This window comes from Ignisphaera sp., assembly GCA_038831005.1.
Lineage (GTDB): Archaea > Thermoproteota > Thermoprotei_A > Sulfolobales > Ignisphaeraceae > Ignisphaera.
On the sequence record JAWBKZ010000006.1, the window covers coordinates 1 to 88874 of the forward strand.

Sequence of the window (88874 nt, forward strand, 5' to 3'; positions counted from 1 at the left end):
TGCTTAATCTCTCTACCGGTTAGTAGGAGATTAAGCAAGCTTAATTACAGTCTCTTGCTTAATCTCTCTACCGGTTAGTAGGAGATTAAGCAAGCTTAATTACAGTCTCTTGCTTAATCTCTCTACCGGTTAGTAGGAGATTAAGCAAGCTTAATTACAGTCTCTTGCTTAATCTCTCTACCAGTCTTATAAGTTAAGAAGTTAATTAATAAATTTTTATGACCATCAAAGCTTAGATAAATTGTTAAGCTTGAGAATATTAAATAAATTGACAAATGCTTAAGGGTATTTCTGCATATCAAGCAAATGAATTAGGTAAATATAAAGTTAAATAATTTAAGAATTCGGTTGTACATCCAAACGTTTTAATCAACTATTTAATCAACTATTAAGTGGAACTGCTTACCTAATCTTACTTTATCGCATGATGTTATATCATATTATTTTATGAATTAGGCCTATAACGTTCTCCTCTTTATTAATATCTAGAACACGAATAAGTGAACCAATATCATTACAATTATAGAATCATATCCCTAAGCTTCTAGTGAAATTCTGGACTGTTTTTATAGTGAAAGCTCACAGGCTCGTTTAGTCATCTTAAATATATGAAAAACAGTTTCTTAAAAAAGTTAATCTTCTGTCTAGGTCACAGTTCGGTGCCTACTAGAGACCGATGAAATACTACTCTAATTGCTGTCTATTCATTTTTCTAGCAAGCACGACTGCATGAATTATGTACTGGTAGAGGATAATGAATTAGTAAGAGATAATGAAACGCTCGGGTAGTTGAAAAGCGGTTCTCAAGGCTGGGGTTAGGACTGCTAGCTACTCCATTTATTTCTAATATGATTTCATACCTAAGAAGGTGTTTTGAATGTAAGGATGTACTGACCTTACTTTCTTTCCAGAAGGTTAGGAAGGTTAAAGGCAGGTACCTATCCCTACTACAAGGCAGATATATCGGTTTTGTAAAGAGAATTGTTAGAGTTCACGAAGAATATATGAAGTGGCGCCGGGGGCAGGATTCGAACCCGCGTGCGGATATCCCGCACCGGCTCTCAAGGCTTGTGTATAGTCGTGCTGATGTTTCATGTGTTTATGTGGTTTGTGAAACATGGCATATTTCATGATAATACTGTTGGTTTTTTGTTGTGTATGTTTATTGTTCCGTACTTGAAAATTTTAAAAATACTTTTCACCCCAACGAAGCGGTGATTCGATGTCCGCATCGGAGTACTTAATGATGTTGAAGAGGGTTTTGGTTAGGGGGAGGTCGGTAATAGAGGAGTGTCCAGAACACTACAAGGTTTACCTACCTACGGAGTACAACGACCTGTGGGAGGAGGTCAGGAGCCGCAGGATACCCGTAGACATCGTCGTGTTTCTTCCGAAACAGCACCAGGAGTATGGGATAAGCAAGATCCTCATGAAGGATAGGTATATTGTTAGGGAGAGCGGGAGGTACAAGGTATACCTAAGCAAGGCGTACCTCGACATATGGAGGGAGATATCACAGCAGAACCAGAGTATAGATCTCTTAATAGTGTTTAATGTTTAGTTTTTGCCTAGGGGGGTGGGGAGGAGGAAGCTAAAGGGCTGGGCTAAGAGCTCTGCCAACCGAATTACTAGTGTTAGTAGCGGAAATTTAAGTTTTAGTAAAAGTTTTGATAACAGTTGTGTTAGTACTAGTAATGTTATTGTTAGTAATTTAGGTGAAAGGTATAGTCGAGAATTGCGGAATCTTGTGTATTTTGAGGTGTATGGTTCTGGACGGGAGATAAGGACTAGGAGAGGTATCTACTATAGGTATCCGGGCGTTATTCTCAGTAGTTTTAGGCTTGTGGATGTTCTTGTTTCTAAGGATCTGATAAAGTATCTCCGTAAGGATGAGAGGAAGAGGAAATTCATAGTAGTTAGGAAGTGTGGAGGGAATACTAGGGTTGTTATAAAATCTAAAGATGTTGATAAGATATCGTATATTTACGATGCAGAGAATCTTAAAAGGTTGACGGGTAAAAGTGGAACAATACCTGAAAGGTTGTTGATGAGATTGAGGACATTGAAGAATGGATGGGTTACAGTTAGATCTCTTGAAAATATTCTTCAGTCCATGAACTTTAGTGTATGTGGGGTTCTCATACTCCAGGTTGTTGGTAATCAGGTCGGGATGAAGCTTTACGAAGTTACTAGACATGAGGTTCTTCATTTTCCTTGGAGTCAGTTATCTGATAGATTTATTGTGCGGTGTGATAGGGATGGGAGGATTACCGTGGTTACTGTTTCCAATATTCCCTTCATCACGATGAGGGATATGTTCAGTTCTCTCAATAGCTATGTTCCTCATCAGAGGTACGGTTTTCTCGGGGATGAAGTTATGGAGGGTGATGTAGTATCTCATCGCTAGGGTCTCACAACGGCATGTCAATGGTTCATCAGTAGGGTCTCATAAGTGGATGACAATAGGTCTCATAAGGGCATGTCAGTATTCGCTAAATATTGTTATTGTATATATATCTATGGGGTCTCATAACGGCATGGTACTGTCTACTTTTGATTATCTTCTGATCGATTCTCGTTGTGAGCCGAAGTGGAAAAACTGTGGGTGTCATAACGGTGTACCACACATATACTATTTGACAGTATTAATAATGTGTATATGGACCGCAAGGCGGCGGGTGATGTGGGTCTCATAACGGTATGACAGGGGGTCTCATAACGGTATGTCAGTAGTTGTCGGTGTTTATAGGGTCGGTGTAGGTGGTTGTAATGGTTGGGGAGGTTAGAGGGGTGTGGTTTCCGTATGTGTACCGTGGCTATGGTGGCTTTCTGTCTACCTATGTAATTCTTTACCGTCTTATTAGGGGGTGGGAGGTGGTGTATGTTCCGTCTAAGTTTTTCCTTTCTTTGGATGGGATTAGGATTCTTCGCCAGTTTCCAAGGTGTAGTTTCTGTTCTTATGTCTCTCCTAAGAGAATTGCTGTTGAGAAGATTCCTGAGGTTGTGGTCAGAGGGGTGAGAGAGGTTGGTAGGGTTGAGGACGTGTTGGAGTACGGATACCTTGCTGGTGTTGTAAAGAATGTTGTGTGGAAGTATACCGTGAATGACCTTATCTCGTTTGGTAGAAGGTTGGATACTAGGGTGGATACGGGGGTGCTTCGCTGGGCTATTCCATGGTTTCCGGGTAACCTCTGTGGGTTGGTGTATTTCATGGAGGAGGGTGTATTCACTTCTCTGGACATGTATATTCTCCAACCTCTATTGGATCTTCAGTTAAGGGATAAGACTCGTGTCAGTATTTTTCTTATCGAGAGAATGGGAGAGATTAAGAGTTTTCTTTTAGTGGTTGTGAGGGGGTCTATCCATGATCTGTATTAATGATAGTCCACCGTTTTTGCTCGAGATTATGGACTTGTAAGTTCGTCGATCATAGCTTGTGGGATTTATTTATGTTTTTATGAGTGAATCCAGTGATGACTGATACGGCTGAGCTCTGGGCTCTATCTGACACTCAGGGCTGAACTCCTAGCAACATACTAGTAAATAAAAACACGATAGGCAAAAGCATCACGAGCATAAACTTTTACAACATTTTATAGGGTGAAAGCAAAATTAGTTGGTTGAAGCTATATTTATGAGGTGGCGACTCTGATTATTAGATGCATTACAACCTTAATCCAAAGGTTAATGGACTTCTCATTCGTACCTAGTAACTATGATGTTAAAGCAGCAACGGGATTAGCTGAAAGGCTCAAAGATTCGGACAAATATAAGGCTCTCGTTAATGTAATGGAGTGGATAGACAAAAATATAACATACTGGTATGAAAGAGCATATCTTGACTCAATTACTAGACCGTTCCTAATGGTCGGCACATCTATCGTAGCAATCATAATTTTCTTAGTCTTATTTGTATTTCTTCTTGCAGTATTCTCTGCTCTATTAAATCTTCCTCCGATTCTCTCCTTTATCGGTTCACTGACAATAAATCTCATTCTATGCTTCTACTTCATATTTGGGATGTCTCCCGTTAAAAAGTTTCTACTCGTTATTTTAGGTTCAACTGTTTTTTACATGTTTACAATGGAGATGTTGAAGCTCCAGCCTTTAGAACTACTCACGGGCATACGGCACCTAAGTTTTATTTATTGGGTAACGGCGGGTGGTTCACTAATCGTCATGCTGTATCTCATAGCCATATATCTACCACTTACAAGACATTATGAGAGCAAGTTAGCTGCAATCATCCGGTTAATTAACTTAACATTTACTGCTGAGCTTTCAGTTGAGGACATGTTGAAACTTAGGAGAGGAGTCTGTAGAGATTATGCCAGGCTCATAGCGTCGGTATTAGTCAACTTGTTCCCAAAAAAAAAAACAGAATCTACTTTTTCATTATACCGGGACATGTAGCAACAGGTATAGAGATAAATGGAAAGATCTATGTGCTTGATCAAAAGCTTCCTATACTCACTATCAATGCTTGGCTCAACCTATGGAATACCGATTGCACAACAAGAATCCTAGTTCTAGAGAAGGAAAACCATAGCTTTTCAGTTAAAAATGTAGAGAGACGAATATGCAGGAATCAAAAAGTACGAATTAACTTAAACAAAGAGCTTGAAGAACTTGTAGAAAAAGTTCACAAAGCCCTCACAAATCAGGAACTCTTAGTACAACATATCCTCGAAAAGTACGCAGAAGTGCTCGACATAGAAGATAAAGCAGTCTACGAATCCATCATAAGAAAAATCAAAATCACACTCGAAAAAGAACTCGTAAACCAAGCATCACTAATAAGAAACATAAACCTGTCAAAAGAAGGAGATAACATCATGGTAGACATACAGCTAACACATCAGAAACCTAATTAATCATCATAATTTCCTTAGTCACGAAACACTTCATGGTAACTTAGATAGAACGCAGAAGGGTAAATATTTCTCTCTTGCTGAGTTTAGCTTGTTTGTGATGTTTAATTTTGATTATCATTGATCATCATGTAACCATGAAAATTGCTTTTAACGCTTAGGTCATATCTGTGTTTTGTGTTCACATGTACGTGTCTGAGTAAGCGGATGTCCGGAACATCGTTGGGCACGAAGAGACTGAGGGAGAGGGACTCACACATCATAAGGACGGTGATCTCCGCTGAGTCACTCAACCATTAAATAATCATATCTTTTTTAACGAAAAGACTGATACCCCTCCAACAAACGCTTGAATATCAAGTTCTTTCCTAATCATTATAACGAAGCACTATTAACAAACCATAGGTAGACTCTTTCCCAAGCTACGTGAGCCCCTAGGGAGTTCATAGAGCTAGTAGAGAAAAGCTTCAATACCTAGGAGTAAATAACCTAAGTAAATTTTATGTTTTTACCAATGGTGGCAATACTTTTAAATTCTAGACCAGCTGGAGACAACTACTGGACCAAGTTAAAACTCCTCCGATTAGGATACTTATCGCAAAACAGGAGATTACATTGGCGTAGCTAGTATATGCGAAAGCCTTTAAAGATATAAACGAGATACTTAAATCCTACAATCCAGAAAATGGTTACAAAAAAGCAATAGTGAGTTCACTTCTTCGCAACGAAGAGTTCGTGAGACATTCTACAAGCACTACCAAGGTTAGTTCCTTCCTTATAAAAAGCCGGGTGAATTCTCATGAAATGTATAATATTGACGCAGTACTCGCTCTTTTTGGGGTGTTTAGTGAAAGTGATTGGACATCGGGCCTTGAAGCTTCATACTGGGGCAACATTCCCTTTTCGAGATCGAAGTTGCTTAAATATCTGGGCAAGAGCTGTTTGTTCTCATTCTCGCAGTAAATAGCTAGTTTCCATCGTTGCGTGTTCTATGGAAACTATTGTATGAGCTCATGAGATCTCAATGCGAATAGGTAACTTGGGTAGTGTTTATCTGCTTCTGTTAGTAGGTCTTCGTACCTCGCCTCACTTATCCTTAGTTCTCCGAATCTTGACTGTATGAATCTTGCTACCTCCCTAGGCATAGTCTGAACCATTATCCTCCATGAGACTTTTTTAAACATCTTCGGTAGGGTTAGATTGCGTCTCTTAGCGTACTTAGTAACAGCTTCTCTACTTATCTTTCTAGGTGCTACTGCTTTCAGTAGCTCTGCTGTTTCCCTGGACATGTATATCCATTCGCAGGGCTTCTGGTGACCCCTCAGCCCTAGGTAGTATCTATAGAATCTATTGAAGTAGACCAGCCTCTTTGTCTCTAGGTCTATAGACTCTATAACAACTACTTCATCGGGTCACCATGTTCTGATCATATCTCCGGTACGCGTTCGAACCTTGTGCCAGATTCTAACATTATTCTGTATACTGTATAGTATGTTCTGTGGTTCTCCTTTAGAAAGCCTACGATCTTCCTAACATCTTCCAAGGGATCTGGTAGGGTCTAACATCCAATTTGTAGGCTCTGCTTGCTACAGCCTCCATTATCGAGCCAAACGTTTCCGGAGAGATCTTTCTTTTGTGATCAGATACCTCGCCAGAGCCTCAGGTTCATATTATCACCTTAACCCTTGGTTTCCTCTTCTTCGCCTCGGGGGCTCTGGAGCTCCAGAGCTCCCTTCTCAGTAGTTCCCTCAAGGCTATTTCATAACTCAACCTTAGATCGAGTACTATGGTGTAGCAAGGTTTATATATGAGTATTGCATCTATTTCATGAGGCGATAGTACATATGAAGGGTTTAATCGTTTGTGTTTGTCAAGGCACGTGTCCATCGTTTCATAAGATGAATGTGTTTGAAGTAGTTAACCATTTCAGAAGGAATAAGAAAGTTGACTTCGTAGTGATTCACCCGCAACTCTGCGCAACCGACGGCGATAACTTCTGGAGGGCGTTGTTGAGTGGTAAATGGGATGGAGGGATTGTGGTGGCTGGCTGCGATCCAACAATGCAGCGGAAGATGTTTGGATGGGTTTTCCGAGAGTTGGGTTTCGATGAGTCTAAGTTTAGAGGTGTTGAAATAAGGAATATGAGTACTGAGGAAGCCATCAAGGCTATTGAGGAGGCTCTGAGTGTGTGAGGTGTTTAGGTTTGACTAGGAACTGGTATCCAGTAATAAACTACGAGAAGTGCAGTGGGTGCCTAACATGCTATAACTTCTGCCCGCACGGGGTGTACGGCCTAGGCGCTGACGGGAAGCCGGTGGTGGTTAAACCGGATAACTGCGTTGAGCTGTGCAGGGGTTGCCAGAAAATCTGCCCCTCATCAGCGATCAAGTATTATGGAGATGAGCAGTAAGGAATTCCAACCCTTTAATTCTTTCGTAGCCTCTTTAAGCCTGGTTAGGTGTGGTAGGTGGATAGATATCCCTCAGATTGCCGAATACGTTCAGGGAGCTCCTTCCTGGATGTAGTGTAGAGCTCTCCCGAGCATGAACCCTGCCTTAAATCCACTGCCTTTCCTAAGATGATATAGGGATAGGTTGAAGTAGTACTCTATGAGGGTTTTAGAGGGCTGTGGTGCTTTGCATAACCAGTATAAACTCTGACACAGCCTCTCGCTGTTCAACTTAGATTTTCTGTTTAAGAGTCTCCACATAGTGGTTCTACTTACCTTAAGAACCTCCTACACCCTATCCTTACCATGTTTATCCACGGTGTACTGGAGGATCTTAGCTCTATCCTCTTGGCTTAAAGCTTTTAGGTTCAGAGTATTGTACTAGGTTTTCACAGCCATATCCGTTGTCTCCTAGATAGATAGTATTATCGTGTAGCAATATTAGTTAATCGTTTCACGGTGTATGTGCGGGTCTGAAACAATGTTTCTGTATCTGTGGAAAGAGTTGAGTTTGTTTATTTGTTTGGCGCCGGGGGCGGGATTTGAACCCGCGTGCGGATATCCCGCACCGGCTCTCAAGGCCGGCCCCTTAGACCGCTCGGGCACCCCGGCTTTCTGTAGTTCTTATTGGTTGATTAATTAAAAGCTTTAGTTCTGCTTTCTAGCTAAATATACTTTGTATCCTTTTTTCGAGACTAGCTTTTCTGCTGTTCCGAATGTTTCTATAAGTAGTTTATATACTTTTTCTGCTCCCTTTCTTGCTACTATTTGTAGTGTTCCTCTTTCTTGAAGATGATTCATAGACTCATTAATTATCTTATCGATGACATTCATACCTGCAGAAAAGGGAGGGTTTGTATATATAGCGTTAAATTTTAGGTGTTTTACAGGTTCGTACAGGTTTCCATGTAAAACCTTAATTCTGTTTAAATCTAGTTTGTTTCTTATGATGTTTCTCTTGGTAATTTCTACAGCATCCTTGTTTATATCAACCATATATATCTCTAGGTTGGGATTTATTTTAGCTAGAGTAATACCTATAACACCATATCCACATCCAAGATCTAAAACAACACCTTTTTCAGGTATTTCTGCATATTCTATTAGTAATCTTGTTCCTTCATCTATGTGTTTATATGAGAATAATCCTGGAACAACTTCTAGCTCTACACTAACACCTCTTACATAATCGGATATAAGTTGGTATACCCCTTTTCTTGTCCGTTCTTTATAGTAATGGCTTTCTACATATACTAACATTTCAATCACGATTTACATTTAATTAGATTTGATCAACTCTTTGTTTTGTCGCCATGTTTTCGGATATATATTTGGATCTATAATCACTCTCTCTATTTTCACAACTATACCTTTTTCTATTGATAGAATTTCTTTGCTGTTCATCAATGCTCTACCTATAGCTACGAGCTCACCCTTTAGAGTCATTACAGCAACACGATCCCCTTTACCTATTTTATTAGAAAGTATGGCTACGCCAGGAGCAGCAAGTTGTGCCCCATGTGCTATAGCATCTACAGCACTATCTTTAATTAATATCTTTGGTAGAAATGCTACTATATGTTCCATAGGCAATAGATATTTTCTAATTAGAGTCTCATCTTTATAGTTGTTCCATAAGTAAAGTGCTTCAGAAAGTTCATGCAGTGTCACAAGATCTCTATCCTCAGTAAGATGTGCTACAGCAGTTCTTCTTAACTCTCTCATATGTGCTTCAACACCCAGGACTAAACCTATATCATGACATAGCTTCCTAACATATGTACCAGATTCACATTTAACTCTAAACAATACATGCCTATTCTCTATTTCAATTACATCTATACTGTAAATTTCCTTCATCCTCAATGATCTCTTGACGGAGGACCGTAATGGTGGTCTTTGATATATTTTGCCTATGAACATATTTATCACAGATAGTATTTTCTCTTTCTCGACATAATCGTGAAGCTCCATAAGTGCTACATACTCTTTATATGAGTGCATGAGCACTCCTATGATCTTAGTAGCCTTCTCTAAAGATATTGGTAGTACTCCTGTTACCTTTGGATTTCCCCGCTCAGCCCAACATCATGGGCTGAGCTCTAGGGTTCCCCCATGACCAGCTTTTTCAAGATTAAACATCTTCTTAATCCATGCCACAACCTCATGACTTGTTGGTCCAGGAGGTTTATCTAAAACTATTAAGCTACTATGTATGTGATCCTGTATTGATCTTGCGTATGGTAGAGAGCCGTGTTTTTCATCAGTATCTTCATCATATTTGACTACATACTCGTGGTCAATATTTGCGGCTCTGTCTAATAATTTAATAAATTCTATTCCTTTTTCCCTCATATATGTCACCTTACCGAATTCACTACTTCTACTACAAATACATATACATAGAAGAACTGGTTAAAACTCAACATCTTCTCTCTAAGAAAAACGAGGTAAGAATTCACTGGATCATAAGTTATTTTATCTTCTTAGGAGTATCGGGGTTAGTTTGACTCTTATACGCTCCTTCATGAAATCTATTAGATTCATCTGTTCAAGAGCTTTCATGATTTCTTCATCTGATGCACCCTTCTTTATGTCGATTTTCTTGTCCAACACCTCTATATGGTTGATATTACATCTCCTTCTTTTAACACCAGTTAAGGTCTTGGGTCCAGTTATGTTTACGTAGTTTTCGTCTATTATTTCAACTATAACGCATTTGCGGCCACTCTCACGACCCGCTATTTTAACACATATTCTACCAATCTCAATAGCAGGCATAACTCTATACCTCCCGACTTTTCTAGTTCATACTTAATAGACTTAGTTTATAGGCTTTAATCGTGTCATAAATATCATATGCGATACACAGAGTGATAGTAGTATCTCTATATCTAGGTCTAAGCAATTAATGTTCGTGTAGATACCTAGTAACCTAAACTTATTTGGAAATTTCACAAAAAATATCTACCATAACTTTATCAACACGGCTTCTCCTCCTTTTCTCGAAATCAGTTAAAATTCTAAGTGGTATTAACTGGTACTCACCATTAGGTAGCTCTCTCTTAATGAGTATGGGAAGCACACCTATATTAAGTTCATGTTCAGCTATTATCACACTATCTTTGGGATTAAGCTTTGATACGTCAATAAGCGGAGGCGCTCCCATGGTCAACTGCATTGCTCTCGCTGCTACTACTCTAGCCTTTTCATACTTCGTGAGACGAGGGGGACCTATGACTATTTCACTGACATCTCTTACCAACCTTACTGGAACACCCTTCTCGCTACTCATAAACTCTCCTCACCAATAATATGTATGTTGTACAAACATTTATAGAAGCTAAGGAAAAAAGTGTTAATGAGTATCAAATCTTCACATCTATGTAGGTAACGTTTTACTATAATACCTAATCAAGTGGGAGTCTAGCTCCTTCTTCCTCTTCTTCTCTACCTTTCTTACCCGGCTTCTCCTCCTTCTTTGGTGAAGCTGCTATTACATCATCTATCTTCATAATTGTTGTAGCTGTTTCTGTAGCGCTTTTGATTATTTGCTTCTTTACTATAACAGGCTCTACTATATTCAGGTTAATCATATCGTCATTTACTTTCCCATTAATAACATCGATACCTGATGACTTTCTTCCTTCAGCATGTGTTTTCCTAAGTTCCATAACTGTTTCAAGTACATCCATACCGGCTGTTTGTGCGAGTACTGAGGGTATTTCATCTAATGCATCGGCAAAAGCTAATACCGCAAGCTGTTCTCTACCAGCTATTGACTCAGCCCATTTCCTTAACCTCATAGCTACTTCAATTTCTGTAGCTCCTCCTCCAGGCACAATCTTTGGGTCTCTCAGTATGTTTCTAACAGCATGAAGAGCATCATTAATGCTTCTCTCGACTTCATCTAGGAGCATATCATTAGCTCCCCTGAGCAATATTGTTGCTGCTTTAGGATTCTTACATTTTTCAACGAACATCATTTTATCGTTTCCAATCCTTCTTTCCTCAACTAGGCTACATTCACCTAGATCTCTTTCTGTTAGATCTCTGATGCTCGTCACTATTCTTCCGCCGGTAGCTTTTTCCAGTTTCTCCATATCGCTTCTCTTGACTCTTCTAACAGCCATAATACCTTTCTTAGCTAGATAATGCTGAGCAACATCATCAATACCCTTCTGGCAGATAACAACATTAGCACCAACAGAAGCAATCTTCTCGACATAATCTCTCAATATCTTTGCTTCTTCCTCTAGGAAAGCTCTTATCTGATCAGGTGATGTTATATTGATTTTCGCTGTTATATCTGGTTTTTCTATCTCTAGAGGTGTATCGAGTAAAGCTATTCTTGCTTTTTCTACTCTTCTAGGCATAGCTGGATGAACAACCTCCTTATCTAGAACAACACCATATATTAGCATGCTATCTCCTAAGCTACCACCACGTTTTTTCTCTATTTTAACCATATCCAGCTTAATATCATAATTACCTTCAGCTCTTTTTTCAGCGGCCGTAAAGGCTGCCTCCATAACCATATCCATAATCTTGTCCAATACATCTGATGTAGCTATATATTTGCTTGCCAATGTTGTGTATAGAGTTTTCTTTAACTCGGCTTTTGCCTTCTCTCTTTCTTCAACTACCTCGATATTGCTTATTGGTACCTTTATAGCTATTTCATCTAATATTTCTAGAGCCTTATTCATTGCCTTCTTATATCCTTCTATAATTATTGTTGGATGAATACCTTGATCAAGAAGCTTTTCTGCTCTCTCTAAGAGAGCTCCCGCAAGAACTACAACTGATGTCGTTCCATCACCCACTTCAGCATCAACAGCTTTAGCAGCTTCAACCAATAGTTTAGCAGCTGGATGTTGAACTTCCATCTCTTTAACGATAGCAGCTCCATCGTTTGTGACAGTTATATCACCAAAACTATCAACAAGCATTTTATCTAAACCACGAGGACCTAGGCTTGATCTCAGTATTTCAGCAAGTACTTTTGTAGCCATTATGTTAGCTTTAAGAGCTTCTTTACCATGAGCTCTCGAGGTTCCTTCCTTCAGTATTAGTACAGGTACTCCATATAGAGCCATATATCTACACCGAATAACGTTCATCTACAGAGGTTCTATATAAGCTTTAATGAAAATGACCTTGATGTTATTACATCATTCAATACTATCAATATACTTATGAAATCTCTCACAAGCATTACAGATATCGTTTAAGGTATAAGCTCCACAATATCTGCACCTTTTTGACGAGTTAAAAGCGTACCTCTGAAACAATTCAATAACTTTTGTGCTTGAGTACATAAGCTCTAAAGATGAGTATAGCATAGATTTTGCTTTACGTATATAATCTTCACATTCAAATTCTACACCTGGTTCTATATTCACATGGTCTAAGATTTTCATGAGAACCACATCAACAAACATTACGTAGTAGAACGGTCTCACAATCTTAATACCATCAACAATTTTTATAGGCAGACCTTCACTAAATACTGTTCCCAAAGTTGTCAATATTCCTGCGAGTAGAAATAATGCTAATTCATCTCTAAACAAAGGTGAGGCAACAAATTCTATATCGAATTTTCTAGCAATCCTTACGGCTACAGCCTCTATAAATTTGATCATTTCTACTTTGTTTGAAGGAACGTAACCTATATTAACTTTTAAATACCTATCGACCTTTACATTAAAAAATGTTTCAATATCTCGACATCTTGTTATACCATCTACACATAAAACATAGATTTTTGTCTTAAAATCTTTTATAGAATTACGGTATACAGTGAACCCTACAATAGATTCGCCAATAGCGTCTGGCCTAACAATATATAAAGATGATCCATTTCTACGAATCATCTGGTAGTAACTGACAGCTTTTCTGGTTTGCTTAACCAGACTACGAAAGAGGCACAATCTGCATAAAATTTCTCCAGAATTTCTACGTTTATACACTGCATACCTCCTTCTACAGGATGAGCATAGGGTATTCGTGCTACCCATAGATATTACCGTATTAAGGAGATGTGAACCTTATCTCTATTGAATAGGTTTTTAATGTTTCTTTTATTCCTCTTTTTAGCACGATTTCGTCATTTGTTCTCGAACCTAGCAATCCTTCTTGTTCGAATATACACGAACCATTAAGAAAAAGCTTTATTATAGCAGATTTTCGTGCTTGTTCTATCTCAAAAGATTCAAGTTCATCGCCTATTGACTGGTAATGAACTATGGCAAATGCTATTGAAGGTTTCGCCGATAGCTCAAGTTTATTGAGAATATCCTTAACATACTGCCATACACTTTCTCTATCCTTATTAGCTATAGCTATAACAGCTAGACGATTTTTAGAGATATGGTCTCTCAATTCGGAAGGAGTTGAGAGCTCATACACCATTTCTATGTTCTCCTTTGCCAGCTGTTAACATTAGCTTCAGAATTTCTTTTTCTTTTGTATTAAGTGCAACTTCTATATCCAGTTTATCTCTTTCATGTGTTGGAGGCTTTAATCCTAAGCTATTGATATATAGGTAACCATATACAATGGTTTTCTTCACATCTTCCTCGCTATACAGATTTATTAATTCCTTTAATATTTTCTCGAAATCTATACTTCTCTTCAGCTCTTCCTCACTAACTGTTGATCCACAGACGATGCAAGTCAAATCTGGCATTAATGAATTGAATTTGCATCTAGGGCATTCTACTGGAAGCATACTATATTTTTTCGAGATCCAATAAGCTCTCCATGAAGCCCTAACAATGTCTATTAGATCCTCTCTTCCATACTCCATAGCTTCTCTGTACAATCTAGGTGCGTAGCCTAGAACTAGTTCACCTATATTGTTAACTATAAATTCCAACTGTACTATTGATAAACTTTCACGAAGCTCAAGAACAGATTGAGCTATTATCTGGTACATGTTTTGAGCATATCTACTGAACCTTCTCTTTATGGTATCTTTATCAAGCGTCGATGATTCTCCTCTTAGAATGTCTACAAGCTTTATTGCTACGGCTTTAGCTTCTTCACGATCTAGTTCTAGCATGTTGAGATTAAAAATATCAATCAATTCATCTAGATGTTTCTCGACCCATGATTCAGTATCAACATACTTCTTGCTACTCGAAGACCTAGTTTTATGCACTATTATCTGTTGTTCCTTCTTCTGCTCAATATTGTGACTCTCTAGTTCCTTCTTAATGTTTTTCTCTGATTTCTTCTTACCATCTCTTGCCACTGAGAACCACCTAGCGCTTAATATGACGACCTTAAATTCTGGTTAACGCTTCTAACAGTTGTTTAATGATTTCGCAGCTTAAATGCGAATTATTTTTATCGAGTTTATTACAATTTCTTTTATGTTTTTGGTTATATCCGTTACGGTATTACCATAATGTTACTATTTTTCTAAATCAAAGTTTTGAGGTACTCTCTAGTCATACTTATTACCTTTACAACAAGAAGATCTATTACTACTAGAGCGTGGTGAAAGAACATGATCTCTGAAGATGCTAATTTTCTTCTAGGTCAAACGATACCAGAAATTATTGTTACAAAACGTAACGGGAGAACAGAGCCATTTAGTGTAGATAAGATTGTGACCAGCATACGTAAGGCATGTGCTGAAGAATGTTCTGAAAATGAGGTACAGGAACTAGTCAAGACATTGATTGAGGAGATAAGCAAACGAACTTCGATAACTTCTGCTGAAATAGCTGATAGAATTGTAAGGATAATGATTATGAGAGGTATACTGAACAATAAATGGTTTGAAATAGCTAAAAGATACGAGCTAGGTGATGTGTATAAAGATATATATAGAGCCAAAGAGTTTAGCTTTGATCCCAAAGACCTAAAGCTTAGTTTTGCTGCAGTCAAGATACTGAAAAGCAGGTACCTAATGAAAGACCCTGAATCGAGTAACTATATAGAAACCCCACAGATGATGTTTAGAAGAGTTGCAAAAGCTATAGCACGTATTGAATATAATTACTGCATAGACAAAGTTAAAGCTGAAGACAAGTGTATGGAGCTAGAAAAGCTATGGGAAGAAAAATTCTATACGCTTCTTAGTGAACTCAAGTTTCTGCCGAATTCTCCTACATTAATGAACACTGGAACACGTTTAGGAATACTTTCTGCTTGTTTCGTTTTACCTGTTAGAGATGCTATAACTACTTCAGATGGTGAAGGAATATATGACGCAGTAAGAGCTCAAGCAATAATATTTCAACAAGGTGGTGGAACAGGTTTCGATTTCTCTGAACTGAGACCAGAAGGAGATAGTGTAGCTACAACAGGTGGTGTAGCAAGTGGACCTCTATCCTTCATGAAAATGTTTGATGTGAATACTGATGTCATTAAGCAAGGTGGTAGAAGAAGGGGTGCTAATATGGGTGCACTCCATGTATGGCATCCAGATATAGAGAAGTTTGTAGACTTAAAGTCGGGAAAATCGAAAGACATTCTATTACAGAATTTCAACATAAGTGTAGGTGTCTATGATTATTTCATGTATGCTGTTGTTAATGGTGGCATGATCCCCCTTATCAATCCTAGAAAGACCAACCTAAGATGTGATCTAGGTGCTGACTCAAAGTTCTACGCTATTACAAGAGCTCGACACTATTTAACAGAGGAATGGGTACAAAACGAGATTATCAATGAACTTGAGGAAAAAGGTGGAAGTGTATGGCTCGATGAATCACTGATAATAACCATCGATGAGGCTATGGCAATAGCTGAAGATAGAAATACTATCGTTAGATATATAGATGCACAAAAACTTCTCGAGAAAATAGTTAGAAATGCGTGGGATTCTGGGGATCCCGGACTTATATTCATAGATACTGTGAATAGCCGACACCCAGTGTGGTACTTAGGTAAAATAAACGCTACTAACCCATGTGGAGAACAGCCTCTCTTGCCGTGGGAGAGCTGCAATCTCGGTAGCATTGATCTATCTAAATATGTGTATACAGATCCTGATGGAGAGCCAAGGATAGCTTGGGGAGCGCTTGCTGAAGATCTAAAGGTAATTGCTAGATTCATGGACGATGTTATAGATGCTGCTAAATGGCCTTTACCTCAACTTGAGTATGCTGCTAAAAGAACTAGAAAGATAGGTGTTGGTGTTATGGGTTGGCATCATATGCTAATAAAACTTGGAATACCGTATGATAGTGTTGATGCTCTGTATCTAGGATATAGATTAGCGGAATGGATTGAATATAACCTCGCTTTAGCAAGTATAGAGCTATCAAGAGAACGTGGAGCTTTTCCAGCTTATGACCCAAAACGGTATAGACCTACATGGACTACTGCTAGAGCATTTGAGGAATTATTGAAGATATCTAACATGAAGAGCATTCCTTCGGCTAAGGTCATGAGGTTAATCGAGGATAGACCTGCTGTGGATTGGAGTTATGTGGAAGAATCTAGAAAGAAGTATGGTATACGTAATGCTACTTTAACGAGTATCGCTCCTACAGGAACAATAAGCATTATAGCTAATACTTCATCAAGTATAGAGCCTATATTTGCTGTAGCTTTTGAGAAATATGTTAGTGTAGGAACATTTATAGAAATTGACAGGTTATTCCTTGAATACTTGAAACGTTATGAACTAGATGATCCAAAACTTATAGAGACAATAGCTGAAAGAGGTAGTATAGGCGACATGTACTTTCTACCAAAGAGTATAAAAGAATTATTTAAGACAGCTTACGATATAGATGTAAAGTACCATGTGTTACACCAAGCCGTATGGCAGCAATGGGTTTGCGCAGGTGTTTCAAAGACAGTAAATATGAGGTTTGAAGCATCTATCGATGATGTTAGAGAAGCCTATATACTTGCATGGATGCTCGGATGCAAGGGTATAACTGTTTATAGAGATAAATCTAAGACTCAACAAGTTATATACGTAGGTGTAAAGATGCAACAAAAGGAAGAGAAAGAAACATTAGAGCATAAAGCTAGTATTACAGCAAAATTTACTGATATAAGTGATGCTGTAGAGAGTTCCGTCAAAACGGGTTGTCAATTATGTGAATACTAATCTGAATAGAATCATATATTTTACATCAATTTTGATGCAACATAGATATGCTGTTCCCTTAGCAATAATTATTAAACTCTTAATCCACAAAAAGAAAATATATACCTATATCTACTCTAAAATCTAGAACTGATGGTGACGCTATACATCAAGTATTCATGGTGATTACTACTTGAAGAAAAGAGCTACTACATATATAGTTGATAAATTTATTGATATTCTGTTAAGTCCAAAAACAAGGATATTTCTAAACCCATTCATCGATATTACGTATAGGATCTACGAAAGATATCTTTTCAAGCAAATTACATCAAAACCTTTGCCAAAACATATAGCAATCATACCTGATGGAAATAGACGTTGGGCTAAAGAGAGAGGGCTAAATCCTGTTGAAGGTCATTATCACGGATATGAAAGAATGAAAGAAGTTATTAAATGGATTTATGACTTAGGTATAGATATAATAACGATATACGCAATGTCTCATGAAAACTGTCTCTACAGATCTGGAGAAGAGCTCAATAATCTATTCGACATAATAAAAAAGGGTTTAATAGAATTAAAAGATCAAGGAATCCTTGACAAATACAGAGTTAGATTAAAGGTATTCGGGAAACTAAGCATCGCTAGAAAAGATGTTATAGATCTTGCTAAAGAATTAGAAGCTCTTACAAATATGTATGACAATAAGTTTCTGAATATAGCTATATGTTATGGTGGTAGACAAGAGATACTCGATGCAGTTAAGGCCATTGCAAGAGATGTTATGGTTGGTAAAATAGATATAGATGGAATAACCGAAGACATTCTTAGAATTAATCTTTCAACATCCCACTTACCATCACCAGAACCCGATCTGGTAATCAGAACCTCAGGTGAATTAAGAGTTAGTAACTTCTTATTATGGCAAATAGCTTATAGCGAGTTGTATTTTTGTGATGTATATTGGCCGGATTTCAGGAAAATAGATCTATATAGAGCTATAAGATCTTACCAGTTTAGAGAAAGAAGGTACGGACGTTAGATAGTTACGTTGCTCATGTTAACATTGCTGGTTAAAGACTTTATTAACCTTGTAACTGCGTATGTATATAGTTCAGACCACTAACTGATAATGTAGCTAGTTGGGAAATAACATGACTGATGAATATACACTTTCCTATGACGAGAAAAGAGTCTATAGAGTTATAATGAACGAGACCATGGCATCAGGAGGTATTTCTCAGAAAGCACTAAAGTCTCACCCTGATCTAAAAGATTTCGAATCTAAAAGAATTACACAAATAGTTAAGAAACTAATGGAGCTGAACATGATTAAAAGGAGTGTTATCGAGAACAACGGTAAACGCACTTATGTCTTAAGAGTCAATAGCAATAAAACACTTGATGAAGCTACATCATTGCATAACGGTGTAGATACTTTATCTCTCCTTGAAATTCCCTGTATTAAATGTAGGTATCTGTTTTCATGCAGCATAGGGCATCCCTATGATCCTCTGAGATGTTCTGTTCTAACACAATTCATATTGGAAAAAACCGGTATTACAACGAACAAACTAGTAAACCTGGTTTAATATCAAGTTTTACAACACATTATTATGTCTGCTATAGGAGCATTAGTCACTACACCATCTGGATATATATAGCTTTTTACAGCTCTATAACCCAATCTCTCTATACATTCTATGACTCTATTTCTTGAGGATACATTAGTGCGTAAGTATCTAGCTATCTGTGGCAATCGCACAGTTATAGCGTCTATGGTTGCATGACTATGAAGTTCTTGTAATAGTTTTCTCGATGATTTCTGTATCCATACAACTTCATTGAGATCTCTCAAGACATCATCAATAATATTTTTATCTATGGTGCTACACATCCATATAGGATTCCACATAACTAGAGGAGTTCCGCATAATGGGCATTTAACATTAATCATGTGAATGTTGCTACCAGGTTCATCTACTTGGCTATATCCACAATAGGCACATATCCTTAAACTCTTTAGACACTCTTTAAGCTGATGATCTGCTTTTGAAGCGCCATTATATACTGCAATATACGTCCTTATATAGTGTTTATATGTATAGGAAAGAATGGGTTTGACATATCTATCGAGAGAATACGATATTCTAGCAATATATGATAGAAGTGCTCTAATGGCTATATCTCTAGAAATCGGTACTAATGCACCTGTAACTCCATATCTTCTATATAACTTGTTGGTATATTTGCCTGTTAGAACAGCTAAATCTGTTGCTGTAATTGCTACGATACCTCCATTACTTGCAGTCGATATAGATGAAAATAAAAATGGTATAGGGCTACCGAATGGATCTATATCAATATAATCCATCTTTGTTTTAGTTCTTTGTAGTTTGTATAGATATTCATTTGCATCAACTCTTTCTATATTAATGCATTCTTCAACACGATTGAGCCTCACATTAATTTTCATTATGTTAACAGCATATTCAGATATGTCTCCCATAAATACCTTTAGACTATTTACTTTATTAGTCTCGAGACAAAACCTTATACCTCTCACACCTGTAGCTGCTAATGGATCTACAATTACTACCTCTCTTCCTACTCCTAGTCTTCTAGTGACGTATCTCACAACACCTATAGCTATATCTCTATTCTCAACCATCTGAGGATTGTAGAATACAGGTGCCCAAGAAGGTTCGTATACATTATCATTTCTCATGTATAGTTCTAGCTTTGGTACACAAATACGTGTTAATCCCTCAAATAATAGGTCAAAACCCTCTGGACAAGGATTCATTTCTAAAAACCGTTATACTGGTGCCGACTAAGTTATGTTAACAGTTTCTGTGTTAATTCCATATGTATCTTATTTCTGTTGTCTTCTGTTACCACATAGGTCTTTGGATTCTTTTTATTAAGAACCTCAGCTATATCTCTATCATTTAGATTTCTATGTACGACAAGTAGAGCTTTTTCAGCCAATGATAGTGACTTGATTATTTCTGTCCTTAATTTGTCTACTGCTAGTTCCATTGGACCTATCTCATCTATACCTAGAATTGATTTATTGTTAGAGCTATAGAATCTCCTTAGAGCATTAACACCAATGCGTATTACATCATCCTCTAGAACAACATATCTCCCTATCCTTTTACTTAACAAGCTGTAGCCTAGTGCTACAGATTTCTCTATAGATAGAGCTAACCATCCAGATTCTCCCGTATGTATGTCTATAATTCGGAATCCTATTCTTGCACCTTTTTCACGAACCTCTGGACAATAGAAACCATAGATACTATATCCATGTTCCTTCAAACTTTTAATAATAGAGTTAAATACCGTGCTCTTACCTACTCCAGGTCTTCCAGTTATGACGATTATAACGTTTTCTCACCTTCTATCTCTTTTTTGAAAGTCTTTATATTGTTTATAATATCGTTATACTTATAGACAATACCACAACTCTCTACTCCTCTAATAATACTTCCTGGTACATCATCTTTAACAATGTTTACAGCTATACCATTTAAGACTTGGGATACATGTTTATTCTCATACGACTTAGATAGAGCTGTTGTGTTATCCATATCTCTATCTATTATCGAGATAAATACCTTTTTCTTATCGATACTCAATATTATGTCTGAAGGAATGTAATCAAAAAATTCTGCTTCAACGCCTTGTTTAACAAGTTTATCGACTAAAATAATCTTCTCTTGATTACCACGAAAATCATTCACAATTTCACGTCTTTTATCTATGTTCTCCACAATTCTATCCCTAAATATATCAACTTCTTTTATAACCTGTTCAAATTCATTATTGAATATCTCGATGAATCTATATGCCTTCTCAACACTCATATCGATCGCTTCATCCTCATATTTCTGAAGAGCTTTAACAGATATACCTACAGCATTGGCTAGTTCATGTAGTCCATAACCTTTCTTTATCCTTAACTCTCTAAGCTTCTTTCCATCTATCTTGACATAGTACATACCTTTGAACTCATAGATGTATACTTTATCACCTTTAACAAAGTCCTTAACAGTTTTAGGCTGAACAATACCTATTCTATCCCTTATATGTAATACACCTTCTTCAACTTCACGATCATTAATTCTATCTGCTATTAATACGGCATTGATCTTCAAGAATTCTGTTAATTTCTTAAGTTCTTTAAAAACAAAATGCTTTGTATAAGTTCTCTTTGATACTTTCATGAATACTATCTCATTGTCTTTCTTAATAATGCAATCTAGCGTTCTTTTCTCTGATAAGGGAAAGCCTAATTTATGAACTATTTGAGCATTAAACAACTGTAAGGATTTCTCGATATTCTCTACCGTAGTACGGCTTTCCTCCGGCATCATGTGTCACTAAGTATCTGGTTTAATATCATGTGCACATAATGAGTTCACGATCCCTATCTAACTAATAAGTAAAGAGTAAAATAAATCTTTAACTATATCAGGGTAAAATACAAGTGTTACCTTTTCCTATGGTATATCGCGTAGACCATCGCATGATCTTTATCGAAAGGTTCTAGATGTACTACATCCATTATCTCAAATCCTCTACTCCTTAGCGTTTCTATTTCTTTTCTGTAAATTTCACTTGGTTCAGCTGTGACATCAATACTTCGAGCTTTAATCGCTAACAACAACCAGCCCTCATCAACCAGAAACATATTGGCATTATCTGCAACTATTGAGGCTTGTTCTGGTTGTGCTACATCAGCGTAGAGTCCATCAACTCCTCCGATTAGATATCTATATCTTCTGGACATTCGAGCATCCTCCAAAATCGGTATAATGTTTTTCCTATCTTCGGCAACAACTATGAGTTCCCTCATAACTCTTGGAGCAAATTCTACTGCATAAACCGCTCCCTCATAACCAACAATATCCGAAATATGGCTGGGGGTTGTACCTGAACCTGCACCTAGATACAGTATCTTTTGACCTTTTCTTACAGGCATCTCCTTAAGTCCTTTGACTATTGCTGCAGCAAGTTTGCTTCTGTAGGTGTTCCACTCTCTATATTCCTCATCTTTCCATCTATAGAGATGTTCACTGTATACACGTTTACCTGGTACTAAATTCTTTGTTGCAAGTCTGCTAGTTCCATCATCAAGTTCAACTATATAAACATCCTTGAATCTTTCATGCTCATATAGATTCACAACTTCAGACATATATGAATACCCTACCGCTATATCTTATAACAATTAATAAGCTTATTTAATTATCTTCTTTTCCTTCTTTCTGTAGGGGGTTTACTTTCTTTCTTAGGTGGTTTTGGATATAGTTGTTTTATTTCATCAATTCTTTCATATAGTTTAGACCTGAGCTCATCTCCGATGTATCTACCGGTAAAGAAGTCTATCCTAGCAGCTATCGAAAGTTTTGTTGCAAGAGCTCTAGATATCTTACCTCTTTGCCATTTGGGTGCTTTTCTAATTTCGGGATATTGAAATATTACCCCATGTTTTGGTGGCTTACCTCCAGTTCTAAGAGCTCTAAACAGAGCTTTTTCAGCTCCAAGAACTTGTACAGTACTTGCTGGCACTCTCGCTAATTCTTCAAGACTACCGACAAGACTTAACAGTCTTGCACCTAGTAATGGTCCTACAAGAGCTGTTACATTTGGTGCTACTTCCTTCATTACCTGGCTTATGTATTCAGTTAATCTTTCACGTAGTTCGTATAACTCTAACCATATGTTTGCAAAGACCTTAATTATATTCATATCAATTTCTGAAAGTTCTGCGCCTATACTTTTTTGTGCAGCTTCTACAATTCTTTTAGCTTTTCCCTCAGATATGCCAAGCTTTATTAGTTTATTCACTTCCATTTGCTCTCTAAAACCTATTTCAGCTGCTATCTTTACATATTCTTCATGTTCTCTCGAGATGTCGTCGAGTTCTGGAAAATGAACGCTATACCATTCTCTTAATCTAACTGCAAAAAGGTTTAGTGTCTTATCTATATCGTCTATAGCCCTTATTGCTTGTACAGCAAGGAGGTCTCTTTTCTGTGCATATCGTCTAAGCTTTCTTCTAGTTAATTCAAGTGAAACCTCATGTAGATACTCTTTGAATACTTTATCGTCTGGAAACAGACCTAGCTCTACAGATAGCTTAGATACGTTTTTCCTTATGTTGATTATAGCCTCTGGTGCTATAGCTACATCACATTTTAATCCCTTTTGTATAATTTCTCTAGCTATATCTGGATCTTCAACAATTAATGTAATATCGCCCAAATCTTCTCTAGACCTAATACTCTCTATAATTTGTGAAAATGCGTTGTTCATTTTACCTTCTGAAACTGCTACAAGTTCTTCAACTACCTTGCCTATATCTTTTGGATACATTACTTTCTCTACAATATTGCCGTTCTCGTCTACGGCAAATACTCCTATACATGTGTCAGCTAGGTACAACTTTTTAGTCATCATGTATCACCAGACCTGCTAGTACAATGCAATAAGAAATATATAAACTATACTTTGCAATAGTCGATATATCTAACGATATAATTGAGGTTCATCACTAAAAACATTTACGATACTCGTATTGGTGTTTCTAGCAAACAGGAAACAGATATCGCTAATGAAGAATGTATTTGGGTAATAAGCTTAAAAAGGTACAAAGTTGTACGTAGTGAGGGGCGCGTAGATATGCCTTCCCATGGTTCACTAACTAAGGCAGGTAAAGTAAGAAGTCAAACACCAAAGATATCTGCGAAACCTAAGAGAAATCTTGTACCTAGAATTAGAAACAGACGTGAGTATTGGATTAGACAGCGGAAGCTCCAAGGTTTACCTGTACCAACAGTTGTTCCACCATCATCTGTTCCCAGAAAGACATCCGGTTGATGTATATCTCTTGATCCATATAGATACTATTTGTGGTCCGCATAAAGTATTGATGGACTGTAAATTGTAGTTCTCCATGGGTAACAGTCTTTAAGCCTTAAATTACGTTAATGTTATGTCATTAATCTAGAAGATTATTGACCAGAATACAGAGCTAAAGGTACTGGGTGGCGATCGGACTTTGAGATCAAGTATTAAGATACCTGATGATATAAATTATAGTAGTGTTGAACTTAAGGTAGGATTAGAAATACATCAACAGTTAGATACCAATTCAAAACTTTTTTGCAATTGTGGTACTCTGTTAGCTGATGAAAACGAATTAAATGTGGCTGACCAAGTAGTTAGATATCTCAGGGCCACAAGAAGTGAGCTAGGTGAAATAGATGCTGCAGCCTCTTTTGAAACTCAGCGGAAACGGAGATACATGTATTTGGCTCCCACATCTACAACATGTCTCGTGGAATTGGATGAAGAACCTCCCCATCCACTAAATAGAGAAGCATTGCTTATAGCAATAGCTGTAGCCAAGTCTTTGAACTCTATGGTTGTTGATGAAATACACGTCATGAGGAAAATAGTTGTAGATGGTTCAAATACCACAGGTTTTCAAAGAACAGCTATCATAGCTCTTGGTGGTTACATAGAGGATGAAGAAGGTCTAGTTCATATTCAGAGTATAGCTCTAGAAGAGGATGCTGCAAGAAAGGTATCTGAAGATTCTTCTTCTGTTAGTTATGCTCTTGATAGACTGGGTATACCCTTGATCGAAATATCAACAGCACCTGATATAAGGTCTCCTCAGCAAGCAAAGCATGTAGCTGAAAAGATAGGTCTTCTACTCAGACTTTCGGGTAAGGTTAAAAGAGGTATAGGCACAATAAGACAGGATCTGAATCTCTCAATAAAAGGGTCTTCAAAGATAGAGATCAAAGGTGTACAGAAGCTTGAACTCATACCTAAGGTCATACAAGAAGAAACAAGGCGGCTTGTAGGTTTACTTATGATAAAAGAAGAACTCGGCAAAAGAGGTGCTAAAGGTGAAGAGATTCTATCTCAAAAGCCTATTGATATAACGGAATATCTGAAGATGTGTAACAGTAGACTTATACAAGAGGGATTGAAGAAAGGCTACAAGGTGTATGCCATTAAGCTTCCATATTTTGGTGGACTTCTAGGCGTAGAGCTACAAACAGGTAGAAGATTTGGAACAGAACTTGCTGATTATGCTAGACAGTGGGCTGGAGTAAAAGGTATAATACATAGTGATGAGCTACCTGGATATGGAATAAATGAAGATGTTGTAAACAAGATATTCAAGCTACTAGAGGCTCACGAATATGATGCATTCGTTTTAGTAATTGATGAACCTGGTAGAGTTGTAAGAGCACTTGAAGTTGTTAGAGATAGAGCTTATCAGGCACTCCACGGTATTCCTAAAGAGACTCGTGGGGCAAATGAAGACGGTACCACTAGGTACCTTAGACCTCAGCCTGGTTCTGCCAGAATGTATCCTGAAACAGACGTTCCTCCTATACGTATCGATGAATCGATGCTTAAGGAAGCTGAAAAATTAATTCCACCACCAATTGATGTTAAATTAAAGCAAATGGTAGAAATGTATGGTCTTAGCATGGAGTTAGCTAACCAGCTACTTCATAGTGATTATTTGAACCTATTTGAAGACACTGTTAAACACTATCATATTGAACCAAAGCTTGTAGCCACAATATTTACAACACTAGTTGGTGAATTAAGGAAAGAGGGCGTAGACGTACAAAAAATAGGAACTACGGAGTTTCACATGCTTATGAGAGTCATAGAATCGTATAATATTAAAGATAAAGATACAATAAAACAGCTCATAGTTAAGATTGCTAAAGAACCTAGTATAGATTTAGAAACCCTTACTAATTTCGTACACTCTTTACGTATTACCGAAGATGACATTAGAAACATAGTTAGGGCTAAGATATACGAGAATCTTGAGGAAGTTAAAAACAAAGGAGTGAAGGCATTTCAGTACATCATGGGAAAGGTTATGAACGAACTTAGAGGACGCGTAGATGGTAAAACTGTTGCATCAATTGTTAAAGAAGAGCTGGATAAACTCTTAACTCATGGATGAAGCGACCTTGATGTCACAGCATGTTTCTTGCAGTATTTCTTTTAACGAATGGATTAAACAAAGGGATGAAGTTTACAGAAGGTTCTTAGAGGATATAGAAATAGGGTATGCTGATCGCGATGTAATAGACTTTATTAAACTTGTCTTTACAAAGAAGAAGATATATACAACTAGTTCGTGTAGCGGTAGAATAACTGTAATTGATGCTTCTTATCCTTGGCTTAGGGAAGAATCTTATGTGATATACAAAAAACATGAACCGATTACCGTTGATGATATAGAACAGATCATTTATAGTCATATCCCTAAGTACAGATTCTGGTTGGTGGCTAGTGGACCAATACTACATTTCGTAGTATTAGATCTACAGTCAGCTTCGCTACTTTTAAAGATTGTACATGGAGCAGGATTCAAGCATAGTGGTATAATTTCTCTAGGAGGATCAGGAATAGTGATAGAGGCTGTTAGCGGTACATGGACTTCGTTTTTGCTTAAAGAAGGAAGCGAATTGCTTGTTAGCGATCTTGCTAGAATCGTAAAAGTAGCTAACGAAGTACTTATTGAAGGTAAGAAAAGATTAGAAAAACTATTTAAGGTGATCAAAGAAACTGACATATAGCAAAGATGTAATATATAGCTAGGTGATTGTGATGGAAGATATATGGAGCATAATAAAACCATTGACCTCTGGTCAGGAAGAGATGTTCAATGCTTTAAATGATAAAAATTACGAAGTACTGGGATTCTTTGGACCTACAGGAACAGGTAAATCACTATTTAGTTTAGCCTACGGCGTTCACTGTTTATTAAACAATAAGTATATCAGATTCATAATCATAAGACCTGTTGTTGACATTATAACTGGCGAAGAAATAGTGATAGCCAAAATGCCTCAGGCTTTTGCAGAGGCTATGAAAAACTACATCAGAGATATATTAGGTTCATTTATCGAATGGAGTAAAATAGAGGCTTTAATCAATGATGGTAAGATCGTATTAGCGGATCCCAGATATTTGAGGGGACGTTCATTTGATAACTCTGTAGTATTTCTAGATGATATTCAGCTTATGAAACCCGAGAGCATTATCGAAGCTATAGTCAGGGTCGGTAAAAACAGTAGACTTATAGTAGCTGGAGATCCCGTTTTCCAAGCACTTAAAGAAGTAGGAGAAGACCCCTCAGCTCTCATCAGAGAGGTTCTACTAAGCGAAGAAAAATCGTATGTCGTAGATTTAGGTATAAAAGATATAGTTAGAGAAGGTGCAAAACGAGGACTTAGATTCCTTGTAGAATACAAACTTAGATCCAGAAAGTTAACAGATGAAGAGAAACGAATATATGATGTAGTTAAAGCTAAAGCACCAGATGCAGATATCATTACCGTTGTCGATTTGTCTGAACCTAAGAAAACATACGAAATTACTCAAGAACACGTTCCTGATGTACTCATAATAGTTAAACAAGGCCATATGGGAAGACTTGTAGGAAGAGGTGGTGAAAGAATAAACGTCGCTGAAAAAGAGCTAGACAAAAAATTAAGAGGCGCTGAATTAAATCTAGATTTCAAAGAGATGGTTCGATCTCTTCATCCTACATCATGGATATGGAAACATATAGAGGAAGTAGATTTTGCTGGACCCAATCTTCAGATAAATGTATATGAAGATGTTATCGGAGCTGCTGTTGGACAAAAAGGAGCTTATGTAAGGTTCTTAGACACAGTATTTAAGAAGTTATTAGGAGTTGGAGTAAAGGTTATAGCTATAGAAAGGAAAAGAGAGAAAAGAGAGAGAAGGAGTAAGTAAATCTAGGGAATCTTGTCGAAAATCAAGGATTAAGATATTCATAATCAGTACATAATGTGGGTATCATTGTGAAGCAGCAGATGAAATACAATTAAGTAAGCTTATGAATAAGTTAATTCTAATGTAGATCTTATGATGTGAAATACCTCTCATTTCATAATCTTGGGTGACATAATGAGAATACTGATAGAGAATGCTTCTATCTATTCTTTACCAAATAAGCAATTTATTGAAAAAGGATTTGTATACATAGATAAAGGAGTTATAACATCCGTAGGAACAGGGAATCCTCCACCTGAACTAGAATTTGCTGATTACGTTATAGATGGGCGGTATTCCGTCGCTATGCCTGGATTTGCAATAGGTATGGGCGATATACTTAGATATGTATTTAGATTCGAAAAGGGCTCTATAGACAACATTATAAGCACATTAAGCTCAAATGATATAGAGGCTCTGGTAGCAACGAATCTTGCTTCCTTTGCTTTAAATGGTGTCACATCCATTGTCACACGTGTAGATATTATTGATCAAAAAATACTTTCAGCAATTGTACGAGCGGCATCTGAATGTTGGATAAGAGTTCGAATACTTATCCCTATAAACAATATCGATGCAAATTCTGTTGAAGAAATCATTAAGTCGGCTCTAAAGAATGTACATGATCAAGAAGCTATAAACAAAAACATAATAACCTTTGGACTCTATATTGATGTTAAATCTGATAAGAATATAATATATGTTGCTAAAACATTTAATGCTAGACTCTATATAGATCAGGATGTTATAGAGACTATAGAGAGAAACAGTAATGTAATGAAAGATTGCACTCTAATTATTCGTAAATCCTTAAGCATAGAGTATATACCTATACAGAAAATTGTTTACCTAGACCCCAATCTATGGCATCCCGAAAAAGGGTTAATTTCATTAGATCCTCTACAGCTCAATCCCAAGTCCTTTATAATCACTATGGGTAGAGTTATTGAAAAACCACTAGAAATAATAAGTACTTTATGTCAATATAATCCATCAAACTTAGGCATAGGAACAGATATTATAGAGAATGGGAAACCAGCGGATATAATAGTACTGGATTTCTCTAAACCACCTACAGGACCTATACCTATAACTGAATACAATATCGCTAGAGAAATTACATCAACGAATTATACTGTCGACACAGTTGTGATAGGAGGTGAACTTGTTGTTGATCAAGGGCTTATACTTACAATTGGTGATAAACATATAAGGAAAGCTCGTTCAGTTATAGAAAGTATTGACAAAAGAGCACAAATACTGTGACGTATACTATGTTTTGACCTAGGGGCTTAGATAATATTAAAACTGGAATTATAGTGATGCATCATGTTTGTTACTTATGTAAGTAATTATTTGTCCACATATTATAGTGGTACAATGTATATGAAACCTTAATCATGGTGTTCTCCTCGAGGATTTATTCACGTATTATAATGTGGTAGTAGGGTCACAGAATATATTTGTTCAAAAACTATATCTAAGTATGGGATACTAATGAAAAAGAATGAAGAAATAGTGCTTTTCTGTGTAAGCACAGAATGTATTGATGATATGCTTAAGAAATTGATTGATTTATATAGAGTTGAACTATATAGCTATAACAATATAGCAAAACGCTACGGTATTTACTTGAAACCTGTACATATAGCTGTTAAGAAACACAAAAATGGTTCAAAAGTGTATCATTACTATGGTAGATATTGGTACAAGATAATGTATAGTGAAGGTAGGCTTGTTTGGACATACATCGGTAAAGAGAAACCACTTGATGAATTGCCTGATCCTCCACTAAATCCATTTATGGTTGTGAAAGTCTTGAGGTCTGAAGATAGGGAAAAAGCTTGTGTTTATGTAGATAACAGATATAGTCTACAGAATGTGTATAGATACTTTGTGTCAGCTCTTGAGAGTAGCACTCTATGTTCGAACCTCGATAAAAGAATCGTGCTAAGTAACCTAGTAGCTGAGTGATAATATGGATAAAGTACTAAACGTTATACTGAAGGTTAAATCATGTGAAAACTTGGTTAACATCATTACAGATCCTACTCATTACTCACAATTCGAATTTGATGCTTTAATGAAGAGATACGCAGATTATGACAAAATTCTTCATTCTGTCTTTCAAGGTGATGTAGAAGGTCATGATGCTGATAAGAACTTTATCACAGTAGCTTCTGATCCTGTGTACCTCTTGTTGGCCGCCATAGCCATAATCTTAGGAGATCCTTATATAGGTAGATTTTCTCTACAATTCTCAAAAACCTATAAACGAAAAGTTCTCGAAGCTCTAGACGATGAGAACATCATTCTTCGCTCAAGTGTATTAGGACTAAATATAGAATATCGTGAAACATGCTTTAAAGAGATACTTTATATTGTATCACATAGCAATACAATAACGAGTATATGTTACAAATATCGTATACCTGTACATATCTATCTAAATGTTGCACAGAAACTGTTAACAGAATCTTCATGGAAGTTATCTGCATTCCCTATACACAAAGGTTATATCTATATAGATGATAGAGAAAAAGTCTTGAGGCTGATTTCGGAAGGCATATATAATGTAGCAAGCTCTAGACTTAGAGAACTAAGATCCACATGCATTAATCTAGATGACTTCAGAGAAAATCTACTCAATTCGATAAAAACCATACACACAGATCTGGGCTCAGTTGTTAATGAGTTTCTAAACTCGATTACTACAAAAGTGGATAGAAATAGAAGAAGTGTCAACGAAGCAGATGTATTAACGTCCACAAGTATCACTTCTCTGGAGATCCATAATATTGATGAGCTCGTCTCTGTAGCTCAAACTCTCTTTCCTCCATGTATACGAAAACTTATTGAAGATATTACCAAAGGAGAAAATCTATCGCATCACCAACGTTTTGCATTAGCCACATTCTTAATAAACATGGGTATAAACATAGATACAATAGTGAGGTTGTTTAGCTATAGTCCAGATTTTAACGAGAGGATTACCCGGTATCAGATAGAGCATTTAGCTGGGCTTAAAGGATCTAAGAAGAAGTACCTTGTGTACAGTTGTGATACCATGAAGACCTTGGGAATGTGTAAAGCTGAATGCAATATTAAGAACCCTCTTATCTATGTAAGAAAATTGTCGAGTTTCAGTTCAAGAAAGAACGAGATAAGTAAAACGAAGCAGTAGATATGATTTATACTATATTGCATACCATCTCATCAACTAAGCTTTTGCAGCTAAATAATACATGATTTTTCCTCCGGCGAATTCTAGTGATATGTTTAGAGGTGCTTCTGAACCATACTTTAAATCCACAATGTTACTTAGACTGAGTATATCTATTACCTTAGCTAGGTATTCGCTATCATATGAAACTGTAGCACTCTTATTTACCTTTAGACTTATAATGTTCCCTGAATCTGTGGTCAATCTATATATACTTCTCCTTGTATCGTAGTCAAAGAACGTTAGAGATTCGCTATCAGATGATATACCTATTGTTGAAGCTATATCCGATAACTCAGTAATAGTTGTCTTAAGCGGTGATGTCAAAATCGATGCCTCTACATCGTATACCGGTTTAAGTTCCGGTACCTCTTCTGCTAACACACCTATATTTCTAAACTTGTATCTTCTCGGATTTGTTCCCTCAATAACTATCTCTACGTATTCTTCATTAGCTGTTACAATTATCTTATCGCTTTTTTTCAAGTTTTTGAGTATCTTTGCTAGATTCGATACAGCTAAACCTATAGATATACTATCATCTACCTTGAATTCATGGAATGTCTCAGGAGGTAAATCGATAATCAGCATAGCTATTCTGCTTGGATCTAGAGCCCTTATATGCACTCCTTCAGGATTCACCTGTATCGCCGTTTCATCGACAAGTTCTGCAACAGTCTTTAAAACCGCTATATAATCTCTCGCACTTGGATACAAGAATAATACCTTAGGCTCTATGGTTAACTGTATCGTGCTCAAGCTATCACCTATCTAATTAGATTTGCTGTAAAACAACTAATAAATAGTTTTACGCATGCTTAACGATCAACTACACTATAGACATAGTTATAGTAGTAGGATGGAAATGCATATAATCACAATAATCACAGCATAATGCGTTAGATGTTTTTAGATTCTGCTTAAATCTAATATGGGTTTGGAGTAAACATGTTGAAATTGCCCTCGAGCTACATACTCGTCATAGCCGAGAAACCAAGAGCAGCAGAAAAAATAGCACACGCGCTTGGCAAATCATCAAAAATTCCCGTAGATGGTGTACCTGTATGGATAACGTACAGAAATCATGAATACTATATTATAGCTCCTGTAGCTGGCCATATGTATACACTATCTACTAGTTCGAAAGGGTATCCTGTGTATACCTATAAATGGGTTCCACGATATTTCATTGATGAAAAAGCTAAACGTACAAAAAAGTTTCTAGATGTTATAGCTAAACTGTCTAGATACGCAAAGTTCTACATAAATGCTTGTGATTACGATGTTGAAGGATCGCTGATAGGATACATGGTTATAAAGAATCTTGGAGACGAAAGAAGAGCCTTTAGAGCAAAATTTTCGAGTCTTACAGCTTCAGATATAGTTAGAGCTTTTGAAAATCTTTCAAGTCTAGATTACAATATGATTGAAGCTGGTTACTGTAGGCATGTACTAGATTGGCTATGGGGGATAAATATATCACGTGCTCTAATGGATATATATATCCATGCATTTGGGTCTAGAAGAGTTTTGAGTGCAGGAAGGGTACAGACACCTACTCTAGCACATATCGTCGATATTGTGCTTAAGAAGAGACTCCATGTACCCGTACCTCTAGCTTATCCATCTATAAAAATAGCTATTGGTGGTAATGTGTATGCCCTAGAATCTCTAGATGAGCCATTCAATTCATATGAAGAAGCACAGAGGTATCTCAATAAAGTTAAAGATAATCCACGAGCATACGTAAAAAACATATCCGTTAAAAATGTTGATATTCCTTCACCACATCCATTCAATTTACCTGATCTACAGAGTGAAACACATAGGATACTAAAAGTCTCACCCTATCTTACACAAAAAATAGCTGAAGATCTATATCTAGAGGCTTTGATAAGTTATCCTAGAACAAATAGCCAAAAACTTCCCCAATCATTAAATAACAGAAGTATACTAGAGAAGCTATCCCTAATTCCTATATACAAACCTCTTGTAACAAAACTGCTTACTGAATGTAGAGGAATACTTAACCCCAATAATGGTCCTAAAGATGATCCAGCTCATCCAGCCATATATCCCACAGGAGAAGGAGATTTAACTAAACTTAGTAAACTTCATCTTAAGCTATACGATCTTATAGTTAGGAGGTATTTGGCGACTTTTGCAAACCCTATGAAGGTTCAGTACACAAATATATATTTTGATGTTCATGGTCGTCAATACGTTTTGCGTGGAGCTAAGATTGTTGAAAAAGGTTGGAGTCTTTACTATCCATTTATTGAAATTAATGAAAAAATAGTTCCTTATAATCTTTTGAAGGAGGAAATAAGCATACCTATAGAAGATTTACGCTTAAACATAAGGTATTCACGTCCCTTAAAATCGCCTACAAGGATCGAAATACTAAAATGGATGGAAAGTATTGAAATAGGTACAGAAGCCACTAGAGCAGAAATAGTTGAAACACTATTTAAGCGTGGTTATGTATACTCTAGATCTAAAGGAGTAGAGGTATCGGATCTAGCTGTAGCATTAGTACACATTCTTAAGGAGTATGTTAAGGATCTTGTAAGCGTAGATCTAACTAGAGATTTTGAGAAAATGCTTGATAACATTAAAACAGGGAAAATGCGCTGTAGAGATATTGAAGAGAGGGCTAGAACTGTTATTGACAGCTATCTGAGGAATATAAAGACTTACATTTCTGATATAGTTGAAGTAATTAAGGTTTATGTCAAGACGGATAAAAGCTTAGAGAATGCTTGTCATATATGTAGAAGAAGTACTTATAAAGAAAATCTATGTCTATTTCATTATGAAGCTTTAACAAGAATTAAAGAGAGGTATAAAGATTGGCAAAAGTTTAGGTATGGATGGCGAGAATATCTAGAAAGGATATGTAGGCTAAACTCTAGTGGGGCATATGTTAAAGAAGTATGTAGGTACGTACTCGAAAAGAGCATCTAATATCTAAAGGGGCGTAAGACCTGTTATTTTCACAACCATTGTTGAGATAGAAAGTGCTTTACCAGCTACTCTATCTATAGGTATTCCTCTAATTACATTTCCTTGCGTAACCGATTTAACATGTGATTCGTATCCCTTCAAAATCTTTATATCATCTATATGGCATTCTCTACTAGTTATATATGCAACACCGCTTAAGATATGGCTATCCACATATATATTATTATCTCCCTTAGTTATATAAACTATATCTCCATCACTACATGTAGCTATGGCTATAGTGCGATGTATCACGAATTCATTTCTATCATTTTTAAACACTATTACATCGCCTAAACTTATGTCTTTAGAAGGTACTATTATAACTATATCGTTCTCACGTAGAAGAGGATACATACTTATGCCTTTCACGACAGCTAAAACCACTTGATCATAAATGTAGTACATCACGTTGGCATAAATCAGAAACAGTATGACTGCTATCAGAAAAACATTTACAACTATGTCTACAATTTTTTTAAGCATCATTTACTATTCTTCCTCACTCTCTAGTTCTTCAAGATCCAGCTCTATAACGGGGGCAGGTCTACTAGATTTTGAGCTCTCCTTAGATAATTTAACACTCTTTTTAGCGCCTTCTATCTCAACATCTTCTCCAACTTTCATTTTAGTTACAACACCCCTCCATCTGTATCCACATGTAGGACACTCATAACTACCCATAACGGTTATCGTTATTCTACCTTGACTATCAGGTAAAGGTGAAACTAATTGCCATGTTTTAGATGGCTCTACAGTTGTACCACATTTGGGGCATATGTTTCCCCGCGAGTCCTTACCACCCTTTCCTCCTTTAGTCATAATTGTTACACCCAACATTTATGACAAATTTAAATATTTAAAGTTTTAGCATTAATACATAATTAAATATTTTGGTGTACATTATGGTAAACCTCTATTTGATAAAATATGTAGATGCCCTTCAGGTTATTGATTCTAGAGGAGACCCTACAGTTGAGGTGTATATTGAAACAATTGGTGGCGGTATAGGTAGAGCTATAGCTCCTGCTGGCGCGTCAAGAGGTAAGTTTGAAGCTGTTGAGATAAGGGATGGAGATGCGAATAGATATAAAGGCAGAGGAGTTCTCAGGGCTATAGGCAATGTTGTGAATTATATTGCTTCAGCTATACAGGGTATGGATTCTAGAAAACAGTTTGAAATAGACAGAGTACTCATAGAGCTTGACGGGACTCAGAATAAAGAGAAAATTGGTGGTAACGCTATGATAGCAACAAGTTTAGCTGTAGCAAAAGCTGCGGCTGATACTGCTAAACTACCGTTATTCCAGTATCTTGGAGGAACAAGAGCTAGAGTTCTTCCCGTACCTATGCTGAACATAATAAATGGTGGAGCACATGCAGGTAATGAGCTCGCTGTACAGGAGTTTATGATAGTTCCTATAGGATTTGATAGATTTTCAGAGGCACTCAGGGCGGCAGTAGAAATATATAAGGAATTGAAATCATTCCTTAAATCACAATACGGTGCTTCTGCCACTAATGTAGGTGATGAAGGGGGATTTGCACCACCTATGAAGCTTGTTAGCGAGGCCATATCTGCTCTAGCTAAATCTATAAGGAATTGTGGATATGATATAGAAAATCAAATTAGGATATCGCTTGATGCAGCAGCTTCACAATTCTATGTTGAGAATAAAGATGTATACAGGATTGATGGTCAAGAATTATCAAGGGATAAGCTCATAGAGTATTGGAAGAAGCTTACAGATGAGTATGCATTACTTAGCATAGAAGATCCATTTAATGAAGATGATTTCGAAGGATATGCCGATTTACGTAGAGCTCTCAAAGGCAAGACCATAATCGTAGGAGACGATTTAACGGTTACAAATGTCAATAGGCTATCAGAAGCCATAAAGAGAGATGCGGTAAGTGGTGTAATAGTTAAGCCTAATCAAGTGGGAACATTATCAGAAACTCTAGAGTTTATTGAGATGTCTAAACAAAATAGTATAGTAACGATAATTAGTCATAGAAGTGGGGAAAGTGAAGACACATCAATAGCCCATATAGCTACAGCCGTTGGAGGACCATTCATAAAAACAGGTGCACCTGCAAGAGGAGAAAGAACAGTTAAATATAATGAGTTATTAAGAATAGAAAAGATTCTCGGTTCCGAAGCAGTTTATGCAGGAAAATACGTTTTAAGATAAACAGTTTAGTCAGTCACGGGTTCAAACATCATATTTTCAGTAGCGCCTCAGCATCATCATCTAGATAAGAAGAGCCAAATTTATACAAAATATTCTGAAATAAAATAAACTTTTGAGTTAGTAAATACAAGCACTTATAGAGTTAGGGTAAAGAAAGTGGTTACCAATCTGCCCGCTGAAGCAAAGGCTAAATTCGCTAAATATATGGATGCTAAAACACCTGAGGAGAAATTAAGAGCATTAGAGGAGTTTCTTTCATCAGTTCCTAAACACAAAGGAACTGAAAACCTTGTTAGATGGGCAAGGCGAAGAATGGCTGAACTAAGGGAAGAAATAGATGAGAGAAAAAAGAAGAAATCAGGTGGTGGTATATCGTTTTTTGTTGAAAAGGAGGGTGCAGCTCAAGTAGTTATCATAGGGATGACGAAAGTTGGTAAGAGTTCTTTCCTAAAGGTGCTCACAAATGCAAATGTTCAAATATCGGATGTACCATATACAACAAAGTTTCCAGCGGTGGGCATGCTGCGTTACGAAGATATACAGTTTCAATTAGTTGAATCACCAGCAATAATACCTGAAGGAGGTGGGTGGAACACAAAGGTTGTGGGTTTGGCAAAGAATAGTGATGGAATAGTATTGATGTTGGATGCAACACGGGATATTGTTGATGATTTTCTCCTTATTAAAAACTTTCTCGAAGAGCACGGACTGTATATAGAAAAACCTAAAGGATACGTACATGTTGAACGCAGATATGGGGGAGGTATAAGGATCATAAATTACGGTAAACTCCTGTGTACTGAAGAAGATATATCAAAACTTCTAAATAGCTATAGAATATATCATGCTGTTGTAAAGGTATACGGGGAAATCGGTATCGATGATGTTGAGAGATCCATATACGAAACCACCATATATAAACCAACAATAGTTGTTGTAAATAAGGTAGATTTAGATAAATCTCTAAAAAGCATAGAAATACTTAGACCTATCTTACCAAGCGATATACCCGTGCTTGCAGTATCAGCATCATACAGAATTGGTCTCGAAAATATAGGGTCCACTATATTCAAGGTACTAGATCTGATAAGAATATACACTAAACCACCTCTAGGTAAACCATCAGAAAAACCACTTGTGGTGAAGAAAGGTACAACGGTTCTAGATGTAGCTAAAATTATACACAAAGAGCTCTATGAAAAATTTGCTTATGCACGCATATGGGGAGCTTCAGCAAAATATCCAGGACAAAGAGTTGGCGCAGATCATGTTCTAGAAGATAGAGATATTGTTGAAATCAATACAAAGAAGTGATTTTGAAAGCAAATCAGTTTATAACCTGGTATATGCCATACTCTGGTTGTGAGATGTATGGCTATAGAAAAGCTCATACTTGTAACAGCCACCCATATGCCTCAACATAAACATTTTAAAAAATTAGCCGAAGAACTATCAAAAGAGCTTAAAATAGATCTAGAGATACGTGAGGAAGATTATGTATTTGTAAGTACATATGGAGAAAAAGATGAATTTGGAATGTCCTGGCTCCCTCAACTATTTGTTGTAGTTGATGGCGAGATAAAACCTGCACTAACGAAGTTCCCAATAAATGAAAAAACCTTAGAGCTAGATTACGAAAAAGCGTTAAAAGAGGTCAAAGAAAAACTAGGTCTATAGAGTAGATTAAGTATATACAAAACATCATTCTTCTTCAATTTCTTCTTCAGCTTCTTCAGATGTAATGTTTTTAGCAAGTTCGAGAACCTTACTAGATGTAGCTTCATCAACGTATGGAGCAACTACAAAAACCTTAGAGTCTCTAATCTGATCTTCAACCCATTCGTTTTCAAAACTAATAATGTATATAGGAAGCTCGAATACAGCTCTATCTCCAAATCTCTTAAGATTGAATTGTGAGTAGAGCTCGTATTGTTCTTTTGTTATCGGTAAATTCACATTTACTTCATGTTTATGTTTAACGACAACGAGGTCAGACTTCTGAGGATTCCATAACTCAAGTGCTTTAATTACGGTATCTTTGAGAGATTTATCTAATGTTCCTTCAATTATCCGTTGTTCCTTTACTTCACCATCTTCTGAGCGTATTATGAGTATCTTCAAAGCCACCTACCTTCAAGATAATCGTGAATCTTGTTTTTCCTGAGACTTTATATAGATGAATAATAATAAGCTGTATATAAGTTTTGTTAGAGGAAAGTATTATGAATGCTTTGATTAGCTACACATTTTTAATAAACAGAAAGGTGTAGATAATAGTGGTGAACAGTGATGGGCTTTGAGGAAGTTGTTCAAATATTCAGCTCTATAGCTAATAAATTAAGTGGAATGACTACAGGTACAGCACATACACTAGCATGGATGGGTATAATACTCATAGTTATAGTGATAGTGTATTATTTAGTTGTGGGGCTTGTTAAAGTGGGTAAAGCGTTTCTGAATATGAGGGTTAAATATCTCGGAGTCTTTGTGTTGCTCTTAGGTTTAGCGTTGATAACTATTGCAATACTTATATAGAGGTATAGTGTTTGTTTTTAATATATTATGATTCTATCCTGTTAATAGAGTTAAAAATATTTGTTCTATAGTGTAAGTATAGTAGATATATTCAAGAGATGATGTTGGTTAAAAGCGCTGAGCATGTGATGAAGGGCCTGATTCTGACACTATTGTTCATGGTATCTTTAACTAAGTTTTGTAAAGGTTGTAAGTATGAGAAGAGTATAGACTATTAATGAAATGGTATTTTCGATATCTGTAGAGAATATGTATCCTTTTCCAATTTTAACTACTATGGGTTCTTTATCAATTGATACTAAAGTCCTGCAGTAGGGATATAGTGATTTATCTAGGTCTATGGTGCAGTATCTACACTTTCCGAATTCATTTATATATCTATTCAAAACAGATCTCATAAACAATGATGTCCAGTCATTAGTAATTTTAATTTCTAACCTGCATCTTGAATTAGTAATAGGCTTATTCTCTAGCTCAATAAAACCACCATTAATTATTTTAGTTGCAGTTTCTCTATTGATGTAACTACTATCTATACATAGGTAGGGTATACCAATTCTGTCATCTCTTTTAATAACGGCATCAAGACCGATGGTCTTAGCTGTTCCACATAGATCATTACGAGAGTAAGGAAATACCTCTACTGTTTCTAACCATATAGGTTCGGCAATACTATATCCAAAATCTATGAAGTTTTCTTTCTTGGTATTGCAGATCACAGCCGATAGAGGTTCAATAGTTATTGATCTCTTTACGTTACCTACTTTTATTGGTATGGTACTGGGCTCTACAACTATGTATGTCCGAGCTCTGTGTGAAAACGTGAATATCTTCTTTAAGTATTCGAGAATATATCCGCCAAGATATTCATTTATCCAATTCAAGAAAATAATTACTCTGCAGTTTTCGTTTAACCACATATTTTTAACCTCAATATTTGCTATACAGTAAAAGTTTTTGAACTAAATAAACTGAATAGTTTACAGCAGGTGTGCAGTATGAGTAGGGGTGTCAAGACGTTCAAAGCTTGTTTAAGATGTAAAGCTCTTGTTAAACCTGATGAAGAGATATGCCCTATATGTGGATCAAATGAATTCACACATGAGTGGAGTGGCATAGTTATCGTAGTAGATCCTCAGAAATCTGAAGTAGCGAAGATCTTAAACATAAAAACACCTGGTAGATACGCTTTAAAAGTTGGTGCATAACTTATCTCTAAGGTCTACATAACGATAGGTGTGTATTGATGGATCTAGAGAAAAAATTGGGTAAGAAGGGTAAAACAGTTAAATTAGACGAAAAAACATCGATAATGATAACGAATGAAAATGTAAATAGATTATTGAAAAGGATAGAGCTAGATCTGTACATAGATCACGTATTTAGTGGAACTCCATCAAAAAGTTTGCTAAAAAATGTTATAGCCAACCTGTATAACGTACCCGAAGAAAATGTTATTGTTAAAAACATAGAGAGCAGATATGGTTTAGGCACATCAATAGCTCATATACATGTATATAGTGATACAGACTATATGAAGAGAGTTGAACTAAAGCATATATTGAGGAGAAATAATGTACAGATATAGAGTATCGGTGGTTCTAGATGTCTAAGGACACAAAATCGACATACAGATCAAGCCTCTATGAGTATGACTATAATATAGGAGAGATAAAGTTGAAGAATAGGCTCTGTCCACGTTGTGGCTCAGTAATGGCACTCCATAAAGTCGGTAGAGTTCGTTGGCATTGTGGCAAATGCAACTACACATTATTTGTTGAGGAAAAAGCGAAGTGATTGTACTAGGGATAGAATCTACAGCACATACTTTTGGTATAGGGATTGTAACAGATAAGGATGTGGATTTTGTTCTTGCAGATGAAAGAATTAGGTATATACCAAAAGAAGGAGGTATACATCCTAGAGAAGCATCAAGATATTTTGCTGAAAATGGTCCGAAAGCTATTGAAAAAGCACTAGCTAAAGTAGATATAAATCCAAGATCTATAGACGCTATAGCGGTTGCATTAGGGCCGGGATTAGGACCATGTCTTAGAGTTGGAGCAACAATAGCTAGAGCATTAGCTGTATATCTAGGTAAAGCACTTGTTCCTGTAAATCATGCTGTTGCTCATATAGAGATAGGGCTGAAGACCACGGGTTTAAAAGACCCAGTTATTGTGTATCTCTCTGGTGGGAATACAGCTATAGTAGCTCTTGTAGAGAAAAGGTATAGAGTTTTCGGGGAAACAATAGATATTGCTTTAGGAAATCTTCTAGATTCGCTGGCTCGCGATATAGGATTAGCGCCACCATATATAGTTAATGGACTTCATGTTATTGATGTATGTGCTGAGAAAGGTAAAAATATAATTGAAGAACTACCATATGTTGTGAGAGGACAGGATGTATCTTTTTCAGGTTTATATACTGCTGCTCTTAAAGCCTATAAACGTGGTGTAGATATAAACGATCTATGTTTAACTGTTAGAGAGATAGCCTACAACAGTATTATCGAAGTATCTGCAAGGGCTCTTATGCATACAAAGAAGAAAGAGATCATGATTGTAGGCGGAGTTGCCGCAAGCCCTATTTTGAGAAATAAGTTTGAAGCATTAGCACATATATATGGAGCAAACCTGGGGATTGTACCTCCTCAGTATGCTGTAGATAATGGTGTCATGATTGCTTGGACAGGACTATTAGAATACAAATCCGGTATAATTGTAGAGCCACAAAAGGCTATAGTCAACCAGAGATGGAGAGTCGATGAGGTTGATATTATTTGGAGATAGATTTGAAGAAAGCTTTATCAAGTCTTTTAGATGAACGTGTACTTCTGTTTCTACCAAATGGTGAAGAAATTAAGGATATGCTTAAGGATGTGAAGATAATAGCTATGGGTGCTGAAGCTGTTATAGCTAAAGCAGTATTCCTCGATATCGATGTAATTATAAAGTGGAGATTTCCCAAACCATATATGCCTCAGCATCTCGATACCGAGTTTAGAAGGATTAGAACTTCTACAGAAGCTAAAGCATTATTCAAGTCTATAGTCATCGGTATTAAGGTGCCTATACCGCTCTATATAGATGATGATACTGGACTGCTCATAATGAGCTTCATAGATGGGGTTTCACTGCGAGACACAATGGATAGTTTCTCTATCGAGAATGTATGTGAGATATGTAGAAAGATAGGGATATGCGTAGCAAAATTGCATGAGAACTCTATAGCTCATGGAGATATAACGACAAGTAATATATTGATCGAGAAAGGCAGTAAAGATGTTTATATAATAGATTTTGGATTAACAAATTTCACTAGCAGATTGGAGGATCAGGCTATTGATGTACATATATTCTTTCGATCAATAGAAAGTACTCACCACAATTTCGAAGATCTGGCAAAAAAATGTTTTATCGAGGGATATAGACAGATCAGGGGAAACTATACAAAAAAAGTTCTAGAGACAGTCAATAATATAAGGAAGATGGGTAGATATGTAGCTGAAAGAAAGATAAAGAGTATATGGAAATCACAATGATTAAGCTATACTTTGTTACAAACAACATGGGTAAGTTTAATGAAGCTAAGGAAATACTAAATAGCTATGGAGTTTCTCTAGAACGTATAGATACTGAAAAAATAGAGATTCAGAGTACATCTTTAGAAGATATAGCTAGATACTCAGCTATACATGTATACAAGCAGGTAAGGAAACCCATTATTGTGGAGGATTCTGGACTGTTTATAGATGCTCTAAACGGTTTCCCGGGTCCTTACAGCAGTTATGTCTATAAAACCATAGGGTTAAAAGGGATATTAAAACTTCTACAAGGTGAAAACAATCGTAAAGCGGTATTTGAAGCTGTTGTTGCTTTAGCTTTAAGAGAAGATATGGTTCTAACCTTTAAAGGTGTTGTAGAAGGATACATAGCTCTTGAGATTAGAGGTTCAAAAGGGTTTGGCTATGACCCTATATTTGTGCCAAAAGAAGGTGAAGGTAAAACTTTTGCCGAAATGGATATACATGAGAAGAACATGTATTCGCATAGAGGAAAGGCTTTTAGATCGTTGGGGATGTGGATAAATATGAATATAGATAAGCTTAAATACATAGTACTCTAAATAAATGGTTATTGGTATAGGGTTGTTAATCTATGGCCGGTAAAAAGAGGGATAAAGGTCAATCACACTCTATAAGGCCTGTTAGAGTAGGGCCCCCAAAATGGGTTAGATATAGCATAGAAGAAATAGGGGCGCTTGCAGCAGAATTAGCTAGAATGGGCTATACACCATCTATGATAGGTGCTATACTGAGGGATCAGTATGGTATACCGTTGACAAAAAGTGTAACAGGTATGAAGTTGACAAAACTTCTAGAGAAATTTGGTGTTAAATATCCGATACCTGAAGATCTATTGAGACTTATGGCTAAAGCAGTAAATCTTAGGAGACATATATCTGAACATCCTAAAGATACTGTTAGTTTGCGTGGATTAATAGAAACGGAATCGAAGATAAAATCTATGATAAAGTATTACAAGAGTGTTGGAAAGTTGCCGCAAGATTTTGAGTATTCTCCAGAAAAAGCAGAGATATGGGTATCTCAATATATGGGTCTAGGTGTGCAAGCGTTGCAAGAATCTCAATCAGCTACTCAAGGAGCTTAGGATTGGTAATCAAGCTTAGGATAAGGCAATGTCATCTCTAAGTCTTATACAGCATATAAAGAGCTTTAAACGTATATACGTAATTTATTCTATAGATCTTGACTCCATAATAACCTCATCTATGTTGTTACGGATCGCTAAAGATGAGGAAATAGAAATATATCTAGCGCCGTTCTATGCAGCATCAAAGCCATATGATTCCGAAGCTCTGGTAGTACTTGTAAAGGTTTTCCAAAAAACACCTGTATCTGGATTAAAGGTTTATCAAATCGATGATATTCTGGGCAAAGATCCTAAGATAATGGCTTCAACTACATTATATATGTTAAAAGAATTTAAGAAATCACTCATTCTACCTAGGTACATCGAACTCTTATCTCTAGTAGCAATGTTGTCCATAAGTAGAGGTACAGTATACGACGAGAATCTAATTGATTTACATAAGAATATCGTAGAAGAAGCAGTAGATAAGAATCTCTATACCCTCATAGACACTATAAGATTGTTTGGATATCCAAAAAGAGATGTAGTTGAAGCACTTACAAAGACAATAGATCCATATATAGCAGGAATATCGCTGAACTACGAAGGTAGCAAAAAGCTGTTGGAGAGTATAGGAGGATCTCTTTCAACTGAAGAAGCTAAAACAAAACTTGTGAATGCATTAAATAATATACTAGCTCAATACAATAAATCAGGAGTCTCTATCATAGGTCCCAGGATTATTCTAAAGGAGACAGATGTAGTTGATGATATTTATGAAGCAGTATACATGTTGTACAATTACTTCGATTTAGTGGGCTCGGACCCCCTACTTTATCTATGTATAGATAACAGAATTCTAGATATAATCAAGGGGGCTTATGATTATGTTTCAGAAAGCCTAAGGGAGATTATCGATATATCTATAGATGGTAATATTAAGAAAATGATAGTTAAAGGTGTTAAACTTAGTTTGATAGATATTTCTTCATCGTCCATCACTCCCCCACTCTATACCTCGTATAGGATTCTGAGAGCTTTAGGATTAGTAGAAGATGTCACTGTCTTCACCAATGGCAAAGAATTCCTATTACCTTTACCGTTTGTTGCATCTAGATGGCCTTACGATAAAGAGCTAAATATAGAGAAAAGCTATGCTGTATTTAGTTCTCTACAAGCATTGGGAGATGTATTTAAATGAATATGTATGTAGAAATCAATATACATACAGGCAGTAACGAGAAATGCCTGAGCGTATTGTCAGCTATAGAACCTGATAACTATTCTGCCCCATATGGAGTATCTATACAGATGGAGTGTATTAAAGATACCTTAGTAGTACGAACAGGGTTTTTGGGCTCTAAATTGTTAACCTTTAGAAATACCGTAGACGATATACTGGAACATGTATCAATATCAATAAAAACAGTAAAAATGCTATCAGAGTACAGCCAAAGTAAATGATGCTAAGAAAGGCTTTTAAGCTATACTCAAATTGTGGTAGGACTGTAAAAGGTAGTACAGTATGTCCAGTACAATGAAGTTTAGATTGACTGGTAGAGAGAGATGGAGGCTTAAGAAATGGTATACGGTTATATCGCCACAAGTATTTGGCTCTCTACCAGTTACTTCAACACCTAGTGATGAGCCCTGGAAACTACTTGGACGAGTTATCGAGATAACTCTATATGACTTAACTGGAGATATAACACAGGTACATGTTCATCTATATCTGCAGATATATAAAGTTGATCTAGAGAAAGAAGAGGCCTATACGATATTTAAAGGACATGAACTTGCTAGGGACTATGTCAGAAGTTTGACAAGGAGAAAAAGTAGCAAAATTGTGGCAATATTTAATGTTACAACCAAGGATGGGTATATAATTAGGCCTACTGTTGCAACATGGACTACATATAGATGTAACGCCAGTCAAAAACATAGTATAAGGAAAATAATGATGGAGCTTGTAACAAAGATAGCATCTGAAAAAACTTTTGATGAATTTATAAACGGTATGATTTTTGGAGATTTTGCTCAAGCAATATTCAATGAGGTTAAGAAGATATATCCAGTAAGAAAGGTTGAATTCGTTAAATCCAAGCTTTTAGCAGTAGCTACAGCCGAAGGTCCAAGGAAGGCCGTCATAATTCCTAAACCAAATGTTTTAGAAGCAGCATTTCTTTAAAAGGATCTACCATCACGCTTAGATAAAGTTAAGATGAGAATAAATTATTTTACTGCATTCTTTCTTTGTTAGTTATGGTATTAGTCATCTAGAACATATGTTTCCCAATACATTGATACAATTAGTAACTGTTTAGAGTTATCCTTCAGCATAATGATGGATATCTAAGGTAATTGTAAAGGTGTGTATGATTACAGTTTGAATTCTACCTATATCCGCAAGTCACACGATTTAGGTAAAATAACGTATCCTAGATCAATTGAAGTGATAGATCCTTGCTAGGGAGAATATGTTTTTAAACTTTTCATATAAGCTATTGTTTTCAGAATTTAATAGGAGGTTGTATGGATTGTTAATATTGGGTGAAGGTTTTGATAGGTATTGTATTGGCTGCTGGGAAGGGTAAGAGATTATGTCCACTGACAGAAACACGTCCCAAGATTCTCCTTCCCATTCTTGGACAACCAGTTATATATAGGCATATTGATTTATTGAAGAAACTAGGTATTGATAAGGTAGTTGTTGTAGTATCTCATTTTAGAGAAAAGGTTGTGGAGGTTGTTAAGGATATAGCTAATGATATTGGTGTAGAAGTGGATTTTGTTGATCAGAAGGAGGAACTTGGTACAGGTCATGCAGTTAAGGTCGTTTTAAGGAAATATGAAGACGATGCTGTCATAAGTTATGGAGATATATACATTCAGCATACAAAGCTTCTTCCGAGTCTTATTGATGTTGTTAGACGTAAAGATAACTATATCGTAGGCGTGGAAGTCGGTGATATTTCTCGATATGGTAAGCTTATAGTTGATGGTGATAGAGTATTAGGTGTGATTGAGAAACCTTCTGAAGGTGGTAGAGGTTTAATTAATGCAGGTATATATGTTGTTAAGGGTAGTGTTCTTAAGCTTGTAGAAGAGATAGGATTATCTCCTAGGAGAGAATATGAATTAACAGACCTAATATCTATAGCTAATGAAAAAGGGTATACGTTCAAGTTTATTAAAATTGAGAGTGAATGGTGGCAAGACATAGGATATCCATGGGATTTCTTGAAGTCTGTTAAACTTGAGCTTTCAGACATCAGATCAAGAGTTATTAAGGGCGAGATAGATCATAGTGTAACTATTAAAGGAGCTGTAGTAGTAGACGAGGGAGCAGTTGTTAAAGGATCTACCTATATAGAGGGACCCGTATACATAGGCAAAGATACTGTGATAGGACCTAATAGCTATCTAAGACCATATACTTCAATAGAAAGAGGAAGCCATATAGGATTCTCTGTAGAGGTAAAAGAAAGTATAGTACTTGAGAAATCACATGCAGCTCATCTAACATACATAGGTGATAGCATTATAGGAGAAAACGTGAATCTTGGAGCAGGAACACTAATTGCAAACCTAAGATTTGACGAAAAAACAGTTAAGGTATCTATCGATGGAATAAGAATAGATACAGGTAGAAGGAAAATGGGTGCAATAATAGGGGGATACGTAAGAACAGGCGTAAACGTATCAATAATGCCGGGAGTAAAGATAGGCTCATACTCAATAATATATCCAGGCGTAACAGTATATAGAGATATTCCTCCAAACGCAATCGTAGATAGAGACTGGATATAGCTTAAAACCATGATAGCTTATTTAGTTAGACAAAATGAGTTATCCTTATGGCGGCGGTCGTCTAGCCTGGTCTAGGACGCCGGCCTGCCAAGCCGGAGATCCCGGGTTCAAATCCCGGCCGCCGCACCAAATAATTAGTTCTCAACTCATTTAAATAGCGTCTGAAGATACATCGAATACAATGTCTATAGACCATATACTTGTGTTCACAATATATCGGAGTCTATATGGCTTAAACTAGTTCTATCAATAAGGAGAAGCCGACACCAATATAACTACTACATCTGGATATATAGTACGTTAAAACATAAAGGTATATATGTCTATGCTAGAGTAGTTTTTAGAGCTGGTATAAAGAATGATGAGAGGAAGACATTTGTCAGAAAGCCTATTGTCTACTAATTTTCGAATATAGAGCATATAGGTTATGTTAATCTTCTCAATAGACGTCATTAGCTTTAGCTTAATCTCTTTATCTCTACGTATCTTCAGGATAAACATTCTATTCTCAAGGAAGTCTATAATTGTGCTGATCTATCGCTACAACGTAGACTTAGCTTTATAGAGGTATAATTCCTAATATTACTGATAATGAAATATGTATGTAGTTTATGAAGTCTTTCAGCAGTAGATGTGAAAGAATGTATATGGTTGAAAACATCTAAGAAATTCGAGAGTACAGCAAGTTTCCTATATAGAGATAGAAATACCTCGTATAGAGACATTTTAATTGACGCTACTGACGATAGTAACATGTATGCATAACAAATCATAAATAGTAACAATACCGAACAACAAAAGTGTATGTATTCAAAATAAATAAGGAGTCAACTAGAAACAAATCATTATGTTGTTATTTATATGATGATATATACTTTTTGATAATTCATATACCGTTGTCGATTAATATTACAGTACAGTATAGAATATAGATTGCCGAGATCTTCCACTAATCCACATTCATATCATTTTATACAGGTACAATATAATCTACATAGTTGTGCTATTCACAATCTTTATTCAAGTATAGTAGTAGAGGATCTTTAGTTTAAGGTGTCACCTCACAGCTACTATGAATATTCCAAGAATGTATAAATGGTTTGATAATTATAAGTATTGAATTAATTATATCTATCATTTCAGTACATTCTACCTGTTAGTATTCTCGATAGTAGGGACATGAGTTTCTTGATGGCCTCTGGCGAGAGGCCTTCGCTTTCCAGATGCTCTCTCAGATCTATCGTTTTAGCGTACAGATCTTCTGTATTGGACGTAGCTGTCTTTGTCTTTTCTGTGAATTCTGTTATAATTTTCTGTGCATCCGTTATTGTTAGATTTTTGTACAGATCCTTGACTATCATGGATGCCATCTTAACTAGGTTGACTTCGCGGTAGATAGTTGCATCTATAGCTGGTTCAGAGGTTGTTTGGTTCGATAGGCATGGAATGGATAGAGTTATTGGCGGTAATTCTCTATGTTCTGAATCTATATCTGTATACTCTATGGATATGGTTGCCAAATAAATGTTGCCAGACCTTTGTGGAGGGACGACTACTTCTCCAGCTATATCTATACGATCATATGTATAGATATCTCCAACAGATATTTCTAACCCGTTTTCTGTAGGTTTCAATGACCTGTTGTATATATAGATGGAGCTTGTAGGTGTACTCTTTACATACATTTTGACGTTTTTTGCACATATATTTCTGTATCTGTGTGCAAGTTTCTCTACAACTGGAATAAGCTTATCGGCATCATCTAGAACCTCTAGAACACCTTTAGTAGATGTTGCGATATCCATTAGCAGCTTATCGTTGCAGTCATCACCAACACATACGATAACAGATGCAGAAACATGTTCCCCCAATCTTCTAGCTATATCTATTATCTTCGAGCTACTTCTTGTACCAGTCGTCGGAATACCATCTGTTATAACTATAAGCTTATGCGAATTTATACCTTCACTCCTCATGTTCAAGTAGTTGCTGTATACATGTTTGAGAAGACCATAGATATTGGTTCCGCCACCGAGCCTTATATCTAATACAGATGACAAAGCCTTGTTGTATTCAGATACTCTTCCACTATAAACAAGTTTTGTTCTATCATTGAAACTGTATATATTTATGTAGTCGGTTGATGGTAGATTCTTGAGCATCTTTAAGACAGCCTCTTTGGCTCTGAATATCTTTGCTCCATCCATAGACCAGCTAGCATCTATAGCAACACTATAGAGAGAAGATGTTGAAGCAAACTTTTCGCTACATCTAAACCTAATGAGAAACGGTACAGCTTCACTCTTATCCTCAACTATATAGTGTCTACCTAATCTAGACTCAACAGATACAGGCACACAAACACCAGTAATACTCTGGTACCCAGAAGGTTAATAAATGTGTCACAAACAGTAAAAATAATTCATACAATATATAGAATACAGAAATCTTTTCGAATCCTTTCATTCAACAGGAGTATATTAATCATGAAGTCATCGAGCGCTACATCAACAAACATTACAGATATACACCGGGGTAGTAGCTTGATAAACTCTTTAATGTAACCCCTTTCAATGATTGTAGCTACTACTGAGGCTGATGTTGTTAGAGAAGGTGGATTTGATCACCTACATCAGCATCGGGACGATTAAGAATCCGTTGATGAGCCTTAGGACTGACAAGTTCTTCGAGAAATGTAGCTACAATGTGAAGCTAGTGGAGTAATTCTGTCATACTCTGCTATCTCTTTATTTTCTTCTAACTCTTTATATAGATTATTACACCAAAGGTAATAGAGATACGTTTTCCATAACATAGTTCTATAGTTCTCTAATTAAATAGTGCTAAACTATGTATTGATAATAAGACATATCGTGTTTATTTATCTACACCTCGTTTTTTCTACCCATATTGTTTTCCTGAAGAGAGCTACTCTATGTTTAGTGTGTTTCTGAACCATACATCTATTTGTGGAAACGGTATCTCTATACCAGCATCACTTAACGCTTTTTTCATTCTCCACAAAAGATCCTTCATAGTATCGTAAGCTACTTGTGGTGGCGTCCAAACTCTTACGGTTATCTCTATACCGCTTTGATCGAGATTTGAGACAAAGATATCTGGAGCTGGGTTTACAAGTACATATGGATGTTCATCTAATACGTTCTTTATTATTCTGTACGCTTTTTCAGCATCATCTTTGTACGATATCGAGAGCTTGAACTCTATTCTTCTAGCTACAGCTTTGCTAAAATTCTTTGTAACACCGCTAATTATTTGTGTATTAGCTACACTGATGATGATGCCATCGAAAGTTCTTATACGTGTAAAGATAGGAGATACTTCTGTTACCTCACCTGCATTATTTGCTACTTCAACAATTTCACCAACATTTATCGTCTTTTCAATCATTAGATAGAGTCCTGCAAAAAGGTTCGATAAAAGTGGTTGAAGAGCTACACCAATAACTATACCAGCAAAACCTCCAGCCAATGCAAATCCCGTAACATCTATACCGGTAATTCCGAGAGCTACTACAACAACTGTAAACAACAATACATAGTATATAGCCCTACTTACATTAGAGGCAATAGCTTTTGATGTTCTAGCTGAAAGAAACTTTAAGAATGTTCTTCTGATTATGATACTAATCACTACTCCAACAACTACTATAGATACAAATACAATAACTCTGTATACAACTTCACTATTCAAAAGCGATATATTCTTGGCAACGTCCTCCAAGCTCATCAATATCCCCACAACATATCGCTTCTAAAACTAATTAAAGGTGATTTAACTTCTTCTGGCTCATCTATAGCTCTATACCCAGATTCTATAGGTTCTTTCTCATACTCTACAATAGCTGTTGAAGAGCTACTGATAGTTACTATAACACGTTGGGTACAGCATCTCCAGCTACCATATTCATAAAATATGGATAGAGGTGAGGAATCTAGAAGAAGTTTGGATAAGATAGCAAATCTATCTAATTTATTCCTTACCTCTAGATATGATAAACAAAAACCCAAGTCTGTTTCTCTAGGTTTCTCTAGAAAAACATCCGTTTTACAGTACCTAGCAATAAGCCCGCTCATGTCTCCGTACCTAGATGGTGGACCATAGAGAGTATATTTATAGAGTTTATGTAGAGGAACTATATCTATAATTACAAAAGAGCTACCACTATAGCTATAGACAGCCACATCAATTGGTAAATAGAAGTAGAGAGACAGGTTATCCATTGGTGGAACATAGATAGGTCTAAAGAATTCACATAAGATATGCCTTGTGATAAATCTTGGATAGTAGATGGGATACATAGGTAATAGCTTTAATACACCTTTTGTTATCACCTCTTTCTCAATCACCTCATTTCTATATCTTCTATACAGCACATTATCTCCTAGAACATCAACATTAACCCTATACATACCCACTATAATAGGGGGCGCTATCTCTCTTCCAAACATCTATAGATCACTAAAAGCACTCAAAGCTACACCTATTAAAAATGGTTGACATCAATGCATTTATCTAAGGTTTGCGATAACAGCTCAATTTCATTAACATCATGCGTTTCGATAAAGAGATCCCAAATATTTTCCATAACATTAGTTATTGTTCAAGAACTTAAGTATACTTTGATTACGCTAGCTATTGTCTTCTAGTAGTTTAGGATTTCTAGGTATTCCGTTTTATCCGGTATTCCAGCTTCTTTAAATGCTTTCCTTCTATTGATGCAGCTTTCGCATGTGCCACAATGTTTTTCAAGTCCTTTATAACAGCTCCATGTCCTATAAACTAGGTCACCAACAATATTGTGGCATAATTTCAAGAGCTTACTTTTCTTTAACAGAGCTATACTTGGTGTCCATACCTCAATACTCCTTCTATCTCTGAAGTGGCATATCTTTAATGCTGATTCTATTGAGAGGAAGCATTCTGGTGAGCAATCAGGATATTTTGGCTCGCCAGTATCTTTTCGTGGCTCTACATCGCTATACTGGCTACCCAAAACCACCACAGCTTTATCGCATACCTCCTGCTCCAGTAATGTATAGGCATAAGCTGCAGCCATTGTAAGCATAACGATATTCCTGATCGGCACAACTACGGTTCTCTCATATTCACTCTCTACATCTATAGCTTCATCCACTAGCTGAGTACCTTTCCAAATCTTTTTCATAAACGATATATCCAGAACCAATAAATCTACAACCCTTCCCCACCTTCTATCAACAGCAATACTATTCAATTCATTAACAATTTCTTTAACAGTATCTAGCTCTCTTCTAGAAGCCTTGTGACCATAATCAAAAAACACAACAGATGCATCATAACCTTTACTAAGCCAGTAAACCAGCGAACATGTGCTATCTATTCCACCACTAACTATAGCAACAACTCTTGTTCTAACCATATATCACCACCTCATTATCCATATCACCGCACTATCTATGCTAGAGGTTTTCAGCAAATATGAAACTATAAAACATCTAGTGGTTTAAATAAATAAGCCTTTTACCTTATTCCTATAACTTTATGAAGCTGGGGTAACACTCTATATGGAAGACCATGTTTAAGTACATAGTCGACAAGCTCTGTATAGCTTATTGTGTAACTATTTGGTTGTACAGATAATCTATCTAATGGAACGTATCTTGGTACATATTTTATCAATTCATGAAAATCTCTCTCAGGATCTGTGATCACGAATTTAATCCATAGTCTATCTACAGATATTTTCTTCAACTTCATACCTGGATAGTCTGGATTAAACGATGGTAGTTTTGGTGATGCTATAACCAGGTCAACTATTTCCCTAATAACATTGGAGAGCTCTATAGAGGCGTTGGTCTCTATCGCCACTCTAAATCCAAGGCTCTTTAGTTCAATTACTAACTTATCGAGTTCCGATAATTGTAGTAGAGGCTCTCCACCAGTTATTGTAACCCATCTAGCTTCAGATTCTATAGCTTCTTTCACGATACTATCGATACTTATCTCTTCTCCCTCATTCCATGCATACTTGGTATCGCAATACCTGCAACGTAAATTACAGCCAGAAAGCCTTATAAAAAAGCATGGAACACCTATCAGCATACCCTCGCCTTGGATAGACTTAAACATCTCAGCTATCCTTATGGATACTCCACCTCAACCCAGCTAGTTGGAGTCTCATAAATTCTAACCTTTATACCTAGGAACTTGATCCCAAGAGCTTTTAATGATGTACAGATATGTTCAAGTATATATACAGCTATAAGCTCAGAGGTCACATTCTTATCTTTAAATACCTCATTGAGATAGGTGTGATCTAGTACTTCAATTACATCTCTAACAATTTTTCTAAGCACAATAATGTCTACAACCATATTCATTTCATTCAATGAATTCGATTCAACTTCAACATCAACTATGTAGGTATGTCCATGCAGATTCCTACAAGGTCCCTGATGATCCTCTATTCTATGAGCAGCTGATAAATACTCTCTAATACCAACTCTATATCTCATAAACCATTACCTCGTAAATGTTTACATAGTTTTAACCAGATCTTATGGCTCAGATATTATACTCATGACTTCAATATCTCTAGCACCAATAATAGGTATTCCTAAACCTAGAAACAAAATAAAAATTCGATAATAAACCAATAAGCAAATAGTTTATAAATCATAGACCTTACACTCTTGGTAAACCTAGTGCATTGGTATCAGTAGACCAGATAATTAAAAATAATTAACTAGAGTCTAAGGTGTTTATGATTAGAGTTAGCTTAGTTATTCCTCATATAACATTATTTATCGAGTTACAGGCAGTAATACTATATCTATATCTATGCTTATCTCTTCAATATTTTAACCTTAAAATTTATCTTGATAGTTATAGCTAATTAATTGTGCATAAACATTTAAACAACGTTTTGATTTACCTTTCTTAATCGTTAAACCCATTACATAGTGATGGTTACTAAGATAATTTCCGAGTTGATACATTTAATTCATTTTTCTAGGTAACACACTTCAGTAACATTATTATTTCAACAAGTAGAAGTTTGGCGAAAAATAAAGAATGATTGTATCTTACTCGATATTTAGAGCTATGTTAGAGTAGACATAGACATATGGATCTCAAGACTGGAGTCTATAGTTATATCTAGTAATCAAGGTCTATTAATTGTAAATTACAATTTAAATTATTCGTTGCTATAGGTCATGAGAAGACAGGCTTAAGCCTAGACCAAACATAATATAAATATATAAAAATAAAAAATAGATAATGCATTCATAATGTTACCAAAGTACTCTTATTGGTGGTGCTGATAACCCTTCTATATCTGTTGTTTTTGTATCACTACTTATTGTTATACCTATGTATAGTTGTTGATTTGGTGAAGCTGTTAGTTTCGGTATTACTATTGGATTGCTATTAGCTTCCTCTAGATGTGCTACACCGTTATATGTTACATTTGTCCATCCGCTGCCCCATAATGTTGCCTTAAGTTCAGATTTAATTGATGAGAGATCTATTCTGAAGCTACTACCAGTTATCACAGCATTTTCAACTACTTTTTGGTTATTAACATATATAGCTGAGATACCTACTTCAGACATAGAAGTCCAACCATCTCTAGGTATCACTATTCTGCCTCCAACACTATTGAATTCTATCTTAACAGTATCTCCTTCTGCTACATTTACTGTACCTTTATTTGTTGTTATCTGGCCACCATATCCAACTTTGAATTCCATATATCCTGATAGATTAGCAGGTCTAGCGGCATTGATCTTCACAGGACAAACATCTCCACCACAGCTTCCCAGTACAACTTCTTGTGGTTGATATTCTCCGGTAATTTGTACTGGTAGATATAATCCTTTTGATAACCAGTAGTTCCTTATACTCCATTTCAGATATGCCCATGGAACCTTGATGCCGCCAAACTCTGTTCCAAGCTCTGATACAGTAAAGTATAGGTTCTCCCAACCACTTAGATAGGTATATCTTCCCGCAATCCTCACAAAATCATTCCAACACCATACTAAGTATCTTCCAGATGCCCTTGGCACAGTTGTTCTAAATGCAAAATACTCCCAACCCATATTTCCATGCCAAACCTCAAATCTCTGATTAACCTTTAACTGATCAACATATATCGTTATAGGCACTACATCAGCCACATCACCAGCACCCTGAAGTCCATGGTACGAGAACCACACCATAAGCTCCACTTCATTATCGTTTACACCTCTACCTCTGCTAGTATCTCTCATTAGCCATGTCTCAAATGCAAAATTATACAGAATCCTCTTATCAGTATGTGTTATAGAGTAACTATCTACATAAACACATAGCTTCACATTATCATTAACTAAATCACGTACTCCTATAGGCAAATCAACACGTTCGCTAGTGATGAACCCTTCAGGAGCAGGTCCATAATCATTCCAAGGCTTTCCACCAACCCAAATCTCTGGATACCCATGTACCCAACCACCAGTACCTGAATAATTAGCGTCTACCACTACATCTAACTGATAGTCCTTAGGCCCATAAACCTTAGCAACAAGCTGAACATTACCTCGAGTAATTCCAGGACAATTCCATAAATTACCCTCTAATATAAATTCACAAACACCATTACCATCAGTATCCAAACAAGTCCATGGAAACACATTATTACTATCTGCAATCAAAGTGACAACAGTTCTAGTTGTTGTTGGTGTAGGCGTTGGTGTGGTTCCAGGCGTTGTTGGTGTTGGAGTAGTTCTCGGTGTTGTAGGAGTTGTAGTTGTTGGTGTTACAATAGTTGTTGTAATAGGAGAAGTAGTTGTTCTTGTCACCGTTATTGTTCTAATTATTGTTACTGGTACTGTTGTTGTATGTGTAACTGGCACAACAGTTGTTATAGGTGATGTAACTGTAAATGTTACAGCAACTGTTACAGGAACATTAACAACAGTCGATAGAGTAACAGGAACAACAGTAACAGTAGTACCAGTAGGTGTTGGAGTAGGTGTTGTAGGAGTAGTTCTAGGCGTTGTGGGCGTTGGAGTAGGCGTTGGTGTGGTTATGGGAGTTGTTGGTGTTGTCGTTGTTGGAGTAGGTGTCGAAGTAGGTGTAGTAGTTGTCATTGTTACTTCGTACCATAATGTTTGGTATGAGCTACCTATGGATATGACTTGGTTTCCTCCTGATGTAGTTACAGATAGTGATGATTTCCTCTTACCTATATTATCTAGTGCGTATGCTGTTGCCCTATTGCTTGTTTTAATAGTTATTGTTGCCTCTATCCCTTCGGTAATTGTTGGCGCTCTACCCATATCTCTATATGTTGTCAGTTTTAGTCCGTGAAGGTTTGGTACTGATGCTAGATCTGTTGTGGCTGTAAATAGTAGTTGTTTATTATCGTAATTGTAGATCTTCGTCTCTGTATTAGTTGTTAATCCTACTGCTACTACCAGTACTCTTTTAGCGTCTCTAAAGCTCGATCCCTCTATTACATGTATAGCTATTGTTGCCCAACCATTTAGTAGCGCATTCTTAACCTCTATGACAATTTCCCCTAGGTCGAATCTTTTACCACCAATAAATCCTGTCAGAACTTTGCTTCTAGATGTATTAACTATGAACACGCATCTACCAGATTCTCTGCAATCCCATATTAATTCACCAGTATCGCTAACATACACAGATTGACTAGGTGCAGGAACATCTCTTGGTAGTAATGTATTTGGAGGTCTAGAGCGATTTGACGGTACAACTACTACACCATGGAGTAGTGCTGTATGCGCAGGATTGCCAGCCATTCTACCATTTGGAAGATTCCATACGCCAGCTGTTCTAGACCTGATAAACTCTATTTCTTGATCTCTAGAAAGTTCAACAGCAACCCATTGCCTAGCTACCTGGACGTCGCCTCTGACAAACAACATATGTGCTGTAATCATCATAGCCCATCTTTGGGGATCTTGACCGAAATCTAGTGTAGCCATAATACGTCTCGTATCGAAATTCCATCCATAATCTGGGTCTCCATAACAGTACGGTAGTATTCCATCCCAGTCATGGAATGCTCCATAAGCTGACAGGAATACCCATCCTTCTGCTCTATACATGTTTGGAAATGGATGATTGTATTCGCTTATAGTATGAGGTTTACCAGCTATTTTTTGATTAGCCATTCCAACAATTGTACTTGATGTGGGATTATTCACCATAGCGGTATTCAGTACATAATAATCACCGGACCAGAAATCGCCAGCAGGATAGTTCCAGTAGCCATGTGAATCTGCTAAATCCATATGTTGCATTATGTTGGGGGTTCCTCCCCATGTCATCTGCGTACCTATTACAAGTGCTTTTACTTTTAGTTCATTCTTTAGATAGTTGTACATATCTCTAAAGTAGTCGTAGTCTAGATACCACAGAAATTGCGCCCAATCTCTTTGTGCTGCTGTAGGTCTGTTACTGTATTCACTTAGTGCAAAAATCCTTACAGTTCCTGCTTCAAGATTCTCATCACTGTATAAACTTCCCCACGCATTCCTTAAGTTTGTTGTTGAACCATATTTCTGTCTCAAATACTCATTCCATTTTTTCTGAAGCTCAGATTTAAACACGTCTGGAAGTCTGTCTACTGCTCCATCAAACCATCCAAATACCATACCGTACTCATTTAAGATCTCTATAAACGCTATGGCAGGATCTTCAGCATAGGATAGCCCTGTGTATGGATTTACATGGGTTAGTAGTTTTCTTGCGAACTCCTTTTGAAGATCTCTAACAGGTTTGTAGAAGAAACCTAGAATGTGCTTATCCTTGATATTCATTGAATCTACTTCTCTCGGTAGACCATCTGATGACGAAAAGCTTCTGTAACAAAGCAGATTGATGTTCACATAGATACCGTTCTCTTTAAGTTTAGCAACCAGGTAGTCAAGCCTATCAAGTCTTGTTGGATCAAGTTCCCTTGTACCAGGAGCTCTAAATATGTTATCTGAAGTCCAGTGAGCATCTAGTGCATGTAATCTAACAAGATTTATGCCATATTTAGCGAATCTTTTAGCTAAAGCTTCTGCTACACTTTGTGGAGCAAATATTGCTGGAGATACAAGATTTATGCCTAAAAATCTTATCCTTTGGCTTCCTACATACAGACGTCCATCACTTCCCACATAGACGTGACCATATTTACCAGCTGGTTTATGTAGATAAACAGACAGATCTATTGAGGTAGCTTCACCGTCATTCCATGGAAAGTAGAACTGAAATAGAGTCTGCTGACTATTTGCTGATACAGGTTGACTTATGTATGGTAGTATTGACGAAACAGTCAAAACACATAAAATGGTCATCGATAATACACGTATTGATCTTCCTATCTTCATAAAGATCTCCCCTATCTATACGTGACACACGTATTGTATAAGATTTTTAAACATTTATCAAAATACTTAAAGAATTTGATGACTACAAAATAGTTTTAATACATCTCTTAAACTCTTAATGTATCAATTAAGGATAATAGTTCACAGTACAAAACATTAAATAATCCACTATGATCAGAATCAAGTTATCTTTTTAGAGAAATAATCTTTTCATCAAATTCTGCCAGAATTGATATCATATATCTCTTTTTAGGGAAAGAGTTCTAGAACACAGTATTCAGTATTATAGTTATTACTTTTGCTTTACTATTTAGATGACCTACTTTCATGATTTCTATAGATTTCCACTACTTGATTAAGTCATACTTATATCAATGTTGTTACAGTTCGTTTCTATTCAAATAATGTATGAGAATTATCAACTTTGATAGATCTTTCACTTTTGCAAGTCTGATTATTATCATACAATATACCTTAAAAAGACACTTAAATGAGTTGAGTATGTTCAATTACTTGGTGCCGCGGCCGGGATTTGAACCCGGGTCACGGGCTCGAAAGGCCCGCATACTTGACCGAGCTATACTACCGCGGCGCTGATTTAATAGTATTTGTTGTTGTTGTGGTAATTAAGCTTTACTCAGGCGCTATTGCTCATTATCATGTATTAGATGAATTTATATAGTATGGGTGTTAGCTGTATATTTGAGCTAGGTATATAATGATACGGGGTGTGAATTCGGTTGAGTTTGTATGGAAGAGGTAATGTTAAAACTATAGTTCTGGGTAGAAAGCCTTTAAGAGATTATCTTATTGAAGCAGTTGTAAGTCTAAATAGAGATGCTGATGTCGTTGAGATTGTTGGTCGCGGTAGAAATATTCATAGAGCTGTTAATTTGTATAATGCCCTTGTTTCAAGAGTTGGTGAGAGGATTGTCATTAAGAATGTAGAGATTGGTAGTATATTGGTAAAGAACCGTAGAGTGTCGTATATCAAGATAGTTGTCCAGAGGATAAGTTAAATATTGATTGTGTATAGGTATTAGATAGGACTGATGAATAATTTGGCAAAGCATCTGTCGATGGTGCTACATTCTCCATAACGATATCAATGTTCTTCCTAATAGTCTCAATAACCTGGTCTACGTCTAATTCATCTTCTTCTATCCTATCTATTAGTTCCTCAAGTTCTTTAGTAACATCTTCACCTACAAGGCTGAGAAATCTCTGATTAATTATTTCTGCTACTTCTAATCCAAGCTTTGTTGGTATAAGGTACTTCCTTATTTTACTTGTAATAATATATCCATGCCTCAGATTATTTTCTATGGCTTTAGCATACGTACTAGGTCTCCCTATGCCTTTATCTCTCATCAACTTAACTATGTCTGCAACTCTATATAGTGTTACAGTAGAACCTCTAACAATCTTTGCACTAGTAGCTGTTATTCGTGAGCTCTTTTCATCTAGGTTACGCAGAATACCGGTGTATAACTTAATGGGATAGATTTTTGTGAATCCATCAATTATTATCTCAATAGGAACTTCAACACTAATTTTATCTCTACTTATTATCAACTCTAGCTGTAAATACCTTAATTTTGAATTAATCATTTGACTAGCTATAAATCGTCTGAATATGAGATCATATAGCTTGATATGATCTTCACTAATCCTTGTTATAAAGCCAACATCACCTCTTATAACAAGTTCTATAAGTTCTTCGGCGCTGATGGGGTTTGTGGGTCTAATCGCTTCGTGAGCATCTTCTTTACCTAAATTAGAATTCCAGTTCCTAGGAAGATGTAGTTTCTCCATATAGAGTTTCTTAAGCGCTTCGTGAGCTATACTAATACCTATTGAGGAAACTCTTGGTGAATCTGTTCTATGGTAGGTTATGAGACCTAATTCAAAAAGTGATTGAGCTAATGCCATAGTTTTTGAGGCACTAAAGCCGTAGAGTACATTTGCTTCATGTATTAAAGTATCTGTAGTAAATGGTGGTGGTGGCGATATATCTCTTTCAATAAACTTCATATGCTCTACCTTTACTTCTCCTTTAACGATGCTGTCTAGCAAATTCAAAGCCCTTTCTTTGGCTTCGGATCCTTTGCCTAGATACACCTTCATAGTATATCCTCCTAGATCTAGTAGAAGTGCATAACCGAGCCCCTCTCTATACTCTTTATACCTAGATACTACCCATAAAAGCACCGGGCTTTGAACTCTACCTGCTCCTAACCATGGTTTATTAAGTTTCATCTGAAGCCATAAACTTAACTCGAATCCTATCCATCTATCTGCTATTCTTCGTGCTATCTGAGCTTTAACTCTTTCCAAGCTTATCTTTCTTGGATTGCTTAGTGCATTAAGTAAAGCCGTTCTAGTAAGTTCTTTAAATTCTATTCTATATATATTGATATTGTATGGCAGCAGTAAATTGTAGAGATCATAAGCTATTTTCTCTCCTTCAGTATCAGGGTCCGTAGCCAGAAATACTTCATCAACTTCTGTAGCAATCATTTTTGCTGCATTATATACGGAAGAGCTAGACATAACATCTAGGGAACCACAGTAAGGACAAGAATCATAGACACCGACATGCTGTGAATTACAATTTCTACACTTAGTTATGAAATCGTATATTGGGATATAAATACTATCATTAATCTTTACACCATAAATACCTTCATCGATAACAAGATCCGTCACATGACCCATGGTGGGCATAATCATTGCTACATATGTCTTCAGATCATGTAAGGGTATCAAAGTTTCATAAACTGTGAAACCGCCTATGGTTCTCTTAGCAGGCCTTCCAAACATGTTTGCAATAGTTTTAGCCTTCGTTGGTGATTCGACGAGTATTAATGCGGTAGATATTTTGACACTATAATCTTTCTTGGTGTCTGAGTGTCTAGATTTTTCTATCTCTTTTGCATATTCATCAAGCTTATCTATGACTAGCGTGTCAAAGCTGAAGGAATCTATAAATTTTCTGAGAACTCTATCCATTATATGTATAAGCTCTATATACTCTTCGAAAACTATGGAAACACCAAATGTCTTATTTCCGTTGTAGAGTCTAGAACATCTTCCACTAGCCTGGATATAGGTATATGGATCGGGTTTAACAAATATGTATCTAGATCCTCTTCTAGTAATTATACCGAAGCCTTTTAGTTCAAATACTTTTACCTTCTTTAAATGATCTTTCAAGAGATTATATATAGCTTCCTTAATTTCTTGAAGCTCCCTAATTTTGTGAGCAACATCTTCTGATACATTATCAATTGAACCTGTTTTCATTAGTTTTGAGTAGAGATAAAGCATGGATGGTGTAGACTCCCTAACTATATTAGCTACAGAATTTATGAGATGATTGACATTGTGGCCTAGGGTTTTTAGCTCACGAAGTACTACATACATGAATCTAACATTGTTAAGACTATCTAGAATGTCTCTCACAATACTTGGAATACCGACGAATATTGTGTACCTAACCCTAAATGGCTCGTCCAATCCTCTTACTAAAATCCCATAATAAGAAGTTGAACCTATAAGAATATCAACTTCGCTCTTCCTGAATCTATCAACAGCCTTGTTCCCACTTTTAGCTATTTCAACTCTTATATTGTGTTTTCTAAGTTCCTCTGATATGATATGGACTAGATCTTTATACAGTGGAGACACAAAGATTATGCCACTACCTAATTTCTTCACAATATTGGCTAAAACTAACATAAAATTCTCGTCAATAGTATGGTATAGATCTGCTATATTTCGCCAGTATTCAAAAACAGCACCTGCGTCAAATCCCAAGAGAAGTTTTAATACCAATGACTTTAATCCTTTAATTCTTCCAGTAGCTGATGCAACAACAAGTTGTACATTCTTCTTTGCTACATTGTTACGTAGAATTGCTTCAAGCTCTAGCAGTTCTTTCCTAAGATTTTCTGCAGCCTCTTGACCTTTGGCAATCTTTATGGCGAAAATATTCTGTCTCAACTTAATGATCTTTTGAGCTAGATCGATATCTTCGTTACTAAATCCCAAAAGCGACAAAACCCTATCAACACTTTTGGAGTTCTTCATTATCGAGTCAAGATCATCGGCTATCACTATGTCTATCTTTTTATCTATGACTAAATCTCTATAGCGCGTTAGAAATGCTACAGAGGTTATAAGTATGTGGAAATCCCCATTTTTTATATACTCTTTAACTAAGTTGTTGTTTCTATTAGATGAGTCGTATAAAACTATTTTTATGTTTTCCTCATAAGCTCTTACCTTTTGCATCTTTTCTAGAAATTCGGTAATCTTTCGGTATATCTGTTTAGCTATCTCACGTGTTGGAGTAATTATATATACTTTAGACCTATAGAAGTATGCCCTATATAGTGAATAAACAGCTAATAATGTAGATTTACCTACACCTGTGGGAGCAACCATAGCAAAGGATTCTCCTGAAACTAGACGCTTTATCCAATAGTTTTGAAGAGACCATGGCTTAAACCCTGTAACCTCTATAAAGAATTGTACAAGATTTTCAGCTTCTTTTAGTATAACATCTACTGCTGAAATTCTTTTACTTAATATACTACTACACTTTTTACAGCATCCTTTTTCGGCATCTAGATTAGTTATGTCTCCTCCACATTGGGGACAGCTGTGTCGGTAGATAGTGATGCTCACTGTTCTTAGCCCAAGCATTATGCTCATTACTAAGGAATTACTCAAAAAACTGTCACACAAATTACTGAAATTTCAACAAACTTTTTATTCCAGTGCCGTTGTTATACTAACGCGGCATAAATATAAAACATGAAGAGGGTTGGAAATGTCACAGGCACCAGCAGCTGCAAACACTGTACTTGTAGGTAAAAAACCAGTAATGAATTACGTATTAGCAATACTAACACTGTTGAACCAAGGAGTCAGTGAGATAATAGTAAAAGCTAGAGGAAGAGCCATAAGCAAAGCTGTAGATGCTATCGAGATAGTGAGAAACAGATTCCTTCCAGGAAAAGTAGAGATCAAGGGTATATCAATAGGTAGTCAATCAATATCTGGAAGCGAAGGTAGGCAAAGCAGAGTTTCAACAATAGAGATTGTTATATCAAAGAAAGATTAACTATGATGACTACCTACAATAAAGTCTTTAACAAATTTTTTATTATATTCATAATCATATCAAGCATCAGTTCAAATGCATACATACTTAATATCGATAATATTCTTTAATGGATTAAGCACAGAATCAATACGCTGACTCTCACAAGTATATATCAATAGGTTACTGCCCGGCATTTTCTCTATATTGAATCCGCTCGATTTTAATGTTCTAGCTATTCTCTCTACAATATATTCCTTTAATGTTCTAGCTAAAAAATCCTCAAAATTCTTCACTCTATATGTTGCACTATCTATTTTCTCTAGAAGACCTCGTGAGATAAGTTTTTTTATAATCTTTCTAGCAACACTTTTACTGCCTAAGATAGTCAGAATATCTAGAGCTTCGCCTATATTAAATGGTCTATCTCTAAACACTTGACTGATTACAACATAGTAAGCAACTTCACGCTTTGTTATCCAAACCATAGCATCAGTATCCCTTTCACATCATTAGTCAGACCTTACGAGGCTCATCATGAAAAGAGAATTTTCGTATCTTTTCTTCAATCCATTCAAGTTTTCCTAGATAAGGCTGTCGCATAGTCATACTTATTCTGGGTAGCTTTGCTTGAGGAACAAATGATATAGATGTAATTCTAGCTCTTACAATATCTCCTTGAGTAATAACCTTCTTGCTTTGAACAAGAACTATAGAGTTCCTTAGAGGATCGTACTTAACTTCTTCATCAGCTATTTGTGATATATGAACAAAGCCTTCTAATGGTCCTATTTTGAGGGTAATACCCATTCGCCCAACTATGTTTACGGGACCTTCAACAACTTCATTAATTATAGGTACATAGGTTAGCACATCGAATTCGACTCTATGGTGTGGCGCACCATCGCCTAAGGGTATAAAGCCTTCTGGATCAACTTTAATATTTATTATTGCTAAAACGAGTCCTAAGTTCTTATCTTTCAGTCCCTCATATTTCTTTCGTAACTCCTCGAAAGCTATTTCTTCTAATGGTTTACCAAATTTTGATGGATCTATCCTGATTACATCACTTAATCTGTATATTCTGAACATTAGTCATAATCACCATATCGAGTTGCATATATCATTTATCTGTTCAAATTAAAAAAGTGATAGATTCTAATCCATTTTTAGCTTCTCTATACCATACAACATTGATGTGGTTCTTTATAAGCTTATTCTTTAATTCTATGTCTGCAGTAACAACAACTATTCTAGTCCTATCCTTAAGCTTGTTTATGATGTGAAATATAGCTTCATCACCTTTAGCTACTTCATTACCTTCAATACGAACCATATTGAGCTTACTTACTAGGTTATTTAAAGTCCATAGAGCAAGTCTACCTCTTTCAGTATTCTCACTAGCTATATGCTTGAGTTCATTAAATACGGGCAGAATTAATGATGGTGTACATCCGTTTATAGCTTCTATTACGTCATCGTATTTTATCTTATTTTGAGCTATGAGTAAAATTATGCTTGTATCGAGAATTGCTATACATGAGGATTCAGAATATGTTTTGGTCATGACTTAATGCGTCCCCAACCTATTAACCGCCATCTACCTTTAACTTGTCTAGCTATAGCTACATTAATTTTAGGTACAATGACTACGGGCTCCTTCGTAGTTACCTCAATCTCGTCTTTTGCAACTTTAGTTACAATGCCAAGTCTTACAGCGGTTCCTATTGTTAACATTAAGTTTTCTCTAGGTTTTATCGATTCTACTATTTCAAGCTGTTTCGTTCCTACGACACGTTCAAATAGCTTATATTCTATCAATAGTGAATTAACAGGATCTGGTACACTATGGCCCGCGATATTACCTATTAGTGTATCTGCTTTGGTTAATGAGGGATCAAGTGATGTACCTATAGCTACAAGTCCTCCAGGTATTGCTCGATTTGAATCTCTAATTCCATACTTTATACTAACCACTCTTGTTACTAAAGGTTCGAATCTTGTAGATCCTTTTTCCACAATTCTTGTACCAGGCTTTATCTCTATTTCATCGCCTACCTTGATTTCTCCCCTGATTAATCCTCCTCCTATAACACCTCCAACAAGTTTTTCTGGTGGTGTACCAGGAGGATTAACATCAAAACTTCTAGCTACTAACATATATGCAGGTCTACTGAGATCTCTTTCCGGAGTTTTAAATAATCTTGTCATAGTCATGACAAGTACATCGAGATTAACACCATGCAGGGCGCTAATGGGTATTATTGGAGCTTTTGAGTATTTAGTAGTTGAAAGAAAATCCAATATCTGTCTATAATTACTTTTTGCCTGTTCCTTAGTGATTACATCAATCTTATTCTGTACTATGATGACTTGATCTATGCCCATGAAATCTAAGGCCATAAGGTGTTCTCTTGTCTGTGGTTGAGGACAAGGTTCGTTAGCTGCTATAACAAGTATAGCAGCGTCCATTAATGAAGCACCTGAAAGCATTGTAGCCATAAATATTTCATGTCCAGGTGCATCAACATAGGATACGCTTTTAATTATTTCTGCTTCAGATCCATCAGGACATAAAAGATTAGTTCTGTATGATTGAGGAGCTTCAACATTTTTGCAGCGAGCTAAATATCCATTGGCATATCCAAGCTTTATCGTCATAGATCTTTTAAGTTCTTCTGAATGTCGTGCAGTCCATTGTCCGGTTAGAGCTTGAACTAGTGTAGTCTTTCCGTGATCTACATGACCAACAATACCTATATTCAATTCAGGTATGTGTAACATAAGCTAAGCCCAAGTACTGTAGTATATTTAAATTCCGTACTCAGTTAAACAATAGCAGTATTTATCTGTACTAATTCTGGCGATATTGTGTTACCTCTCACAAGTTTTCTACGTCTCTCACCTTTTTCTTTAGGTCTAAAGCCTGGTCCAGCAGAAAGAAGCAGGTATTTTTTAACACTGCCATCGACATCAGCTCTCATTGGGAAACCAGCTAGATCAGAACCTCCTCTTACTTCCAATGTTATATTAGGAAAGCCTATCAATTTTCCATCAATTTTATCACCTATTTTAAGACCTATAAGCCTAGATGCTACAGGTTCTGATACTCTTATTTGAAATGAAGGTGCGCGGAATACTTCGCCCATTGTTTGACTTGTACCCAATTTTTCTGTTAGAAATGATAATGGAACTCCTACTGTCATTACATCAATAGAGGGATCTTCAGTTGCCTTAGCTACAAAGCTAACTTTCTCTCTGGCAGCTTTATTCTTCCATATCCTTACAACAACGATCCCTAGTTCAGGTTTTATCATATCAATCAATCTTGGATTCATTTTGACTATCGGAAACACTCTTTGTTCCTTATGTTTCTCTTCATATTCTAGATTCTCTAGTCCAACGACTCTAACAGGTATTACTCTAGATTTCTTAACACGCGGATCTGAAACCACTATTACATACTCTGGCATGTAGCGTATTTCACCTTCTTATCTCAGAATACCTTTTGTACAACCTTAAAAACTATGTTGGTTTAATCCATGTAATACAATTCATTAAGAGACCAAATTTGATGGAATTCGGGAAAACAGTGTATCGATTAATAAAATTTGTACTAAGTTTAAGCAGAGTAGTTATTCTTTATGTGTGTAACTGCATATATGATGTTCATAGATTACCATGTGTTTTAAAATACCTTTCTGTATATTCAGGTAAATTGTATTTTGAAGTGTTTACAGGCTGACAAATAATGTATAGTGATTCAAAATCAGAGAGGAAGATGAGACAACCTATAGTTGTAGTTTTAGGTCACGTTGATCATGGTAAGACAACGTTGTTAGATAAGATAAGAGGTACGGCTGTTGTCAAAAAGGAGCCGGGAGAAATGACACAACATGTGGGTGCAAGTCTCGTACCCTCATCTGTAATTGAGAGAATAGCAGCACCATTAAAGAAAGTCATACAGTTTAAGCTAGATATACCCGGTCTTCTCTTCATAGACACACCAGGTCACGAACTTTTCTCGAACCTCAGAAAACGTGGGGGCAGTGTTGCTGATATAGCTATTCTCGTTATAGATATAAACGAGGGCGTTATGCCACAAACCGTGGAAAGCATAGAGATATTAAGAACTAGAGGAACACCGTTTATCATAGTGGCTAATAAGATAGATAAGATTCCTGGATGGGTACCTCACGCTAATGAACCGATAATCGCGAGTTTCAGGAAGCAGTCGCCTCAAACGATCAAGCGGTTTGAAGCATCACTCTATAAGCTCATATCACATTTAATAAGCCTAAATTTAAATGTAGAGTATTTCGAGAGAGTCAAGGACTTCATGTCGACAGTACCGATAGTTCCTGTCTCAGCTAAAACAGGAGAAGGTTTACCAGAGCTTCTAGCGATATTGGCGGGAGTCGCGCAAAGGTATATGGCTGAAAGATTAAGATATGCTGAAGGACCTGCTAAAGGAGTTGTTATCGAAGTTAAAGAACAACCAGGTTACGGAACAGCTCTAGACGTTATAGTGTATGATGGGATTCTACGTGAAAAAGACATATTTGTTGTAGCAGGCATTAATGGTCCTATAGTTACACGAGTTAGGGCACTTCTCATGCCTAAACCTCTTACAGATATACGTGTAGCTAAAAGCGAGCTCAGACCTGTTGAATCTGTTTATGCTGCTGCAGGTGTAAGAGTTGTTGCTCCAGGTATTGAGGATGTTATAGCTGGTTCACCATTCTATGTTGTTCCAAATGAAAATGCTATAGATGAGTACAAAAAGAATGTAGTGGAGGAGGTTGAATCGATCAGGATAAGGAAAGATGTGAATGGTGTTATAATTAAAACCGATACCCTAGGTACATTAGAGGCGCTGATTACGGCATTATCAAAGAGATCTATACCGATAAGAGTAGCTGATGTAGGTCCTCTAACTAAGAGAGAAGTTATAGAGGCCTCTATAGTTGCTAGAGATGATAAATATCTAGGTGTGATACTTTTATTCAATGTAAGGCCTTTACCAGATGCAGAGGATTTGATCGAGAAAGAGAACGTTAAGGTGTTTGCAGGTAATATAATATATAAGTTGCTTGAAGATTATATAAACTGGGTTGAGGAAGAAAAGAAACGTGACATAGAGAAAGAACTTGAATCAATAGTGTTACCTGTAAAGATTAAGATACTCCCAGGTTATGTTTTCAGAAGAAGTGATCCAGCAATAGTTGGCGTAGAGATTTTAGGTGGTGTTTTAAAGCCTGGTGCTCCATTAATGAGAATTGATGGAAAAAATGTGGGTGAAGTTCAACAGATACAGCACATGGGCACGACATTGAAAGAGGCTAGAAAAGGTCAAGAGGTAGCTATATCTATTAAAGGTAACGTTATGGTTGGTAGACATATAAAGGAAGGAGATGTACTGTATTCCGATATCCCACTCAGCCATGTTAAGCTTTTAGTGTCTAAGTTCAGAAAAGAACTTGATGAAGAGGCCATAGAGACGTTAAAAGAGATTATAAGGATTAAATCAGCTAAAGAGCCGGAGTATTCAGCGTTCTTAATGCAGTTGTAAGAAGTTGACACTCATTTATCTTGATATATAGCTTTTAGTCCACGGCAATTTCTTTGGATCTCTACCAAGTCTATAATTCTTGAGGCATTTACTCGAACAAAACCACATAATAGTACCATCATTTCTTACGAACATGAGTCCTGTACCAGGTTCAATCTCATTTGAACAATAACTACAATTTCTTTTTACTGCCATATTCCATCACGTACTATATTTACTTGTCTGGGATTACTTCTATGTTAAAGCTTATAAGCTCTAACAATTATCACTAAACTGTAGGTAAGTAGGATGAGTAAAGTAACTATTGAAGAAAAATCTAAAGAACTCGATATAAACGTTATAGAGAAGATAGGTTTTCCAGCAGAAGTTGTGCAAATAATTGGTAGAACAGGTGTTACAGGAGAAGTTATACAAGTAAGGGTTCGGATCCTGGAAGGTAGAGATAAGGGAAGAATACTTACAAGGAATATTAGAGGTCCTGTGAGAGTAGGAGATATAGTGATTCTTAGAGAAACAGAAAGAGAAGCTAGAAAACTTAGTGTAAGGAGGTAAACACCTCGTTAGTTAGTTCTAGCTATTTATAGAGTATATATCTTTACTCCAAGCAACGTTATCATATTCATCAATTTCTCTATACTACATTTAATAAAAATCTTAGATTTCCATAGTTCTACTATAGAGAATGATTATCTGATTATCTAAAGCTAGACTATCCCTTACCTTAGGTCTACAAAAATAATTTTATTTAGTTGATCCACTGTAGTTGATGATCACAAATTGTTAGTTTACCCAGCCTTTGTTCTAAGTTCTTGATATCTAGCTATAAGCTCGTCTAAATCTACTTTGGCTTCACCAGGATCTGATATACAAGCTGATGCAGCTGCAACCTCTATTCCTGCAGATTCACCGAGTCTCTTTTTGCTAGGCACATAAAGGTAAGGCACCTTCTTTTCTTCACACAGTAGTGGTAAATGTGCAACTATTTCAGGTGGATCAACATCTTCAGCTATTAAGACTAGTTTACATAATCCTCTTTCTACTCCTTTCGTAACCTCATTGGTACCTTTCCTTATCTTACCTCCTTTTTCTCGTGCTTTCTTAAGTGTTTGATAGGCTTTTTCTGCTATTTCTGGAGGTACCTCGAATTTTACATAAAATGGTTTCGACATAGTTTCTACACCATATCTATGGTATATCTCTGTACAATGTTAAGAGTAATAGACACTAGTATTTAAGATATGTTGAAAATGCTATTCATGTGTTAGAATAATTATTACACCTTTCTTTTTGATAGCATCGATACGACCAAAACCTATCCTAACCATCTGAACTATATCATTTAAAATGAATTCTAGTAATGAACTTTCACCTAAACATCTCATTATGTCTAGATTCATGCCTCTTACCGAAATAATACGCACATTGATGTTATGGTCTGCTGAAACCCATTGAACAATGTTCGCTCCCAATTTTTTAGCTTCCTCAATGTCACCGCCTATGTACTCAGCGATAATAGCATCGTTCTCTTTTCTTAAGAATTTTATGTTCGCAAACTCCATGAGCCTTAAATAACCGTTCCTAATAAATACCTCAGCATCTTTGGAAGAGATATACACGATAGAAGATTTAATGATATACTCTCTCTGACCTAGATTTGTAGATGGATGATAAGGAATTTTTATCGATAGGGGTACTGGTAAGTTATTTATGTGTACTTTAACTGGATCACATACCACAAAAACTCTTTTTGTTTTTGGATCCAACAACCTCCTGTTCAGGGCTGCGATATTCTTCCAGCTTATTTTAGCGTCGCTACCTTTAATCCCTAGATCTAGAATTATCTGTCTTATTGTCTCGGCTATAACACCTCTTCTTCTAAAAGCTGCAATTGTACCGAATCTAACGTCATCAAAACCCATGAACTTGTCTGGGTTCAACTTGAGTTGTGTCTTTATCCAAGACTTGCTAAGAACTAGCTCTTCGAGACCTACTCTCCCAAGGTTAATGACTTCGGGGTAGTGCCAATTAAAGTAGTTGTATATATACATTTGCTTAACAGTATTTAGTGCATGTTCTCTTCCTCGCAATATGTGACTTATATTCATCAAATGATCGTCTATGGCTGCTGCAAAGTTATAAGTAGGCCATAAAACATATTTATCGCCTGTGATTGGATGAGGATACCTGGAGGTATCTATGATTCTGAAGATAACCCAATCTCTAACAGCTGGATCAGGATGAGTTAAATCTGTCTTGATTCTAACTACAGCCTCACCTTCTTCGTATTCTCTTGCAAATATCTTATCAAGTTTCTCCATATTTGTTGAAGGATCCGCATCTCTATGAGGACATGGGATCCCTTTATTTCTCAATTCTTTAAATATTTCTGGATTACATGTATCGATGTAAGCATAGCCTCTTTCTATAAGCTTCCTTAGATACTCATAGTATACATCCATTCTAAGGCTCTGTATATATTCTTCATCCCATAAAACTCCTAGCCACACAAGATCTTCGCGAATGATTTCGTAAGCTTCAGGCATGGGCTTTTTTGTCCTTGGATCAGTATCCTCAAATCTAAGGATAAAATTACCTTTATATATTGTTGCATAAGTATGGCTAAGTATAGCTGCTCTAGCGTTTCCAAGGTGTATAGGGAAATCAGGATTAGGAGCAAACCTAGTTCTAACGTTTTTCCATTTATCGACGTTTGGAAGTGGTGGAAGAATTTTTGTTTCCACCTTGTGTTCAGATTCTAGTGAGACATTTAATTCATCAATAAGTTTCCTAAATTCATCATTGTTTAAGCTATTTACATAATGAACAACATCTCTAACTATAGCAATAACTTCTTTTGCATACTGTCGAACTTCTTTGAATTCGCCTAAAATTTTGTTGACGATAGGTTCTGGTTTAGCTTGACCATACTTAAACCTATTTGCAAGAGCATGTTTTAGCGCTATCTGTTTTATCTGATCTTTAATGACATCTAGTAAGCTCATGGGTTTTACCCTCTTCAGCAATAATTATGTAGATAGTTTGTTCTTTATCTAAAAAAGCTTCACCAACGTATATCACTACACCATCTATATCACTTTTAATGCTTCTTACTTCATACTTCTTGGTGACTGTGTAACACAACTTCGAGTTTCTTGAAATATTACTACCTATATCCACCAAAGGATGTACACGTTTTCCACTAATTTCAATAATCTCTATATGTGTATTTTTTGGTACATGTAGAACTTTATTGTGTTTGGGAATAAGCATAGCCATATCACAAACTATTCTCTTCTCATCAAAATCTATTACGGAACCCATTACCTTTTCATATACGATTTCAATGTATTTCTCATAGTTATCATATTGATTATTGCAGAAGAAGGACAAGTCTTCACTTACGTAAATGTATTTATCTTCATTTATATATGTATCAAGATCTAGTGTACCATAAGCTCTATAGTTATATTCATTGAGTTTCTTGATTGTGTTTTCTATAGAAGATAGGCATAGTTTATTTACATATATTGAAGGATACAAATACTGTTCAGTAATTCCTTCTCACCATAAATCTTACAACGTCTTTCATCATTAGCAATGCTTCACTATCAACAGAATTCAATAACTCAACTAAGGCTATAGTTTTTTCTGCATATTCATCTGCAATAGCTTCTGCATGCTCTAGGGCTCCCAAGTTCTTTATAAGTTCAGCAACTTCTGCTAGCTCTTCATGGGTAGCAGCTCTATTGCCGATAACGAATTTCATTTTGTTTCGATATTTTTCATCAGCTCTATTCAATGCGTATATTACTAGTATCGTCATTTTACCTTCTCTTAGATCACTGTACACAGGTTTACCAAGCGTTCTTTCATCACCTATAAGTCCTAAAACATCGTCTCTTATTTGGAAAGCTATTCCAGCCATGATCATGATGTTCCACAACTTGGATATAACATCGTCTGAACCACCAGCGAGAGCAGCTCCTATAGCTGCTGATGCAGCAAATAGTGTGGCTGTCTTCTTTTTAACCATGTTTATGTAGTCACTTTCACTTACTGTAGAACGTGAAGGAAGAAGCATATCAAGTGCTTGACCTTCTGCTACAGTTATTGCTGCCTCTGTTAAATACTCTATAGCTTTTGAAACCCGGTCACTTGATGTACCATAACTTAATGCCTGCAACAAACATTTATATGCATAAGCGTATAGGGTATCTCCTGCTACTATAGCCATATCGATTCCCCATAATCTGTGAACTGTCGGTACTCCTCGTCTAAGCTCATCCTTATCAATTATATCATCATGTACTAAAGTGAATGTGTGTAGAACCTCTACAGCAGCTGCTCCAGGTATTGCTGTTTCTTCATTTCCACCAACAATTCTGCTAGCTAAAATAGTTATCAATGGACGCAGTCTTTTACCACCAGCCTTTATATAGTGTAGAGAAGCTTCATAAAGTTCTGCGGGCTCTCCACTAATAATGCTGTATATGAATTGATCAACTTTATATGATACTATCGTAGCATAATCTAGGAAACTCATTTCGATCACAAAATATCCTATGTTAAGCAAGATATATAAGCATACTTATTCCGTAACTTGAGTCTACGTGCACATATCCAGGTGGCTAGCTTTCCTATTATAACTATTCTTGCATTCTTTAATTCCTGTATATTTTTTGATCCTGTTAACATCATGGATACTTTAAGTTGGGTTAAAATAGATTGTACATAATCATCAACAGTGTTTTTAATGATATGAGCTAAAAAAGGTTGTGCAATACCAACGATATCGCTTCCCAATGATATAGCTTTAGCTATATCGAGGCCGTCCCTAATACCACCACTACCAATAACAGTAACGCTATCTATTGACGAAACCTCAGCTATAGATATTGCGGTAGGAATACCCCAATACCTGAATATATTAAGGATATCTACTAATTTCTTGTCTTTAATCCTGCTTAGCTCTATGGAAACCCAATTAGTTCCACCAGCACCTGCAACATCTATTATCTTTACACCCATCATTTTGAGAAGTTCAGCACATTCTCTACTTATACCAGTTCCAACTTCTTTCACTATTACTGGAATGCTAAGCCATTCAATAATCTTTTCCAACGCTTTAATCAATCCCTTAAAATCTCTATCTCCTTCTGGTTGAACGATTTCCTGAAGTATATTGAGGTGAACAGCTAGAGCATCAGCCTCTATAGCCTCTATAATTCTTTCAATGTCTTGTTTACCGAGTTTTGTAAGCTGGGCAATACCTATATTAGCTATCACCGGTACACTAGGTGCTTCTTCGCGAACAACTCTGTACGTGTATGTGGTATCAGGATTAACAATCATAGCTCTTTGGCTACCTACACCTATAGCAAATCTATACTTTTCAGCTGTTGAAGCAAGCCTCTTATTTATATCATAAGACGTGGCTGTACCGCCAGTCATAGCCGAAATAATTATTGGTGCTCCAAGCCTATAGCCCAGGAATACTGTTTCAAGTGATACTTCATCATATGATACTTCAACAAGAGGCTGATGTACTAAAATAACATCTTCGAAATGTGTAGGTAGAGGTCCTTGATTTTCGGATCTGAGTGCTTGAATTATATGCTCTTCTTTTCTATTACTTATATCCACTAAATAACCACCTTAGTCCCCTCAATATCGTAACCACATATAGCTTTATAGACGGACCATTCTCTAAATCCATTAAATATTAGAACCTCTTTAATTCCTTCATCAAGATATTTCAGCCCTAGAGACAGTTTTGTCTTCATACCACCAGTTACATCGAATCCTCTGGTTTTCCCAAAGTCTACAGTTCTTAAGTCACTCAATTTTATAATTCTAATCATCTTTGCATCGGGATTAGCGGGATCTTTATCGTAAACACCATCAACTGTTGTTGCAAACAGTATTCTCGATGGTTTTAACTGTCTACCTAGATACCAGGATATCTCATCTCCAGACACTATAACTGCTCCACTTTCTTTAAGTACTATATCGCCATAGAGTAGTGGGACTGAGTTTAAATTTAACGCATATACTATAGGCTTTAGATGGATATGAATCTCACTATCTTCAATCGTTGTTAATGCATGCGTATCAAATGGTATAACGGGGATCCCGAAGAAAGATAACGAATCCGTTATAATCATGTTCAATTCCCTCATAAACAATACAATTTGGTTAATAGCATTACAGCTATGTGGTACATCGTGTTGCTCTACAACATAGTGACCAAAACTTCCTCCACCATGTATGATGATTATACGTGAGGTACATTTTCGATAGGCATGAGCTATCTCTTTTGATATTCTATTCAATACATTGTGACGTAGAGAAAAAGGTTTAGATTTATCGGTTAGAAGCGCACCCCCAAGCTTAATAATGATTGTTTCCAGATATCTACACCTCTCTTTCTAGATACTTTAACCTCAGTTTGTAGATCTTTATGGTAGATATATCTGCTACAGGTTTAACAAAGATATTAAATAGATTGATAGTTGCATTCCCTTCAATATTCTCTAAAGCAGTCCTAACTTCTATGTCGTAGAGTAGTTTAAGGTATTTTTCAATTGATTTAGAAACATAGTTGAAAGAATTCAGATCTTGGACCATTTTCGAAACTACATGTGTAACGAACTTAAGCATATAGGTTGTGGTAACATTATCGTATGGATTCTCTAACTCTAGACATAGATCTCTATGGCATTTATTTTCATATATGAACTCAAGGTCTATATCCACAGGTTCAAAGTTTATCACATCATATACATCTCTGCACACACATGTTGCTTTATTCATATATGCACAGCGTAGAGAATATAAATATGCGTTCTCTATATCTATAGACCAGAATTTTCTATCTAATGCTGCAAAAATATGTTGGTAATCCTTGTACTCAAGTTTTCTAGTCTTAAATGTATTGAGAAGTAATTCTGTAGTTCCAATAACAAATAGCACTATATCTGGAACCTTAAAAGGACATTCTATAGATATTTCTCCATTCATACACATATCTAGTAATTCGCTTAATATCATATTCATATATTCATTTATATAGTTGGTTACACTACCTTGATGTACCTTCTCGCCATTATCTAGAGCTTTTATAGAGCATCGTACAAATCTGTAGGAAGCCCTCATTATGCATTCATGATTAATTATAGTTGAGACATAAGTGTTTCTGCAGCCTTTGATAGGTATACCTATTAATGGAACTACTGTACGAACTCTACGAACAAAAGATGCTCTGTTCATAACAACACAGTTGTGATATGTAATCTCATTAAGTGTAACTATGTTGTGGTTTCAAATTGTTCAACTGATATAGGTAACGTATCTGTAGCACCAATTTCTCCTCTTTCTCTAAGGATCTGTCTCGTTAATGTCCAGTAGAGTAATGCTAGAGATTTTCTTCCTTTATTGTTACCCGGTATAGCTAGTTCTATTCCTGACAACTTATTGTCAGTACTTACAAAAGCAATGATAGGTATGCCCACACTCATGGCTTCTTCAAGAGGTTGCTGATCAACTCTAGGATCTGTTAAAATTATAACATCTGGTTCATAGAACCATTCGAGTCTGGGATTGGTAAGTGTTCCAGGTATGAATCTTCCTACCACAGCTTTAGCTCCAACTATTTCGGCAAATTTTACTACTGGCTGTTTCCCGTACTGCCTAGTGGATACAGCCATGATTTTTCCACGTTCGTATCTACTAAGAAATTTCCCTGCAATTTGCAATCTCTCGTCAGTTTTCCTTATATCGAGTATGTAGAGACCATCGGGTCTAACTCTAAATACAAACTTCTCCATATGTTTAGTACATGTGTGCGTGCCTATGTGTACTCCTGCTTGAAGATATTGTTCGAGGGGCACAAGAAGTTCTTGCTGACTAAATGTCTTCTGTTCTTCGCTCATCTATATCACCTACTTTATGTTACCATACTTTATTACATCCTTAAATAAATCTACATGAGATAAGAACATACGTCTACAGCAATACCTCTTTATACCTAGATCATCTAGAACCTTTTTAGGATCATCACCTCTGGCTACACGTCTACTATATTCTTCCCACTTAGTGGCTATCAGATAACCGCACGTAAAACATCTTACAGGTATTATCATATTAGGTCACCTATATGATTTTTGTCTAAATCTCCTAGCACTATATCTCATCCACTTCTCTGGTTCTGTTCTCCTTGGGTCACCAGCGATCATAGTCCTATCGTACTCTTTGAATAGCTCTAACAAGGATGGTATCCCGAAAAACGCTGTAAGTCCTCTTGCTACAGCTATTCTAACAGCATAGGCCTGCGACATGACACCTCCTCCTTCAACATGTACATCAATATCCACACTGTTTCTAAGTTCTGGAGATAGAAGTATGTATGGTTCCATCATCTTTAGTCGTGCCAACTCTATAGACCAAATTTCTACAGGTATGCTGTTAACTCTGTATCTACCTATACCAGGCTTTATTACTGCTCTAGCTATAGATGTCTTTCTCTTTCCAATGCTAATGACTATCTTTTTACCTGCTATAATCTGAGGATAAGCACCAATGACTGTAGTTGTTGAGCCTTCATTATTCATATCTTATCGCCTTGTTCTCCATCCAAGTTCTTTAGCTATTTCAGCTACAGTAACGATATTTCTTCTACCTAAAAACGAGGCATCTGTATCTAATATCTTTATCTTGTCTCTGTTCTTCATATCTTCCGGTACACCTATATAACATTTAACTCTCTTGAGGGATTGCAAACCTAGCCAGTTGTGTTTGGGAAGCATATTCTTCACAGCCTTCTTGAATATTGCTGTAGGTGTTCTAGGTCTCTTCATGGTATGTCTATATGGATTTTTATGTGTTCTAACATTAAGAAGAAGTTTATAGCTGCTAATAACCATAGATCTCTTCCCAGTAATTACACATTTCTCGACGTTAACCACATGTACTGAAAAACCGAGTTTAGCTAGCTTTGCTACTAGAGAAGCAAGTCTGCCAAGTATAGAATTTTCTGCATCAATAACAATTTCACGTAAATTTCTTGAAATCAGATAGGTTTTGAGATCTTTAGATCTAATTATGTTGACGCTCATTTTATCACCTTTACTCTACTACCTTTAGGATTTTCATTCAAAAACTCTAGAATATGTATAGCTCTACCACCCATGGATTTTATTTTTGCTATAGCTTGTTGTGAAAACGATATAGCTACCACAGTAACCCTATGGTTTAAGCTTCCGGTTCCCAGTACTTTACCCGGCACTACAACTACATCTTCATTGCTGGTGTACCTATTTATCTTAGATAAGTTTACAACCACTCTTTTTCTTGATGGTTTCCCAAGGAGTTCAGCTACGTATCTCCATATCCTTGCGTTATACAGTTTTGAGTATTTCCTCAAAATCCTGATGGTTTTTCTGGTGACATAATTTGTAGGACCTGTCTTCTTCATGTCTGTGCACCATGTTTAATGCTTTTCACGAATCTTTCTAATTCATTTAATTCGTTTAAAAGAATATATACAGATTCTATAATTATAGACTCTGGTCTCATAGAGCCCGAACTCTCTATTCTCAATACATAGTTGTTATCGACGCGAGATATCGTTATAGCTTTAATAGGACAGTTTTGTAAACACTGTTTACAAAGTATACAATTGTATGTGTTAATAACCTTGATCTTATCCTTATCCATTTCAAAGACGTTTTTTGGACATAATTCAATACATTTTCGACATAAGTTACACAATTCTTTTTCTATCTTTATATCTGCAACATATCTTGTTACGGCAATAGTAGCAGGACTCCATTTAGCATGTTCAAGTCCTCTACCTACTCTAGCTCTAAGCTCTAGGGAAATCCTTTGCCCAGGTGCTAGGATGACTATGGGTATATTGTTATAGACAGGTTTTATTAGAGGATCTTCACTTCTTATATCTCCTGAATATACTGTAGTTTCACTTTCTTTTGCTTCAGCTTCGAGAACCATATGAATGTAACACGTTTCACATTCTTTTTCAATAGCTTTCTCTTTGGGCGAGGATGAACATTTCTCGCATACTTCTGGATCTATTTCTCGTATCCTGTCTTTTACTTCTTCTACGGTTAACGGTATCATGGCTAGTCGATGAGCTAGAATTTCATCATACATGGATGATGTATTAACAACAACCATAATTTCATCTATAGCATATGTAGGTACTTTGGCTAAAGAGTATCTTCTAATAGCATTAAGAAAAGGGAGAGGGGCATCCTTTACGGCTATCTCTAGTGCTTCATTACTAATCTCTAGCAGAGTCATTTCCATAACGTATTACACCCTTCTACCACGTCTTCCTCCAGGTCTTCTAGTTGTATCATGAGGTATTGGTGTTACATCTTCTATTCTTCCAACAATAAATCCAGCTCTAGCCAAGGCTCTAATTGCTGCTTGAGCTCCAGGTCCAGGGATCTTAGGTCCGTGTCCTCCTGGAGCTCTAACCTTAATGTGAATGGCTGTAACACCTTTCTCTATGGCTTCTTGTGCAACCCTATAGGCCACCATCATAGCTGCGTAGGGACTGGGTTTTTCTCTGTCTGCTCTAACAACCATTCCTCCAGAACCTTTAGCTACAGTTTCGGCACCACTAACATCTGTTACGTGTATAATGGTATTGTTGAATGATGCATATATATGTGCTATACCCCACCTAAGTTCTCTCTCGGTATAAGACATAGATTATACACCTTATTACGTAGTTAAGGAAGATTTTTGAGCATATGGTGAAGTAGGATGAAGATGTAGATTTTCTTCCTCTTCTCTAGGAACTATATAACCAGGAGAAGTTATACGTCTACCTTTAATAGCTATATGTCCATGTACAATCAGCTGCCTCGCTTGGTATATAGTTTTGGCGAATCCTTTTTTCCAGACTATTGTCTGTAGACGTCTTTCTAGGATAGACTCTACACCTAGAGCAAGAATATCATTTATATCAATATTCGTATTATCGATTATACCCATATTGTAGAGTCTTTTAGCTAACGATCCTAAAGCTTTCCCCCTTTCATCAGGTGATAGAGCTAGTAGTTCTCTTGCTCTATGTCTAATCTTTCTAAGGAAAGTTTGAGCTATCCAAAGTTCCTTTTTATTTCTTAAACCATATCTATTGACGAGTTCTAGCTCTTGTTCAAGACGTGCTTTTATCCAAGGATGTCCAGAGCTTTCCCACTTCTTTCTAGGTTTTTTGGGATCACCCATCTATTTTACACCCTACTTTTGTTGCTGTTGTTGCTTCTTTCTAGCAACACCTACTGTAGGACCTATTCTACCTGTGGTGTGAGTTCTCTGACCTCTAACCTTATATCCAAGAGCATGTCTGATACCTCTCCAGCTCTTGATCTTTATCTCTCTATCGATATCCTGTCTAGCATAGAATATAAGTTCAGAACTGACTAAATGCATATCTTGTCCTGTTTCATAATCCTTCCTCCTATTTAGCATCCAGTTTGGAAAACCAAAACCGAGGGGATTCTTTACTACTTCTTCTATTTTCTTGACATCCTCATCTGTTAGATAACCTATAAGCGTAGAGGGGCTATAACCTAAAACTCTGCATATACTCAGGGCCATATTGTAGCCTACTCCTTTAATTCTAGCTAAACCCCAAGCTAACGTCAAATCACCAGGTACATCTGTTTCTGCGATCCTAACTATATGTCTATATCCTGATGATGACATATCCACACCATACCCTATATTAAGTCGTATGCTGAAGCATAACCTATCTTTAACTCCTTGCCTAGGTTAAAAAGCTATAAAGAAAACCACCTTATAAACGTTAAACAGCCTTGAATACTGACACTCTAAAAAGTCATTTCAATATAACATTATGTAGAGACTCGATATGAAGGGGTCACTGGATTTAAACTTATGACATTAAAATATATTGTTTAACTTTATTCTACAATAGATTTCTGAACGTTTGTACATATACTATGTTTATTGAAAGGGATAAGATCCCTCATATATAACAAATCTATCATTAGTAATGTCTATAATACACACAAACTTTACATATGTTTCCTAAATAGCGTTTTTGGATTCAGCTGAGACAGGTGTAATCATATATCATATGTTTTGGGTTCATCATCACATATGTTTTTATATTTCGAGAGCTTATAAAGTATTAGATGATGATACGACGGTCTTCTGAATAATGATGTGACTTCTCTTCACTGATACTCTACATGTTTAATTTCTCTAGATAGTTATTTGGTTATATTTATCAATATCTTAAGCTAATGTATATCACAAAATTACGACGCTCCCACAAAATTTTCTATTTAATTTTGTGAACTTATTGTATGGTCTAGATAATTGATATTCTTTAGTATAAGTTGATGTAATGTACTTTAAGAACTTCTAAATTAGGCTAGAAACATCAACAATCTTGAGACAGTTACATATGCATTATTATAATATGTCTAATAAAGAGATCTAGCTTAACATAGCTTAACATTATCTAGAATAACTGAGTTTGTTTATTTGTTTGGCGCCGGGGCTGGATTTGAACTCGCGCGAAGTGTTCCTCTACCGGTCCTCAAGATCAGAAAGTGGTTTTGGAGTTTTTACCCCAATCTTGACAAGTTCATAAACTCTGGGTATCCCCATAATTTACGGAATAATATGGTTTTGGGTGTATTGAGTATAGTTAAGAATGGAGAGAGCCATGTAATCGAGATGACAAACAAGGAGTATGTAGATTTGATGAAGGAACTCCTCGCTAGCGTACTACGGGAAGTTCATGGGTATCTGGTTAAGGACAGGGAGTTGATGGAGGAAACTACGAAGAGTTATGTGAATTACCTCAAGAGATTAGGTGGGAGGAGGTTAGACTACAATCTATACCTCGAGATATCGAACAACAAGTGGATAGTGAAAACAGTACGATTGTATATAGATTACTTCGTGAAGGTAGGGAAGATTAACAGGGGAGGAGGTGCAAAGGATATTATTCAACAAGTTCTACAGCATAGTGGAGACTCTCGGCAAGCAGGAGCTCGAGTTGGGGAAGAAAGCTTGCTTGGTCATCCTCCGCAACACAATATTCGACGAGACCATTAAGAGAGCTTGAGGAGAAATATACGATGGGATCAGCAGGTACATTGGTGCACTACCTCTCTCCGTCGTCCTGGAAAAGGACAAGGATAAGTATAAAAAGAGAAAAAGGAAGAACATAAAAAGGAAAGGTACTCGCTGGGACGAGGTCATACTGAGGAAACTCATTATGTCCACGGACGATGAGTATGCAAACTTCTTGGAGTCGCTTGCTAAGAGGTTCATAGAAGAGCTCGTTGTGACCGCCAAGATGATAAAAAAAAAAAAGAAGGTGTATCCAGGGCAAACCAATAGGCAATGCTCCCGGTAGATGAGGTATATGGTAAGCTTAAGGTTGAGCTGGATCATTACAGAAGTGTCTACACCATGTACGCGTCAAACAACTTGTTGAACATGAACGATGTGTTGAAGGCTGTGAGGATGTATGAGAACACTACGGTTAAGACACTCAACGAGGTCGGAGTCAGCTCTTCTACCCCTCTATATGTGACTTGGGTCGAGAGCAAGAAGGTCAGAGATAGTAGTGGTGTTCTTCAACGTTGACCCTCCTGCCAGAGTCCACATACGTTTCCGGCACTTGGGTTTAGGAGAGTTCGGGAGGAGGGTAGGGAATCAAGGCTCGTCAACCCGAGGGAACACTACGACATATATAACAAGAGTGATGAGGAGGAGAGGTTTATAGAGTGCAAGGGGTTTACCAAACCGAGGCTCTTGACTTCGAGCTCACGGAGAAGGAGTAAACGAAATCGCTAGGAGCCTCTAATAGTCATACAGGAATTACCTTTTCTGCTAAACAATCCTGCTGACTATTGATGTGACTGATGGTACCACTAGTAATAAAATATAGATATTTCCTAAATTATTTAGTCTTGTTTGATTTCGATATTAATAAATACCTTGTTGCATCACCTCGTAGAGGTCTCTGAGACTGTGGGATTCTATGTATGAAGCCTCCGAAGAACTTACCAAAGACCTCAAAATCTATGCCTTGGTTGAGTATACTGAGAAGCTCAACTTATCGTCTCCAATCACGATGCAGTTTACCGCCGATGCTCTTAGCCTCACCGTACATAGTAACGAAGTTCCCGACTTGTACCTCAACCTAATGTTCACTACTCATTGTTTCAGCTCCGAAGGCTACAGAATTTGCCTCTCGACCAGTCGATGAAAAGTTTGAGAAAGATAGGATCTGTACCTGACCTGGATGTTGTAAATTCTCTCTACTGAAGACGAGCCTAGTTGATGGATCCTTGATTGCTAGCATGGCATGGTTCTCGGTTCCAATACCATAGACCAGATAGAGCAGGCAGTATTGCTCCCCAAGAACCTCTCATCTAAGTTCATACGACTTATATTTAGAGTATATCAACCAGCAATATAAGTATCATGTTCATTGCAATCGTTACATGACTGCACTAAATCGGCTTAAGTTACAGGAATGAACTCATATTCATATTAAACTACCCTCATAAGCCGAGTGTTTTTGTAATGCCTTAAAACTCACGCTTAACAGTATGACCAAAGTTATTAGCTACTCTAATGCTAGCATATTTAAGTTCTGTAATTATAGAAACTATTTTAGGACTTGCCGAAGATTGCACTAAAATTATCTAATTCATTGCAAAAGAGACTCTCTCAGAGATGTATCAAAAGTTGTCAACATACTTCTCTAGAAAATACCTCTCTATAATTGCAATCATGTTATTCAAGAATGTAAAGGAGACCCATCACAATCCACCCTAAATAATTAATTCTAAAATATAAATTATATAAAATTAATTAACTCAAATTAGCTGTATGATTAAAAATTAGCTTATTAATAACTAATTTAAGGCGAGTAAAAAAATAGTTTTTATTTTATATCAACATCTTATTTCCTCTTAGTTATTAGTAGCACAGGTACCACGATCATTACTACAATTGCTAGAGTAACTATGATAAGTAATTGCTGATTACTCCAATCAGAAGGTCTTTCAGGGACTATGGTAGTAATTGTTGTAATAGTTGATGTTACAGGAGGCAAAGACGTAGTTACTGAGGTTGTAGCTGTGACTGTTGTTACTTTTTCAGTTGTTGTGGTTGTTGAGGTAATGGTTACTGTGGTAGTTAATGGTGTTGTAGTAACCACGCTACCTATGGGATTTACTATCCTCTCTTCATCGATTATTCCGTTTGACCCTGTATCAACTCTAACTATTAACTGCCTACTGCTTATGTTACTCCAAGATCTCGGTGATGCTATGATGGTATCATGTGGAGAGATAGTAATTCCTATGTAGCGTGCATTTTGCTGGCCATCCATACTGTGAGCAATCAGCTCTACAGAGATATTTAGTGGTTTATCGCCTGAGTTTTTAATCATGAATCCTTCCCCGCTTGAGAAGTCTACGTTAAAGTTGTATTTAGTGGATTCTACTTCTAGGAATATCTGACGTGCCATATTATTATCTATGATTGATGATGCTATCCTATAACTACCTGATCCATTGTTCTTAATCCTTACTCTGCTCTGATTTAGAATAAGGTTGACTATTCGTTCAGGGCTTCCAAAGTATTGAAGTGATAAAGACCTATTACTGTTTTTAGAGACTAGTGTAACCGTTCCATTCTTTGTAGACTTTATATTTAAGTTCAACTCACTTCCTGCCACGAAAACGTATACCGGATTAGCAAGAGGGAGTGGGATAGGCACAAGTATAGCTGTTTTGCTCATGTCTTCTATACTTGGTGGCGTCATACCATCAAATATGAATACCTTCTTGCCCATAGCGTCGGATACGTTGCTGATTTTAACACCAGCATCACCTCCCACGATGATTAATGACGGTGTTCTATTTGATGTATTTGAATCTCCTGAGGTCTCAGCATATCCTAAAGATTTCATATACTCTATGAAGAGTTCGAAGAGTCCGAAAAATACATCTGATTCAGTCAAAGCAGCACTCTCACCATGAAATAGTGAGGAACCCGTAGCAAAGAGGAAGCCATCAATAACCTCTGTATGCTCATTATCTAAGTAGAAGGTAAAGTACCATCGACCATCAGACCTACAGCATCTGAAGTCTACGTAACTATTGTCTTGATTTACAGCACTATTAGGTTGGAATGGCCTGTTAGAATCAAGTACCCAAACCCTCACATGGTTAGCACTTATTTCCTCAACCCTATATACGAGTACTGTGTGGCTACTTCTAATATCATCAGAGGAGAACATAAACAGTAGTGGTACATCATTCCACTTTTGAGTTTCCGGCATACGTTCCCATTGTCTAAGCTCGTTTAAAGTCTCTAGTATTATGTCCTCACCTGCTAACCACCTGACTAGCGCTCTAGTACCGCGCCTCAAATTTCTTTCATCAAGCGACCACATATACTGGTAAGTTAAATACGTGTCCAGATCCATGATGTTCGAACTGAAGCTATCTGATGGCGGATCTTCAAGCATAATCACTATGAAGTTTTTATCTAGGGTGAAGGGTTGGGGCCAGTGATTTAGCGATGAACATCCTGGAATAGCATAGAGCCTAACTGACTGAGGAGTTTCTCTAAATTTTTGACTTACTAACGCATGTGCCGAACATCTACCCTCTTCGCACATCTCCTTAAACACGTAATTGTAGAGAGCATCTGAGGCCCAATCATGCCATAATTTCCAACATTTGAAAATACATAAAAAGTCCCAAACAGCATCCTCACCCCAGAAGTCCTCCCACATTTCCCAGTTAATGTGCGAACATGGCGTATTCTGGAAGTGGAAGCTTCTTAGGTATACCGGATAGGTTGTTGAGTCATGTATCCAGAGGGAGTATGTGCGTTCAATTCTCTGTTGAGTGCCAGTTGTTATACTGAGTTTGATACTTCCTCTCACAGCCTTAGTATTTGTGTTACTGAAGATAGTGCTCCTAGGTATTGAGAAGATTATAGCAGGATTGCCAAAGATAGTTCCATCAGTGTCTATACTACTCAAGGGTAATCTATACGTACCTCTCGTCCCGTCAGGTCTAGTCCATGAAACTTCTATTTCGACCATAGCGTTCCTTGCTTCATACATATTCACATCAATAGTCCAGGTGACAGACGTCACTAGTGCTAATGGAGTGTATTGTATACCTACAGGTAGGTCTGTGAATATAAATGCTTCTGATGCACCTAATTCTGCTTTCGTCTTACAATCGCTATAGAGTACTCCTTGGAGTGGAATAACCTCATTTCCTATATCATACAGGTATATCCAGACACCCTTCTGAGACTGCATGCCAGCGTTTTCAACAATTATTGTGAGCATTAATGATGTATCCCTACAGTCTCTTGGCACATTTATAACTAACTGGTCGTAAAGCTCTCGGTACGATACAGTAGCACCGCAACCTTGAATACTGAACGTATAGTGCATTGGTATTCCACCAACAATCCCACTGCTTACAGCTGGCCATATCCTACTAGTGACGCTATGCAGAGTATATGTTTGCTGTCCCTTAGGGAGGAAGTAGGTGTTAGGACCTAATATGTTTGGAGCACCACCTATGAGTATGGTTTTCCTGTTGTTTATGTCAACTGTTTCATTAATCCTCACTACTCTACCTTCAATGGTAAATTCCAGAGTTACTAGGTCTACCCAGACGTGGAACCTAGCATAACGTATTACCCGGAGATCAGGATCTCGACTATTTCTTATTAAGTCAAATACATTTGGCACGCTAAAATTTCTTTCCTCTCCACTACTCATACTATTTAATTGTATTGAGGTTAATTCGACTACACGCCCCGACCATAATATCCCTTGATCAACAGTCATATCACCCTTCTCAATCCCTATATGCACTCTCGTAGGTGGTGAGGTTAAACAACCCAAGTTCCGTACATTAAAACGTATAGTTCCATTACTTTGTGAACTTAGCTCTTGGTTGTAGAGGTCTAGGTCTATTTGTGGGAGATCCCAATTCCTGTACGTGAATGTCCATCTTCTCTCATTGTTAAATTCGCTTGACTCTGTTATAAGATCACCATAATCTAACTGGACGTTCACCGTGTAACTATTTCCAGGAACACCTATGAAGAGCCCGGTACTTATACTAACGCTTTCCCCAGCCGCAAGTGGAGGTATTAATGACTCCCGTACATATGTAGTGCCACTAGTACTGGTTATTGTGAAACGTGCTCTCGTACCTCTATTAGTGGATGCTTGACCTATGTTCTTAATATATACTATGAGGCCCTCGCACCCTGAGTAAGTTATACTTTGTAAGTAATGAGGATCGAAAGTTAGGTCTGGTAGCAGTTGCGGAGTAGTTGTTGAAGTGGAGGTAGATATTCCCTCAAAGACCTCCACTTTACATGTAATCCATGGCTGCTGAGACTTCACCAGCTCCATACCATATTCAGTTCCGTTATAATATTCAAATGCTGGCCAGAAGGTCCAAATCCCCTTCTGAGTAAGGACTATCTCCTTACGATATCTTATGATGTTGCCGGTACTTATTACAACACCCCTAAACGACCTATCCTCGAACTCCGTCATCGTATTGTTAGGTAATATAGCGCCTACAAAGATTTTGTTAAGCCTTATCTGCTTAACAGTACCAACATATCTGAGAACGAATGAGACCACTACAAAGTCTCCAACATGCAAGTCTTTAGGTCCAGAGACATTATAACTTAGGAGTTGCATGCCATACATCTCCTCCCTATCGTTATAACTACAAAGTAATACCATTATCTCACTACTTATTGGGATTATTCCAGCTATACTGTTTGTGATCACTAGTAATGTAATTATTAGTACTATGTAGTTAGTCTTCCGTTTAGAAGAGTTACGGGTTACATTAAACCAAATCCTGATAGATATACTTTCCTCACCTTAGTTAATTTCCCTACATTAGTTAGTAGGAGATTAAGCAAGCTTAATTACAGTCTCTTGCTTAATCTCTCTACCGGTTAGTAGGAGATTAAGCAAGCTTAATTACAGTCTCTTGCTTAATCTCTCTACCGGTTAGTAGGAGATTAA

General features: G+C 36.6%; 90 protein-coding genes, 3 tRNA genes and 1 pseudogene. 40 read left to right on the forward strand and 54 right to left on the reverse strand.

From position 1 onward, the window contains the following. Window positions 1-1222: 1222 nt before the first annotated feature. The 5 genes from QXK50_07675 to QXK50_07695 all read left to right on the forward strand — a co-directional run bounded on the left by QXK50_07675 (window position 1223) and on the right by QXK50_07695 (window position 4874). On the forward strand, window positions 1223-1561 hold the full coding sequence (locus QXK50_07675) for a hypothetical protein (protein ID MEM2009028.1): 339 nt from the start codon (window positions 1223-1225) through the stop codon (window positions 1559-1561). A 186-nt stretch (window positions 1562-1747) separates the two neighbouring features. Beyond that, a complete protein-coding gene (locus QXK50_07680; GenBank protein MEM2009029.1) occupies window positions 1748-2407 on the forward strand; it encodes a hypothetical protein in 660 nt (219 codons plus the stop codon). Between the two features lie 362 nt (window positions 2408-2769). Further along, complete coding sequence (locus QXK50_07685) at window positions 2770-3378, forward strand: hypothetical protein (GenBank protein ID MEM2009030.1); 609 nt, start codon at window positions 2770-2772, stop codon at window positions 3376-3378. Between the two features lie 309 nt (window positions 3379-3687). Continuing rightward, window positions 3688-4413 carry a transglutaminase-like domain-containing protein gene (locus tag QXK50_07690; protein ID MEM2009031.1) on the forward strand — a complete coding sequence of 242 codons (726 nt, stop codon included), beginning with the start codon at window positions 3688-3690 and terminating at the stop codon, window positions 4411-4413. Between the two features lie 26 nt (window positions 4414-4439). Continuing rightward, on the forward strand, window positions 4440-4874 hold the full coding sequence (locus QXK50_07695) for a hypothetical protein (GenBank protein MEM2009032.1): 435 nt from the start codon (window positions 4440-4442) through the stop codon (window positions 4872-4874). A 995-nt stretch (window positions 4875-5869) separates the two neighbouring features. On the opposite strand, the gene QXK50_07700 is transcribed toward QXK50_07695, so the two are convergent. Next, window positions 5870-6265, reverse strand: coding sequence for an integrase (locus QXK50_07700; GenBank protein MEM2009033.1), 396 nt, complete (start codon window positions 6263-6265; stop codon window positions 5870-5872). A 271-nt stretch (window positions 6266-6536) separates the two neighbouring features. After that, entirely contained in the window at window positions 6537-6758 is a 222-nt protein-coding gene (locus tag QXK50_07705; protein ID MEM2009034.1) for a hypothetical protein, read from the reverse strand. 122 nt (window positions 6759-6880) lie between these two features. On the opposite strand from QXK50_07705, the gene QXK50_07710 reads away from it, so the two are divergent. Together QXK50_07710 and QXK50_07715 are read left to right on the forward strand one after the other, a co-directional pair. Next, the gene (locus QXK50_07710) at window positions 6881-7063 is read left to right on the forward strand and encodes a hypothetical protein (protein ID MEM2009035.1); all 183 of its coding nucleotides are present in this window, start codon (window positions 6881-6883) and stop codon (window positions 7061-7063) included. Between the two features lie 11 nt (window positions 7064-7074). After that, window positions 7075-7281 (forward strand): ferredoxin family protein, encoded by a 207-nt coding sequence (locus tag QXK50_07715; GenBank protein ID MEM2009036.1) that lies wholly within the window; start codon window positions 7075-7077, stop codon window positions 7279-7281. A gap of 563 nt (window positions 7282-7844) precedes the next feature. On the opposite strand, the gene QXK50_07720 is transcribed toward QXK50_07715, so the two are convergent. The 10 genes and pseudogenes from QXK50_07720 to QXK50_07765 form a co-directional block, all read right to left on the reverse strand. After that, window positions 7845-7932: transfer RNA gene (locus QXK50_07720), tRNA-Ser, on the reverse strand. Between the two features lie 36 nt (window positions 7933-7968). After that, window positions 7969-8580, reverse strand: a complete 612-nt coding sequence (locus tag QXK50_07725; protein ID MEM2009037.1) for a methyltransferase — start codon at window positions 8578-8580, stop codon at window positions 7969-7971. A gap of 18 nt (window positions 8581-8598) precedes the next feature. Continuing rightward, window positions 8599-9378, reverse strand: a pseudogene (locus QXK50_07730) (RNA-guided pseudouridylation complex pseudouridine synthase subunit Cbf5). Window positions 9379-9408: 30 nt separating this feature from the next. Next, window positions 9409-9675, reverse strand: a complete 267-nt coding sequence (locus QXK50_07735; protein ID MEM2009038.1) for a tRNA pseudouridine synthase A — start codon at window positions 9673-9675, stop codon at window positions 9409-9411. Window positions 9676-9798: 123 nt separating this feature from the next. Further along, on the reverse strand, window positions 9799-10101 hold the full coding sequence (locus tag QXK50_07740; protein ID MEM2009039.1) for a 50S ribosomal protein L14e: 303 nt from the start codon (window positions 10099-10101) through the stop codon (window positions 9799-9801). 160 nt (window positions 10102-10261) lie between these two features. Further along, a complete protein-coding gene (locus tag QXK50_07745; protein ID MEM2009040.1) occupies window positions 10262-10615 on the reverse strand; it encodes a DNA-directed RNA polymerase subunit K in 354 nt (117 codons plus the stop codon). Between the two features lie 115 nt (window positions 10616-10730). After that, window positions 10731-12419 carry a thermosome subunit alpha gene (gene thsA / locus QXK50_07750; GenBank protein MEM2009041.1) on the reverse strand — a complete coding sequence of 563 codons (1689 nt, stop codon included), beginning with the start codon at window positions 12417-12419 and terminating at the stop codon, window positions 10731-10733. Window positions 12420-12494: 75 nt separating this feature from the next. After that, on the reverse strand, window positions 12495-13292 hold the full coding sequence (locus QXK50_07755; GenBank protein ID MEM2009042.1) for a hypothetical protein: 798 nt from the start codon (window positions 13290-13292) through the stop codon (window positions 12495-12497). A gap of 61 nt (window positions 13293-13353) precedes the next feature. Beyond that, window positions 13354-13734 carry a hypothetical protein gene (locus QXK50_07760; GenBank protein MEM2009043.1) on the reverse strand — a complete coding sequence of 127 codons (381 nt, stop codon included), beginning with the start codon at window positions 13732-13734 and terminating at the stop codon, window positions 13354-13356. Beyond that, window positions 13724-14578 (reverse strand): hypothetical protein, encoded by an 855-nt coding sequence (locus QXK50_07765; GenBank protein MEM2009044.1) that lies wholly within the window; start codon window positions 14576-14578, stop codon window positions 13724-13726. Before QXK50_07765 ends, QXK50_07760 begins: the two co-directional genes overlap by 11 nt. Window positions 14579-14836: 258 nt before the next feature. Here QXK50_07765 and QXK50_07770 point away from each other — a divergent pair, with 258 nt between their 5' ends. From QXK50_07770 to QXK50_07780, 3 genes are all read left to right on the forward strand, one after another. Further along, window positions 14837-17401: an adenosylcobalamin-dependent ribonucleoside-diphosphate reductase gene (locus tag QXK50_07770; protein MEM2009045.1), complete on the forward strand. Its 2565-nt coding sequence runs from the start codon at window positions 14837-14839 to the stop codon at window positions 17399-17401. Between the two features lie 172 nt (window positions 17402-17573). Further along, the gene (uppS, locus tag QXK50_07775; GenBank protein MEM2009046.1) at window positions 17574-18425 is read left to right on the forward strand and encodes a polyprenyl diphosphate synthase; all 852 of its coding nucleotides are present in this window, start codon (window positions 17574-17576) and stop codon (window positions 18423-18425) included. Between the two features lie 112 nt (window positions 18426-18537). Beyond that, window positions 18538-18975, forward strand: a complete 438-nt coding sequence (locus QXK50_07780; GenBank protein MEM2009047.1) for a hypothetical protein — start codon at window positions 18538-18540, stop codon at window positions 18973-18975. Between the two features lie 2 nt (window positions 18976-18977). Here QXK50_07780 and QXK50_07785 read toward each other — a convergent pair whose 3' ends face one another. The 5 genes from QXK50_07785 to QXK50_07805 form a co-directional block, all read right to left on the reverse strand. Next, window positions 18978-20189, reverse strand: coding sequence for a hypothetical protein (locus tag QXK50_07785; GenBank protein MEM2009048.1), 1212 nt, complete (start codon window positions 20187-20189; stop codon window positions 18978-18980). Between the two features lie 32 nt (window positions 20190-20221). Then, window positions 20222-20773, reverse strand: a complete 552-nt coding sequence (locus QXK50_07790; GenBank protein ID MEM2009049.1) for a nucleoside-triphosphatase — start codon at window positions 20771-20773, stop codon at window positions 20222-20224. Further along, entirely contained in the window at window positions 20770-21762 is a 993-nt protein-coding gene (locus tag QXK50_07795; protein ID MEM2009050.1) for a hypothetical protein, read from the reverse strand. The genes QXK50_07790 and QXK50_07795 overlap by 4 nt, the downstream gene beginning before the upstream one ends. 119 nt (window positions 21763-21881) lie before the next feature. Continuing rightward, window positions 21882-22589, reverse strand: a complete 708-nt coding sequence (locus QXK50_07800) for a fibrillarin-like rRNA/tRNA 2'-O-methyltransferase (GenBank protein MEM2009051.1) — start codon at window positions 22587-22589, stop codon at window positions 21882-21884. 50 nt (window positions 22590-22639) lie between these two features. Further along, the gene (locus QXK50_07805) at window positions 22640-23851 is read right to left on the reverse strand and encodes a C/D box methylation guide ribonucleoprotein complex aNOP56 subunit (protein MEM2009052.1); all 1212 of its coding nucleotides are present in this window, start codon (window positions 23849-23851) and stop codon (window positions 22640-22642) included. Between the two features lie 225 nt (window positions 23852-24076). Here QXK50_07805 and QXK50_07810 point away from each other — a divergent pair, with 225 nt between their 5' ends. From QXK50_07810 to QXK50_07840, 7 genes are all read left to right on the forward strand, one after another. Further along, window positions 24077-24274: a 30S ribosomal protein S30e gene (locus tag QXK50_07810; GenBank protein ID MEM2009053.1), complete on the forward strand. Its 198-nt coding sequence runs from the start codon at window positions 24077-24079 to the stop codon at window positions 24272-24274. Window positions 24275-24455: 181 nt separating this feature from the next. Beyond that, window positions 24456-26402, forward strand: a complete 1947-nt coding sequence (gene gatE / locus QXK50_07815; protein ID MEM2009054.1) for a Glu-tRNA(Gln) amidotransferase subunit GatE — start codon at window positions 24456-24458, stop codon at window positions 26400-26402. 10 nt (window positions 26403-26412) lie between these two features. After that, on the forward strand, window positions 26413-27021 hold the full coding sequence (locus QXK50_07820; GenBank protein ID MEM2009055.1) for a hypothetical protein: 609 nt from the start codon (window positions 26413-26415) through the stop codon (window positions 27019-27021). Window positions 27022-27052: 31 nt separating this feature from the next. Continuing rightward, window positions 27053-28207 (forward strand): PhoH family protein, encoded by a 1155-nt coding sequence (locus QXK50_07825; GenBank protein MEM2009056.1) that lies wholly within the window; start codon window positions 27053-27055, stop codon window positions 28205-28207. A gap of 174 nt (window positions 28208-28381) precedes the next feature. Continuing rightward, window positions 28382-29512, forward strand: coding sequence for a hypothetical protein (locus tag QXK50_07830; GenBank protein ID MEM2009057.1), 1131 nt, complete (start codon window positions 28382-28384; stop codon window positions 29510-29512). Between the two features lie 231 nt (window positions 29513-29743). Next, window positions 29744-30220 (forward strand): hypothetical protein, encoded by a 477-nt coding sequence (locus tag QXK50_07835; protein MEM2009058.1) that lies wholly within the window; start codon window positions 29744-29746, stop codon window positions 30218-30220. 4 nt (window positions 30221-30224) lie between these two features. Next, window positions 30225-31430: a hypothetical protein gene (locus tag QXK50_07840; GenBank protein MEM2009059.1), complete on the forward strand. Its 1206-nt coding sequence runs from the start codon at window positions 30225-30227 to the stop codon at window positions 31428-31430. Between the two features lie 36 nt (window positions 31431-31466). Here QXK50_07840 and QXK50_07845 read toward each other — a convergent pair whose 3' ends face one another. Next, on the reverse strand, window positions 31467-32228 hold the full coding sequence (locus tag QXK50_07845) for a hypothetical protein (protein MEM2009060.1): 762 nt from the start codon (window positions 32226-32228) through the stop codon (window positions 31467-31469). A gap of 189 nt (window positions 32229-32417) precedes the next feature. Between QXK50_07845 and QXK50_07850 the strand changes: the two genes are divergently transcribed. Then, window positions 32418-34436: a DNA topoisomerase I gene (locus QXK50_07850; protein ID MEM2009061.1), complete on the forward strand. Its 2019-nt coding sequence runs from the start codon at window positions 32418-32420 to the stop codon at window positions 34434-34436. A gap of 3 nt (window positions 34437-34439) precedes the next feature. On the opposite strand, the gene QXK50_07855 is transcribed toward QXK50_07850, so the two are convergent. Further along, window positions 34440-34964 carry a signal peptidase I gene (locus tag QXK50_07855; GenBank protein ID MEM2009062.1) on the reverse strand — a complete coding sequence of 175 codons (525 nt, stop codon included), beginning with the start codon at window positions 34962-34964 and terminating at the stop codon, window positions 34440-34442. 3 nt (window positions 34965-34967) lie between these two features. Next, on the reverse strand, window positions 34968-35297 hold the full coding sequence (locus tag QXK50_07860; GenBank protein MEM2009063.1) for a chromatin protein Cren7: 330 nt from the start codon (window positions 35295-35297) through the stop codon (window positions 34968-34970). Window positions 35298-35380: 83 nt separating this feature from the next. Here QXK50_07860 and eno point away from each other — a divergent pair, with 83 nt between their 5' ends. The 3 genes from eno to QXK50_07875 all read left to right on the forward strand — a co-directional run bounded on the left by eno (window position 35381) and on the right by QXK50_07875 (window position 38347). Further along, the gene (gene eno, locus QXK50_07865; GenBank protein ID MEM2009064.1) at window positions 35381-36670 is read left to right on the forward strand and encodes a phosphopyruvate hydratase; all 1290 of its coding nucleotides are present in this window, start codon (window positions 35381-35383) and stop codon (window positions 36668-36670) included. A 156-nt stretch (window positions 36671-36826) separates the two neighbouring features. Further along, a complete protein-coding gene (locus QXK50_07870) occupies window positions 36827-37984 on the forward strand; it encodes a TGS domain-containing protein (GenBank protein ID MEM2009065.1) in 1158 nt (385 codons plus the stop codon). Window positions 37985-38041: 57 nt separating this feature from the next. Beyond that, window positions 38042-38347, forward strand: coding sequence for a hypothetical protein (locus tag QXK50_07875; GenBank protein MEM2009066.1), 306 nt, complete (start codon window positions 38042-38044; stop codon window positions 38345-38347). Between the two features lie 24 nt (window positions 38348-38371). Here QXK50_07875 and QXK50_07880 read toward each other — a convergent pair whose 3' ends face one another. After that, window positions 38372-38791, reverse strand: coding sequence for a DUF2286 domain-containing protein (locus QXK50_07880; GenBank protein ID MEM2009067.1), 420 nt, complete (start codon window positions 38789-38791; stop codon window positions 38372-38374). 168 nt (window positions 38792-38959) lie between these two features. On the opposite strand from QXK50_07880, the gene QXK50_07885 reads away from it, so the two are divergent. Beyond that, window positions 38960-39205 (forward strand): hypothetical protein, encoded by a 246-nt coding sequence (locus tag QXK50_07885; GenBank protein MEM2009068.1) that lies wholly within the window; start codon window positions 38960-38962, stop codon window positions 39203-39205. Window positions 39206-39372: 167 nt separating this feature from the next. Here QXK50_07885 and QXK50_07890 read toward each other — a convergent pair whose 3' ends face one another. Continuing rightward, window positions 39373-40125, reverse strand: a complete 753-nt coding sequence (locus tag QXK50_07890; protein MEM2009069.1) for a hypothetical protein — start codon at window positions 40123-40125, stop codon at window positions 39373-39375. A 78-nt stretch (window positions 40126-40203) separates the two neighbouring features. Here QXK50_07890 and spt4 point away from each other — a divergent pair, with 78 nt between their 5' ends. The 12 genes from spt4 to QXK50_07950 all read left to right on the forward strand — a co-directional run bounded on the left by spt4 (window position 40204) and on the right by QXK50_07950 (window position 47802). Continuing rightward, window positions 40204-40413: a transcription elongation factor subunit Spt4 gene (gene spt4 / locus QXK50_07895; protein MEM2009070.1), complete on the forward strand. Its 210-nt coding sequence runs from the start codon at window positions 40204-40206 to the stop codon at window positions 40411-40413. A gap of 38 nt (window positions 40414-40451) precedes the next feature. Beyond that, window positions 40452-40793 (forward strand): 30S ribosomal protein S24e, encoded by a 342-nt coding sequence (locus QXK50_07900; protein ID MEM2009071.1) that lies wholly within the window; start codon window positions 40452-40454, stop codon window positions 40791-40793. Between the two features lie 17 nt (window positions 40794-40810). Beyond that, window positions 40811-41002, forward strand: coding sequence for a 30S ribosomal protein S27ae (locus tag QXK50_07905; protein ID MEM2009072.1), 192 nt, complete (start codon window positions 40811-40813; stop codon window positions 41000-41002). Next, window positions 40999-42000, forward strand: a complete 1002-nt coding sequence (gene kae1, locus QXK50_07910; GenBank protein MEM2009073.1) for a KEOPS complex N(6)-L-threonylcarbamoyladenine synthase Kae1 — start codon at window positions 40999-41001, stop codon at window positions 41998-42000. The genes QXK50_07905 and kae1 overlap by 4 nt, the downstream gene beginning before the upstream one ends. Continuing rightward, on the forward strand, window positions 41991-42752 hold the full coding sequence (locus tag QXK50_07915) for a Kae1-associated kinase Bud32 (protein MEM2009074.1): 762 nt from the start codon (window positions 41991-41993) through the stop codon (window positions 42750-42752). Before kae1 ends, QXK50_07915 begins: the two co-directional genes overlap by 10 nt. Continuing rightward, entirely contained in the window at window positions 42749-43336 is a 588-nt protein-coding gene (locus QXK50_07920; GenBank protein ID MEM2009075.1) for an XTP/dITP diphosphatase, read from the forward strand. The genes QXK50_07915 and QXK50_07920 overlap by 4 nt, the downstream gene beginning before the upstream one ends. Before the next feature lie 32 nt (window positions 43337-43368). Continuing rightward, entirely contained in the window at window positions 43369-43881 is a 513-nt protein-coding gene (locus QXK50_07925; protein MEM2009076.1) for a 30S ribosomal protein S15, read from the forward strand. Window positions 43882-43909: 28 nt separating this feature from the next. After that, on the forward strand, window positions 43910-45064 hold the full coding sequence (locus QXK50_07930) for a hypothetical protein (protein MEM2009077.1): 1155 nt from the start codon (window positions 43910-43912) through the stop codon (window positions 45062-45064). After that, the gene (locus QXK50_07935; protein MEM2009078.1) at window positions 45061-45327 is read left to right on the forward strand and encodes a KEOPS complex subunit Pcc1; all 267 of its coding nucleotides are present in this window, start codon (window positions 45061-45063) and stop codon (window positions 45325-45327) included. The genes QXK50_07930 and QXK50_07935 overlap by 4 nt, the downstream gene beginning before the upstream one ends. Before the next feature lie 61 nt (window positions 45328-45388). Further along, the gene (locus tag QXK50_07940; protein MEM2009079.1) at window positions 45389-46051 is read left to right on the forward strand and encodes a 30S ribosomal protein S3ae; all 663 of its coding nucleotides are present in this window, start codon (window positions 45389-45391) and stop codon (window positions 46049-46051) included. A gap of 362 nt (window positions 46052-46413) precedes the next feature. Then, window positions 46414-47673 carry a sugar phosphate nucleotidyltransferase gene (locus tag QXK50_07945; GenBank protein MEM2009080.1) on the forward strand — a complete coding sequence of 420 codons (1260 nt, stop codon included), beginning with the start codon at window positions 46414-46416 and terminating at the stop codon, window positions 47671-47673. A 50-nt stretch (window positions 47674-47723) separates the two neighbouring features. Beyond that, a tRNA-Gly gene (locus tag QXK50_07950) sits at window positions 47724-47802 on the forward strand. Window positions 47803-48812: 1010 nt separating this feature from the next. Here QXK50_07950 and QXK50_07955 read toward each other — a convergent pair. The 8 genes from QXK50_07955 to QXK50_07990 all read right to left on the reverse strand — a co-directional run bounded on the left by QXK50_07955 (window position 48813) and on the right by QXK50_07990 (window position 59661). Then, the gene (locus QXK50_07955) at window positions 48813-50030 is read right to left on the reverse strand and encodes a VWA domain-containing protein (protein ID MEM2009081.1); all 1218 of its coding nucleotides are present in this window, start codon (window positions 50028-50030) and stop codon (window positions 48813-48815) included. Between the two features lie 571 nt (window positions 50031-50601). Then, window positions 50602-51423 (reverse strand): mechanosensitive ion channel family protein, encoded by an 822-nt coding sequence (locus tag QXK50_07960; protein ID MEM2009082.1) that lies wholly within the window; start codon window positions 51421-51423, stop codon window positions 50602-50604. Beyond that, window positions 51423-52145 (reverse strand): DUF432 domain-containing protein, encoded by a 723-nt coding sequence (locus QXK50_07965; protein MEM2009083.1) that lies wholly within the window; start codon window positions 52143-52145, stop codon window positions 51423-51425. Before QXK50_07965 ends, QXK50_07960 begins: the two co-directional genes overlap by 1 nt. A gap of 194 nt (window positions 52146-52339) precedes the next feature. After that, a complete protein-coding gene (locus QXK50_07970) occupies window positions 52340-53095 on the reverse strand; it encodes a 7-cyano-7-deazaguanine synthase (protein MEM2009084.1) in 756 nt (251 codons plus the stop codon). A 101-nt stretch (window positions 53096-53196) separates the two neighbouring features. Next, window positions 53197-53805 (reverse strand): 7-carboxy-7-deazaguanine synthase QueE, encoded by a 609-nt coding sequence (locus QXK50_07975; protein ID MEM2009085.1) that lies wholly within the window; start codon window positions 53803-53805, stop codon window positions 53197-53199. 11 nt (window positions 53806-53816) lie between these two features. Then, a complete protein-coding gene (gene queD, locus QXK50_07980) occupies window positions 53817-54191 on the reverse strand; it encodes a 6-carboxytetrahydropterin synthase QueD (protein MEM2009086.1) in 375 nt (124 codons plus the stop codon). A gap of 780 nt (window positions 54192-54971) precedes the next feature. Continuing rightward, window positions 54972-59069, reverse strand: a complete 4098-nt coding sequence (locus QXK50_07985) for a beta-galactosidase (GenBank protein MEM2009087.1) — start codon at window positions 59067-59069, stop codon at window positions 54972-54974. Between the two features lie 514 nt (window positions 59070-59583). Further along, window positions 59584-59661, reverse strand: a tRNA-Glu gene (locus QXK50_07990). A gap of 148 nt (window positions 59662-59809) precedes the next feature. On the opposite strand from QXK50_07990, the gene QXK50_07995 reads away from it, so the two are divergent. Next, window positions 59810-60088 (forward strand): DNA-binding protein, encoded by a 279-nt coding sequence (locus QXK50_07995; protein ID MEM2009088.1) that lies wholly within the window; start codon window positions 59810-59812, stop codon window positions 60086-60088. Here the strand turns inward: QXK50_07995 and rgy are convergent. Continuing rightward, window positions 60060-63806, reverse strand: coding sequence for a reverse gyrase (gene rgy, locus QXK50_08000; protein MEM2009089.1), 3747 nt, complete (start codon window positions 63804-63806; stop codon window positions 60060-60062). The genes QXK50_07995 and rgy overlap by 29 nt on opposite strands. A 100-nt stretch (window positions 63807-63906) precedes the next feature. Between rgy and albA the strand changes: the two genes are divergently transcribed. Then, window positions 63907-64200 carry a DNA-binding protein Alba gene (gene albA, locus QXK50_08005; protein MEM2009090.1) on the forward strand — a complete coding sequence of 98 codons (294 nt, stop codon included), beginning with the start codon at window positions 63907-63909 and terminating at the stop codon, window positions 64198-64200. Window positions 64201-64271: 71 nt separating this feature from the next. On the opposite strand, the gene QXK50_08010 is transcribed toward albA, so the two are convergent. From QXK50_08010 to QXK50_08030, 5 genes are read right to left on the reverse strand one after another with little or no spacing between them, the layout of a single operon-like run. Continuing rightward, window positions 64272-64667 (reverse strand): hypothetical protein, encoded by a 396-nt coding sequence (locus QXK50_08010; protein ID MEM2009091.1) that lies wholly within the window; start codon window positions 64665-64667, stop codon window positions 64272-64274. A gap of 28 nt (window positions 64668-64695) precedes the next feature. After that, entirely contained in the window at window positions 64696-65271 is a 576-nt protein-coding gene (locus QXK50_08015; GenBank protein ID MEM2009092.1) for a DNA-directed RNA polymerase, read from the reverse strand. A gap of 43 nt (window positions 65272-65314) precedes the next feature. After that, window positions 65315-65746: a hypothetical protein gene (locus tag QXK50_08020; protein ID MEM2009093.1), complete on the reverse strand. Its 432-nt coding sequence runs from the start codon at window positions 65744-65746 to the stop codon at window positions 65315-65317. Further along, the gene (locus QXK50_08025) at window positions 65743-66963 is read right to left on the reverse strand and encodes a translation initiation factor IF-2 subunit gamma (GenBank protein ID MEM2009094.1); all 1221 of its coding nucleotides are present in this window, start codon (window positions 66961-66963) and stop codon (window positions 65743-65745) included. Before QXK50_08025 ends, QXK50_08020 begins: the two co-directional genes overlap by 4 nt. A gap of 44 nt (window positions 66964-67007) precedes the next feature. Continuing rightward, window positions 67008-67652: a 30S ribosomal protein S6e gene (locus QXK50_08030; GenBank protein ID MEM2009095.1), complete on the reverse strand. Its 645-nt coding sequence runs from the start codon at window positions 67650-67652 to the stop codon at window positions 67008-67010. A 278-nt stretch (window positions 67653-67930) separates the two neighbouring features. On the opposite strand from QXK50_08030, the gene infB reads away from it, so the two are divergent. Then, the gene (gene infB, locus QXK50_08035) at window positions 67931-69751 is read left to right on the forward strand and encodes a translation initiation factor IF-2 (GenBank protein MEM2009096.1); all 1821 of its coding nucleotides are present in this window, start codon (window positions 67931-67933) and stop codon (window positions 69749-69751) included. 15 nt (window positions 69752-69766) lie between these two features. On the opposite strand, the gene QXK50_08040 is transcribed toward infB, so the two are convergent. Continuing rightward, the gene (locus QXK50_08040; GenBank protein MEM2009097.1) at window positions 69767-69946 is read right to left on the reverse strand and encodes a 50S ribosomal protein L24e; all 180 of its coding nucleotides are present in this window, start codon (window positions 69944-69946) and stop codon (window positions 69767-69769) included. Window positions 69947-70039: 93 nt separating this feature from the next. Between QXK50_08040 and QXK50_08045 the strand changes: the two genes are divergently transcribed. After that, complete coding sequence (locus QXK50_08045) at window positions 70040-70303, forward strand: 30S ribosomal protein S28e (GenBank protein MEM2009098.1); 264 nt, start codon at window positions 70040-70042, stop codon at window positions 70301-70303. A gap of 233 nt (window positions 70304-70536) precedes the next feature. On the opposite strand, the gene rpl7ae is transcribed toward QXK50_08045, so the two are convergent. The 16 genes from rpl7ae to QXK50_08125 form a co-directional block, all read right to left on the reverse strand. Further along, complete coding sequence (gene rpl7ae, locus QXK50_08050; protein ID MEM2009099.1) at window positions 70537-70920, reverse strand: 50S ribosomal protein L7Ae; 384 nt, start codon at window positions 70918-70920, stop codon at window positions 70537-70539. An 81-nt stretch (window positions 70921-71001) separates the two neighbouring features. After that, a complete protein-coding gene (locus QXK50_08055) occupies window positions 71002-72753 on the reverse strand; it encodes a glutamate--tRNA ligase (protein MEM2009100.1) in 1752 nt (583 codons plus the stop codon). After that, entirely contained in the window at window positions 72731-73291 is a 561-nt protein-coding gene (locus tag QXK50_08060) for a DUF2118 domain-containing protein (protein MEM2009101.1), read from the reverse strand. The genes QXK50_08055 and QXK50_08060 overlap by 23 nt, the downstream gene beginning before the upstream one ends. 7 nt (window positions 73292-73298) lie before the next feature. Further along, window positions 73299-74294: a polyprenyl synthetase family protein gene (locus QXK50_08065; protein MEM2009102.1), complete on the reverse strand. Its 996-nt coding sequence runs from the start codon at window positions 74292-74294 to the stop codon at window positions 73299-73301. Between the two features lie 17 nt (window positions 74295-74311). Beyond that, entirely contained in the window at window positions 74312-75394 is a 1083-nt protein-coding gene (fni, locus tag QXK50_08070; GenBank protein ID MEM2009103.1) for a type 2 isopentenyl-diphosphate Delta-isomerase, read from the reverse strand. Continuing rightward, the gene (locus tag QXK50_08075) at window positions 75394-76161 is read right to left on the reverse strand and encodes an isopentenyl phosphate kinase (GenBank protein ID MEM2009104.1); all 768 of its coding nucleotides are present in this window, start codon (window positions 76159-76161) and stop codon (window positions 75394-75396) included. Before QXK50_08075 ends, fni begins: the two co-directional genes overlap by 1 nt. Window positions 76162-76165: 4 nt before the next feature. Continuing rightward, window positions 76166-77020 (reverse strand): hypothetical protein, encoded by an 855-nt coding sequence (locus QXK50_08080; GenBank protein MEM2009105.1) that lies wholly within the window; start codon window positions 77018-77020, stop codon window positions 76166-76168. A gap of 38 nt (window positions 77021-77058) precedes the next feature. Beyond that, complete coding sequence (gene rpsB / locus QXK50_08085; protein ID MEM2009106.1) at window positions 77059-77682, reverse strand: 30S ribosomal protein S2; 624 nt, start codon at window positions 77680-77682, stop codon at window positions 77059-77061. Window positions 77683-77691: 9 nt separating this feature from the next. Further along, entirely contained in the window at window positions 77692-77892 is a 201-nt protein-coding gene (locus QXK50_08090) for a DNA-directed RNA polymerase subunit N (protein MEM2009107.1), read from the reverse strand. Between the two features lie 6 nt (window positions 77893-77898). Beyond that, window positions 77899-78360, reverse strand: coding sequence for a 30S ribosomal protein S9 (locus tag QXK50_08095; protein MEM2009108.1), 462 nt, complete (start codon window positions 78358-78360; stop codon window positions 77899-77901). 3 nt (window positions 78361-78363) lie between these two features. Beyond that, window positions 78364-78864 carry a 50S ribosomal protein L13 gene (locus QXK50_08100; GenBank protein MEM2009109.1) on the reverse strand — a complete coding sequence of 167 codons (501 nt, stop codon included), beginning with the start codon at window positions 78862-78864 and terminating at the stop codon, window positions 78364-78366. Further along, window positions 78861-79223 (reverse strand): 50S ribosomal protein L18e, encoded by a 363-nt coding sequence (locus QXK50_08105; protein ID MEM2009110.1) that lies wholly within the window; start codon window positions 79221-79223, stop codon window positions 78861-78863. Before QXK50_08105 ends, QXK50_08100 begins: the two co-directional genes overlap by 4 nt. Then, window positions 79220-80077, reverse strand: coding sequence for a DNA-directed RNA polymerase subunit D (locus QXK50_08110; protein ID MEM2009111.1), 858 nt, complete (start codon window positions 80075-80077; stop codon window positions 79220-79222). Before QXK50_08110 ends, QXK50_08105 begins: the two co-directional genes overlap by 4 nt. A 6-nt stretch (window positions 80078-80083) precedes the next feature. Beyond that, window positions 80084-80485: a 30S ribosomal protein S11 gene (locus QXK50_08115; protein MEM2009112.1), complete on the reverse strand. Its 402-nt coding sequence runs from the start codon at window positions 80483-80485 to the stop codon at window positions 80084-80086. Window positions 80486-80500: 15 nt separating this feature from the next. Beyond that, window positions 80501-81010, reverse strand: coding sequence for a 30S ribosomal protein S4 (locus tag QXK50_08120; protein ID MEM2009113.1), 510 nt, complete (start codon window positions 81008-81010; stop codon window positions 80501-80503). 12 nt (window positions 81011-81022) lie between these two features. After that, on the reverse strand, window positions 81023-81490 hold the full coding sequence (locus QXK50_08125; protein MEM2009114.1) for a 30S ribosomal protein S13: 468 nt from the start codon (window positions 81488-81490) through the stop codon (window positions 81023-81025). Between the two features lie 807 nt (window positions 81491-82297). Between QXK50_08125 and QXK50_08130 the strand changes: the two genes are divergently transcribed. Then, on the forward strand, window positions 82298-82876 hold the full coding sequence (locus tag QXK50_08130) for a hypothetical protein (GenBank protein MEM2009115.1): 579 nt from the start codon (window positions 82298-82300) through the stop codon (window positions 82874-82876). 291 nt (window positions 82877-83167) lie between these two features. Then, on the forward strand, window positions 83168-83413 hold the full coding sequence (locus QXK50_08135; protein ID MEM2009116.1) for a hypothetical protein: 246 nt from the start codon (window positions 83168-83170) through the stop codon (window positions 83411-83413). Window positions 83414-84740: 1327 nt separating this feature from the next. Here QXK50_08135 and QXK50_08140 read toward each other — a convergent pair. Beyond that, window positions 84741-88538, reverse strand: coding sequence for a CARDB domain-containing protein (locus QXK50_08140; protein ID MEM2009117.1), 3798 nt, complete (start codon window positions 88536-88538; stop codon window positions 84741-84743). Between the last annotated feature and the right edge of the window lie 336 nt (window positions 88539-88874).

What these genes read in the sequence shown, in the direction of transcription:
- QXK50_07900 (MEM2009071.1), top strand. Translation starts at nt 40,452, where the DNA reads ATGGATCTAGAGAAAAAATTGGGTAAGAAGGGTAAAACAGTTAAATTA.
- QXK50_08090 (MEM2009107.1), bottom strand. Translation starts at nt 77,892, where the DNA reads ATGATAATACCTGTAAGATGTTTTACGTGCGGTTATCTGATAGCCACT.
- QXK50_07875 (MEM2009066.1), top strand. Translation starts at nt 38,042, where the DNA reads ATGGCTATAGAAAAGCTCATACTTGTAACAGCCACCCATATGCCTCAA.
- QXK50_07920 (MEM2009075.1), top strand. Translation starts at nt 42,749, where the DNA reads ATGATTAAGCTATACTTTGTTACAAACAACATGGGTAAGTTTAATGAA.
- QXK50_07935 (MEM2009078.1), top strand. Translation starts at nt 45,061, where the DNA reads ATGAATATGTATGTAGAAATCAATATACATACAGGCAGTAACGAGAAA.
- QXK50_07885 (MEM2009068.1), top strand. Translation starts at nt 38,960, where the DNA reads ATGGGCTTTGAGGAAGTTGTTCAAATATTCAGCTCTATAGCTAATAAA.
- QXK50_08030 (MEM2009095.1), bottom strand. Translation starts at nt 67,652, where the DNA reads ATGCCAGAGTATGTAATAGTGGTTTCAGATCCGCGTGTTAAGAAATCT.
- QXK50_08115 (MEM2009112.1), bottom strand. Translation starts at nt 80,485, where the DNA reads ATGTCTTATACCGAGAGAGAACTTAGGTGGGGTATAGCACATATATAT.
- QXK50_08120 (MEM2009113.1), bottom strand. Translation starts at nt 81,010, where the DNA reads ATGGGTGATCCCAAAAAACCTAGAAAGAAGTGGGAAAGCTCTGGACAT.
- QXK50_07840 (MEM2009059.1), top strand. Translation starts at nt 30,225, where the DNA reads ATGGATAAAGTACTAAACGTTATACTGAAGGTTAAATCATGTGAAAAC.
- QXK50_07860 (MEM2009063.1), bottom strand. Translation starts at nt 35,297, where the DNA reads ATGACTAAAGGAGGAAAGGGTGGTAAGGACTCGCGGGGAAACATATGC.
- QXK50_07830 (MEM2009057.1), top strand. Translation starts at nt 28,382, where the DNA reads ATGAGAATACTGATAGAGAATGCTTCTATCTATTCTTTACCAAATAAG.
- QXK50_07930 (MEM2009077.1), top strand. Translation starts at nt 43,910, where the DNA reads ATGTCATCTCTAAGTCTTATACAGCATATAAAGAGCTTTAAACGTATA.
- QXK50_08100 (MEM2009109.1), bottom strand. Translation starts at nt 78,864, where the DNA reads ATGAGCGTCAACATAATTAGATCTAAAGATCTCAAAACCTATCTGATT.
- QXK50_08055 (MEM2009100.1), bottom strand. Translation starts at nt 72,753, where the DNA reads ATGAGCTTACTAGATGTCATTAAAGATCAGATAAAACAGATAGCGCTA.
- QXK50_07785 (MEM2009048.1), bottom strand. Translation starts at nt 20,189, where the DNA reads ATGAATCCTTGTCCAGAGGGTTTTGACCTATTATTTGAGGGATTAACA.
- QXK50_07745 (MEM2009040.1), bottom strand. Translation starts at nt 10,615, where the DNA reads ATGAGTAGCGAGAAGGGTGTTCCAGTAAGGTTGGTAAGAGATGTCAGT.
- QXK50_07890 (MEM2009069.1), bottom strand. Translation starts at nt 40,125, where the DNA reads ATGTGGTTAAACGAAAACTGCAGAGTAATTATTTTCTTGAATTGGATA.
- QXK50_07825 (MEM2009056.1), top strand. Translation starts at nt 27,053, where the DNA reads ATGGAAGATATATGGAGCATAATAAAACCATTGACCTCTGGTCAGGAA.
- QXK50_07905 (MEM2009072.1), top strand. Translation starts at nt 40,811, where the DNA reads ATGTCTAAGGACACAAAATCGACATACAGATCAAGCCTCTATGAGTAT.
- QXK50_07970 (MEM2009084.1), bottom strand. Translation starts at nt 53,095, where the DNA reads ATGGTTAGAACAAGAGTTGTTGCTATAGTTAGTGGTGGAATAGATAGC.
- QXK50_07820 (MEM2009055.1), top strand. Translation starts at nt 26,413, where the DNA reads ATGTCACAGCATGTTTCTTGCAGTATTTCTTTTAACGAATGGATTAAA.
- QXK50_07810 (MEM2009053.1), top strand. Translation starts at nt 24,077, where the DNA reads ATGCCTTCCCATGGTTCACTAACTAAGGCAGGTAAAGTAAGAAGTCAA.
- QXK50_07685 (MEM2009030.1), top strand. Translation starts at nt 2,770, where the DNA reads ATGGTTGGGGAGGTTAGAGGGGTGTGGTTTCCGTATGTGTACCGTGGC.
- QXK50_08020 (MEM2009093.1), bottom strand. Translation starts at nt 65,746, where the DNA reads ATGACCAAAACATATTCTGAATCCTCATGTATAGCAATTCTCGATACA.
- QXK50_08025 (MEM2009094.1), bottom strand. Translation starts at nt 66,963, where the DNA reads ATGTTACACATACCTGAATTGAATATAGGTATTGTTGGTCATGTAGAT.
- rpl7ae (MEM2009099.1), bottom strand. Translation starts at nt 70,920, where the DNA reads ATGTCGAAACCATTTTATGTAAAATTCGAGGTACCTCCAGAAATAGCA.
- QXK50_07760 (MEM2009043.1), bottom strand. Translation starts at nt 13,734, where the DNA reads ATGGTGTATGAGCTCTCAACTCCTTCCGAATTGAGAGACCATATCTCT.
- QXK50_07735 (MEM2009038.1), bottom strand. Translation starts at nt 9,675, where the DNA reads ATGAGGGAAAAAGGAATAGAATTTATTAAATTATTAGACAGAGCCGCA.
- QXK50_07675 (MEM2009028.1), top strand. Translation starts at nt 1,223, where the DNA reads ATGTCCGCATCGGAGTACTTAATGATGTTGAAGAGGGTTTTGGTTAGG.
- thsA (MEM2009041.1), bottom strand. Translation starts at nt 12,419, where the DNA reads ATGGCTCTATATGGAGTACCTGTACTAATACTGAAGGAAGGAACCTCG.
- QXK50_07770 (MEM2009045.1), top strand. Translation starts at nt 14,837, where the DNA reads ATGATCTCTGAAGATGCTAATTTTCTTCTAGGTCAAACGATACCAGAA.
- QXK50_07805 (MEM2009052.1), bottom strand. Translation starts at nt 23,851, where the DNA reads ATGACTAAAAAGTTGTACCTAGCTGACACATGTATAGGAGTATTTGCC.
- QXK50_08065 (MEM2009102.1), bottom strand. Translation starts at nt 74,294, where the DNA reads ATGAGTTTCCTAGATTATGCTACGATAGTATCATATAAAGTTGATCAA.
- QXK50_07740 (MEM2009039.1), bottom strand. Translation starts at nt 10,101, where the DNA reads ATGCCTGCTATTGAGATTGGTAGAATATGTGTTAAAATAGCGGGTCGT.
- rpsB (MEM2009106.1), bottom strand. Translation starts at nt 77,682, where the DNA reads ATGAGCGAAGAACAGAAGACATTTAGTCAGCAAGAACTTCTTGTGCCC.
- QXK50_08140 (MEM2009117.1), bottom strand. Translation starts at nt 88,538, where the DNA reads ATGCAACTCCTAAGTTATAATGTCTCTGGACCTAAAGACTTGCATGTT.
- QXK50_08135 (MEM2009116.1), top strand. Translation starts at nt 83,168, where the DNA reads ATGCTCCCGGTAGATGAGGTATATGGTAAGCTTAAGGTTGAGCTGGAT.
- QXK50_07855 (MEM2009062.1), bottom strand. Translation starts at nt 34,964, where the DNA reads ATGATGCTTAAAAAAATTGTAGACATAGTTGTAAATGTTTTTCTGATA.
- QXK50_08125 (MEM2009114.1), bottom strand. Translation starts at nt 81,490, where the DNA reads ATGTCATCATCAGGATATAGACATATAGTTAGGATCGCAGAAACAGAT.
- QXK50_08045 (MEM2009098.1), top strand. Translation starts at nt 70,040, where the DNA reads ATGAGTAAAGTAACTATTGAAGAAAAATCTAAAGAACTCGATATAAAC.
- QXK50_08110 (MEM2009111.1), bottom strand. Translation starts at nt 80,077, where the DNA reads ATGGAAATGACTCTGCTAGAGATTAGTAATGAAGCACTAGAGATAGCC.
- QXK50_07975 (MEM2009085.1), bottom strand. Translation starts at nt 53,805, where the DNA reads ATGTTTAAGTCTATCCAAGGCGAGGGTATGCTGATAGGTGTTCCATGC.
- QXK50_08095 (MEM2009108.1), bottom strand. Translation starts at nt 78,360, where the DNA reads ATGAATAATGAAGGCTCAACAACTACAGTCATTGGTGCTTATCCTCAG.
- QXK50_08105 (MEM2009110.1), bottom strand. Translation starts at nt 79,223, where the DNA reads ATGAAGAAGACAGGTCCTACAAATTATGTCACCAGAAAAACCATCAGG.
- QXK50_07795 (MEM2009050.1), bottom strand. Translation starts at nt 21,762, where the DNA reads ATGCCGGAGGAAAGCCGTACTACGGTAGAGAATATCGAGAAATCCTTA.
- QXK50_07940 (MEM2009079.1), top strand. Translation starts at nt 45,389, where the DNA reads ATGTCCAGTACAATGAAGTTTAGATTGACTGGTAGAGAGAGATGGAGG.
- eno (MEM2009064.1), top strand. Translation starts at nt 35,381, where the DNA reads ATGGTAAACCTCTATTTGATAAAATATGTAGATGCCCTTCAGGTTATT.
- QXK50_08040 (MEM2009097.1), bottom strand. Translation starts at nt 69,946, where the DNA reads ATGGCAGTAAAAAGAAATTGTAGTTATTGTTCAAATGAGATTGAACCT.
- spt4 (MEM2009070.1), top strand. Translation starts at nt 40,204, where the DNA reads ATGAGTAGGGGTGTCAAGACGTTCAAAGCTTGTTTAAGATGTAAAGCT.
- queD (MEM2009086.1), bottom strand. Translation starts at nt 54,191, where the DNA reads ATGAGATATAGAGTTGGTATTAGAGAGTATTTATCAGCTGCTCATAGA.
- infB (MEM2009096.1), top strand. Translation starts at nt 67,931, where the DNA reads ATGTATAGTGATTCAAAATCAGAGAGGAAGATGAGACAACCTATAGTT.
- QXK50_07850 (MEM2009061.1), top strand. Translation starts at nt 32,418, where the DNA reads ATGTTGAAATTGCCCTCGAGCTACATACTCGTCATAGCCGAGAAACCA.
- albA (MEM2009090.1), top strand. Translation starts at nt 63,907, where the DNA reads ATGTCACAGGCACCAGCAGCTGCAAACACTGTACTTGTAGGTAAAAAA.
- QXK50_08080 (MEM2009105.1), bottom strand. Translation starts at nt 77,020, where the DNA reads ATGAACAGAGCATCTTTTGTTCGTAGAGTTCGTACAGTAGTTCCATTA.
- QXK50_08015 (MEM2009092.1), bottom strand. Translation starts at nt 65,271, where the DNA reads ATGTTCAGAATATACAGATTAAGTGATGTAATCAGGATAGATCCATCA.
- QXK50_08010 (MEM2009091.1), bottom strand. Translation starts at nt 64,667, where the DNA reads ATGGTTTGGATAACAAAGCGTGAAGTTGCTTACTATGTTGTAATCAGT.
- QXK50_07725 (MEM2009037.1), bottom strand. Translation starts at nt 8,580, where the DNA reads ATGTTAGTATATGTAGAAAGCCATTACTATAAAGAACGGACAAGAAAA.
- QXK50_07705 (MEM2009034.1), bottom strand. Translation starts at nt 6,758, where the DNA reads ATGGACACGTGCCTTGACAAACACAAACGATTAAACCCTTCATATGTA.
- QXK50_07780 (MEM2009047.1), top strand. Translation starts at nt 18,538, where the DNA reads ATGACTGATGAATATACACTTTCCTATGACGAGAAAAGAGTCTATAGA.
- QXK50_07925 (MEM2009076.1), top strand. Translation starts at nt 43,369, where the DNA reads ATGGCCGGTAAAAAGAGGGATAAAGGTCAATCACACTCTATAAGGCCT.
- QXK50_07960 (MEM2009082.1), bottom strand. Translation starts at nt 51,423, where the DNA reads ATGAGCTTGGAGGACGTTGCCAAGAATATATCGCTTTTGAATAGTGAA.
- QXK50_07835 (MEM2009058.1), top strand. Translation starts at nt 29,744, where the DNA reads ATGAAAAAGAATGAAGAAATAGTGCTTTTCTGTGTAAGCACAGAATGT.
- QXK50_07690 (MEM2009031.1), top strand. Translation starts at nt 3,688, where the DNA reads ATGGACTTCTCATTCGTACCTAGTAACTATGATGTTAAAGCAGCAACG.
- QXK50_07800 (MEM2009051.1), bottom strand. Translation starts at nt 22,589, where the DNA reads ATGTCTGAAGTTGTGAATCTATATGAGCATGAAAGATTCAAGGATGTT.
- QXK50_07965 (MEM2009083.1), bottom strand. Translation starts at nt 52,145, where the DNA reads ATGTTTGGAAGAGAGATAGCGCCCCCTATTATAGTGGGTATGTATAGG.
- QXK50_07985 (MEM2009087.1), bottom strand. Translation starts at nt 59,069, where the DNA reads ATGAAGATAGGAAGATCAATACGTGTATTATCGATGACCATTTTATGT.